This window comes from Streptomyces chumphonensis (assembly GCF_014779715.1).
Classification (GTDB): Bacteria; Actinomycetota; Actinomycetes; order Streptomycetales; family Streptomycetaceae; genus Streptomyces; species Streptomyces chumphonensis.
Genome location: NZ_JACXYU010000010.1, coordinates 110,662 through 211,996, shown reverse-complemented (window position 1 = coordinate 211,996; position 101,335 = coordinate 110,662). Strand labels below are relative to the sequence as shown.

Sequence of the window (101,335 nt, the reverse complement as noted above, 5' to 3'; positions counted from 1 at the left end):
CACCCCCGTGCGCGTGCCGCCTCACTCCGTCCCGGCCGCCGACGCCGCGTAGGCCGTGATGTCCTGGATCACGCTGAAGCCGAGACCGTAGGCGCTCATACCGCGCCCGTAGGCCCCGATGTGGACGTCGTTCCCCGCCGAGCCCGCCAGCACCCAGCCGTACTCGGAGTCGCGGTGGTGGAACGGCGTGGGCGTGCCGTCCACCGGCAGGTTCAGCGTCGACCAGCCCTCGCCCCCGACGTGGTCGGCCAGGTCCCAGGCGATGGCCGTCTGCTGGTCGAGCCAGTCCTGCCGCAGCGCCCGCTCCATGTGCGTGGGCCACGTGCACGACAGCAGGCCCGAACCGGCCAGCCAGGCCGCCGAGGAGACCGAGGTGGCCTCCAGCATCCCCGTGCCGTCCGCGCTGCGGCGCAGCGGACGGCTCGCCACGGTGACGACGACGGCGAAGCGCTGCTCGTGGGGGCTCGTCTCCACCCGCAGCGACGGCTCCTCGCCGTGGCCGGTGGAGCCGTGCTCGACGGTGCCGTCGGCCGCGGCACCGACCTGCATCAGCCAGCGCGGTCCGGTGAAGGCCTCGTCCAGCCCGTACCACGGGAAGGCGGCCATGAGGTACCCGTCCACGCTGCGGTGTGCGGTCGGAGCCGGGGCGAACGCCGGTGTCTGTGCCGCCCGTCTGGTGCTCTCCATGTACGCGAAGCCTCCTCGCCGGTGACACCCGGGCTTACTGCCCTGGACACAGGGAGGATAACTACCAGGACGCGCCGTGTCCGATCAGGGGATCAGTTGATCAGGTGATGAATCCGACGTGTCCGGCCTCAGGTGGCGTCCGCGTCGAACGGCGGCGGGGTCCGCGCGGGCTCCACGTCCTTCTTCCGCAGCAGGTCGGGGACGGTGGAGGACGTTCCGGAGCCCTGCCCGGCCCCGGCGGCGGCCCCGGCGGCCGCCGCGCCCGTGCCGGCCGCGGCGACGGGGCCGGGCGCACCCCGGCCGCTCACCACGTCGGTCATCTCCGTCAGCTCCTTGCGCACGTCGAGGGCGCGCAGGTCCTCCCGGACGTCCAGGCTGTTGCGCAGCTCCTTGAGGCCGAGGGCGTCGTCCTCCCCCATCAGGTGCTTCTGGGCGAAACGCTTGGGGTGCAGGTCCTGGAACTCGAAGTCCTGGTAGTCCGGACCGAGCTCCTTCCTGATGTCGTCCCTGGCGTTGTCGGAGAACTGCCGCACCTTGCGGATGAACCCCGCGACGTCCTGGATCAGCTTCGGGAGCTTGTCCGGGCCGAAGAGGAGCACGGCGAGGATGAACAGCACCACGAACTCGAGGGCTCCTATGTCCATGAACACTGTGCCGCTCCTCCAAGGCTCTGCCGGGCGGGGTGTCGGGCCCCGCCCGTCACGGTACCCGGACGGGGGCGCCCGGCGGGAGTCGGTGGACCCGACGCGTCGGGGTCAGGGGTTCATTCGCCGCCCGCCGTGTCCAAGGTCACGGTGACGCTCTCCTCCCGGCCGTCGCGCAGGACGGTCAGGTCCAGCCGGTCTCCCGGACGGTGACTGCGGATCTTGACGATCAGCTCCTCGCCGGTACGGACCACGTCGCCGTCCACCGCCGTGATGACGTCGCCCTCCTCGATGCCCGCGCGGTCGGCCGGGCCGCCCTCGACCACCGCCGGGCGACCGCCGTCGGCCACGCCGACGCGCGCGCCGTCCCCGGTGAAGGACATGTCCACCCGCACCCCGATCACCGGATGGGTGGCCCGGCCGGTGTTGATGAGCTCCTCGGCGACGCGCTTGGCCTGGTTGACGGGTATGGCGAAGCCGAGCCCGATGGACCCGCCGCGGGTCTCCCCCAACTGCCCCTCGGCCGACCGGATCGCGCTGTTGACCCCGATCACCCGCCCCTCGACGTCCACCAGCGGCCCGCCGGAGTTGCCGGGGTTGATGGGGGCGTCGGTCTGCAGGGCGTCCACGTAGCTGACGTCGCTCGCGTCGTCGCCGCCCGCCGTGATGGGGCGCTCCTTCGCGCTGATGATGCCCGAGGTGACCGTTCCGGCCAGGTCGAAGGGCGCGCCGATCGCCACGACCGGGTCACCCACCCGGACGGCGTCCGAGTCGCCCAGCGGCAGCGGCTTGAGGTTGCGCACGCCGTCGACCTTCACCACCGCCAGGTCGTAGCCGCCGTCCCCGCCGACGAGCCGGCCCTGGGCCGTCTGGCCGCTGCTGAACGTCACCTGTATCCGGCCGTCGGCACCGGCCGGGCTGACGACGTGGTGGTTGGTGAGGATGTGACCGCGCTCGTCCAGCACGAAGCCCGTCCCGGTGCCCTGGGCACCGCCTCCGCTGACGTGCAGCGTCACGACGCCGGGAAGGGTCGCGGCGGCGATCCCGGCCACACTGTCCTCCGGCCGGTCCGGCCCGACGGGTGCGGCCTGCGGCAGCGTGACCGTACCGAACTCGCCGTTGCGCTCCAGCAGTGCGCCCAGGTACCCGCCCGCCAGCCCGGCGACCAGCACACACGCGAGGAGGACGGCGAGCAGCCGCGCGCGGCGGGCTCGGCCCGGTCCGGTGCCGACCGCCGGCGGCGTCGTCCGCGCGGGCGGGCGGGCCCACGGGTCGTAGCCCCGCCATGCCGACGGGACGGGCGCGGGCCCCGCGGGCGCCGGCCCGGTGGGCCCGGTCGGCGGGGCCGACGCGGGAGCGGTCGGGGCCGCCGGAACGGGCACCGGGGCGTCGGGAACCACTCCGGACGGCACGGGGGTACCGGCCGCCGGGGTGGACCCGGGGTGCTGGACGAGCGGTGCGGGGGACCAGGGCCCGGGGTCGCCGTAGGGCGGCGTGGCGTACGGGTCCTCGCCGTGCCGGGGCACGGGCCGGGTGCCGGCCTCGTCTCCGAGGGGCTCCCGCCGCGGCTCCGGCGCGGTGGCCCGGGGCGGCGGGGTCGGACGGGGGCGGCTCCACCACTGCGGCGTCGTACGGGTGGCCCTCGCCTCGTCCATCGGTTCCCCACTCGGTCGGCTCGTCCTGACGCAAGGCATTGAACCAGTTGCCCTCGGCGGGCCGCACCACCGATGACACCGGCCGTACGCCCCCGGCGGTACGGCTCAGCGCCGCGAGATCGCCAGGGGCGCGGTACCCGGAGCCGGAGAGGGGTGGTGCAGGTGGGGCGCCCGCAGGGACGGCGGTGGCAACGGGGCGTGGAGCGCGCCGGGAGCGCCCGCCAGGGGAAGCAGCGGGGTGGTGCGGCGCGGCGGCCGGTCGGCGGTGCTGACGGCCGAGGCCGTGGGGCCGCCGCCGGCCACCGGGCCCTGGGGACCCTGGCGCACCGGCGTGACGGCCTGACCCGCCGTCTCGTTGCGGCGCTCCGCCGGACGCTCCACACCGGCCGTCGGGCGCAGGGGCGCGGTACCGGGGCCCGTGGAGGACGGGGAGCCGCTGCCCGCCGCCCCGGGGCCGAGGGCGCCGCCGAGCGCGAAGGCGGCCACGGAGAACGCACCCGCCGCGACGAACGCGAACCGGCGTCGGCCGCGTGAGGCCGAACCCCGCTCCGGCTCCGGCGGCCGGTGCACGGGGAAGCCCCGCTCGGGGTGGAGCAGGCTGACGGGGCCGTCGCCGCCGGGGAAGTAGGAGAACGCGAGCGGGCTGACGTGCGGTCGCCCGGCACCTCCGCCGGGGCCGGGAGTGTCGTCCTGCGTGCTGACGGGCAGGCCCTGGAGGCGGGCCAGCAGGCCCTCGGACGGCGGCGGCGGCGCGGTGTCGGCGAAGACGCTCTTCATCCGGCGCTGGGCGTCGGCCTCGGCCTTGCAGCCCTGGCAGGTGGCCAGGTGGGCGAGGACCCGTTCGCGGGCGTCATGGCTCAGCTCGCCGTCGACCAGGGCGGCGAGCCGGTCACCGAGGTGCTGCTCGGCCCGGGTGGGCCCGGGCGTCCCGTTCATACGGCACCACCTTCCGCGGGCACCCCCACGGCCACTGCGGTGGGGCGGCGGGCTCCGCGACGGGTGGGCGAGCGGTGGTCGAGCGACTTGCGCAGGTGGGAGCGGCCCCGGTGGATGCGGCTGCGGACGGTGCCGAGCTTGACGCCGAGCGTCGCGGCGATCTCCTCGTAGGACAGCCCCTCGATGTCGCACAGGACGACGGCCGCGCGGAACTCGGGGGCCAGGGTGTCCAGGGCGTGCTGGACGTCCGCGTCGAAGTGGGTGTCGTTGAAGTGCTGCTGCGGGGAGGGCTCCCGGCTGGGCAGCCGCTCGGCGGCGTCGTCGGCCAGGGCGTCGAAGCGGATGCGCTGCTTGCGCCGGACCGTGTCCAGGAAGAGGTTCGTGGTGATGCGGTGCAGCCAGCCCTCGAAGGTGCCGGGCGTGTACGTCGAAAGGGAGCGGAAGACGCGGACGAAGACCTCCTGCGTGAGGTCCTCGGCGTCGTGCTGGTTGCCCGTGAGGCGGTAGGCGAGGCGGTAGACCCGTGCGCTGTGCGTGCTGACGATCTCCTCCCAGGAAGGAGGAGCCCAGGCCTGGCCGTCCGCTTCGCCGGCGAAGGTGGCGCGGGCGGCGGGCGCCGCGTCACGAGCGGAGTCGGCGGCCTGACGGTGGTCAGCGGTGTCTGTCACGGATGGTGGCTCGGCGGAGGACCGTCGGAAGTACCGGAGTACACCCCGGTCACCGCGATGAGCCGCACCTCCCCTGGTGGCTCTGGTGGTGTCCAGTGGAGCCCCTACCATAGCCACCTCACCCGTTAGCTCCGGATAAACACTTTGCCCGGCTTTCCCCCCGGGCCGTTCCCTGCCTGTCCCCTTCAACGCGTGGTCCCATCAGCGGGTTCCCGGAGCAACGGATACAGTCCCGTTGGGTGATTCGCGGGGACAGGAGACGGACATTACCGGCAACCGGCTGATGAGCTGGGCGTTCGCCGATGCGTATGGCGGGGAGCCCGCCGACAGCACGGTGCACGTCACGCTGTCCTGGTGCCGGGACCGGGCCCGGGAGGCCGGGATGCGTCCGGTCTCCGACGGCACGGGGGCCACCCTGCGGCTGCTCGCCGCCGCCACGGACGCCAAGGCGGTCGTCGAGATCGGTACGGGCACCGGGGTGTCGGGCCTGCACCTGCTGCACGGCATGCGCCCCGACGGGGTCCTCACCACGGTCGACATCGAGCCGGAGTGCCAGCAGTTCGCCCGGGAGGCGTTCCGGGCCGCCGGGTTCGCCGCCAACCGGGCCCGATTCATCCCGGGCCGGGCGCTCGACGTCCTGCCCCGGCTGGCGGACGGCGGGTACGACCTCGTCTTCTGCGACGGCGACCGCACCGAGTATCCGCACTACCTGGACGAGTCGTCGCGCCTGCTGCGGCAGGGCGGGCTGATCTGCTTCGAGGGCGTCTTCGCCGACGGCCGCACCGTGGACTCGGGCGCCCAGTCGGCGGAGGTGCTGGGCGTACGGGAGCTGCTGCGGGCGGTGCGGGACGACGCGCGGCTCCTGCCCTCGCTGCTGCCGGTGGGCGACGGACTGCTCTGTGCCGTCCGCCGCTGAGGCGCCGGGACGCTCCGGAGGGAAGGACGGCGCCGCGCGGCGCCCGGACCGAACGACACCGCCGCCCCCGCCGCGCGAGGGCGCTGCGGGGGCGGCGGAAGATCAAGCGGTGCCGGAGCCGAGGTCAGTCGCAGACCTTCTTCAGTTCCTCGCCGAGAGCGACCGCCTCGTCGGGGGTCAGCTCGACCACGAGCCGCCCACCGCCCTCAAGCGGAACGCGCATGATGATGCCCCGCCCCTCCTTGGTCACCTCGAGCGGGCCATCGCCCGTCCGCGGCTTCATGGCCGCCATGCTCGTTCCCCTTCCTGAAACCAGCTCAACATCAGCCGACGGCCCCTGCTCAGGCACGTGTCACCGGCATCGAACACATGGGTTCCCGGCCATTATCCCGCATCGCAGGACCCGATGACCAACATCGCTCGTCAACTCCTCGGCAAGCGCTTCGCGCAAAACCCCCCAATCGGGGGATCACCCCCGCAATACCACGGGCTCACCCCGGGCGGCCGGTTTGACGCAGGTCACACCGGCGTCCGTATATCGGCGCCGGATGATCTCCGCCATGCTGGGCGCATGGCCGACACCGTGCGCTACGACATGACCGAGGGCCTCGCGACGATCACGCTCAATCGTCCCGAGGCGATGAACGCCCTCGACAACGAGCTCAAGAACGCCCTCCGGGACGCCCTGCGCCGGGCGGCGGACGACCCGGAGGTCCGGGCCGTCCTGCTGACGGGGGCCGGCCGCGCGTTCTGCGTCGGCCAGGACCTCAAGGAGCACGTCGGTGCGCTGGAGGAGCACGGCGGCGCCGCGCTGACGACCGTCGAGGAGCACTACAACCCGATCACCCTGGCCATCGCCACCATGCCGAAGCCGGTGGTGGCCGCCGTGAACGGAGTGGCCGCCGGCGCCGGGGCGGGGTTCGCCTTCGCCGCCGACCACCGGATCATCGCGGACACGGCCTCCTTCACCACGGCGTTCGCCGGGGTGGCCCTCTCCACCGACTCGGGCATGGCCTGGACGCTGCCCCGGCTCGTGGGCCCCGGCCGGGCGGCCGAGCTGCTGCTCTTCCCGCGCGCGGTGAAGGCCGCCGAGGCGCTGGAGCTGGGGCTGGCGCACCGGGTCGTCCCGGCGGAGGACCTCGCCGCCGAGGCGGAGGCCGTCGCCCGCGGGCTCGCCGAGGGACCCACGGTGGCGTTCGCCGCGATGAAGGAGGCGCTGGCCTTCGGCGCCTCGCACTCGCTGGCCCAGACGCTGGGCAAGGAGGCCGAGCTGCAGCTGCGGGCGGGCGGCTCCGCCGACCACCGCATCGCCGTCGAGGCGTTCGTCCAGAAGGCGCGGCCCCGCTACACGGGCCGCTGACACCCGCCGGGGCGGGGTCAGCGGAAGGCGCAGTCCCGCAGGTGGTCGTTGACCAGGCCGCACGCCTGCATCGTCGCGTAGGCCGTCGTCGGGCCGACGAAGCGCAGGCCCCGCCGCTTCAGTTCCCCGGCGAGCGCCGCGGACCGCGGCGTGCTGGCCGGGACGTCCGCCAGTGCGGCCGGGGCCGGGCGGGCCGCCGGGGCGAAGGACCACAGCAGGGCGTCCAGCTCGCCGGGGGCCCAGCCCGCCAGCACCCGGGCGTTCGCCAGCACGGCGTCCACCTTGGCGCGGTTGCGGACGATGCCCGGGTCGGCGAGGAGCCGCTCCCGGTCCGCCCCGGTGAAGCCGGCCACCTCCGCGATCCGGAAGCCCGCGAAGGCCGCGCGGAAACCCTCCCTGCGGCGGAGGATCGTCAGCCAGGACAGGCCGGACTGGAAGGCTTCCAGGGACAGCCGTTCGAACAGCGCGTCGTCCCCGCGGACCGGACGGCCCCACTCCGCGTCGTGGTACGCCGTGTAGTCCGCCGGGCCCGCGCCCCAGGGGCAGCGGGCCAGGCCGTCGGGGCCCCGGGCGGTGTCCGTCATCGTGCCGGGTCCCCGTGCTCGCCGGTGTCGGGCTCGACGGGCCCGCCGAGGAGCTCCGCGTCTCCCCGGGCCGCCGCCTGGGAACCGGCCAGCGCGGCCTCCAGCTCCACGATCCGGGCGTCCCGCTCGGCCAGCTCGGCGCCGAGGCGGTCCAGCACGTCGTCCACCTCGTCCATCCGGTAGCCGCGCAGCGCGAGGGGCAGCCGCAGCTCCGCGACGTCGGCCCGGCCGAGCGGGCGGTCCTGCGGCAGGACCACGGGCGGCCGGTCCGGCTCGGGGTCCGTCAGACCGCCGCGGACGGTGCGCCCCGTCCCGTCGGCGCTGCCGATGACGGCGAGCGTGACCGCCCCGACGACCACGAGCATCGCGAGCAGCAGAAACCAGAACACGTGATCTCCCGGACCCCTCGGAAAGCCTGCAGGCTCCGATCGTGCCATGCCGGTGTGACGGCCGGCCCCCTCCGTCGGCACGGGGCCGGTGACGGACGCTCACCGGTGGCGGCCGGGTGCGGCCGGGGCGGCGCCGCTAAGGTCGGTGCGCGGAGTACCGCGCTGGTCAGGTGAGGACGGAAGGGGAGGCCCGATGCTGCGGCTGGGACGGCGGGAGTTCGGCGCGCACGAGCCGGTGGTCATGGCGATCGTCAACCGGACGCCCGACTCCTTCTACGACCGGGGCGCGACCTTCCGCGACGAGCCCGCGCTGGCCCGCGTCGAACAGGCCGTGGCCGAGGGCGCGGCCGTCGTCGACATCGGCGGGGTGAAGGCCGGTCCGGGCGAGGAGGTCGGGGTCGCGGAGGAGATCCGCCGCACGGCCCCCTTCGTCGCCGAGGTCCGCAAGCGCCACCCGGAGGTGGTGATCAGCGTCGACACCTGGCGGCACGAGGTCGGCGAGGCGGTGTGCGAGGCGGGGGCCGACGTGCTGAACGACGCGTGGGGCGGCGTCGATCCGCGCCTCGCGGAGGTCGCCGCGCGGTACGGCACGGGGCTGGTGTGCACCCACGCGGGCGGCGCGCGTCCCCGGACCCGGCCGCACCGGGTCGCCTACGAGGACGTCATGGCCGACATCCTCGACACGACCGTGGGGCTGGCCGAGCGGGCCGTCGCGCTCGGCGTGCCGCGTGCGGGCGTCCTCATCGACCCGGGCCACGACTTCGGCAAGAACACCCGGCACTCCCTCGAAGCCACCCGGCGGCTCGGTGAGATGACGGCGACGGGGTGGCCGGTGCTGGTCTCCCTGTCGAACAAGGACTTCGTCGGGGAGACGCTGGACCGGCCGGTGAAGGAGCGCCTCACCGGAACGCTCGCGACGACCGCCGTCTCGGCGTGGCTGGGCGCGCAGGTCTTCCGGGTGCACGAGGTGGCCGAGACGCGGCAGGTGCTGGACATGGTGGCGTCCATCGCCGGACACCGGCCGCCCGCCGTCGCCCGCCGCGGCCTGGCCTGAGCCGGCCGCCCCCGCGCCCCGGGGCGGCGCGTGGCGGCCCGGTCGCGACCGCCGTCACTTGGCGACGAGCCGGATGACCTCGTCGACGTCGTCGGTGAGGTGGAGCAGGTCGAGGTCGCCCGGTGACACCTTGCCCTCGGCCGCGACCGTGCTCCGCAGCCAGCCCAGCAGCCCCTCCCAGTAGGCGGAGCCGAACAGCACGATGGGGAAGCGCGTCACCTTCCGCGTCTGCACGAGGGTGACGGCCTCGAAGACCTCGTCGAGCGTCCCCATGCCGCCCGGCAGCACGACGAAGCCCTGCGAGTACTTCACGAAGCACGTCTTGCGGACGAAGAAGTAGCGGAAGTTGACGCCGAGGTCGACGTACTGGTTGAGCCCCTGCTCGAAGGGCAGCTCGATGCCCAGGCCCACGGAGGTCCCGCCGGCCTCGGAGGCACCGCGGTTGGCGGCCTCCATCACGCCGGGGCCGCCCCCGGTGATCACCGCGTAGCCGGCCTCCGCCAGGCCCCGCCCGATGGCGACGGCGGCCGCGTACTCGGGGGATCCTTCGTGCGTGCGGGCGGAGCCGAACACGCTGATGCCGGGACCGACCTCGGCCAGCGCGCCGAAGCCCTCGACGAACTCGGACTGGATCCGCAGCACCCGCCACGGGTCCTGGTGGATGAAGTCCGAGGGGCCGGCGGACTCCAGCAGCCGCTGGTCCGTCGTCCCCGCGAGGGTCTGTCCCCGGCGCCGGACCACCGGGCCCAGGTGCTGCTCACGGGGCTCCCGCGCGTCGGCCGGCTCCGGCCGCTGTTCGCCGGGTTGCGGGCCCCGCTCCTGCGCCGCCTCAGTCATGTCGTGCTCCCTCCCGATGTGTCAGGGACGTCAGGGTACGCAGGCGCGGATGACGCGCGCCGGAATGCCGGGCGTACGCGGCACCACTCACGAGAGCCAGGCCCGCAGCCGCTCCTCGCAGTGGAGGATCAGCGCCTCCTCGACGCGCTCGTCGACCTTGTGGGCCAGGTTCGGTTCGCCGGGGCCGTAGTTGACGGCGGGCACGCCCAGCGCGCTGAAGCGTGAGACGTCCGTCCAGCCGAACTTGGCCCGGGGGCTGCCGCCGACGGCCTCGATGAAGGCGGCCGCCGCCGGGTGGGAGAGGCCGGGCAGCGCCCCGCCGGAGTGGTCGTCGACGACGAGCTCGCGCACGCCGCAGCCGTCGAACACCTCGCGCACGTGGGCCAGGGCGCGCTCCTCGTCGAGGTCGGGCGCGTAGCGGTAGTTGACGGTGACGACGCAGGCGTCGGGGATGACGTTGCCCGCGACGCCGCCCTCGATGCCGACGGCGTTGAGACCCTCGCGGTACTCCAGCCCGTCGATCTCGACGCGGCGCGGTGCGTAGTCGGCCAGCCGGGCCAGCACGGGCGCGGCGCGGTGGACGGCGTTGTCGCCGAGCCAGCTGCGGGCGGAGTGGGCGCGGGTGCCGGCCAGGTGCAGCTTGACGCGCAGGGTGCCCTGGCAGCCGCCCTCGACCTCGCCGCCGGACGGTTCGAGGAGGACGGCGAAGTCCCCCGCGAGCCAGTCGGGTCGGGCCGTCGCGAGGTGGCCGAGGCCGTTGAGATGCGCGGCCACCTCCTCGTTGTCGTAGAAGACGAACGTGACGTCGCGGTTGGGCTCGGGCACGGTCGCGGCGACGCGCAGCTGGACGGCGACGCCGGCCTTCATGTCGGAGGTGCCGCAGCCCCACAGGAAGCCGTCCGCGTCCCGGCGCGAGGGCAGGTTGTCCGCGACGGGCACCGTGTCGATGTGCCCGGCGAGCACGACCCGCTCGGGGCGGCCGAGGTGCGTTCGGGCCACGACGTTGTTGCCGTACCGGTCGACGGTGAGGTGGCCGCACTCCGCGAGCGCCCGCTCGATCGCGTCGGCGAGGACCTTCTCGTCGCCGCTCACGGAGGGGATGTCGACGAGCTGCGCGGTGAGGCGCGCCGCGTCCTGGTGCAGGTCCAGCTTCGATACGGCCATGCGCCCGACCCTACCGGTGCCGGCTGGGGGATCCCGTACGCCCGTTAGGCTGAGCGCATGGGCGAGCCGCGAGCGGGTACGGGCGGGCGGTGGCTGCGGTTCACCGCGGCGGGCGTGGTGCTGCTCGCACTGGCCGGCTACCTGGTGGTGCAGTACGTGTCGACGGGCGGCGGTGCGCCGCGCTGCGTGGTGCGGGGCGGTGAGGGCCGGGAGCCCTACGAGCTGGAGCCGGAGATGGCGCGCAACGCGGCGACGATCGCCGCCGTGGCGCGGGCCCGGAGCCTGCCCGACCGGGCGGTGACGATAGGTCTGGCCACCGCGATGCAGGAGTCCAGCCTGCGGAACATCGACTACGGCGACCGCGACTCGCTCGGTCTCTTCCAGCAACGGCCCTCGATGGGCTGGGGTGCGCCGGACGAGATCATGGACCCGGTCTACTCGGCGGGAAAGTTCTACGAGGGCCTGGTCGAGGTGCCGGACTACACCGAACTGCCGCTGACGGTCGCCGCGCAGGAGGTGCAGCGCAGCGGGTTCCCGGACGCGTACGCCAAGCACGAGCCGACGGCCGCCCTGCTCACGGAGGCGCTCACCGGCCAGGCCGCCGCGTCCCTCAGCTGCACCGGCATCGCGATGACGCGAGCGGGCGACGCGGGCGAGGTCCGGCGGAAGCTGGCCCGGGAGTTCGGCGCGGACGCGCTCGCGCCCGCGGACGTCGGCGGGGGCCGCAGTGTGCCGGCCGAACGGGTCGTCCTGCCGGTCGGGCAGGACGAGCGGCGTGGCTGGGAGCTGGCGCACTGGGCCGTGGCGAACGCCTCCGAACTGGGTATCGCCGAGGTCGCGTACGCCGACCGGGAGTGGGACGTGGCCGCGTCCGGCGACGGCTGGCGCGCTGCCGAGGGCGCCGGCCGGGCCGAGGTGCGGATCACCCTCGCCCCGAAGGACACGGCCGCGGCGGGCTGACGCCCCCGCGTCACGGTCGGGGGCCCGCTCCGGGTCACTCGGAGGTGTCAGCCGCACGTACCGGGGGTGACGGCCGCGCCGGTTTCACCGGCCGCCTCGACGAACGGGGCGTCCCCCTTGCGGCGGCCGGGTATCGGGTGCACAACGGCGCTTCCGCGCAGGAGGATTGCCCGCTTTGCCCCACCCATATGATGCGACACATTGCGAATCCTTTACCCGGAGCGGCCGCAACCAAAAGGGCGCCGGAGCCGATAGGCACAGCGTCCACCGGGCAGCGTCCACCGCGTAGCGCCCGGCGGGCGGAAGACCAGCCTCAACACCCCTCCGTCAAAGGAGCATCATGTCCTTCACGCGCCGGATCGCCAAGAGCGCACTGCTGACGGCCGCGGGCGCGGCCTCCGTCGTCGGTGCCGCCGCCGGCTCGGCCCAGGCCGCCCCGCTGCCCGCCACGCCCACCCTCGGCGGGCTGAGCACGCTGGACAGCCTGGACGGCCAGGACCTCGGCGGCGGGGTCGACGGCGCGGTCGGCAACGTCTCCGAGCTGGCCGGTGCGGCCGGGAGCGAGGCCGTGGCGGAGGGCGTCCCGGCGGCCGGGCGCACCGTGGGGGCGCTCGGCAAGTCCGCACTGCCCATCGCGGACGGCCTGGCGGACGAGGCCTCCGCGCCGGGCGGCGACATGCTCGGCAAGGCCGTCTCGAACGTGACCGAGGACGGTCTGCCCACCGACGCCCTGCCGACCGACAAGCTGACCGGCAACGTGCCGCTGGGCGAGGGCTCCCTGGCGGGTCTCCCCCTCTGACCCGCCCGGCCCGGACGAAGCCCGGGGGCCACGGTGATCCCGTGGCCCCCGGGCTTCGGTGCGCCGGGGCTCAGGCCGCGAGACGGCGGACGGCCTCCGCGACGCGCTCGTCGGTGGCGGTGAGCGCCACCCGCACGAACCGGTCGCCGGCCGGGCCGTAGAAGTCGCCGGGGGCGACGAGGACGCCGCGTCCGGCGAGGTCCGCGACCGTCTCCCAGCAGGGCTCGTCGCGGGTCGCCCAGAGGTAGAGGGACGCCTCGCTGTGCTCGATGCGGAACCCGGACTTCTCCAGCGCCGCACGCAGGGCGTCCCGGCGGGCCGCGTACCGCAGGCGCTGCTCGGCCACGTGCGCGTCGTCGTTCAGCGCGGCGACGGTGGCGGCCTGCACCGGCGCGGGCACCATCATCCCGCCGTGCTTGCGGATCGCCAGCAGCTCCCCCAGCACCCCGGCGTCCCCGGCCAGGAAGGCCGCCCGGTAGCCGGCGAGGTTGGAGCGCTTGGAGAGCGAGTGGACGGCGACGACGCCCTCGTGGCTCTCCCCGCAGACGTCCGGGTGCAGGACGGAGACGGGGTCGGCCTCCCAGCCCAGCTCCAGGTAGCACTCGTCGCTGAACAGCAGCACCCCGTGCTCACGGGCCCAGGCGACCGTGGCGCGCAGCACGTCGGCGTCGAGGACCCGCCCGGTCGGGTTGGACGGCGAGTTGAGCCACAGCAGGCGCAGCCCCTCCGGGTCGACGTCGCGCGGATCGTCGTACGCGACGGGTTCCGCCCCGGCGAGCCGCGCGCCGACCTCGTAGGTCGGGTAGGCCAGGCGCGGGAAGGCCACCCGGTCACCCGGTCGCAGCCCGAGCTGGACCGGGAGCCAGGCGACCAGTTCCTTCGAGCCGACCACGGGCAGGACCTCGGCGGGGCCAAGGCCCCGGGCGCCGAGGCGGCGTGCGCACCACCCGGTGATCGCGTCCCGCAGTTCGGGCGTGCCCCACACCGTCGGATAGCCGGGCCGGTCACTCGCGTCGGCGAGGGCCCGCTGGATCACCTCCGGCACCGGGTCGACCGGCGTGCCGACGGACAGGTCGACGATGCCACCGGGGTGGTCGGCCGCGGTGGCCTTGTACGGCTCCAGCCGGTCCCAGGGGAAGACGGGGAGCCGGGACGACAGGGAGGGCGGGGTGGGCACGTGCGGGGGCTCGCTTTCTCTTCTCGGCGTCGCGCGCGGAAGCCCGCGGCACGCTGGCGGTGACGTGCGGGACGCGCAGCGACGTCCGGGACACGCGCGACGCGTGGGGCGGGCATACCGCACACCCCGGCATACACCACGGTCCCGTACGGCGTCGCACCGTACGGGACCGTGGTGTCCGCGTGGGCTCAGGCGTCCGGGGCGCGACGTCGACGGCGCGCGCCCGGCGCACGCCGTCGTGCCACGCGTTCCGTCGCGCATCGCGTCACGCGCGGGGACGCGGTCGCGTCACTCGTTGTGCTCCTGCGGCGGCAGCGCGGCCACGAACGGATGGTCCCGGTCGATCAGGCCGAGCTTGCTCGCGCCGCCGGGCGAACCGAGCTCGTCGAAGAACTCGACGTTCGCCTTGTAGAAGTCCTGCCACTCCTCCGGGGTGTCGTCCTCGTAGAAGATCGCCTCCACCGGGCAGACCGGCTCACAGGCCCCGCAGTCGACGCATTCGTCCGGGTGGATGTACAAGGACCGCTTGCCCTCGTAGATGCAGTCGACGGGGCACTCCTCGATGCACGCCTTGTCCTTCAGGTCGACACAAGGCTGCGCGATGACGTAGGTCACGCTGTCGTTCCTCCTCGGTAGGGCCATATCGCGCGGGAGCGCGGCGTCGTCGATGCCCGCATCTAGTATCGCCGTTCCCGGGCACGAGACGAACAAGAGGGTCAGACAGAGCAGTGGAATTCACCATGAGCGGACGGCACGAAGTTCGCATCACCGCCGATGACGTGGGAAAACGTGTATCCGTTCGGAGCCTGACGGACCCCGGGGAACGGGCGGGGCGGCTCACCGACACGGTCGGCGTTCTCACCTCGTGGACACACGGCGTGGTGCAGATCACACGACGGGACGGGGAGACGGTGCGTATTCCGGCCACGCGTCTCGTCGCCGCGAAGGTCGTGCCGCCCACCCCGGCGCGCCGTCGCGGGCTCCCGGCCGCGGGGTACCGCGAGCTGGCGCTCGTCGCCGCGCGGGGCTGGCCCGCGGTGGAGAGCGAGCGGCTGGGCGACTGGACGCTGCGCGCGTCCGGCGGTTTCACCCGGCGGGCGAACTCCGTGCTGCCGCTGGGGGATCCGGGCCTGCCCCTCGACGCCGCGCTCGACCACGTCACCGCCTGGTACGCCCGGCGCGGCCTGCCCGCCTACCTCCAGGTCGCCACCGGGGCCGAGGGCACCGACGAAGCGCTGGCGGCGGCGCTGGACGAGCGCGGCTGGCGGCGCGAGGTCTCGGCCGAGGTGCGGATCGCCGGGCTGGCCCCGGTCGCCGACGTGGCGCAGGAGATGCACGCCGGGCGCACCGCCACCGGGCAGGGCGCTGAGGCGACGGTCGTGCTGAGCCGAACGGTCGACGCCGGGTGGCTGGCGCGCTACCGGCGATCCCGCGAGGCGCCGCCCGAGGTCGCCTCGGTGCTCGGCGGCGGGCCCTCCGTGTGGTTCGCCGCGGTGCCCGGCGAGGGGGCACCGGCCGCCGTGGGGCGGTGCGTGGTCGACGGCCGCTGGGCGGGGTTCGCGGCGGTCGAGGTCGATCCGGCCCGCCGCCGGGAGGGTCTGGCCTCGGCGGTCATGGCCGCACTGGCCCGGCGGGCGCTGGCGGAGGGCGCCTCGGCGGCGTACCTCCAGGTGGAGTCGGACAACGAGCCGGCGCTCGCCCTCTACGAGCGGCTCGGCTTCGCCGCGCACCACCGCTATCACCACTACCGCCACGGCCACCACGACCCCGCGTCGCGGGGCTGAGGGGCGGGCGCACCATGGACCCGACCGTACGGGAACGGTTCTCCGAGGCCGTCCGCGCCGAGCGCCCCGACCTCGCGGTGCTGTGCCTGCTGATCTGCGCGGCGGCCGATCCGGAAGCGGGCGAGGTCTCCCCGCACGCGGGCGGGACCCCGCTCGTCGTCTCCCCGGAGAGCCGGGTGGACGCGATCGTGGACGCCGGGCAGATCGAGCTGGACCGGCTGACCGGGCTGCTGCCCTACGCCACCGGACGCACCCCCGAGGAGTGGGCGGGGGCCCTGGCCGGGCTGCTGGGCGGGCGTGAGGGCTTCCACGGCACCGAGGCGGACTACCAGCGGCTGGACTCCTCCCTGCTCGGGGCGGTCCTGCGGCGCCGGCGCGGGCTGCCGATCCTGCTGTCGGTCGTGTGGCTGGAGGTGGCCCGGCGGGCGGGGGCGCCGGTCCACGGGGTGGGGCTGCCCGGCCACTTCGTCGTCGGCTTCGGCGATCCGCAGGGGCCCGACCACGTGCTGGCCGACCCGTTCGCGGGCGGCCGGCCGCTCTCCCCGGAGGACGCCGGGGCGCTGGTCGCCGGGGCGGGGTTCGGGACGGGCGGGCGGCTGTCCCCGTCCCTGCTGGTCCCGGCCGAACCGCTGGACATCGTGCGGCGGATCCTCGGCAACATCCGGGTCTGGGCCGCGGCCCGCCCGGAGCGCGTCGACGTCCGGCTCTGGGCGGTGGAGTTGTCCCTGCTGCTGCCGCACCACCCGGTGCGGCTCCGGCACGAGCGGGCCCGGTTGCTGGTGGAACGCGGGGACTTCCTCGGCGGCGCACGGGCGCTGGAGGAGTACGCCGACCTCGTCGCGGCGGCCGACCCGGACGCCGCGCGGAGCGCACGCGGTGAGGCGCACGCCGCGCGGGCCCGGCTCAACTGAGCCGGGCCCGGCACGCGGAGTCGCTGCCCGCGCCGCCTACCCGCCGTTCAGCTCGATGACGCCGACCCGCTGCGCCGGGTCCGTCTCCAGCAGCGCGGTGCGGAGCACCCCGGCCACGTCCTCCGGGGTGACCGGCGTGCTGCTGCCGTCCCCGCGCGTGACCAGGACACCGTCGAAGGTGCTGCCGTACAGCTCCTCCAGCGCTTCCAGGTCGTAGTGGTCGACGAGCTTGCCGTCCGGCGTCGCCCGCATCGAGAGGAACTTGGGCAGGGAGCGCTCGGGGCTGAAGCTGATCTCAGCCGTCCCGGCCCGCACGGTGACCAGCCCGGACATGGCGGGCTCGCCGAACTCCTCGATCGCGCGCTCGAACTCCGCGTCGGTGACCTGGGGCGTCTGCTCGCCCACGGGAAGCTCGATCACGGTGTCCTGGCCGGTGGCCGCCCGCTCCCGGTAGGCGGCCTCGACGGTCTCGGCCGCCTGCTCCGGGTCGACGGCCTGCCGCGCCCGGCCCTCGACGACGACCGGCTCGCCGCCCTCGAACCGGATCATCCCGTCCTGGGCACCGCCCGCGCCGCCGCCGAGCTCGGCCAGCGCGGCCCGCAGCTTCTCCTCGTCCACGGTGAAGACGGGCTCGGCCGGGTGCTCACCGCCGACGAGCGAGCCGATCACGGCGATCGGGTTGTACTCGCGCCCCGACACCCCTGCCACGGTGGTCTCGGCGTCGAAGGAGAGCCCGGCGACGCTGGGCTTCAACTCGTGCGGGGTGCCGCCGACGTCGAGCGTGAGCGGTTCCGTCGCCCGGTCTCCGATCCGCCGCTCCAACGAGGCGACGGCCTCCTCCTTGGCGGTACCGCCGATGTCGACGCCGAGCACGGTGGTGCCGTTCGGGACGTCGGCGTGATTCATGAGCAGCCCCGCGCCGTAGGCGATGCCGAGGACGCCGACCACCGCGACACCGACCAGCGTCAGCTTCGAGCGGCCCTTCTTGGCGGGCGGCCGGGACGCCGCCGGAGCCGGTCGGGGCGCGGGCGGCGTGGGCGCGGCGGGCTCGGCGAACGGGTCCGGCGCCGGCTCCCCGGGTCCGGACACCGCCGGGATCCCGCCGGGGGCGGTGTCACCGACGCCGGGCCGGTGCGCGTCGTGCTGCGCCTCGTCCACGTCGTCCACATGGGGTGCGCCGTGCGGCGCGGGTTCGCCGTAGGTGTCGAACTGCGCTCCGGGCGGCGGCGCCAGGACCGACGGCGGCCCTGGGGGCTGCTGTCCGGGACCGTCGACCGTGAACTCCGGCGGCAGCAGCGGCATGTCACCCGTCGCCCCGGTCGTCGGCCCGGCGGGCCCGCCGGGCGGCGGCGCGTGCGGCGCGGGCGCCTGCGGCCGCGTGGTGTCGGTGCCACCGGGCGGCGTCTGCTGCGGCGACACCGGTCCTGCGTCCGGGGCCTGTTGCTCGTCCGGCGGCGGCGGACCGGCGGGCGGCTTGCGGGGCGCGAACCAGGAGCTGGTCTCCCGGCCGCCCGCTCCGGCCTCCGGGGCGGCGGTTCCGGACGGCGGCGTCGGCGGCCCGGCCGCGTCCGGCGCGGGCGCGCCTTCGTCGGCCCGGGCCTCCTCCTCGCTCACCGGCTTGCGCATGACGACCGGCGGAATGGGCCGCGACCCGGGAATGTTGATGCGGATGCGCGTGGTCAGCGTGGTCTCGGTCTTCGGTTCGCCCGGTTCGTTGCCCGCCGGATTCGAACTGTCGGTTTCACGGCTCAAAACAGGATCTCCCGGTTGGGTGCGCCGCACTCATCGATGGGGATGGTGTTGCGAGTACGGCTCGCCGGCGGCACTACCTTACTGGGGGCGTCCGGCAAGGTCTCCTGGACCGTCGAAACGCAACCCTCCGGGTGGCGCGACGGTGGCACAGATCACAGCGAGCACCATGCCGCCGTAGAGGAAGACGTAGGAGCCGAGCGCCGTCCCGAAGAGGAAGTCCCCTTCGGGCCTGGTCCATACCAACAGCACCAGCACGGTGAGGGTCCAGGCGACGGCGGGAACGGCCGCGCCCGCGCGGGTGCGCGTCAGAAGGGAACCGCCCACGCAGACGGCCGCCGTGCCCGCCAGGGCCAGCAGCAGCCCACCGGGGAACCAGGCGGCGTGCACGAGCGTGCCGGTCAGGGCGGTGACGGCGCCGAGCACGCCGAGACCCGCGTAGGAGATCAGCCGGACGGGGCTCACTCGAACACCCCCGCGAACAGGTCGTCATGCGGAGCGCCGGGGACGTGGTCGCCGGGCGGGAGGACGTAGCACTCGACCGTGTGCAGGGGCTGGCCCAGGTGGTTGGAGAGGGCGAACCAGTCGCCGTCCACGACGACCTGCGTCGCGTGGGCGCGCATCGCCGCCGCCTTGGCCGACGCGCAGCCGGGTCCGCCGTCCACGCGGACGGCGACGGCCGCGTCGTCGACGACGCCGGGGACGTCGCACGGGTCCGCCGCGCGCGGGAACGGGTTCCCGGCGAAGACCTCGGGGGCGACGGCGGAGCGCGGCACGCAGTTCCAGTACACCCGGGCGACGCGGTGGGGCTCCCCGCCGACGGACCGGAGGGCCGGGTCGGCCGCCAGCTCGACGGCCCGCACGGCGACCCGGTGGGCCTGGATGTGGTCGGGGTGCCCGTAGCCGCCGTCCGGTCCGTAGGTGACGAGCACCTGGGGCCGCGTCTCCCGGATGACCGAGGCCAGCAGTCCGGCGGCTTCCTCCAGGTCGGCCTGCCAGAAGCACTCGGGACGGTCGTTCTGCGGCGCGCCCATCATGCCGGAGTCCCGGTAGCGCCCGGTGCCGCCGAGGAATCGGTGGTCGGTGACGCCGAGTTCGCGCAGGGCCGCCCGCAGCTCCCCGACGCGGTGGGGGCCGAGGGCGTCCTCCCGGTCGGGGGCGAGGTGCGCGAGGGCCGGCGGGATCACCTCGCCCTCCTCGCCCAGGGTGCACGTCACCAGGGTGACGCGCGCGCCCTCGGCCGCGTACTTGGCCATCGTGGCGCCGTTGTTGATGGACTCGTCGTCCGGGTGCGCGTGCACCAGCAGCAGCCGGCGGTCGGAGGAGGGAGCGGACTCGGTCATGGGCCGAGCCTACGCGCCGCCCGTCAGAAGCTGACGCTGCCCAGCATGTCCGCGACGCTCGTCGTGAAGTCGCTGATGGTGGGCGCGATCGACGAGCTGGCGAGGTAGAACCCCAGCAGCATGCAGACCACGGCGTGCCCCGCCTTCAGCCCCGACTTCTTGATCAACAAGAAGACGATGATCGCCAGCAGCACCACCGCCGAAATCGAGAGTGCCACGGCGGTTCACCTCCAAGACTGCGTCGTTGTACGAGTCAAAAGATCGGACAGTCATACGATCGAACATGTCATAGCGGTTTATGACACGGGGATAGCACGACATGCATACCCACGCATCCACGCCGCGCAACTGATCATAACGACCCGTGAGCCCGCACGAGTCGGTGCACGGGAGCAGACGGGGGCGCACGCCTCCGTCCGACGGCTTCATCAACGCGTGTGCCGACAAGGGCTGTTGACCGCACGCGGGCTCACCACGACGCGGCACGGCTCGCGCCGCGCGGCGCGCGACGGGCGGTGGGGGGAGGCCCCGGCGACGCCACGTCCCCGGAGGTCGGAGACCGACCCCGCGGCGCGATGCGCCAGGTGCTAAACAGCCCTGCACTCGCCGGCCCCCGATCTGCCCTGACGGGCATCGCTCGTCGTCACCGGCGCATTACCCCTCCGGTGCGGGCCCGCAAACGCCGACCCCCGCACAGCGGTGTAGGTCACACGTACGCTCGGCCCATGCCACCCAACACCCGTAGCTCGGAAAGCTTCCCGCGTCAGCACGCCCGGACCCAGCGCTTCACCCTCGGCGCGCCCCGGTCCTTCTCCGTCGCCCCCGACGGCTCACGCGTCACCTTCCTCCGCTCCCCCGGCGGCGACGCCCGCGCACAGGCCCTGTGGGTGCACGAGGTGAACGGGGACGACGCGCCGCGCGCGTACCCGGCCGCCGACCCGCGGGCGCTCCTCGGCGGCGCCGCCGAGGAGCTCTCCCCCGAGGAACGCGCCCGGCGTGAACGCAGCCGGGAGGGCTCGGCGGGGATCGTCGGGTACGCGACGGACGCCGCCGTGGAGCTGGCCGCCTTCGCCCTCTCCGGCCGCCTCTTCGTGGCCGAGCTGCGGGCGGGCACCGCGCGCGAGCTCCCCTCGGCGACACCGGTGGTGGACCCGCGCCCCTCCCCCGACGGACGGCGCGTCGCGTACACGGCCCGGGGCACCCTGCGGGTCGTGCACGCCGACGGCACCGGCGACCGCCCGCTCGCGGAACCCGAGGCGGACACCGTCACATACGGCCTGGCCGAGTTCATCGCGGCCGAGGAGATGAAGCGCAGCCGGGGCTTCTGGTGGTCCCCCGACAGCCGCCGACTGCTCGTCGCCCGGGTCGACGACGCCCCGGTGCGACGGTGGTGGATCGCGGACCCGGCGCACCCGGAGAGCCGTCCCACCGACGTGGCCTACCCGGCCGCCGGCACCCCCAACGCCGAGGTGACGCTCCGGCTCCTGGACGCCGACGGACGCGACGCGGACGACGGGCCCGGCCTCGACGTCGCGTGGGACCGCGAGACCTACCCCTACCTCGTCGCGGTCCACTGGTCGGGCGGCGGCCCTCCGCTGCTCCTCGTCCAGGCCAGGGACCAGCGCACCCAGCAGTACCTCACCGTGGACGTGGACAGCGGGCGGACGACGCCGCTGCTCACCGAGACGGACCCGGCCTGGCTGGAGATCATCCCCGGCACCCCCGCCTGGGCACCCGGCGAGCGGCTCGTGCGCGTCAGCGACGCGACGGGGGCGCGCGCCCTGCACGTCGGGGACGCCGTCCTCAGCGATCCGGCCCTGCACGTCCGGGCCGTCCTGGACATCGGCGAGCACGACGTGCTCTTCAGCGCCTCCTCCGACACCACGGGCGAGGTCGCCGTCCACCGCGCCGCGCTCGACGGCAGCGGCGGCGGCCGGGTCTCCGGCGCGGCTGCCGGGGACGCCGGGGGGACGACGCCCCACCACGCCTCCGCCGTGCGCGGCGGCGACACCCTGGTGCTCGTCACCGCGCACCTGGGCGAGCCCGGCGCCCGCGCCGAGATCAACGGCCACCTCGTCCCGTCGTTCGCCGAGACGCCCGTGCTGCGGGCCGCTCCGACACTCCTGCGCGCGGGCGCACGCCGCATCCCGGCCGCCGTGCTGCTGCCCACCGGCCACCGGGAGCAGGACGGCCCGCTGCCCGTCCTCCTCGACCCCTACGGCGGCCCGCACGGCCAGCGCGTGGTCGCCGCCCACAACGCGTACCTGACCTCGCAGTGGTTCGCCGACCAGGGCTTCGCCGTCGTCGTCGCGGACGGCCGGGGCACGCCCGGCCACTCCCCCGCGTGGGAGAAGGCCATCGCGGGGAACATCGCGGACGTCGTGCTGGAGGACCAGGTCGACGCCCTCCACGCGCTGGCCGCCGACCACCCGCTGGACCTCACCCGGGTGGCGATCCGGGGCTGGTCCTTCGGCGGCTACCTCGCCGCGCTCGCGGCACTGCGCCGACCCGACGTCTTCCACGCGGCCGTCGTCGGCGCGCCGGTGACCGACGTGCGGCTCTACGACACGCACTACCAGGAGCGCTACCTCGGGACGCCGCAGGAACACCCGGAGGTCTACCGGGCCAACTCCGTCGTGGACGACGCCGGGCTGGTCGGCGCGCGCGCCCCGCAGCGGCCGATGATGCTCGTCCACGGCCTCGCGGACGACAACGTCGTCGTCGCGCACACCCTGCGGCTGTCCTCCGCGCTGCTGGCCGCCGGCCACCCGCACGAGGTGCTGCCGCTCTCCGGCGTCACCCACATGACGCCGCAGGAGGAGGTGGCGGAGAACCTGCTGCTCCTCCAGGTCGCCTTCCTCCGCCGCACCCTCGGCCTCGCCACCGACGCCGCCGGGTCCTGACGCCGCAACGACGGTGCCGCCCGGCCCCTTTCACAGGGGTCGGGCGGCACCGTCGTCCCAGGGCCGGTGTGCGGCCTGCCGGGTCACTTCTCCAGGCGCCTCAGGGCCTCGTCCATGACGATCTCCTTGCCGCTGGAGAGCGCGTCGCCGTCCTCCGGGAAGTGGCAGGCGGTCAGATGACCGTCCCGGTTGCCGGAGAGCTGCACGAGCGGCGGCTCCTCCGTCGCGCAGACGTCCTGCGCCTTCCAGCACCGGGTGCGGAAGCGGCAGCCGGAGGGCGGGTTGATCGGCGAGGGCACGTCGCCGGTGAGGCGGATGCGCTCACGCTGGGGCGCGTCGTCGTCGTGCAGCGAGGCCTCGGGCACCGCCGAGAGCAGCGCGTGGGTGTAGGGGTGGCGCGGCGCGTTGTACAGCGAGTCGCGGTCACCGACCTCCACGACCTTGCCGAGGTACATGACGGCGAGGCGCTGCGAGAAGTGCCGGACGATCGCCAGGTCGTGCGCGATGAAGACGAAGGCGATGCCCAGTTCCTTCTGCACGTCCTGGAGCAGGTTCACGACCTGCGCCTGGATGGAGACGTCCAGCGCGGAGACGGGCTCGTCGGCGACGATGAGCTTCGGCTCCAGCGCCAGGGCGCGGGCCACCCCGATGCGCTGCCGCTGACCGCCGGAGAACTCGTGCGGGAAGCGGTTGAAGTGCTCCGGGTTCAGGCCGACGATCTCCAGCAGCTCGCGCACCCGGGCCTCCCGGCCGCCGGGGGGCTCGATGCCGTTGATCTCCATCGGCGCGCTGATGATCTTCCCGACGGTCTGCCGGGGGTTCAGCGACGAGTACGGGTCCTGGAAGATCATCTGGATCTCGGACCGGATCGGGGCGAGCTGCTTGCGCCCCGCGCGGGTGATGTCCTGGCCCCGGTAGGTGATGCGGCCGTCGGTGGGCTCCAGCAGCCGCGTCAGCATCCGTCCGGTCGTGGACTTGCCGCAGCCGGACTCGCCGACCAGACCGAAGCTCTCGCCCGGGAACACCTGGAGGTCGACGCCGTCCACCGCCTTGACCGCGCCCACCTTCCGCTTGAACGGAAAGCCCCCGTAGACGGGGAAGTGCATGGTCAGGTTCTCGGCGGTCAGCAGCGGCTCCCCCGTGGCCGGGAGCGTGTCCTTCGGCTCGGTCAGGGTGAGTTCGTCACTCATGGTTCGGTCTCCCTAGCCCAGCCGGGGCTTGATCTGCTCGACGAAGAGGGTCTGCTTCTGCTCGGCCGTCAGGTGGCAGGCGGAGGCACGGCCCGCGCCGAGCTCGGGGCGGTCGGTGGTGCACAGGGTCCCGCCCACCTCGCTCCGGAACCCGCAGCGCGGGTGGAAGGCGCAGCCGGAGGGCGGGTTGAGCAGCGAGGGCGGGTTGCCGGGGATCGGCATGAGCTTCTCGTGGACGTTGCCGCTCAGGCTGGGCATGGACGACAGCAGACCCCAGGTGTAGGGGTGCCGGGGCGCCCGCAGCACCTCGGCGGCCGATCCGCGCTCCACCGCCCGGCCGCCGTACATCACCATGATGTCGTCGGCCATCTCGGCGATGACGCCGAGGTCGTGGGTGATGAAGATGATCGAGGAGCCGAACTCCTGCTGGAGGTCCTTGAGCAGGTCGAGGATCTGCGCCTGCACGGTGACGTCCAGGGCGGTCGTCGGCTCGTCCGCGATGATCAGGTCGGGGTCGCAGACCAGGGCCATCGCGATCATCGCGCGCTGCCGCATACCCCCGGAGAACTGGTGGGGGTAGTCGTCGACGCGGGTCTTCGGGTGCGGGATGCCGACCTTGGTCAGCATCTCGATGGCCCGCTCCCGGGCCTCCTTCTTGCTGGCGCCCGTGTGCTTGCGGAACGGCTCCATGATCTGCCGGCCGATCGTGTAGAACGGCGACAGCGCGGTCAGCGGGTCCTGGAAGATCATGGCCATCTTGTTGCCGCGGAGCTTCTCCAGGGTCTTCTCCCTGGCGCCGGTCAGCTCCTGGCCGTCCAGCACGATCTCCCCGGTGACCGTGGTCGTCTTCGGGTTGTGCAGGCCGAGCACCGTCAGGTTCGTCACCGACTTGCCGGAGCCCGACTCGCCGACGATGCCGAGGGTTCTGCCCCGCTCCAGGTCGAACGAGAGACCGTCGACGGCCTTGACGATGCCGTCCTCGGTGGAGAACTGCACCCGCAGGTCGCGGACCGACAGGAAGGCGTCCCGCCCGGTCGGGGCCGGGGCGTCCTCGGTCTTGGTGAGTGTGGTCACGGGAAGTACTCCTAGCCCAGCCGCACGCGGGGGTCGATGTAGGCGTAGGCCGCGTCGACGACGACGTTGCACATCAGGATGAACGTCGCGCCGATGAGCATCACGCCCATGGTGAGAGGCAGGTCGATGTTCGTCACCGCGTCCACGGCCAGGCGGCCGATGCCGGCGAGGCTGAAGGTCATCTCGGTGACGATGGCACCGCCGAGCAGGGCGCCCAGGTCCATGCCCAGGATGGTGACGATGGGGATGAGCGAACCGCGCCAGGCGTAGCGGAAGAACACGTAGGGGCGCGACATGCCCTTGGCGCGGGCCGTCCTGACGTGCTCCTCCTGCAACTGCTCGATCATGCTGGAGCGCGACATACGCGTGTACTGCGCGGTGAAGATGAGCGCCATGACGAACCAGGGGATCAGCAGGCCGGTGAACCAGCCCAGCGGATCCTCGGTGATGGGCACATAGCGTGGCGATTCCATGATGCCGCTGCTGAAGACCAGCGCACCCAGCACGATCGGCCCGAGGAAGTAGATCTGCATCGAGCTGAAGACCAGCGACATGGAGCTCAGGGTCTTGTCCGTGACCGTGCCCTTCTTGGCGGCCGCCATGAGGCCGGCGCCGAGGCCCAGGGTGAGGAAGATGACCAGCCCGCCGAGCGACAGGGACAGCGTGAGGGGCAGACGGTCGACGATCGTGTCCCAGACCATCAGGTCGGTGTTGAACGAGACACCGAGGCAGGGCGCGTCACACCGGCCGACCGAGAAGTCCCGGCCCATGACGATGCCGCGCATGAACTCCCAGTACTGCTGGGCGATCGGATCGTTGAGGCCGAGGTTGTCTCTGATGATGTCCTTGGCGGCCTCGGTGCAGTTCTTTCCGCACGCCAGCACTGCGGGGTCACGCGGGGCGGCGAAGAAGATGAGGAAGGTGAACGCGCTGATCAGGATCAGGATCACGAACGCGCTGCTCAGCCGTCGGATGAGAAATCGAAGCATGGGAGTCCGCTGCTCTCGGGGTGGCGGCAGGGGGTCTGGGAGAGGAGACGTTGGACCTGCGAACGGCCCCCGGGAACGCGCGCTCCGCCGCGCGCACGTTCCCGGGGACCCGGTTCAACGGGGTGTTACGACTTCAGGAACAGCCGGGAGACGTCGATGTAGCTCTTCTCGGAGCTGTACCGGGCGCCGCCCACGTTCGATCCGTGGATCTGCAGCTGCTTGGTGAAGTAGAGCGGAGCCGCCGGGTTGATCTCCTCGACGATGTACCGGTGGAGCTTCTGCCACTCGGTGGTGGCCTCCTCCGGGTCCGTGATCTTCAGGATCCGGTCGATCTCGGAGTTGACCTTGTCGTCGTTGATGTGCGAGTAGACGGCCGAACCGTCGGCGAGCTGGTCACCGTCGTACAGCGGCGGGATGACGGTGGAGATGGACGGCCAGTCCTGGCCCCAGCCGGTCATGTAGATGTCCAGGCCGTTGTCGACCTTGCCGACCCGCTCGTAGTAGGTGGCCTGGTCGATCTCCTTCTTCTCGACCTCGAAGCCGGCCTTCTCCAGCGCCTTCTCGATGATGATGGCCTGCTCCTGGCGGTGCGGCACGTTGGCGTAGCCGTAGACCAGGCTCTGGCCCTCGGCGCCGGCCTCCTTCAGGAGCTCCTTGGCCTTCTCGATGTCACCCTGCGGGTTCTCGATCTTGCCGTAGGGGTCGTAGCCCTTCTCGTAGCCCGGGACGGTCGGGGCGAGCAGACCGCCGGCCGGCTCACCGCCGTAGGAGCCACCGTCGGGACGGAGGATGTCGGCGTTCGGGAGGGCGTAGGTGATCGCGTCGCGGATCTTCTTGTCCTTGATGCGGTCCATGTTCATGTTGAGCTGCCAGACGTAGGGCGCGTAGCCCTTGATCGTCCGGGCGTTCGTCTCCTCGTTGGAGACGATGCTCTTGATCTGCGAGGTGTCCACGGCGCCGCTGAACTGGATGCCGTTCTTGGCGTCACCGCGGTCGGCGGCGAGGCGCTTGGACTGGTCCACGCGGTCGTGGTTGAACGTGATGTCCCAGCCGTCCACGAAGGCGTGACGCTTCGGGTCGGTCTCGGCGCTCCACTCGTCGTTGCGGACGAGCTTCATGTTCTTGCCGGAGTTGACCTCGTCGATCTTGTACGGACCGATCGCGGTCGGCTTCTGGTCGTACTTCTCCTTCGTGTCCTTCTCCTCGGGCACGATGGAGTAGCCGGCCATGGCCAGGGCCTGCGGCAGGTCCGGGCGCGGCGTGTCGAACTTGAAGACGACGGTCTTGTCGTCCGGCGTCTCCAGGACGTCGTCCGGCAGGTGGTCGCCGTTGTACGGGCCCTCGGGCAGGGCCTCGCGGTACTTGGTGCCCTCACCCGACAGCCACTGCTGCAGGTAGGTCGGGCCGTCGGTGATGTGCTTGGCGTACAGGCGCTCGACGGTGTGGCGGACGTCGCCCGAGTCGATCGGGTCGCCGTCCTCGTCCTTGATGCCGTCCTTGAGCGTGAACGTCCAGACCTTGCCGCCCTCGGAGGGGGTACCGGAGTCGGTGGCTATGTCACCGACGACGGTCAGGCCGCCCTCGTCGTCCTCCACGAAGGTGGTGAGACCGCGGTGGATGAGCACCGACAGCAGACCGGCGTCGCTGACGTAGATCTGACCCGGGTCCAGGTGCGAGAAGTCCGTCTGCTGGTAGACGCGGATCGTGCCGCCTTCGCGGGAGCCCTCGACCGGTGCGGCCGGGCCCTTGGAGGCCTCGGCGTCACCGTAGGCGACGGCCTCGGACTGCTCCTTGGCGTCGTCCTGCGTCTTGGAGTCGTCCTTCGTCTGCGAGTCGCTGTCGCCGCCGCAGGCGGTCAGGGCGAGAGAGCCCACCGCGATGGCGACCACCGCGGTGCGCGCTCTGCGCGTGGAAAGGAGCCTCATGGAGTTTCTCCACCTGCCTGTTGTCGTGATCAGTTGCGCTGCCTGACGGGCCCGGTCGCCCGGCGCAGGGGTGGCAGCCCCCCTGCCAACGGACGGCTCAGCGTCCAGCCTTGGGGTCGATGGCGTCCCGTACGGAGTCACCGAGGAGGTTGAAGCTCACGATGAAGATGACCATCGCGATGCCGGGGAAGAGCATGTAGACGGGGTTGTCCTGGTAGATCTCCCCTGCTCGCTGGAACATCCGGCCCCAGTCGGGCGTCGGTTCCGTGTACCCGATGCCGACGTAGGAGAGGAAGGCGACGGACAGGATCGCCATGGGCAGCATGAGCGTGCCCTGCACCAGGATCGGTGTGTAGAGGTTGGGCAGCAGCTCCTTGCGGAGGATGCGCCACCGGGAGGCGCCGGAGACCTTGGCGGCCTCGACGAACTCCCGCTCGCGAAGGGAGAGCGTCGCGCTGCGCACGAGGCGGGCCATGCCCATCCAGCCGAGGAAGGACAGGATGATCAGCATCGCGAGGAACCGGACGTAGACCGGCGTCTCCTTGTCCGGCGCCACGAAGAGGGCCACGACCACCGGCATGGTGGAGATGAGGAAGAGCTGGCTGGGCAGCGCCATGAAGAAGTCGGTGACGCGACCGATCCAGTAGTCGGTCTTGCCGCCGAAGAACCCGCCGACCAGGCCGAGGAGCACCCCGAGGATCACCGAGACGATGGTGACCGGGACGGCCGTGTAGAGCGAGGTCCGCATGCCGTAGAGCAGCTGCATCATGACGTCGCGGCCGAGGTCGGGCTCGACACCGAACCAGTGATCGCCCGAGACACCGCCGGGGCTGCCCGTGGGGTAGCCGAAGGGGTCGAGCAGCGACATGTCCTCGAGCCCGTAGAACGTGTACGGGTCCTTGCCGTAGATCCAGCCGACCACCGGCGCCAGCGCCGCGATGGCGAAGAAGAAGATGACCACACAGCCGGCGATCACGCCGGTGCGGTCGCGCTTGAAGCGCATCCACATGAGCTGGCCGGGGGACCGGCCGGCCGTCGTGCCCTGGGTCGTGTCGGTCTTCTCCTCGGTCAGGGAAGCCGATTCCCCGGCAGTGGTGGTGTCGTTCCCGGCTGTCGCAGCCTGGGGAGGACTCGTCATCGCGTTGTGCCCCCGCGCTCTGTTTTTGGCGGAACCCGGTCATTCGGTGGCACTAGGTGTGCCATTGGGATGAGCGGACTCTTGCAACCCGTGGACTGCGGCGTCAAGAGTTTCCGGCGCGCTGGGGAGGCACCGCCCGATTCTTGAGCAAAGGTTATGCAGATCGAGGTCCATACGTGCTTGACAACGATCGTTAACATCGGGCATTTGATCACATACAGTGCGTCTTCGTCGGTGATCTGTCCGCAACCAGAACGAGGCGGCACCGATATACGAACCGTGGTTGTACGAACACCTAAGGCCCGCCGGGGGGACAATGCAGACGCAACGCCCGTAGATCCCGGCGCCCTCAGGCGCCGGGATCGGTTGTTACCCATGAGGAACACGGTGTACACACAGCGGCACCGGCCGGTGCCGCCGAGGTCAGCCCTCCGGGTGCGTGAGGTCGGGCCGGTCCTCGGCGAAGAAGCAGGCGGAGTCGTGGTGGGCGGGGCCCTCCGCGTACCGGTACTCCGCCGGTACCGCCAGCGGCGGCACCTCCAGGGCGCACCGCTCCGCCGCCTTCCAGCAGCGCGTGCGGAACCGGCAGCCGGAGGGCGGGTTCGCCGGTGAGGGGACGTCGCCGGTGAGGATGATGCGCTCCCGCTCCTCCGCCAGCTCCGGGTCGGGCACCGGGACGGCCGACAGCAGGGCCTGGGTGTAGGGGTGCGTCGGGTGCTCGTAGATCTCGTGGTCGGTGCCCAGCTCGACGATCCTGCCGAGGTACATCACGCCGACGCGGTCCGAGATGTGGCGGACCACGGACAGGTCGTGCGCGATGACGATGTAGGCGAGCCCGAACTCCTTCTGGAGCCGCTCCATCAGGTTGACGACCTGCGCCTGCACCGAGACGTCCAGCGCCGAGACCGGCTCGTCGGCGACGATGATCTCCGGGTTGAGGGCCAGCCCCCGGGCGATGCCGATGCGCTGCCGCTGCCCGCCGGAGAACTGGTGCGGGTACCGGTTGATGTACTCCGGGTTCAGCCCGACGACGTCCAGCAGCTCCTGGACGCGCGTGCGCCGGCTCCCCTTCGGTGCCACCTCGGGGTGGATGTCGAAGGGCTCCCCGATGATGTCGCCGACCGTCATGCGCGGGTTGAGCGAGGTGTAGGGGTCCTGGAAGACCATCTGGATGTTGCGGCGCACGGCCTTGAGGCCCCGGCGCGAGAGGGTGGCGACATCCTCGCCCTTGTAGAGAATCTGTCCGGCGGTGGGCCGCTCCAGGCTGACGAGCAGCTTGGCGACGGTCGACTTGCCGCAGCCGGACTCGCCGACGATGCCGAGCGTCTCCCCCCGGTGCAGGTCGAAGGAGACGCCGTCCACGGCCCGGACCGCGCCGACGTGCTTGCGGAAGATCACCCCCTGGGTCAGCGGGAAGTGCTTGACGAGGTCCCGGACCTCCAGGATGACCTCGCCGCGCTCCTGCGGGCTCCGCTCGGGGCGCTGCGCGGTGGGGACGGAGGCGGGCTCAGCCATACATCGTCTCCTTCCAGAAGTGGCAGCCGCTCGCCCGTCCGGGGACGGGGGCGCCGTCCCGCTCGGTGACCTCGTACAGCGGCGGATCGTCGACGGCGCACACGTCCCGCGCCTGCGGGCAGCGGGGGTGGAAGGGGCAGCCGGGCGGGATGCGCAGCAGGTTGGGCGGCAGCCCCTTGATCGCGTACAGCTCCTGGCCCTTCTGGTCGAGGCGGGGGATGGAGTCCAGCAGGCCGCGGGTGTAGGGGTGGGCCGGGCGCTTGTAGAGGGCGTGCACGGGGGCCGTCTCCACGATCCGGCCCGCGTACATGACGGCGATCTTGTCCGCGACGTCGGCCACGACGCCGAGGTCGTGGGTGATGAGGATCAGGCCCATGCGGTACTCGCGCTGGAGATCCGCGAGCAGCTCCATCACCTGGGCCTGCACCGTGACGTCCAGGGCCGTCGTCGGTTCGTCGGCGATGATCAGCTCGGGCTCCAGCGCCATCGCCATCGCAATCATGATGCGCTGGCGCATGCCGCCGGAGAACTGGTGCGGGAAGTCCCCGGCCCGCTGCGCGGCGGCCGGGATGCGCACCCGATCCATCAGCTCGACGGCCTTCGCCCTCGCCACCTTCCGGGAGTCCCCCCGGTGCACCTGGAACATCTCCGCGAGCTGGTAGCCCACGCTCAGCACGGGGTTCAGCGAGGAGAGGGCGTCCTGGAAGATCATCGCCATCCGGGCGCCGCGCACGCGCCGCCGCGCGTCGGGGGTCAGGGTCAGCAGGTCCTGGCCCTGGAAGAGGATCCGGCCGCCCGTGACGTAGCCGGGCGGCGAGTCGAGGATGCCCATCACCGCCTGCGCGGTGACCGACTTGCCCGACCCCGACTCCCCGAGGACGGCGAGCGTCTGCCCGGCGTCCACCGAGTAGTCGACGCCGTTGACGGCCCGGACCACGCCGTCGCGGGTGCGGAACTCCACGTACAGGTCGCGCACGTCAAGCAGTGGGGGCACCTGCGGTCAACTCCTCAGCGCAGCTTGGGGTCGAGGGCGTCGCGCACCGCGTCGCCGAGCATGATGAACGCCAGCACCGTCAGGCTCAGCGCGGCGGCCGGGTAGAGCAGGATGTGCGGCGCGTTGCGGAACTGCATGCCGTCGGAGGCGTTGGAGATGTCCACCCCCCAGGAGACGGTCGGCGGTCGGAGCCCGACGCCGAGGAAGCTCAGGGTGGCTTCCAGGGCGATGTACGTGCCCAGCGCGATCGTCGCGACGACGATGACGGGTGCGACGGCGTTCGGGGTGATGTGCCGCAGCAGGATGCGGGTGTGTCCCGCGCCCAGTGCCTGCGCGGCGTGCACGTAGTCGTTCTGCTTGGCCGTGATGACGGCACCGCGCGCGATACGGGCGATCTGCGGCCAGGCCAGGGCCGTGATGACGCCCACGACCGGCCAGATGCCGTCCACGGTGATCATGGCGAGGAACACCAGGGCGCCGAGGATGATCGGGATGCCGAAGAAGATGTCGGTGAGCCGTGACAGCAGGGTGTCGGCGGCGCCTCCGAAGTAGCCCGCGAGGCCGCCGAAGAGGGCGCCGAGCAGGGCGACGCCGAGCGTCGCGCAGACGCCGACGGTCACCGAGGCGCGGGCTCCGTACACGGTGCGGGTGTAAACGTCGCAGCCCTGCGTGTCGAAGCCGAACCAGTGGCCGGGCTCGGCGCCGCCGAGTGACCGGCTGATCCGGCACTCCAGCGGATCACCGGTGGCGATCAGCTGCGGCCAGACGGAGATGACCACGAGAAAGAGGATGACCAGGCCGGAGACGATGAACACCGGCCGCCGCCGCAGGTCGTGCCAGGCGTCGGACCACAGGCTGCGGGCCGCCTCCTGCTCCGGCCCCCCGTCCGGTCCGCGCCGGCCGTCGCCCTCCAGCGTCTCGCCCTCGGCGTAGGCGAGGTCGGCGGATACGCCCGCGCCGCCGATCGCCCGCCGGGGCTCGGGGGCGCCCGGGGTGGGGTAGGTGTGCGGCTCCTGGGGCTCGTTCGGCTCAGGCATAGCGAATCCTCGGGTCGAGCACGGCGTACAGGAGGTCCACGAGCAGGTTGGCGAGCAGGAAGATCAGCACGAGGATCGTCACGAAGCCGACCACGGTGGGCGAGTTCTGCCGCAGGACGCCCTGGAAGAGCTGGTAGCCCACGCCCTGGATGTTGAAGATCCGCTCGGTCACGAGCGCCCCGGCCATGAGGCTGCCGACGTCCGTCCCGAGGTAGGTCACCACCGGGATCAGCGAGTTGCGCAGCAGGTGGCGCGTGGTGATGCGGCGGCGGCGCAGCCCCTTGGCCACGGCGGTGCGGACGTAGTCGGCGCGGGCGTTCTCCGCCACCGACGTCCGGGTGAGCCGGGTGACGTAGGCGAGCGAGACGAGCGCGAGGATCAGCCCGGGGAGGATCAGCTCGTTGAGGGGCGCCTCGGGGCTGACCGCCGGGGCCGTCCAGCCGAGCTTCACGCCGAAGAGGAACTGGGCGAGCACCCCGGTGACGAAGGTGGGGATGGCGATGACGACGAGGCTCAGCAGCAGCACCGAGGAGTCCACGCCGCCGCCCCGGCGCAGCCCGGAGACGACGCCGAGCACGATGCCGAGGACCAGCTCGAAGGCGATGGCCACCAGCATCAGCCGGAACGAGATGGGGAAGGCGGTGACCAGCAGGTCCATGACGGGCCGCCCGTTGAAGGCGGTGCCGAAGTCCCCGGTGAAGATGTTCCGCATGTAGAGCAGGTACTGCTGCCACACGGGCTTGTCGAGGTTGAACTCGGCGCGCAGCCGGGCCGCGGTCGCCGGGTCGGGGGTGCGGTCGCCGAACAGGGCGGCGACCGGATCGCCGAGGGCGTGCACCATGATGAAGATCAGGAACGTCGTCCCGATGAAGACCGGGACCATCTGGAGCAGGCGCCGGATGACGTAGTGCCCCACGGGCCTCCCTCCTCAGCTACGACCGGGGCCGGTCACCGCGCGAGCGGCGGACCGGCCCCGGTGGGCGATCAGTTGACCGTGATCTCGCTGTAGACGGGGACGGAGAAGGGGTTGAGGCGGACGTCGTCCACCCGGTCCGAGTAGCCGGCCGTGCCGTTCTGGTACCACAGCGGGACGGCCGGGAGGTCCTCGGCGAGCACCCGCTCGGCGTCCTGGAAGGTCTCGACGGCTTCGCTCTGGTCGGCCGCCGCGTTGGCCTCGTCCACCAGCCGGTCGAACTCGCCGCTGCTGTAGCCCGCGTCGTTGGACGAGGCGTCCGTGTAGTACAGCGGCTGGAGGAAGTTCTGGATGAGCGGGTAGTCCATCTGCCAGCCGGCCCGGAACATGCCGGTCATGCGGTCGGCGCTGATCTGCTCACGGAACTCGGCGAACGTCGCGACGGGGTTGACGCGGCAGGCGTTGTTGTCGTCCATGACGTTGTTGATGCTGTTGCAGACGGCGTCCATCCACTGCCGGTGCGAGCCGGTGTCCACGTTGGAGGTCAGGGTGACGGAGCCGCCGGGCAGGCCGCCGCCGTCCTCGATGAGCTGCCGGGCCCGCTCGGGGTCGTAGGTGCAGGCGTCCCCGCACAGCCCCTCCTCGTAGCCGCCGTCCTCGCCGAGCACCGGGGAGGTCCAGTCGGTGGCCGGGGTGCGGGTGTCGCCGTAGATCTGGGTGGTGATCTCGTCCCGGTTGATGGCCATCGAGAGACCGCGCCGCACGTCGGCGGCCTCGTCGCCCTCCCACTCCTCCTGGTAGAGGGGGAAGGTGATGGTCTGGATGATGCCGGCGGGCTGGTTGATGTAGCGCCCGTCGAGGTCCTGTTCGGCGTTGCGCACCTGGGAGGCGGGGATGTCGTCGGTGACGTCCAGGTTGCCCGCCTGGAGGTCGGTGTAGGCGGTGTTGTTGGAGGTGTAGACGATCAGCTCGACGCCCTCGTTCTGCGGCTCGTCCTCCCCGCTGTACTCGTCGTACGTCGACAGCCTCATGGACTGACCGCGGTTGTAGGACTCCACCTGGTACGGCCCGTTGCCCACCGGCCGCTCCAGCCAGGCCTCGTGGTCGTCGAAGAAGAGCTGCGGCAGCGGGGCGTAGGCGGTGTAGCCGAGCGTCTCGGGCCACAGGGAGAACTTCTGGGTGAGGGTGACGCGGAAGGTCTGCTCGTCGACGACCTCCAGGCCCGACATCTCCTCGGCCGTGGGCTCGGCGCCCTCGTCCTCGGGGTGGACCTCGTCGTAGCCCTCGATGAACTGGAAGAAGTACGCGTTGACCTGGTTGTTGTCCAGGTTGGCGCCGTAGTTCCAGGCGTCGACGAAGGAGCTGGCCGTCACCTCGGTGCCGTCCGAGAACGTCCAGCCCTCCTTGATCTTCACCGTGAAGGTCTGCTGGTCGTCCGTCTCGATGGACTCGGCCATGGCGTCCTTGGCCTCGCCGGTCTCCGGGTCGTACTCCTTGAGACCCGTGAAGATCATGTCCAGGACCTTGCCGCCCTGCACCTCGTTGGTGTTCGCGGGCTCCAACGGGTTCTGCGGGTCGCCCCACGACGCCCGGACGACGCCGTCACCGCCGCCGCCACCGTCCCCGCCGCCGCAGGCTCCGGCGGCCAGGGCGACCGTCGTCACCGTCGCGACGGCCCAGCCGACACGCCTGGCTCCGCGCATGAGGTGCCTCCTCGTCCTGTGGTCACTTTCCGCCCATACCACTCCTTTCGGGCGTGCCCCGCACGTGTGCCACTCGGCCGGGCGCCGAAGAGAAACCCAGAAACCCCCGTGTGGCCCCCTGGCGGGGCCCCACGGGGGCCGGAGAAACGACGGACGGGCCGGTCGCGGCGGAAGGTACTCCGCCGCGACCGGCCCGTCGTGGTGCGTCGGCCCCTGCGGGCCGGACGTCAGCGCTTGGCGCGGCTCACGGCGCGGGCGCGCTCCCGCGCGTCGAGGTTCACCTTGCGGATGCGCACCGTGTCGGGCGTCACCTCGATGCACTCGTCCTCGCGGCAGAACTCCAGTGACTGCTCCAGGGAGAGCTTGCGCGGCGGCACCAGGTTCTCCGTGGTGTCGGAGGAGGCGGCCCGCATGTTGGTGAGCTTCTTCTCCTTGGTGATGTTCACGTCCATGTCGTCGGCGCGGGAGTTCTCACCGATGATCATGCCCTCGTACACCTCGGTGCCCGGCTCGACGAAGATCGTGCCGCGCTCCTGGAGGTTCAGCATGGCGTAGGCCGTGGCCGCGCCGGACCGGTCCGCGACGAGGGAGCCGCTGTTGCGGGTGCGCAGGTCCCCGAACCACGGCTCGTGCCCCTCGGAGATGGAGTGGGCGATACCCGTGCCGCGCGTCTCCGTCAGGAACTCCGTGCGGAAGCCGATGAGGCCGCGCGAGGGGACGATGAACTCCATGCGCACCCAGCCGGAGCCGTGGTTCGTCATGGTCTCCATGCGGCCCTTGCGGCTCGCCATGAGCTGGGTGATGGCGCCGAGGAACTCCTCGGGGGCGTCGATCGTCATGCGCTCGACGGGCTCGTGGACCTTGCCGTCGATCTCCTTGGTGACGACCTGCGGCTTGCCGACGGTCAGCTCGAAGCCCTCGCGGCGCATCGTCTCGACGAGGATGGCCAGGGCCAGCTCGCCGCGGCCCTGCACCTCCCAGGCGTCGGGCCGCTCGGTGGGCAGCACGCGCAGCGAGACGTTGCCGATCAGTTCGCGGTCCAGGCGGTCCTTGACCAGGCGGGCGGTGACCTTGTGGCCCTTGCCGCCCTTGCCGACGAGCGGCGAGTTGTTCGTGCCGATCGTCATGGAGATGGCCGGCTCGTCGACCTGGATGAGCGGCAGGGCCACCGGGTTCTCCGGGTCGGCCAGCGTCTCGCCGATCATGATCTCCGCGATGCCCGCGACGGCGCAGATGTCGCCCGGCCCGGCCTGCTCGGCGGGCTTGCGCGTGAGCGCGTCCGTCATCAGCAGCTCGGTCACGCGGACGTTCTGCACGGAGCCGTCGCGCTTCATCCAGGCGACGGTCTGCCCCTTCTTCAGGGTGCCGTGCTGGACGCGGCACAGCGCGATGCGGCCGAGGAAGTTGTCGGCGTCCAGGTTGGTGACGTGCGCCTGGAGCGGCGCGTTCTCCTCGTACGTCGGCGCGGGGACGGTCTCCAGGAGCGTGGTGAAGAACGGCTCCAGGCTGTCGCTGTCCGCCGGGACGGTGCCGTCCTCGGGCTTCGTCAGCGACGCGACGCCGTCCCGGGCGCAGGCGTAGACGATGGGGAACTCGATCTGCTCCTCGGTGGCGTCCAGGTCGAGGAAGAGGTCGTAGGTCTCGTCGACCACGGCGCCGATGCGGGCGTCGGAGCGGTCGGTCTTGTTGATGCAGAGGATGACCGGCAGCTTGGCCTGGAGGGCCTTGCGCAGCACGAACCGCGTCTGCGGGAGAGGACCCTCGGAGGCGTCGACGAGGAGGACGACCGCGTCGACCATGGACAGGCCGCGCTCGACCTCACCGCCGAAGTCGGCGTGGCCCGGGGTGTCGATGATGTTGATCGTGACGGGGCCGTCACCGCTCTTGGGGTGGTACTTCACGGCGGTGTTCTTGGCGAGAATGGTGATGCCCTTCTCGCGCTCCAGGTCGCCGGAGTCCATCACCCGCTCGTCGACCTGCTGGTGTGCGGCGAAGGCGCCGGCCTGCTTGAGCATGGCGTCGACGAGGGTGGTCTTGCCGTGGTCGACGTGGGCGACGATGGCGACGTTGCGGATGTCGTTGCGCGTGGGCATGCGTGCGGCGCTTCTCCCGGAGTTGTGGATGGCAGCGCGGGCGTGTGCCCGGCTGCCCGCCGGGCTCGTATCGTCGACGCCGCGGCCTGGGTCCTTCCATGGTACGGGTCGCGTCCGGGCCGCCCCGCTCCTGTCCGGGGCCGAGCGGCCCCGGGTGCCCGGACGTGCGGCGATGGCCCCTCGGTCACGGCTTAGGGTGCCGGAAGGCGAACTGCGAGGAGGTGGCGGCCGTGGCACGGGTGTCGGCGGACGTACGGCGTGAGCTGCTGGTCGAGGCGGCGATCCGGGTGATGGTCCGGGACGGCGTCGCGGCGGCCACCACGCGGTCCATCGTCGCCGAGGCCGGCATGCCGCTGGGCGCCTTCCACTACTGCTTCCGCTCCAAGCAGGAACTGCTGGAGAACGTGATAGCGACCATCACCGGACACACCCTCGACCGGATGCTGGAGGTCCTGAAGGGCGCCGGCGGCTTCGAGGACAAGCTGCGCGCGGGGCTCGACGCCTACTGGCAGCACGTGCTGAGCCACCCCGACGAGCACCGCGTCACCTACGAGCTGACGCAGTACGCGCTGCGCCGTCCGGGGCTGGCCGCGCTGGCCAAGCGGCAGTACGAGAGCTATCTGGAGGCCAACACCCGGGTGCTGGAGGCGCTGGCGGAGGGGTGCGGCGTCACGTGGACGGTGCCGGTGCCGGTGCTCGCCCGGTACACGGCGTCGGTGGTCGACGGGCTGACGCTGCTCTACCTCAACGAGGGGGACGACCGGGCGGCGGGCGCGGCGCTGGACCTGGCGGCCTCCCACGTGGTGGGGCTGGCGCGACCCGTTCCCTGAGGGGCCGCGCAGGCCCGCGCGGGGTCCGCGCTGGTGTGGCCACGGCGAGCTCGGCACGCCGCGTGGTCGTGCGTCCGGGACTATTGACCCGGTCATCTGACCAACTCTATGTTGCGACCCACGTCACACGACACCGGGAGCGACCGTGAGACCACGCCGCCACCTCGCCCTGACCGCGGTCGCGCTGACCGCCCTCCTCCTCGCCCTCGTCGCGGGCGCCGCCGCACCACCGGGCGCCCGGGCCGCCGACGGCGTCCCGTGGTACGAGCCCGTCGACCGGCCGACGCCCGACTCCCGGGTCAACGTCACCGGCGCACCCTTCACCGGCACCGGCCCCGACGGCGACGTGCGCGGCTACGTCGACGCGCACAACCACCTGATGTCCAACGAGGGCTTCGGCGGTCGTCTCATCTGCGGCAAACCGTTCTCCGAAGCCGGCGTCGCGGACGCGCTCAAGGACTGCCCCGAGCACTACCCGGACGGCAGGGGCGCCGTCTTCGAGAACCTCACGGCCGACCCGGACTGGCGCCACGACCCCGTGGGCTGGCCGACGTTCACGGAGTGGCCGACGCACGCGTCGCTCACCCACCAGCAGAACTACTACGCGTGGGTGGAGCGTTCGTGGCGCGCGGGACAGCGCGTGATGGTCACCGACATGGTCTCCAACGGCGTCCTCTGCTCGATCTACTTCTTCAAGGACCGGGGCTGCGACGAGATGGAGTCCATCCGGCTCCAGATCGAGAAGACCTACGCGATGCAGACCTACGTCGACACCATGTACGGCGGCCCCGGCAAGGGCTGGTTCCGCATCGTCACCGACGCCGGGCAGGCGCGCGAGGTCATCGAGGACGGCAAGCTCGCCGTCGTCCTCGGCGTCGAGACGTCCGAACCGTTCGGCTGCAAGCAGGTCCTCGACCTCGCGCGGTGCGACCGGGGCGACATCGACCGCGGTCTGGACGAGCTGTACGACCTGGGCGTGCGCAGCATGTTCCTGTGCCACAAGTTCGACAACGCCCTGTGCGGGGTGCGGTTCGACTCCGGGACCCAGGGGACGATCATCAACATCGGCCAGTTCCTGTCGACCGGCACCTGGTGGACCACCGAGGAGTGCCGGGGGCCGCAGCGGGACAACCCCATCGGAACGGCCGACGTGCCGCAGTTCGAGGCGATGCTGCCGCCCGGGGTGGGCGTCCCCGGCTACGACGAGGGCGCCCGGTGCAACACCCGGGGGCTGACGCGGCTGGGCGAGTACGCCCTCGACGGGCTGATGGAGCGCGGCATGATGGTCGAGATCGACCACATGAGCGTGAAGGCGGCCGGGCGGACGCTGGACATCCTGGAGTCCGCGGACTACCCGGGCGTGCTGTCCACCCACAGCTGGATGGACCGCGACTGGTCCGAGCGGGTCTACCGGCTCGGCGGCTTCATCGCCCAGTACGCCCACGGCAGCGAGCACTTCGTGAACGAGGCCCGGACGGGTGCGGACCTCCGCGAGGAGTACGGCGCGGGCCTGGGCATCGGCGCCGACATGAACGGCGTCGGAGGGTGGCCGGCGCCGCGCGGCGCCGACGCCCCGAACCCGGTGACCTACCCCTACCGCAGCGTCGACGGCGGCTCGCTCCTGGACCGGCAGGTCACGGGCGAACGGACCTGGGACGTCAACGTGGACGGCGGCGCGCACTACGGCCTGCTGCCGGACTGGATCGAGGACATGCGCCGGATCGGCGGTGAGGACGTCGTCGACGACCTCTTCGACGGAGCCCAGTCCTACCTCGACACCTGGAACGCGACGCAACGGCACGATCCGGGCCCCGACCTGGCCGAGGACGCGACGGCGACGGCCAGTTCGACGGAGTGGAGCCTCTTCGGCCGCTACGCCCCGGCCCACGCGGTCGACGGCGACACGGGCACCCGCTGGGCGAGCCGCTGGAAGGACGGCCAGTGGCTGAGCCTGGACCTCGGCGCACCCCGCACGGTGGGCCGCGTCGTGCTCGACTGGGAGCGGGCCCACGCGAGCGGCTACCGGATCGAGGTGTCGGACGACGGCGCGGACTGGCGCGGCGTGTGGTCCACCCGTGCGGGCGCCGGGGGCGTCGAGACCGCGCGCTTCGACCCCGTCCGCGCCCGGCACGTGCGGGTGTACGGCACCGAGCGGGCGACGCGGTACGGGCTCTCCCTGCACGAGGTCTCCGTCCACGCCCGCTGACACGTGGGTGCGGGCCCGGGCGGCACGGCCTCCCGCCCGGGCCCGCCTCCCCGTCGCCCGCTGACGCCGGAGCCCGGCGGGGAGGCGGTGGAACCGCCGGTCACAGGAAGGCGTGCCCCTCGCCCCGGTAGGTGGGGGCGGCCGTCACCCCGCCGGCCTCGTCGACGAGGTGCAACGCGTCCACGCGCTCGCACAGTTCGCCGGCCTTGGGGTGCCGGAACCAGACGCGGTCCCCGATCCGGAGCCCGGCCACCCCCGGGCCGGTGAGCGGCGTCTGCACCTCCCCGGCCCCCTCGGCGGCCAGCAGACCCAGCCCGCGGGGCCAGACGGGAGTGGGCAGCCGGTCGCGGCCCGGGGGCCCGGAGGCCACCCAGCCGCCGCCGAGCACCGTGGCGTGGCGGGGCGAGGGGCGGCGTACGACGGAGAGCACGAAGTAGGCGGCCGGGCGCGGGGTGAAGCGCGTGTAGTGGTCGAAGAGCGCCGGGGCGAAGAGTCCGGACCCGGCGGCGACCTCCGTCACGGCGGGCTCGGCGGCCGTCAGCTCCACGCTCCCCGTGCCGCCGCCGTTGACGAACTCCAGCGGCGCGACGGCGCGGACGGCCGCCACGGCGTCCGCCCTGCGGCCCGCCAGCTCCCGGGCCGACACGCGCTGCACGGCCCGCACACCGAACCGGCTCGGGCCGGGCCGGTCGTCCCCGATGCCGGCTATCTGCCCCTCGTAGGCCATCACTCCGACGAGTGTGAACCGGGGGTGCGCGACGACGGCCCGGGCGAGTCGGGCGGCGTCGCCCGGGGTGTGGACGGGCGAGCGGCGGGCGCCGACGTGGACGCGTCCCCCGGCGAGCCGGAGGGAGGCGTCGAGTTCCAGGCAGACCCGCAGCGGCGGACCGTCGGGCCCGACGGCGGCGGCGGTGAACTCCAGGTGCTCCGGGCTGTCGACCATGAGCGTGACCCGGGACGCCAGCCGCTCGTCGGCGGCCAGGCGCCCGAGGGCCGCGCGGTCGACGCTCGGGTAGCCGACGACGACGTCGTCGACCTCCTCGGCCAGCCACAGCGCCTCGGGGAGCGTGAACGCGAGGACGCCGTGCACACCGGGGAGGGCGAGGACGCGGCGCATCACCTCCCGGCAGCGCACGGACTTGCTGGCCACCCGGATCGGCGTGCCGCCGGAGCGGCGGATCAGGTCGGCCGCGTTGGCGCGCAGGGCGGCGAGGTCGACCACGGCGTACGGGGTCTCCAGGGCGTCGGTCGCCGCGCGCAGCCGCGCGGGGCCGGTGGCCGGGGTGGTGCGGGTGGTGCGGATCGCGTCGGGCACAGGGTGAGCATGTCCCAGGACCCGGAGTGGGTCAAGTGACCAAGACTATTGTCCGGATCGTGCCGGGGCGGCGCTCGCCCCCTCCTGCGCACGGGCGGGACGCGCATGGCCGATGTCCTGGTAGCGCGGCGTCTCCAGGCCGAACGCCCCGGCGTTGCCGAGGGACCGCGCGACGGCCACCAGCTGCGGCGGCTGGAACAGCGGCACCGATCCGGCGGCCGCCCAGACGCGGGCGTCGATCCGCCGGATCAGCTCCTCGCGCTCCTCGTCGTCGAGTTCGGTGACCGCCTGCTCGAAGAGCTGGTCGACCTGGTCCGTCCCGACCCGGGTGAAGTTCTGCTCGATCAGCAGCGATCCGTCCGGGGACGCGACCGGTTTGGCGAAGATCGACCGGGTGTCCGTCGCCGGGTAGGCCGTGGCCGGCCACCCGTACAACGCCAGGTCGAAGTCGCCGGAGGCCAGGTGGTCCTGGAAGAACGCCCCGTCCGGCACCCGGGTCACCTCCACCCCGACGCCCACCCGCTGGAGCATCGCGACGATCCGCTCGCCGGTGCGGCGGATCTGCTCGGAGCCGTCCCCGGCCGGGAGCACCATGCGCAGCTCCAGCTCCCGCCCCTCCTTCAGGCGCAGCAGGTTCGCCTCGGCGTGCAGCAGCGTGTCCAGCGCGTCGGACGCCTCGGTCGCCGCCGCCAGCGACGCCTCGGCCGCCTCGGCGAGCTTCTTCGCGTTCTTCCCGCCCTTCTTCTTGGCCGCCTTCGCGGCCCGGGCGTCCGCGTGGGCCGCCTGCCGCAGCACGGCGGCGCGACCGCGCTCGGAGCTGCTGGCCACCCCGGTGAACGCCGGAGCCCGCACCGGGCGGGCGGCCCCGGCCCGCCGCGCGTCGCCGTCCCCGGTGCCGTTCTTCGCGGCGTCGGCGTCGGCTTGGCCGGCGGTGGCGGCCCCCGCGGCGTCGGTGCCGTCCCCGGTGGAGGGTACGGCCGGACCGCCCTTCCACCCCGCCTCGGCCAGCAGGCCGGACGCGGAGGCCGTGGTCGCCTCCCCGACGGCAGCGCTGTTGTCGTGATAGCCGGCCTGGTCGTACATCCGCAGGTGGCTGCCGAGCGCCCGCACCGGCAGCCCCGCCGGACGGTGCACGGCCCGCGCCAGGGCCTCCCGGTCCAGCGCCTGGGCGACGGCCCGGCGGACCCGCTCGTCCCGCAGCGGTCCGGAGGTCCCGTTCAGGGCCAGCTGGACGTAGGAGGGGGCGTAGGCCCGGCGCACGGTGTAGCGCCGGAGCCGCTCCCGCTCCTTGGCCGCTTCGGCCTTCTCCCCGGCCTCCTTCTTCTCGTCGGCCCCGCCCGAGCCGTCCTTCTCGGCCTCCTGCTCCTCCTCCGCCGCGTCCTTCTCGTCCTTCTCGTCCTCTTCGGCCGCCTTCGCGTCGTCGGAGGCCGTGCCGTGCTCCTGCGCCCCCGCCGTCCGGGGGCGGGCCGCCTTCGCGATGCGGTCGGCCACCGGCTGTCGGATCTCGGCGACGTCCAGCTCGCCGGCGGCCAGCGCGTCGCCGCGCTCGGCCGGGGGAACGGCCTTGAGGACGAGGGAGTCCAGCTTGGCGCGCTCGCCCCACCAGGCGGTGTTCCGCTCCAGCGTGACGCTGTCCGACGTCGGGTCGAGCGTGCCGCCCTTGACGGCGAAGGGACCGGCGGAGACGGGGAGCTTGGTGCGGGAGGTCGTGTTGAACGCCTTGGGCTCGCCGGTGACGGACCGGGGGTAGAGCGGCGTGAAGAGGGAGCGCCAGTCGGCGTAGGGGCGGGCGAAGGTGACCCTGACCCGGCCTTCCTCCTTCCCGGGCTCGACCTTGTGGATGCGGTCGTAGCCCGCGGCGCGCGCCGCCCAGTACCCGCCGTCGCCGCCGCCGAGGGCGTGCCACTGGGCGGCGAAGTCGGCGGCCGAGAGCGGGGTGCCGTCGCTCCAGCGGGCCTTTGGGTTCAGCCGGTAGACGACGACCTGCTGCGGCTCCCGTTCGGTGACCTCGGCGGACTCCAGGTAGTCCGTGTTGAGCTGTGGACGCCCCCGGCTGTCGAGCGTGAACAGCGCCGGGAGGGTGGCTGCGGCGATGCGGTCCGTGGCCGCGTCGGCGTCGTCCTGGTAGGCGTTGAGCGTGACGGGCGCGGCGTCGACGGCCCAGCGCAGGGTGCCCCCGAAGCGGACCTGTTCCCGTTCGGCGACGGACAGGTCGCGGGCCGAGCCGCTCTTGCCCTCGCTCGGATCCTCCTCGCCGCCGCACCCGGCCAGGAAGGGGGCCACCAACAGGCCAGCGGCGAGCACGGTCGCCGTCCTGCGCCCGGGAGCGGATGCGATGGCTGGCACGGGTGGCATGGCGATCTACCTCCGGGAGCTGACCCGACAAGCCGACTAGTGCGATGGACGGCTCATCACATCTTTCAGAGGCCATCGAACGGCCCGTCAGCTCACGCGCGGCGCAGACACGGCGCCGGCCGGCACAAGCCCACCCGAGTGGACGCGTACCCCGTGCTGTGACGGAGGTGCCGCGGCCGTCACAGCATGGGGTAGGCGTCCAGGATCGCGTCCAGGGCGTCCGGCGGTTTGGGACCGCCGTCGTGCGGCAGGGAGAGTTCGAACCAGACGGCCTTGCCGCCCGGCGTCCGACGGCTGCCCCATCCGGCGGAGAGCAGCTCCACGAGCTGGAGACCCCGGCCGCCCTCGTCCGTGTCGCGGGCCCGCCGTCGGCGCGGCTGCACGGGGCTGGTGTCCCAGACCTCGCACACCAGCGTGCGCTCCATGAGCAGCCGGAGCCGGATCTCGCCCGAACCGTGCCGGAGCGCGTTGGTGACGAGTTCGCTCACCAGCAGCTCGGTGGTGTCGGTGAGCCCGTCCAGGTGCCATTCGGCGAGCTGTGCGCAGGCCAGGTCGCGGGCGCGGGCGACCGAGCGGGCCGCCGAGGGCAGCCGCCAGTCGCCCACGGCGGACGGCGGCAGCCCCTGCACGCGGGCGAGCAGCAGGGCCACGTCGTCGTCCCCCTGCGGTGCCCCGTTGCCCGCCAGCACCCGGTCGCAGATGTCCTCCAGCGGACGGTCGGCGTCGGTGAGGGCCTGCCGCAGCCGCAGCAGCCCCTCGTCCAGTGACTGGTCGCGGGACTCGACCAGCCCGTCCGTGTACAGGGCGAGCAGCGCGCCGTCGGGGAGTTCGACGTCGGTCTGCTCGAAGGGCTCGCCCCCCACCCCGAGCGGCAGACCGCCCGGCCCCTCCAGCAGCAGCGGCGGGCCGCCGCCGCTGTCCCGGCCGGCGGACGCCTCGACGAGCACCGGCGGGACGTGCCCGGCGTTGGCGAACGTACAGCGGCGCGAGACCGGGTCGTACACGGCGTACACACAGGTGGCGAGGTAGACCTCGCTCAGGTGGTCGGGGTTGTCCAGCGGGCCGCCGCGCCGCCGGTAGGGGTTGCCGCCCAGCCCCCGGGCGATCTCGTCGAGCCGCTCCAGCACCTCCGCCGGCTCCAGGTCCAGCAGGGCGAGGGTGCGGACGGCGGTGCGCAGCTCGCCCATCGTCACGGCGGCCCGCAGCCCGCGCCCCATGACGTCCCCGACGACGAGGGCCGTGCGGTGCCCGGGGAGTTCGATGACGTCGAACCAGTCGCCGCCGACCTCGGTGGCGGCGGTGCCGGGACGGTAGCGGCAGGCGATGTCGAGCCCGGCCGCCTCGGGGTCGCCCGGGGGCAGCAGGCTGCGTTGCAGTATCAGGGCACGCTCGTGTTCGCGCCGGTACAGGCGGGCGTTGTCGATGCAGACGGCGGCCCGCGCGGCGAGCTCGGCCGCCAGGGCGGCGTCCCGCTCCCCGAAGCGTTCGCTGCCCTTGGCGCGGGAGAACTGGGCCACGCCCAGGACCTGGTCACGGGCCACCATGGGCACCGCCAGCGTCGAGTGGACGACCAGCCCGAACGGCCGCGCACCCCGCGCGTCGTCGGGCTCCGCCGGGCCGGTCGGCGGCACCGGGCGCACCCGTGCCGTGCGCAGCGCCGCCGCGCACGGCGACTCGAAGGCGAACCGGTGCGTCGCGCCGAGCGGCACGTTGTCGGGGTGGGCGCCCTCGCCGACCGCACCGACGGCACTGGCGAGCGCGACCCGCCGCAGCGGTGCGCTGCCCTCCCCTCCACGGCCGGGCCGGGGCTCCTCCCCCGCGAGCACCGCCTCGTACAGGTCGACGGAGGCCAGGTCGCAGAACTGCGGCACGGCGACGTCGAGCAGCTCCCGCGCGGTCCTCTCCAGGTCGAGCGAGTTGCCGATGCGGGCACCGGCGGCGTTGAGCAGGGCCAGGGCTCGGCGTACGTCGTCAGGCTTCCCCGTCTCGACTGGCATGTCGCTCAACGCCGCCCCTTCCCGTTGTGCGGAACGTCCCCGAACGTTCCGTCGTCGTGCTGTGCCGCCGCGGGCGAGCGGCACCGACAGAAGTGTGGCACCCCGTCGGCCGTAGCGGGACGGATTGTCGGGTACCACCCGTACGCGGGGCCCCCGCACGGGCGCCGTCGCCGGTGGGCGGCACCTCTCCGCCTGCTCCTTGACTCCTAACCAGGCAGGGGCAGCTCGAACCACACCGTCTTGCCGATGGGCCCGTGCCGGGTGCCCCAACGGCGCGCGGACTGCGCGACGAGCTGGATGCCCCGGCCCCCCTCGTCGTCGTGGGCCGGGGTGCGGGCACGGGGCGGATCGGGCAGCGGATCCGACACCTCCACGAGCAGGGACGCGCCGCGCACCATGCGCACGCCGATGGGCCCGTGCGCGTAGCGCAGGGAGTTGGTGACGAGTTCGCTGACCAGGAGCACCGCCTCGTCGCCCAGCGGGTCGAGGTCCCAGGCGTGCAGGGTGTCGCGCACGGCGGCCCGCGCGCGCCGGACGGCCGTCTCCTCGGCGGGGAACGTCCAGCTCGCGGCGCTGTCCCCGGGCAGCCCGCCGAGGCGGGCGACGAGCAGGGCCACGTCGTCCGGCCCGCCGGGGCCGCCCGGCCCGCCGGAGCCGCCCTGCGGGAGCAGCGTGAGGACCTCGTCGCAGAGGTCCTCGATGCCCACCTCGCCCGTCCCGGAGGTGAGCCGCCTCCGCAGCCGGGACAGCCCCTCCGAGATGTCCTCGTGCCGCGACTCGATGAGCCCGTCGGTGTACAGGACGAGCGCCGCCCCCTCCGGCGCGGTGAACTCCCGTCGCTCGAAGGCCACCTCCCCCACACCCAGCGGCGCGCCCGAGGGGAGCTCCAACGGCTCGGTGTGCCGACGGCCGGTCGCCGGGTCGACGGTGAGCAGCAGCGGCGGGACGTGCCCGGCCTTGGCGATGGCGCAGTGCCGCGTCGAGGGGTCGTAGACGGCGTACACGCAGGTGGCCATGAGGGGTTCCTCGGGGCTCTGCGCGAGGTCGTCGGCGAGGTCGTTGACGCGGCGCAGGAGGTCGTCGGGGGCGAGGTCGTCGGCGGCGAGGGTCCGCACCGCCGTGCGCAGCCGCCCCATCGTCGCGGCGGCCCGCAGCCCGTGCCCCATCACGTCGCCGACGACGAGGGCGACCCGGCCGCCCGCCAGCGGGATGACGTCGAACCAGTCGCCGCCCACCTCCGCCGCGCTGCTGCCCGGGACGTAGCGGTAGCCGATCTCCAGCCCGGGCGGGGACGGCACCCGCTGGGGCAGCAGGCTGCGCTGGAGCATCAGGGCGCCCTCGCGCTCCCGCGCGTAGAGGCGGGCGTTGTCCAGCGACACCCCGGCCCGCGCCCCGATCTCCATACCGAGGGCCACGTCGTCCTCGTCGAAACCCTCGCGCTCGTCGGCGCGGCTGATGACCAGCAGGCCGAGCACGATGCCGCGCGCGCTCAGCGGGAGGGCCATCAGCGAGTGGATGCCGAGCTCGACCGCCGCCCGCACCTTGGGATCGCCCGGGTACGTGGCCGTCACCAGGTCCTCCTGCGACCGCGCCAGGTGCGGACGTCCGGTGGCCAGCGTCGTCGCGAAGAAGGAGCGTGGCGCGAACGCGATGTCCTGCCCGACACGCAGCATGCGCTCCACCTCCGGGCCGGCGCGCTTGCCCGCCACGCCGAGCTGGAGGAGCGGCACGCCGACGATCGGCAGCCGGCCCGGCAGCTCGTCACCGGTGGCGATGGCACCGTGCAGCATGACCCCGGCGTAGTCGCACAGGCGCGGCACGAGCGCCCTGGCGAGGGCGTCGGACATCCGGCGGACGTCCAGCAGGTCGCCGAGGGCCAGCCCCACGTCGTCCAGCAGCTTCAGCCGCTGCCGGGCCCGCTCGACGTGCTCCAGGGCCTCGCGGCGCTCGGTGATGTCCAGGATCGTGCAGCTCGTGCCGAGCACCTGTCCGGAACGGTCCGTCAGCCGGGCGTAGGAGACCGAGCGGTGGCCGCTGCCGTCCGGCGCCTCCATCACCATGTCCACGAGCGTGCGCCCGGTGGCGAGCACGGCGGCCTGCACCCGCGCGATCTCGCGTGCGTAGGGCGCCGGGAAGACCTCCTCGACGGTACGGCCCAGCATGCGGTCCCTCGGCGTGCCGTTCAGCCGCTCCATCGCCTCGTTGGCCCGCACGAAGCGCTGCCGGTCGTCGAAGAGGGCGATGCCGAGCGGGGAGGAGTCGAACAGGGCGTCCAAGGCCGCGAGGTCGTGCTCGACGGCACGCAGTCGGCCGGTCTCCACGACATTGGCCAGAATGAAGGGCTCGCCGGCGGCGTCCTCCAGGAGCGAGGCGTACCCCTCGACCTCGACCGTGTGGCCCGCCCGGTGCCGGGCACGGACCACGCCGCGCCACAGGCGCCCGCGGCGCAGTTCGGCGAAGAGGCGGGAGGCCGACCGGGCGGCCGGCTGTTCCTCGACGAGGAAGTCCGCGAAGGAGCGGCCCGTCGCCTCGTCGGCCCGCCAGCCGAGCAGGTCCTCGGTCGTCGTGCTCCACAGCACGACGCGGCCCCGCACGTCGAGGATGACGACGCCGAAGCGCAGGGCGTCCAGGAGGGAGTCCACCGACCCGCGTGCGCCGGGAGGCCCGGAACCGGGGGAGCCCGCGTCGGCCGGGCGTGCGTCGGCCGGGCGTGCGCCGGCGCCGGGTGCCTCGCTCACTCCGCCCCCGTCCCCGCTCGGCGGGCCTCACCAGGGCGTCTGGGGCGGCACCCCGGCGAAGGCGGACGTCCTGCCCGCATCCCCGATTGTGCCCGGCGTCAGGCGGCGCCACCGCTCGGCTGCTCCAAACGCTCGACCAGGTAGCGGGTAGGCCCTGCCTCGGGCGCCCCGGCCGCCCCGGTTTCGGACGGGCCGCCGGGCCCGGTGTCGTCGGGGCGCACGCCGGAGCGCGGTGCGCGCAGCCGTTCGGCGAGGCGTTGGGCCTCGACCCGTGTCGCGCACCGGCCCACGCGGTACCGGCCGCCGTCCTCGTCCTGGCGTATCACCAGCCAGGGCAACGTGCTGGTCTCGCTCATCGCCTCTCCCCACCCCTGCACGAAGCTGCTGTCCGCATATGCCTGAGCGTACGCCTGACGTTCACGGAGCGCATTCGTCCCACCACGAGCAGACAGGTTTCCGGCCACCCGGGCGCGCACCACCGGACGGAGCGCCCCCGGCGGGTCAGCGGATCGGCAGGTGGTACGTCACCCGGAAGCGGTCGGCGGGGACGACCACGTCCGCCGTCTCGACGGGGAGGCCGCCCGCGTAGAACGTCCTGGCGATGACGAGGACGCCGTGCCCGGCGACCCCGCCGAGGGCCGTCATCTCGTCGGCGCGCCCCGGCCGGGCGCCGACCTCCTCCAGCACGTTGTCCACGACGACGTCGATCGCGGCCATCCGCTCGACGACCCCCTGGCCGGCCAGGGGGCCCTCCTCCGGCAGCATCACCGGCGTGCGCCCGGTGAGGGCCAGCGGCTCCCAGGACGTCGAGAGCATCACCGGATCGCCGTCGGTGCGGAAGACGTACCGCGTGCACATCACCCGTGCCCCCGGCTCGATCCGCAGCCGGGACGCCACGGCGGGGCCCGCCTCCTGCTGCTCGCTGCACGACTCCCAGGCGCCCTTCACCTGCTCGTCGGCCTGCTCCTGACGGAACGGCCCGGCGCGACCGAGGGTGCGCCGACCGGCCCGCAGGAGGCGGGCGGGCTCGGGCAGCTCCCGCACGTACGTCCCGGAGCCGGAGCGGCCCTCGACGAGGCCCTCCGCCATGAGGATCTTCCGGGCCTCCAGCGCGACGGTGTCCGAGACGCCGTAGTGCGCCCGGATCTTGGCCTGGGAGGGCAGCCGCGAGTGCGGGGGCAGGACGCCGTCGAAGATCTTCTGCCGGAGGTCCCCGGCCACCCGCAGGTATGCGGGCTGCTCACCGAAAGCCACGCGTCCTCCCACAGTTTGACCGTGCGCCACAGCTTGGCAACGCTCGGTGGTCGGGCGCAATATCCTCCGAGGCAATCACTCGATGTGATGACGCCCTGCTCAGCGGGGGGACGCGGGCCCGGACGCGCCTCAGCCCCCGCGGCCGGGGCGGCGGGGGCTGAGGTCAGGTGTCACCCAGGGTCAGAACTGCAGGGCCCAGGCGTCGATCTTGCCGGTGTCCCAGTAGTAGTTGTCGGTCACGCGGAGCTTCCAGGTGCCGTTGGCGGGCGACGACGAGGCGTCGACCGTGTAGGTCTGGTTGATGTTGTCGCTGCTGCCGCCGGTGCCGAAGTTCTTCAGCACGGTGGAGGTCCCGTTCGGGGCGACGAGCTCGACCTTCAGGTCACCGATGTAGGTGTGCTTGATGTCGACCTCGACCTGGAGGCCGGAGGGCGCGTTGCCCGTCTGACCGGTCACCGAGATCGGGGACTCGACGGTGCTGTTGTCGTTGATGGCGTAGTCGGTGACGTTCTCGAAGCGGTCACCGTCGGGCGGGTTGCCGGGGTCGCCCTCGCCGACCTGGAGCAGCTTGTTGGGCGAGCCGGAACCGGGGTTGCCGACCTTCCCGTCGGCGGCGGCGGCCGTGATCTGCGTGTCGACCTGGTCCGGCGTGGCCGAGGGGGCGTCCCCGAGAATCAGCGCGGCGGCGCCGGCCACGTGCGGCGAGGCCATCGAGGTGCCGGAGATAGTGCGGGTCGCGCTGTTGCTGCCGATCCACGCCGAGGTGATGTCCGAGCCGGGCGCGAAGACGTCCAGCACCGAGCCGTAGTTGGAGAACGACGACCGGGCGTCGGTGCGCGTGGTGGAGCCGACGGTCAGCGCCTCCACGGTACGCGCCGGCGAGTAGCCCGAGGCGTTGGCGTTGCTGTTGCCCGCCGCGACGGCGTAGGTGACGCCGGAGGCGATGGAGTTGCGGACGGCCTGGTCCAGGCTGGAGTTGGCGCCGCCGCCCAGGCTCATGTTCGCCACGGCCGGCTTCTGCGCGTTGTCCGTCACCCAGTCCACACCGGCGATGACGCCGGACGTGGTGCCCGAGCCCTGGTCGTTGAGGACCCGGACGGAGACGAGGTCGACCTTCTTGGCCACGCCGTAGGTGTTGCCGCCGACGGTGCCGGCGACGTGGGTGCCGTGGCCGTTGCCGTCGTTGCCGTTGCCGCCGAAGGCGTCGAAGCCGAAGGAGGCCCGGCCGCCGAAGTCGTTGTGGGTGTGGTTGATACCCGTGTCGATGATGTAGGCGGTGACGCCCTGACCCGCGGAGTCCGGGTAGGTGTAGCTGTTGCTCAGCGGCAGGTCGACCTGGTCGATGCGGTCCAGGCCCCACGTCGGGTTCGGCTGGGTCGCGGCCAGCTCCACCTTCGTGTCCTGGGTGACGGAGTCGACCTGCGGGTCGGCGGCGAGCTTCTTCGCCTGCTTCTCGCTGAGCTCGACGGCGAAGCCGTTGAGGGCCTCTTCGTAGGTGATCTCGATCTGCGCGCCGTACTTGGTGACCAGACTCTTGCCGGCCCTGGTCTCGGCGTCCGGTGCGCCCGCCTTCAGGGTGACGATGTACTGGTCCTTGATCGCGCCCGGCGCGCCGGCGTTGGCGATCACACCTTCGGGCTGATCGGCGGCGGCGTACGCGGGTATCGCGACGCCGACGCCCATGGCGACCGCCGCCGCGCCCGCGACTGCCACGGCCGACCATCTGCGCTTGGGGGAACGCATCACTGCCATTGAGAGATCCTTCTCGTTGGTGGTGCGCTGGTGGGGGAACGGACGCGGACATGACATTCGCGCCGTCAGCCGAAAGGTTTGCGGACCCATAGGAATCTCACAAGAGGTCTGCAGGCACTTCATGCATCTGTCACACGGAGGTCATCCCATACGGCACGCAACGCGCGTAACCCTGACATGACGCCCCATCAGGACCCGCCCGGAATGCACCGTTCGGTATACGACGACACCAGGCCCCAGCCGTGCGACCGCTCCTGACGTGCTGTCGAACGCGTCGGTCCGCCCCCTTCACCACCATCGACCGACGCATGCGGAACGCACACGACCCGTCACCGCGCGGCCCGTCGCTCACCCGGCCGTGACCCGACGGCCCCGGACAGCCCTGCGGCCCGGCACCCGGGCCGGGCCGCAGACGTCGCCGTCGTCCCGCACGGTGCGCGGGCGGCGGGATCACGACACGCGCGACGTCTCCACACGCTCCTCCGGCTCCTCGTCGGGCAGGTGGACGTCGCCGACCGCGATGTTGACCTCGACGACCTCCAGCCCCGTCATCCGCTCGACCGCCGCGACGACGTTCTCCCGGACGTCGCGGGCCACGTCCGGGATCGGGACGCCGTACTCGACGACGATGTCCAGGTCCAGTGCCGTCTGCCGCTCGCCGACCTCGACCTTCACGCCCCGCGCCACGTTCGGACGGCCGCCGGGCACCCGGTCGCGCACCGCGCCCAGCGTCCGGGCGAACCCGCCGCCGAGGGCGAACACGCCCGGAACCTCGCGGGCGGCCATACCGGCGATCTTCTCCACCACACCGTCGGCGATCGACGTCCTACCGCGCCCACCCGCCGCGTCGCCCGGCGTGACCGGGACGGCCGAGGCCCGGGCCGCGCCGTCGGTGGGGACGGACGCCCCGGCGCCGCCCGAGCCCAGCTGCTCGGTCGAGGACTGGGGTGCGCTGACGGTCGTGGTCTTGGCAGCCATACGGGTGTCTCCTCCGCGTCGTTCGTTGCCAGGGAAGGTGCTTCTACCCCTTCGGACCCGACGCACGGGCGGTCGTCACGCCGAAATCGTGAGAACTTCGGAAGACTTGCCGCCGGTACCCTCCCGCAGGGTGGACGCGGGTCGCCGACGCGGCGGGCCGGCGGGTGCCACGGACCGGAGAGGAGACCGGCGGGTGCCGGAGGACGATCAGAGGCCGGGCGGCGACACCGCCCCCGGCCGGTGGCGGGAGCAGCGCCCCGGGCCCGACGACGCGCTGCTCACCGCCCGGGCGCGCGAAGGCGACGAGGAGGCGTTCGAGGTGCTGGTGCGCCGGCACGGCCCGGTGCTGCTGAACCTCGCCACGCGCATGCTCGGCAGCCCGGCGGACGCGGAGGACGCCGTCCAGGACGCCTTCGTCAGCGCCTGGCGGCGGCTGCCCCAGTTCCGGGGTGACGCCGCGTTCCTGACCTGGATGTACCGCATCGTCACCAACCGGTGTCTCAACCTGCTGCGCTCCCGGCGCCCGACGGCGGAGCTGGACGCGACCACCGAACCCCGGGCCCCCGAGCACCAGGCGTCGCCCGTCCGGGCGGCGGAGTCCACAGCCGCGGTGCGGGACCTGTCGGCCGCCCTCGCGGGGCTCTCCCCCGAGCAGCGGGCCTGCTGGGTCCTCCGCGAGCTGCACGGCTTCGGGTACGGGGAGATCGCGGAGATGCTCGGTATCAGCCGACAGGCCGTGCGCGGAAGGGTCTTCCGGGCACGGCGCTACCTCACGGAGGCGATGAGCGCATGGAGATGAGCCCCTACGGCCCCCGGCCCGGACCGCCCGCCGGGCCGGAGGGCGAGGCGCTGCCCTGCGGGCGGGCGTTGGAGGACCTCTGGGACGCCTGGGAGTCCGATCCGGCGGCGGCCGCCGCCGAGCCGCACGCCCGGCAGTGCCCCCACTGTGCCGCGGCCCTCGCCGACCTGCGCACGCTCGACGACCTCGTCCGTGACGAGCTGGCCCGCGCCGCGCACGCCTCCGCCCGGGAGGGGGACGCCCTCGCGTCCGGCGTCACCGCCCGGGTGATGGACATCGTGCGCACCGAGCTGCGGCCCGGCGCCGCCGTGCCGCTGGGCGAGCCGGAGGAGGACGCCTGGATCGTGGAGACGGCCGCAGCCCGCACGTTCCGCTCGGCGGCGGAGGCCGTTCCCGGGGTCCGGGCCGGCAGCTGCCGCATCGTTCCGCTCGGAGACACGCAGCGGCGCTTCCGGTTCCCCGGCGCCCGGCTCCCACGCGGGCCCGTCCGCGTGCTGCTGGACGTGACGGCGCCGCCGGGCCTGGAACGACCCGTCCCCGAGGTGGCCGACGCCGTACGGCAGCGCGTCACCACGGCGGCGCGCGGGGAACTGGGCATGGACGTGCACGCGGTGGACGTCACCGTCGTCGACCTCGCAGACCTCGCCGACCTCGGCGACCTCGGCGACACCTCCGGCCTCACCGACACCGCCTCCCCCGGACGTTCTCCGGCGCGCCCGGCCGACGTCGTCGGGCAACCACCGGAGGACAGCGATGACTGACGTCCCGCAGGACACCACGGCGCGGCTCGGCGACGCCGTGGCGCGCGCCGCCGAGGCCACCCCCGGCGTCGCGTTCCTCCGCCCCGACCTGACCGGCTTCCTGCGCGGAGCCGCCGCCCGGGGCACCCGGCTGCGGCGGACCGCGACGGCCGACGGCGAACAGGTCCACGTCGACCTGCGGCTGGCCGTCCACCGAGGGCACCGCGCGCTCGACGTCACCCGCGCCGCCCGCACGGCCGTCGAACGGGCCGTCGCCGAGCGGCTGCCCGACGCGTCGGTGAGCGTGACGGTGACGGTGACCGCCCTCGTGTGAACCCGGGCGCGCCGCCCCGAGCGGCCGGAGCGGGCGCCCGGGGCGCGTCAGAGCCAGCCCTGCCGGGCCGCGAACACCCCGGCCTGGAACCGCGTCTCGGCCCCCAGCCGGGTCATCAGCTCCGTGAGCCGGCGGCCGACCGTCCGCTCCGTCACACCGAGGGCACGGGCGATCGTGCGGTCCTTCAACCCGGACGCGAGCAGGGCCAGCAGTTCCCGGTCCCGGGCCGAGGGCCCGCACTCCGCCGCCGGCCCGTCCACGGGCGCCGCCCGCTCCCACAGCTGCTCGAAACAGCACACGAGGACGTCGACGAGCGAGGACTCGCGCACCAGCAGCCGCGCCCCCGCGTCCGGATGGGCGTAGGAGACGGGCAGCAGCGCCGTCGTCCGGTCGGCGACCGCCATCTTCAGCGTGACCCCGGGCAGCACCCTGGCCCGCTCCCCCGCGCGGACGCACCGCCGCATGGCGGCGAACTGCTCCGCCGAGGCCAGCGCCTCCCGCGAGTAGACGCAGCGGTAGGACACCCCGGCGGCGAGCCGGGAGAGCTCCAGGTCGTTGGGGCTGCTCTGGCCGCCCGCGTACGGCGGCGCGTCGACGGCGATGATCTCCTCGCGGGCCTGGAGCTGCATCCGCACCACGGCGGCGAGGACGGCGTCCTCCCCCTCCAGCAGCTCCACCACGGGCATCCCCTGCGCGGTCCGCCCGCCACCCGCGCGCAGCCGGTCCGCCAACTTCTCGACGTGCACCTGCATGTGGGCCAGGTCGCTGCGCCGGCGGTGGATCAGCGCCGCCAGCGCCTCCTCCGGCGCGACGGCCACGAAGACCGCGGGGGTGAAGCCGATCTGCTGCACCAGCCCGTCGTCGAGCAGCCGCCTGAGCGCGGGGCGCAGCACGGCGGGGGACGCGCCGACGGCGTCGCCGAGTTCCTCCGCCGTCGCCCTCTTCAGGTCCAGCAGAGTGAGGTAGGCGTCGTTCTCCGTCCGGCCGAGACCGACCGGCTCCAGCAGGAACACGTGTACCTCCCGGCGCCGACAGTGAGGTCGCCGGACGCGTCGGGACTGTAAAGCGTCCGCCGACCGGCCGTCAAGATCCACGCGGCACGCCCGATAGCTCCGCATTCGCGCCGACGGAACCGGACATTGTCCGAGACCGGAAGCGCACGCCGATTTACAGCGGGCCCGGTCGCCCCGATTCTGGGCCGGGGCCCGCCGTCACCCGGTGGGCCTCCCCTGGCCATCACCCCCCACGGGCAGTGGCGACCGCCACAGGGATGGCAGTCCCTCAGGAGCATTGATGCGTAAGAGAACCAGCACGCCCACGAGAAAGATACTCGGCGCCGCCGTGGCCCTCGCCACCGCGGCAGCCGTCGCGGCCGGGACGGGCAGCAGCGTCGCCGCACCCCCGGCGCCGTCCGCCGCGTCCGCCGACGACCGCGCGTACGTCTACCGCATCCACGACGGCGCCCACGCGGACGCCGCCGCCCTCGCCGGCTTCGACCTCATCGAGGACCGCGACGGCGACGACCTGTTCGTCCTCGGCGACGCCAGGACGGCCAAGAGCCTCAAGGACGCCGGGCTGACCGCGAGCGTCCACGAGAAGCTGGCCCCCGCCGCCCAGGAGGCGCCCAAGCGCAGCGGCCAGGCGCCGAGCCTCAGCGCGCAGATGGCCGAGGAGACCTACTACGGCGGCTACCGGACCGTCAACGCCCAGTACGCCCACCTCGACCAGGTCGCCTCCGACCACTCCACGCTGGCCACCGTCTTCGACATCGGCGACTCGTGGCGGAAGGCCACCGGCCGCCCCGGCGGCTACGACATCAAGGCCATCTGCATCACGAAGAAGCAGTCCGGCGACTGCCGGCTCTCGCCGAACTCCAGCAAGCCGCGCTTCCTCGTCCAGGCCCAGGTCCACGCCCGGGAGCTGTCGACCGGCGAGATGGCCTACCGGTGGATCGACTACCTGACCGACGGCTACGGCAGCGACCCGACGGCCACCGAGATCCTGGACACCCGCGAGGTCTGGGTCGTGCCGATCGGCAACCCCGACGGCGTCGACATGGTCCAGCAGGGCTTCATGGGCGGCGGTTCCGGCCTCCAGTGGCACCGCAAGAACGCCAACCACACGCACAGCCCGTACAACTGCTCCGAGAACTCCGGCAGCGGCGAGGGCATCGACCTCAACCGCAACAACGGCAGCCACTGGGGCGGCGCGGGCACCAGCTCCAACCCGTGCTCCCAGGTCTACAAGGGCCCGTCCGCCGACTCCGAGGTCGAGAACCAGGCCCTGCACGACCTGTACCGCGACCTCTTCCCGGACACCCGGTCCGGCGGCGACACCTCGGCCGCCGACCCGGACACCCAGGGCATGTTCGTCACCATGCACAGCTACTCCAACATGGTGCTGTTCCCCTGGGGCTTCAACTCCGGCGTCGAGACCGGCAACGACGCCGCCCTGCGCCAGATGGGCCGGGACATGGCCCAGCTCGCCGGCGGATGGCAGTACGGCCAGCCCGGCGAGATCCTCTACGACGCCAGCGGCAGCCACGACGACTACGCCTACGACGTCCTCGGCGTCCCCAGCTTCACCTGGGAGATCGGCCCCAGCGGCGGCAGCTGCGGCGGCTTCCACCCCGCGTACTCCTGCCAGAACACCTTCTGGAACCAGGTCAAGCCCATGCTGACCTACGCGGCCGACAAGGCGGAGAACCCCTACGGCGGGGGCGGCGGCCCCGACCCGGACCCCACCCAGTGCACCGGCACCAACGGTGACAACGTCGCCATCCCCGACAACGGCTCCGCCGTCACCAGCAACATCACCCTCTCGGGCTGCTCCGGCAACGCCTCCACCAGCAGCAAGGTCGAGGTCCACGTCCAGCACACCTGGCGCGGCGACCTCACCGTCGACCTGCTCGCCCCCGACGGCAGCTCCTACCGCCTGAAGAACGCCAGCGGCAACGACAGCGCCGACGACATCCACGAGACCTACACCGTGAACCTCTCCTCCGAGGCGCGCAACGGCACCTGGAAGCTCCGGCTCCAGGACACCGCCCGGTACGACACCGGCACCCTCGACACCTGGACCCTCACCCTGTAACCGGCACCACCCCCGCGGTGCGGGCCCGGCGCACGCGCGCCGGGCCCGCACCCGCTTCCGTCCGGCCCGCCCGTCCTCAGGCGTCCGTGAGGAGGGGGTCGTACGGGGTGCCCGTGCGGCGGGCGGACATGAAGGAGAGGAAGTCGCCCACGAAGGCGCTCCTGCCGTACACGCCCTCGGTGACGTCGAGGTCGCGGTGGAAGGCGGTGCGGAACAGCGCCCGGTACTCGTCGGCGTCGATCGACCCGCTGCCGTCCCGGTCGGTGGCGTCGAAGAGCACCTCGGCGACGCGGATGAGGGCCGGGCCGGCCAGGGAGGGGACAGCGGCGGCGTACTCGTCCGCGCTGACCCGACCGTCGCCGTCCGTGTCGAGGGCGGCCTGCAACTCGCGCCACCAGGCGGCGAAGGCGTCGTAGAGCCGCGTCTCCTCCGGCTCGTCCAGGTCGAGACGGGTGGCGAGCTCCCGGGCCATGGCGGCGAGGTCCGGCCAGTCGAGGTGGCCGTCGCCGGTCTGGTCCAGCACCCGGCGGAAGAAGTCCCCGGCCGACCGCCGGGCCTCCCCCGCCTCCGCGGCGTCCGCCGGGTCCGGCACCGGGGCGTCGTCCAGCGGATTGAGGAGGCGGAGCAGCGCCGAGGCCCGCTTCACGTGGCCGCCCAGAGCCGCCACCGCGCGGGCCCTCGGGTCCTCGCCGCCCCCGTCGAGCGAGAGGAGCCGGATGACGCTCTCGGCGTTGATCAGGCCCTGCGGCAGGAAGCGGGCCAGCCCGGCGGCGAGATAGGCGCTCCGCATGAGGGCCTCCGCACCCGGCGTCTCCGGGAGGCCGGCCCGGCGACGGTAGGGCTCGGGCAGCGAGGCGACGGTGACGGCACCCAGCAGCGGCCCGGCGACGGCCCGGCCCGCCGCCCACAGCGTCGGCGCGCCGTCGAACAGCGCCGGGGCGGGCAGGTCGTCGAAGAGCCGGTAGAGGATGACGCGGGCGGCCTCGGTGTTCTCCAGCTCGTGCGCGACGACCCGGTCGAAGTACGGCCAGAAGGCGTGCACATCGGCCGGCATCCCCTCGGCGTCACCGTCGAGGAGCGCGAGGAAGGCGCGGTACTCGGCGTACATCCGCTCCATCGTGTCCTGGTCGAGCGGCTGACCGCTCAGGCGACACATGGTGACGGCACTCTCGAAGAGGGTCGCCACGACCCAGGCCCGGGTGGCGCGGTCCATCGCGTCGTACGCCCGGCCACGCCCGTCGGAACCGCTCATCCGGCCGTGCAGCCGGTTGAGCCGCGCGGCCTCCCGCTCCCGGACCGCCGGATCGGGGCTGAACATCCGGCGCAGGCTGAAGAACGTGTTGCGGAGCCGGCGCCAGGGGTGCGTGACGAAGGTGGAGTTGTCGAGAAGGGCGGCACCGACCTGCGGGTGCGCCGCCTCCAGCACGGTCGCCCGCACCAGGGCGAGGGCCCAGCGCGGGTCGTCGAAGAGCGCGTGGAACTCCGAGCCCGGACCGAACAGGGCGGGCCCGTCCTCCCGTGGCGCGGTGTCCGTACGGGGAGCGCCTGGCGTCATCGTGGTTCTCCGTTCGTCCGGGGCGGCAGCCCGCCGAAGCGACGGTCGCGACGGCGGTAGGTGTGCAGGCAGGCGAGGAAGTCGGCGGCCCGGAAGTCCGGCCACAGGACCTCGGGGAAGACCCACTCGGCGTAGGCGACCTTCCAGAGCATGAAGTTGGAGATGCGCTGCTCACCGGAGGTCCGGATGACGAGGTCCACGTCCGGTGTGTCGGGCAGCGGCAGGTGCGCGGCGAACCGCGACTCGGTCACCTCCTCCGCGGGGACGCCGTCGCGAATCAGCGACCGGGCGGCCTCGACGATGTCCCGGCGCCCCCCGTGGTCGAAGGCGACCGTCAGCGTCATGCCCCGGTTGTCGCCGGTCAGCGTCGCCAGGTCCGCGAAGTCCCGGGCCAGCGCGCGGGGGATGCGCGGATCCGTCACCCCGAGAAAACGGCAGCGGATGCCCCGGGCCAGCAGCAGCGGGGCGTGCTTCCGCACGATCCGGCGGACCAGGCGCATCAGGTAGTCGACCTCGTCGCCGGGCCGGCCCCAGTTCTCGGTGGAGAACGCGTACAGGCTGAGCCACTCGACACCGGCGCCCCGCGCGGCCTCGATGACGTCGATGACGGTCGTCTCGGCGGCCCGGTGCCCCGCCGTCCGAGGCAGTGAACGCCGCTGCGCCCAGCGGCCGTTGCCGTCCATCACACACGCCACGTGCCGGGGCACCGCACGCATCGCCACCGAACCGCCCCGCCGCCCACCCGGGACGACTCCACCGACCGTGCCGCGCTCGTCCACACCCACCCCGCCTCGCCCGCGCCCCCACCGGCGCGTTCCCTACCACGACGGTGACAGCCCGAGCGGCCCCCCGCCCCCGGAACGGAACGCCGTCACCCCTGGCTCACCTGTCCGAACCCACCCGCCGCGCTGCCACCCGCTCACGACCGCGCGCCGTCAGCGTCGCGCAACTCGGCCACCGGACCACTGTCGGCCATCTCCGACCCCGTGTCCCCTGCCGTCTGGCACTCACAGCGGCCAGGCGGTCAGCAGATCGCCGGGGCCGTAGGCGGCGTCAAGCCCCGGCGAGTCGACTCCGCTGCGCGAAACCGCTACGACGGGAACAGGCTCGTCGGTGAGGGCCGCCCGGTGGCGATGGAGAGCTGCCAGATCGTGCCGGTCGAAGGGCGACTGCTCCAGCCACTTGATGGAGCCGACGAAGAGCAGTTCCTTGCAGACGGGGGCGCGGTCGGCCCCGACGATATCGATCTCGACGTCGTTGGTGCGGGTCCAGTAGCCGCCCACCGCGGGGGCCGCAGGCAGCCACTCGTCGGGCAGGATCCGGGCCAAGGCCTCACGGACCAGGGGCTCGACAGCTCGGCCGCGCCAGCTGGTCCAGTTCTCCCGGATGCGCGCCAAGGTGAGATCGCCCCGCCCTCTCTCGATCTCTTCCATGGACGGGCCCAGCAGGTGCAGCCAGAACCGCAAGTAGGGATCTGCCACGCGGTAGCGGCGATCCTTCGACGGGCGCAACGACACAGGCAGCTCGCCCGCGACGATCCGCTTGTCCGTCAGCAGTTCCAGAGCTCTCTGCAGCGGTGTGGCCCCGATTCCGCCGGCTGCCCGGGCGATGTTGGTGAAGGTCCGCTCGCCACTCCCGATGGCCGCCAGCACCGTACGCGCCTGGGCCTGCGGCGGAAACTCGGCAGCCAGCGAGCGCTCGGCCGACACCAGCAGAGCCGAAACCGGATCGTTCAGCGCCTCGCCGAGGAAGTCCCAAAGCCCCGCACCGCGCGGCCACTCCGAGCAGATCAGCGGCAGCCCGCCGGTGACCAGCGCGGCGTCGAAGGCTTCGGCCGGATTCAGTCCGAGCATCTGGCCCACCTCGGCGGGGTTGAGCGGTCCAAGGACCATTTCCCGACCACGTTGATGGAAGGGGCGTCCGTAGCCGTTCAGCGCCTCCATCATCGACAGATCGGAGCCGATGAGAACCAGCAGCACCGGCTTGGTCTCCAGCACCCGATCCCAGGCCCGTTGCAGCATCCCCTCAAAGGCGCCGTCGACGTCCATCAGGTACGGCACTTCGTCGATGACCAGCACACTCGCCCGGTCGGCGGGCAGTGCCGCGGCCAGGACATCGAACGCGACATCCCAACTTTCCGGCCGCGCGGCTGCCACCAGCCCCGCCAACGGCAGCGTCGACACCCGGGCGTCCCGGGCCAGCCGTGCCAGATCATCACGGCGGGACGCGCCGGTCGCCGCGTAGAACAAGAACGGGGCCCCGGAGCGCTCCGCAAACCGCTCGACCAGTCGCGACTTGCCCACCCGGCGCCGCCCACGCAACATCACACACCGACCGGGCCGCTCCCCGCCGACTCCTGCCGCCACCTTCTGGAGCTCCCGCTCCAACGTCGCCAGCTCCTGTCGCCGGCCAACGAAATCCACCACGCTCGCCCACCTCCACCCATGACACTAACACTCACATTACTAACATACACGTTAGTAACCACCCCGTCGCGCTCGACGTCACTCAAGGTAGTCCACCACGCACTCACCTCCCCTTCAGGCCGAGTACGGCGCCAGCCGGCCGCAGCTGGCACTGGCCAAGGAAGTCGATGAGCAGGCGATCGAGGACACCCGGCACGAATCCAGCACGGTAGGGGTATGAGGGGTGATGACAGGTGACGAGAGACCAGAAGATCCACCACCTCCAGCACGGCGGAAACCATGGGGCTTGACCCCGAAGAGTCAGACCCCATGTGACCAGCATGTGTGGAAGATCAGCGAAGTGGCGTTGAGTCACCCGCTATACGTTGAAGCGGAATGCCTGCGGTCTGATCCTGAACTGCGTCGGAGCCCCGCGCAAGGCCCTGAACTGGGATCTCCTGGTTGGCACGCGTTGGCTCCCGACGGCCGTTTACGGGTGTCCTGCGGACCGGCTGCGGGCCGGAGGACGCCCTCACTCGGCCGACATGAGCCTCTCGTCCGTCATACCCAGACGTGCCTGCTCCTCGACAATCTGGCGTGCCAGTTCAGTGTCCGACACGTCGACCGCGTCCGGGGTGGCTTCGGCCACGGCGCTGCGGCGGGCGTATGCATCGAACAGGCACGTCTTGGCTTCCAGCATCGTCACCATGCGTTCGTCCACGCCTCCGGTGGCGAGGAGACGGTGCACGCGAACCGGCCTGACCTGGCCCATACGGTGGGCCCGGGCCACCGCCTGATGCTCGATGGTCGGCTTGATCTGGGGTTCGCGGATGACGACGACGGAGGCGGCCTGCATGTTGAGGCCGACGCCCGCTGCCTGGATCTGCCCCAGGAGCACCGCCGGGCCCTGGACACCGGCGAAGTCGTCGACGATCTCCTGGCGACGCTGGGCCGGGACGCCGCCGGTCAGCGGACCGAACACCGGAGTGGCCCCAGCGATTCCGGCCGCGAGGACATCTCTCACCACGCCCAGTACGTCCTTGAAGTTGGAGAAGACCACCGTCTTCTGCCCGTTCTCGCCGGCCTCCTGAACGATCTCCCGAAGCCGGTCCGGCTTGGCCGACTTCTCGGGGCGCATGTACGCGGCCCTGCGCATGGCCATGAAGTCGCTGCGGGCCTCGATCTCCCGTGTCCAGTTCACGAGGACGCTCGCCGGGCAGACGACCATGAAGTGGCTCTGCCCCTCGGCTGCCAGGTGGGCGAGGACGGCGATCGCCTGGATGGTCTTCCCGAGGCCCATCTCGTCGCCGAGTATCACCGTGCGCTGCGCAAGCGCGAACCGTGCGCCAAACGACTGGTAACCGCGCAGGGAGACCCGCCGGTGCGTGTCGTCGAGGTGCTGGGTCCGTACCCGCTCCGCGATCTCGTCCGGCAGAAAGCCCTCTGCGGCAGCCACGTCCGGCAGCCGCCCGGAAATCTCGGCGAGCAGGCTGTAGTACTCGGCGGAGCGGAGTTCGAAGTCCACCCAGGCCGCGATGTCGGACGAGAGCCCCCGGAGCAGGTCCACCGACGCCTGGGCGAGCAGCTCGGGCAGGCCGGCCTGCTCTGCCTCGTCGACCAGCGACCGGGTCTCGGCGACCGCCGCCCACGCGCGAGCCTTCTTCTCCCGGCCGGCCGGCAGCATCCGGACCCTTCCGGCGGCGGGCCTCGCGTCGGCCAGCAGCGGACCGAGCCGTTCCGCCAGGACGGTGGCCTTGTCCACCGCACGCCGGGCGTTTGGGCCGGCCTCCACCAGGACGTGCAGGGCCGAGACGAGCGCGGTGGTGCGCGGTTCCGGCCGGTCCACGTCGATGTGGACAGCCACGGTCTCGTGCACGGCCTCGGAGAGCCTGCGGGCGGCGGCGAGCATCTGGTCGACGGTGCGCTGCCCGACACCGGGAATCTGCCGCAGCCGGTAGGGGCCCGCTTCGAGAACACCGCCCACGGTGCGCAGTCCACTCGACTCGACGCTCCCCAGCCGCAGCCGCCCCCCAGACTTACGACCACCAGTAGGATTGGCGCCATGAGCGGTAGTAGGAAGTATTCGATCAGCCTGCCCGAGGATCTCGCCGACGCCGTACGCGCCCATGTCGGGCCCGGCGGTTTCTCCGCCTACGTCGCCGAGGCTCTCGAACAGAAAGTCGCCATGGACAGGCTGCGGGAGATCGTCGTCGACTTCGAGACCGACAACGAAGCTCTCACCCGCGAGGAGGTCGAGGCCGCCCGGGCGCTGCTGCGCCACGACCACCGACAGGCCGGGGCCGCCGCCTGATGCCCGGCACCCTCCTGCTCGACAGCGAAGGACTCTCGAAGCTCTATCGCAAGGACCGCACCGTCGTGGCCCTGGTCCAGGCGGCGGCAGAAGAGGGCGTCCGCGTCGCCACCAGCGCCATGACCACGCTGGAGGCAGACTACGAACGCATCCACCCGGCCCGCATCACGTGGGTCCTCTCCCGCGTCGACGTCCACGACGTCACCAAGGAGATCGCCGACCAGGCCGCCGTCCTCCTTCGCACCCACCGCCTTCACGGCCACAAGTACGCCATCGATGCCACTCTCGCCGCCATCGCCCGCAACGCGCCCCGGCCGGTCACCGTCCTCACCTCCGACCCCGGGGACCTGACACTCCTCTGCGGCCCTCCCGTGGAGGTCGTCAAGGTCTGAGACCGCATCGACGCCAGGACCTCAAGCCCGCTCCCGTCATTCGCACCCTCTGACCTCCGAAGGTCTGCGGAGCACGGCGGCCGGACCTACGTCACCGCAGTACAGGCCACCTCTATCGACGCGATCAGACGTTGAAGCGGAACTCCACGACGTCGCCGTCCTGCATGACGTAGTCCTTGCCCTCCATGCGGGCCTTGCCGCGGGAGCGGGCCTCGGCGACGGAGCCGGCGTCGACGAGGTCGTCGAAGGAGATGACCTCCGCCTTGATGAAGCCCTTCTGGAAGTCCGTGTGGATGACGCCCGCCGCCTCGGGGGCGGTGGCGTTCTGCTTGATCGTCCAGGCCCGGGACTCCTTGGGGCCGGCCGTCAGGTAGGTCTGCAGGCCGAGGGTGCGGAAGCCGACGTGGGCGAGGGTCGCCAGGCCGGGCTCCTCCTGGCCGACGGACTGGAGGAGCTCCAGCGCCTCGTCCTCCTCCAGCTCGGCGAGGTCGGCCTCCAGCTTGGCGTTGAGGAAGATCGCCTCGGCGGGGGCGACGAGGGCGCGCTGCTCGGCCTTGAACGCGTCGTCGGTCAGCTCGTCCTCGTCCACGTTGAAGACGTAGAGGAACGGCTTGGTGGTGAGCAGGTGCAGCTCGTGGAGGGCGGCGGCGGCCTCGGTGCCCTGGGCGATGCCGGCGGAGAAGAGGGTGCGGCCCTCCTCCAGGATGGCCTTGGCCTCCTGGACGGCCTTGACCTGCGGCTGCTTGTCCTTCTTGATGCGCGCTTCCTTCTCCAGGCGCGGCAGGACCTTCTCGACGGTCTGGAGGTCGGCGAGGATCAGCTCGGTGTTGATCGTCTCGATGTCGTCCTTGGGGGACACCTTGCCGTCGACGTGGACGACGTTCTCGTCCCGGAAGGCGCGGATGACCTGGCAGATCGCGTCGGACTCGCGGATGTTGTGCAGGAACTTGTTGCCCAGCCCCTCGCCCTCGCTGGCGCCGCGCACGATGCCCGCGATGTCGACGAAGTCGACCGTGGCGGGCAGGACGCGCTCGGAGCTGAAGATCTCGGCGAGCTTGGCCAGTCGCGGGTCGGGGACGCCGACGACGCCGACGTTCGGCTCGATCGTGGCGAACGGGTAGTTGGCCGCGAGCACGTCGTTCTTGGTCAGGGCGTTGAACAGGGTCGACTTGCCGACATTCGGCAGGCCGACGATTCCGATCGTGAGCGACACGTGGCGACTTCCCGTAGCGAGCGGATCTGGGGTGGGCGGCCCGGGGCGTGTGGGCCGCCCACCAGTCTACGGGCGCCGCCGGACGGGCGACGACGGGCGCCGGGCGCCGGAGTCCGCCGGACGGCTCGGGCGTCAATAAGGCGCAACGGCGTCACGCCTTCGATGGAACGCCGAGGGTGACAGCGGCGTGTCAGGGGGGCGTGAGCGGGGTGGTGGGCGCCTACGTTGGGGGCGTGGAGCGCATGAGGCAGGGTGAGCGGGAGCGGGTGCCGGTCCCACGGTCGGCGAGGACGGGGCGAGGGGGACGGCCCGTGCGGCCGGCGGCACGGCGGGGGGCCGCTGCGGCACGGACCCCCCGTGCGGTGACCCGGCTGGCGGCGCTGCGGCTGACGGCACTGGGCGGCGGACTGCTGACGATCACGGCCATGGTGCTGCTCGCCGGGCTGGCCCGCCTCCTCCTGGACGCCTCGACGGCCGTGTACGGGGGCTGCTTCCTCGTGGTCGGCCTCGCGTCGGTCGTGTGGGTGCGGCCCGCCGACGTCTTCACCGCCCCGGTGGTGGCGCCCATCGCCTACGCGGCCGGGCTCGTCCTGCTGACCGGCGGATCGGGGGGCGGCGGGTTCGGAGAGCGGGTCATGACGGTGGTCACCGCACTCGCCGTGGAGGCGGCGTGGGTGTACGGGGGGACGTTGGCGACGGCCCTGGCGGCGCTGGCGCGCCGGGCGACGCTGGCCGCCGCCAAGCGTCGGGCCAGGGAGGCGGCGGCGCGGAGGACGGCCGGGCCGAAGGCACAGAAGCCGCAGGCGCAGAAGCCGCAGGCGCAGAAGCCGCAGAAGCCGCCGGGGCCGCGCGGCGCCGAGTCGGCACCGCCGCGCTCCCGGCGGCCCGCCCGCTGAGCGACGCGGGCGGGCCGGGCGGGCGCGTCAGCCGGTCAGCTTCTGGGCGGCCTCGGAGCGCAGGTCCCGGCGCAGCTCCTTCGGCAGCGAGAACTCGATGTGCTCCCGCACCGGCTGCACGACCTCGACGTCCGCGTAGCCGCGCTCGGCCAGCCACTCCAGCACGCCCTCGACGAGGACGTCGGGCACGGAGGCGCCGGAGGAGAGGCCGACGGTGGTGACGCCGTCGAGCCAGGCCTCGTCGATCTCGCCGGCGTGGTCGACGAGGTGGCCGGCGGAGGCGCCGTGCGCGAGGGCGGTCTCCACGAGGCGGACGGAGTTGGAGGAGTTCTTCGAGCCGACGACCAGCACGAGGTCGGACTCGGCGGCCACCTGCTTGATGGCCGTCTGGCGGTTCTGGGTGGCGTAGCAGATGTCGTCGCTCGGCGGGCTGATGAGCGCGGGGAACTTGTCCTTGAGCGCGTCGACGGTCTCCATCGTCTCGTCCACGGACAGCGTGGTCTGGGAGAGCCAGACCACCTTCTCCGGGTTCTTGACCTCGACGTTCGGGACGTCCTCGGGGCCGTCGACGAGGGTGATGTGCTCGGGCGCCTCGCCGGAGGTGCCGATGACCTCCTCGTGGCCCTCGTGGCCGATGAGGAGGATGTCGTAGTCGTCCTTGGCGAACCGGACGGCTTCCTTGTGCACCTTGGTGACCAGGGGGCAGGTGGCGTCGATGGTGGCGAGCTTGCCGCGCTCGGCCTCGCGGTGGACCTCGGGGGCCACGCCGTGGGCGGAGAAGATGACGATCTCGCCCGGGGGAACCTCGGAGGTCTCCTCGACGAAGATCGCGCCCTTCTTCTCCAGCGTGCGGACGACGTACTTGTTGTGCACGATCTCGTGCCGGACGTAGACGGGGGCGCCGTACTGCTTCAGGGCCTGCTCGACGGCGATGACGGCTCGGTCCACGCCCGCGCAGTACCCACGGGGGGCGGCGAGGAGGACGCGGCGGGCGGTCTCAGCACTCATGGGCCCATCGTACGGGCGCCCGATGATCGGGCTCACCGGCGCATGGGGGTTGCGCGGCGGGCGGAGCGGCGGCGGTGTCGGTGCCGGGCGGTAGTGTCGCGCGCATGGCTCTCCACACGTCGCCCGAGGCCCCGATCCCCGTCGCGCAGGTGTCGCGGCTGATCGGCGGGTGGATCGACCGGCTGGGCGCGGTCTGGGTCGAGGGGCAGATCACCCAGCTCAACCGGCGGCCCGGAGCCGGGGTGGTGTTCCTGACGCTGCGTGACCCGTCGCACGAGATGTCCCTCAGCGTGACGTGCTTCCGTCAGGTGTTCGACCAGGTGGCGGACCTCGTCGGGGAGGGCGCGCGGGTCGTCGTGCACGCGAGGCCGGAGTGGTACGCGCCGCGCGGCCAGCTGTCGCTGCGGGCGGCGGAGATCCGGCCGGTGGGCGTCGGCGAGCTGCTGGTGCGGCTGGAGCAGCTGAAGAAGACGCTGGCGGCGGAGGGGTTGTTCGCGGCGGAGCGGAAGCGACCGCTGCCGTTCCTGCCCCGGCTGGTCGGGCTGGTGACGGGCCGGGCGTCGGCCGCTGAGCGGGACGTGCTGGAGACGGCCCGGCAGCGCTGGCCCGCCGTGCGGTTCGCGGTGCGGAACGTCGCGGTGCAGGGGGTCCACGCGGTGCCGCAGGTGATCGCGGCGGTCCGGGAGCTGGACGCGGACCCGGCCGTGGAGGTGATCGTCGTGGCACGGGGCGGCGGGAGCGTGGAGGACCTGCTGCCGTTCTCCGACGAGCGGCTGGTGCGGGCCGTCGCGGAGTGCGGCACCCCGGTCGTCTCGGCGATCGGCCACGAGCCGGACACCCCGTTGCTGGACCTCGTGGCCGACCTGCGGTCGCGGACGCCGACGCACGCCGCGAAGGACGTCGTGCCGGACGTGGGCGAGGAGTCGGCGCGGATAGCGGAGCTGCGGGACCGGGGGCGGCGCCGGCTCGCGGCGCTGCTGGACGCCCAGGAGCGCGGCCTGAACGACTGCGTGAGCCGCCCGGCGCTCGCCTACCCGCACCGCATGGTCGAGGAGCGGGCGGACCAGGTGGACGATCTGCTGCTGCGCGCCCGCCGCACGCTGGGCCACCAGCTGGACCGGGCGGGCGGGGAGCTGGAGCACACCCGGGCACGGGTCGTCGCCCTCTCCCCCGCCGCGACGCTCCGGCGCGGCTACGCCGTGCTGCAGCGGGAGGACGGAACGGTGGTGCGGGACGCGGCGGAGGTGGCCGAGGGCGACGCCCTGCGGGCCCGGGTGGCCGAGGGCGGCTTCACGGTCACCGTCGGGCCGTCGTCCTAGGCCCGGGACCGTCAGTCCGGCGGCCTAGGGTGGAGCGCATGGCGAACACGGAGACGGACGCGGGCACGGGCGGCGTGACGGGCGGCGGCGCGGGCCCCGACGGGGACGCGGTGCTGGGCTACGAGCAGGCGCGCGACGAGCTGGTCGACGTCGTCCGGCGGCTGGAGGCGGGCGGGGCGACGCTGGAGGAGTCGCTGGCGCTGTGGGAGCGCGGCGAGGAGCTGGCGAGCATCTGCCGGGGCTGGCTGGCGGGTGCCCGGGCCCGGTTGGACGCGGCGCTGGCCGCCGACACCGACAAGCCCGACAGTCCGGAGGGCGCCCAGGACGCCTAGGGTGGCGCCGGGGGGTGACGTCCCGGGGGCGGTGCGGGACGACGGGGGCGCGACGCGGGGAATAATCGTTGAAGCTTCACCATTCCCCCGGTGACAGCAGCACCACGACCCCCGACATGTGAAACGGACGGATCCGGATGGACACGGCACTCGCCCTTGAGGTCTCCGCGCAGAACCTGCTCTTCCGCGAGGCGCACACCGCGAACACCTTCACGGACGAACCGGTGAGCGACGAGCAGATCGAGGCGGTCTACGACCTCGTCAAGCTGGCGCCGACCGCGTTCAACCAGTCCCCGCTGCGGATCACGCTCGTACGCTCCCCGGAGGCCCGCGAGCGGCTGGTGGGGCACCTGGCCGAGGGCAACCGTGCCAAGACGCGGACCGCGCCGCTGACCGCGATCCTCTCCGTGGACCTCGATTTCCACGAGCGGCTGCCGGAGCTGTTCCCGGTCATGCCGGGGCTGAAGGACTCCGTCTTCGCGGAGGTGGAGACGCGTGAGCAGGCCGGCACGCTGAACGCCGCGCTCCAGGCGGGCTACTTCATCCTGGGCGTCCGCGCCGCCGGGCTCGCCGCCGGGCCGATGACCGGGTACGACGCGGACGGCGTCAACAAGGAGTTCTTCGGCGACGGCAAGCAGAAGGCGATCATGGTCGTCAACATCGGCCGCCCCGGCCAGGACGCCTACCGCCCGCGCGGCCCGCGGCTGTCCGCCCGGGACGCCGTCACCACGCTCTGACGCGGCAGCGGCCCGCCGTCGTCAGGGCCCCTCGGTCCCGGCGGCGGGCTCGTTCGCGGCCCTATCCGTCCCCGCCCGACGACGGCTGCGGCGCGTCGGAGCGCTGCGGCTCCAGCGCGTCGGCCAGTTCGGTGAGCCGGGCGAAGGGGGCCGTTCCGGTCACCACCGTGGTGACGTCGGGTGCGGTCAGCACGAGCGCGTCGTACTTCTGCCCCTCGTAGCGCGCCCACTCCTCGCCGTCGACGGTCACGGTCTCGCCGGTGTCGGCGGCCTGGTGGGTGACCTTCGCCACGAACTTCCCGGGGTCACCGTCGCCCTGCTCGACGGCCGCGTACTCCACCTCGGGGTCGACGAAGCCGAGGTGCCACACCGCGCCGTGGTCGCTCTGCCCCCGGTAGTAGACGGAGGTGGCCCGCCACGCGTCGTCCAGGCCCCGGGGGGCCATGAGGGCGTAGGGCGCCGCCCGCTCGGCCGTCACCAACTCCGCCTGGTAGGAGATCTCCCGCGGACGCTCGTCCCCGCTGTCCCCGTCGGGGATGAACAGGTAGAGACCCCAGGCGCCGATGCCGATCACGGCCATCGAGAGCACCATATCCTTGACGGTCTTGACGGTCTTGGCGGTCATGCCACGCGTTGCTGCCACGCCCCCATGGTCCCTTATGCCCGGCCGAGCGCGGCAGCGGCCCCGCAGTCGGGAGGCGCGCGCCGCCGGGCGCTCAGACGTGAGGGCCCCCTGCTCATCCTGGCACCGGACGGATAAGGTCGTACGTACCCTCACCCGTCTTGACTGCCCGGCGGCTCCTCCCGGCCGACCGAGTGGAAAGGTGCGTTCCGATGTCGGACAACCATCTGCCGTCCCCGCTCGAAGTGAGCCCCGAGGCGCCGGACCGCAACCTGGCCCTGGAGCTTGTGCGCGTCACCGAGGCGGGTGCCATGGCCTCGGGACGCTGGGTCGGCCGCGGGGACAAGAACGGGGCGGACGGAGCCGCCGTGAAGGCGATGCGCACCCTCGTCTCGACCGTCTCGATGAACGGCGTGGTCGTCATCGGCGAGGGCGAGAAGGACGAGGCGCCGATGCTGTTCAACGGCGAGCGCGTCGGTGACGGGACGGGCCCGGAGTGCGACGTGGCCGTCGACCCGGTGGACGGCACCACCCTGACGGCCAAGGGCATGGGCAACGCCGTGTCCGTGCTGGCGGTCGCCGAGCGCGGGGCGATGTTCGACCCGTCGGCGGTCTTCTACATGAACAAGCTGGCCACCGGTCCCGAGGCGGCCGAGTACGTCGACATCGACGCCCCGCCGTCGGTCAACGTGCGCCGCGTGGCGAAGGCGAAGGGCTGTGCGCCCGAGGACGTGACCGTCGTCATCCTCGACCGGCCCCGGCACGAGACCATCGTCAAGGAGGTGCGGGAGGCCGGAGCCCGCATCAAGTTCATCTCCGACGGTGACGTGGCCGGCGCGATCATGGCCGTCCGGGAGGGCGCCGGCGTCGACCTGCTGCTCGGCATCGGCGGCACGCCGGAGGGCATCATCGCCGCGTGCGCCATCAAGTGCCTCGGCGGCACCCTGCAGGGCAAGCTGTGGCCGCGCGACGACGCGGAGCGGCAGCGGGCCGTCGACGCGGGCCACGACCTCGACCGCGTGCTGCACACGGACGACCTGGTCAGCGGCGAGAACGTCTTCTTCGTGGCCACCGGCATCACCGACGGCGACCTGCTGCGGGGGGTGCGCTACCGGGCCGAGACCGCCTTCACCCAGTCCCTGGTGATGCGGTCCAAGTCGGGCACGATCCGGCAGATCGACTCCACGCACCGGCTGGCCAAGCTGCGCGCGTACAGCGCCGTGGACTTCGACCGGGCGATCTGAGCCGACCCGCCGCGCCGGAGCCGACCCCCGGTTCGGCTCGGGCGCGGACGCGCGGTGGCTCAGGCGATGCGGCGCACCTGCGCGGGGACGGCGTCGGTCTGGGCGACGGCGTCCCGCCGGCGGCGTCGGGCGAGCACGACGCGCCGTTCCGCCGCCGTCAGCCCGCCCCACACCCCGTACGGCTCGGGCTGGAGAAGGGCGTGCTCGCGGCACTCCACCAGGACGGGGCAGCGCGCGCACACGGACTTCGCCGCCTGCTCGCGGGCCAGCCGCTCCGCCGTCGGCTCCTTGGAGGGGGCGAAGAACAGCCCGGCCTCGTCCCGGCGGCAGACCGCCTCGGAATGCCAGGGGCCGGCTTGCTCACGGTCGGGCGTGCGCCCCCGGAGGGCGCCGGACGGCGCCCCGGCCGGGGGGAGAACGGCTGCCTGCAGAGACTGATGCGGCGGTCGCGGCACGGTCCACTCCTGACGACGGCGATGGGAGTCACCCTGACTGCCTTCATCCGCACGGGAGTTCACCAGGGGGAGCCGTGCGTGAGGCGATGCCGGAAGCTCTACCCGCTGTACGCGTGCTTATGCGCTCAGTCGCCACTTGAGCGCAAGTCGCGGACGCGTCGACCCCGTACGGGCTTCGCCTCGACGGCTCCGCACAGGGCGACGCCCCGCACGACGACCACCGGGGCGCGGGGGTCGTCGGCCGTCAGCCCGTCGACCTCGAACGCCCCCAGGACGCCGGCGCCCTCGTTCCGGAGCGTCACGTTCTCCGGCACGGTGATCTCCACCCCGCCGCAGACGGCGTAGGCGTTGATGACGAGTTCCTGCTGGTCGAAGAAGGCCTCGGTCAGGTCGATCTCCACGCTGCCGAAGGCCGCGACGGCGTGCAGCGGGCCGCCCGCGCGCCAGCGCCCACGGCGCACCGCCGAGCCGAAGACGGCGGCCAGGGTGCGACTCAGGCCGGACCTCGGCACGCCGTACCGGGCGGGCGCGTTGTGGTCATGGCCCGCCGGGGCGGGCCCGGGAGCGCTCCGGGGCGTGCGCCCCGCGGGGAGATCGGCGACGAGGGGCGTCAGCTCGTCCAGGGTCCGCGCGGCGTACGCCGTCCCGACGCGGTCGCCGTGTTCGGACGGGGTGATCCGACCCTCTTCGAGAGCCTGGGCGAGGAGGGCCGCGATCCGGTCGCGGTCGGCGTCGGAGGCCCGTACCGCCGTGGGCCGCTTGCTGAGCGTCACGCCGTCCACGTCACCGTTCACGTCACTCCGATCCGTTGACGGACCGCTGCTCCCGTGCCGGGAGGCAGGGGTCCCGTCCCCTCGCTGGTTCGTCCCCACCGCCGCGGACGGCCTCGCCGCCCCGGGCGCCCGGCCCCGACCGCCGGCCCGGCACCGGCCAGCGTACCGACCATCGCGATAGATCGCGAGCGTCCGGGTGAGCCCAACCTCACAGGATCCGGGCGGCTCGGGCGTTCTACCCTGTGATGCGCGCTCGCCGAAGCCGTCGAGTCGCCGCGTCGTCGAGAGAGGAACCCGTCTTCATGGCTGCCCGTCCCCGCACGGAGACCCACGAGTTCGCGTACACGGATCTGCTGCCGGTGGGTGAGGACACCACGGAGTACCGCCTGGTGACCACCGAGGGGGTCGACACCTTCGAGGCGGGCGGGCGCACCTTCCTGCGGGTGTCGCCGCAGGCACTGCGGACGCTGGCGGCCGAGGCCATGAAGGACATCGCCCACTTCCTGCGCGCCGACCACCTGGCGCAGCTGCGCAAGATCCTCGACGACCCCGAGGCGAGCCCCAACGACCGCTTCGTCGCGCTCGACCTGCTGAAGAACGCGAACATCGCGGCGGCCGGCGTGCTCCCCATGTGCCAGGACACCGGTACCGCCATCGTCATGGGCAAGCGGGGCCAGAACGTGCTCACCGAGGGCGAGGACGAGCACGCCCTCTCCGGCGGCGTCTTCGACGCCTACGACCAGCTCAACCTGCGCTACTCGCAGATGGCCCCGCTGACCATGTGGGAGGAGCGGAACACCGGGACGAACCTGCCCGCCCAGATCGAGCTCTACGCGACCGACGGCGACGCCTACACGTTCCTCTTCATGGCCAAGGGCGGCGGCTCGGCGAACAAGTCGTTCCTCTACCAGGAGACGAAGGCCGTCCTCAACGAGACCGCGATGATGCGGTTCCTGGAGGAGAAGATCCGCTCGCTGGGCACGGCCGCCTGCCCGCCCTACCACCTCGCGATCGTCGTGGGGGGTACGAGCGCCGAGTACGCCCTGAAGACGGCCAAGTACGCCTCCGCCCACTACCTGGACGAGCTGCCCGCCGAGGGGTCGGCCGCCGGCCACGGCTTCCGGGACCTGGAGCTGGAGAAGAAGGTCTTCGAGCTGACGCAGACGATCGGCATCGGCGCGCAGTTCGGCGGCAAGTACTTCTGCCACGACGTGCGCGTGGTGCGGCTGCCCCGGCACGGCGCCTCCTGCCCCGTGGCCATCGCCGTCTCCTGCTCGGCCGACCGGCAGGCCAAGGCGAAGATCACCGCCGAGGGCGTCTTCCTGGAGCAGTTGGAGCGCGACCCCGCGCGCTTCCTGCCGGAGACCACGGGCGAGGAGCTGGCGGGCGCCGCCTCCGCCGAGGACGACGTCGTCCGCATCGACCTCAACCGGCCGATGGACGAGATCCGCGCCGAGCTGAGCAGGCACCCCGTCAAGACCCGGCTCTCGCTGACGGGGCCGCTCGTCGTGGCCCGGGACATCGCGCACGCCAAGATCAAGGAACGGCTCGACGCGGGCGAGGGGATGCCGCAGTACCTGCGCGACCACGCCGTGTACTACGCGGGCCCGGCGAAGACCCCGCAAGGGTACGCGTCCGGATCCTTCGGGCCGACGACGGCGGGCCGGATGGACGCCTACGTCGAGCAGTTCCAGGCGGCGGGCGGCTCGTTCGTGATGCTCGCGAAGGGCAACCGCAGCAAGCAGGTCACCGACGCGTGCGCCGCGCACGGCGGCTTCTACCTCGGCTCGATCGGCGGGCCCGCGGCCCGGCTGGCGCAGGACTGCATCAAGAAGGTCGAGGTCCTGGAGTACGAGGAGCTGGGCATGGAGGCCGTCTGGAGGATCGAGGTGGAGGACTTCCCCGCGTTCGTCGTCGTGGACGACAAGGGCAACGACTTCTTCACCGACCCCGGCCCCTCCCAGCCGTTCGTGACGTCCATTCCCGTCCGCGGCTGAGCCGGGCGGGCCGTCGGCATACGCTCGGGCCCATGAGTGACGCATACCGCATCGAGCACGACTCCATGGGCGAGGTCAAGGTGCCCGCCCACGCCAAGTGGCGCGCGCAGACCCAGCGCGCCGTGGAGAACTTCCCCGTGTCCGGGCAGCGGCTGGAGCGGGCCCACATCCAGGCGCTCGCCCGGGTCAAGGCGGCGGCGGCGACGGTCAACGCCGAGCTGGGCGTCGTGGAGAAGGACATGGCGGCGGCCCTCGTCTCGGCCGCCGCCGAGGTCGCCGACGGGCACTGGGACGAGCACTTCCCCGTCGACGTGTTCCAGACCGGCTCCGGCACGTCCTCGAACATGAACATGAACGAGGTCCTGGCCACGTTGGCCGGTGAGCGCCTGGGTGCGCCGGTGCACCCCAACGACCACGTGAACGCCAGCCAGTCGTCCAACGACGTCTTCCCCTCCTCCGTGCACATCGCCGCGACCGCGGCCGTCACGGAGGACCTCGTCCCGGCCCTGGAGCACCTCGCCGACGCCCTGGAGCGCAAGGCGGCCGAGTTCGCCTCGGTCGTGAAGTCGGGGCGCACGCACCTGATGGACGCGACCCCGGTCACCCTCGGCCAGGAGTTCGCCGGGTACGCGGCGCAGATCCGCTACGGCGTGGAGCGGATGCACGCCGTCCTGCCGCGGCTGGCCGAGCTGCCCCTCGGCGGGACGGCGGTGGGCACCGGTATCAACACGCCGCCCGGCTTCGCCGCGCAGGTGATCGCCGAGGTCGCGCGGATGACGGGGCTGCCGCTGACCGAGGCGCGGGACCACTTCGAGGCGCAGGGCGCGCGGGACGGGCTGGTGGAGGCCTCCGGGCAGCTCCGCACGATCGCGGTGAGCCTGACCAAGATCTCCAACGACCTGCGCTGGATGGCGTCGGGCCCGCGCACGGGGCTCGCGGAGATCAACCTCCCCGACCTCCAGCCGGGTTCGTCGATCATGCCGGGCAAGGTGAACCCGGTCATCCCCGAGGCCGTGCTCATGGTCGCGGCGCAGGTGACGGGCAACGACGTCACCGTCGCGACGGCGGGCGCCTCGGGCAACTTCGAGCTGAACGTGATGCTGCCGGTGCTGGCGCGCAACGTCCTGGAGTCCGTGCGGCTGCTGTCCAACGCCTGCCGGCTGCTGGCCGACCGGGCGGTGGACGGCATCACCGCGAACGTCGAGCGGGCCCGGGAGTACGCGGAGTCCTCACCGTCGGTCGTCACGCCGCTCAACCGGTACCTGGGGTACGAGGAGGCCGCGCGGGTCGCGAAGCGGGCGCTGGCCGAGCGCCTCACGATCCGCGAGGCGGTGCTGGAGGGCGGGTACGTCGAGCGCGGCCTGCTGACCGAGGAGCAGCTGGACGAGGCCCTGGACGTCCTGCGGATGACGCGTCCCTGACGCGCGGTCGAGCGCCGCTCGCAGCTCCGGCGCGGCGTCGGCCACGGCGGTGGCCGGCCCCGGGCCGGAGGGTTGTCGCGCGGGTACCATCCGTGAATGACAGCGGATACGGAGCGGACAGCGCAGGGACGGACCGTCCGGCACTCCGGCGCCCACTGGAGTCCGGGGACGCACATCCTGTGGCGCTACCGGGCGAACGGCCAGGACCACCCGCACATCTGCCGTCCGGTGACCGTGGTGCGGGACACCCCCGACCTGCTGGCCGTCTGGATGGCACCGGGGACGCAGTGCGTCAAGCCCGAGCTCGCGGACGGCACGCCGGTGCACCGCGAGCCACTGGAGACGCGGTACACCAAGCCGCGGACGATCACGCGCTGCCGCTGGTTCGGGGCCGGCGTCCTGAAGCTGGCGCGGCCGGCGGACCCGTGGTCGGTGTGGCTGTTCTGGGAGCCGGGCTGGCGGTTCAAGAACTGGTACGTCAACCTGGAGGAGCCGCGCCTGCGCTGGTCCCACGGGGTGGACTCGGAGGACCACTTCCTGGACCTTGAGGTGCACGCGGACCGCAGCTGGCAGTGGCGTGACGAGGACGAGTTCGCCCAGGCGCAGGCCGCCGGGCTGATGGACGCGGCGCAGGCGCGCCGGGTGCGGGCGGCCGGCCGCGCCGCGCTGGACCACGTGCTGGCGTGGGGGCCGCCGTTCACCGACGGCTGGGAGGACTGGCGGCCGGACCCGTCCTGGCCCATCCCCCGGCTGCCGGGCGACTGGGACCGGCCGGCGCACCGGGACGGGTGACGGACGCACCACCTGTTCGAGCCGAGCGCATCGTGATGGAGCTGAGTCCGGGACCACCTTGATACGCTCCGGGGCCGCAACCGTAGGATCTTCCTCCGGACGCACCCGCACAGCATCACGGACCGCAGCAACTCCCCCGTGCTCGGCAGGAATTGATGGGCACCCCCGAGAGGAGCCACGCACGTGAGCAGCATCGGACCGGCGCCCGGTGCACCCGGCCGGGGCCGTCCCCGGCCCCGGAGGCCGGACTTCCGCTTCCGTTCCCCGACGGCATGATCCGGGTATCGGGGTATCGACGCCCACGTCGACGCCCCCCACCGGCGGCAGCAGCGACCGCCGGACCGGACCGCCGAGAGAACCGAGGAGCACAGCCCCAGTCAGCCTCCCCCGGCCCCCGGCCGGGCGGTGTCCCCCAGGACGGATGGAAACCCGACGCGTGACGGAGCACCCGACCACCCCCCGCCGGTCACCGGCCGGAGCGGACACGCCCCGGCCGGCTGACCGGGCGATCCCGCACGCCCGGCCCGAGGCCGCGGCGGGCGGCGAGGACAGCCCCGTGCGTGGGTCCGCCCGTCCGGCGCCCGGGGACACCCCCGACGAAGCGCCCCCGGGCGCCGCCGTGCCCGCACCCACCGCCCCCGGCGGCACCGCGCCCGACCGCGCCCCGGAGGACAGCGAGCACGCCCGGCGCGGCGGCGACCGGCTGCGCTTCGTCGGGGCCGCCACCCGCCGCATCGCCCGGGGCATGGACCTGGACGAGACGGTGCTCGGCCTGTGCCGGGCCTCCGTCCCCGCCTACGCCGACGCGATCCTGGTGTACCTGCGCGACCCGCTGCCGGTCGGTGACGAGCGGCCCACCGGCCCCGTACGACTGCGGCTGCGGCGCACGGACCGGCTGCCCGACTACGTCGACCGGACCCACCCGGGCCCGGCCCCGGCACCCGGCGCCCCGGTGAGCGACGGGACGGGAGGCGTGACGCGGGACGGGCCGCCGACCGGCCCGGAGCCGGGACCGGACGCGCGGCCGTCGGCCGGGAAGCGACCGCCGTTGCCGACCACGCTCGCCGAGCAGCCGGCCGTCGGGGCCGCCGAGGTGGCGGACGTCCGCACCGGCGGGGCGCTGGCCGAGGTGCTGCGCGGCGTCCGGCCGCTGTTCGGAACCTCACCGGCCGCCGGGGCCGCCCTGCGGGAGCTGCTGGGCCAGGAGCGCGACATGCCGCCCGGCGACCGAGCCGTCCTGGCCCCGCTGCGCGGCCGGCGCCGCGTCATCGGCGCGGCCGTCTTCCTGCGCCGTCCGGAACGGCCCGCGTTCGAGGGCGACGACCTCCTGGTGGCGGCCCAGCTGGCCACGCACACCGCGCTCGGGGTGGACAAGGCCGTGCTCTACGGCCGCGAGGCGTACATCGCCGACGAGTTGCAGCGCACGATGCTGCCCGACCGGCTGCCCCAGCCGACCGGCGTGCGGCTGGCGAGCCGCTACCTCCCGGCGGCCGAGTCGGCACGCGTCGGCGGTGACTGGTACGACGCGATCCCACTGCCCGGCAGCCGGGTGGCCCTGGTCGTGGGGGACGTCATGGGGCACTCCACGACGTCCGCGGCGATCATGGGACAGCTCCGCACGACGGCCCAGACGCTGGCCCAGCTCGACCTGCCGCCGCAGGAGGTCCTGCACCACCTCGACGAGCAGGCGCAGCGGCTGGGCGAGGACCGCATGGCGACGTGCATCTACGTCGTGTACGACCCCGTGGCCCACCGGATGATCGTGGCGAACGCGGGTCACCCGCCGCCCGTCATGCTGCACCGGGACGGCACGGCGGAGACCCTGCGCATCCCGCCGGGCGCGCCCATCGGCGTCGGCGGCGTGGACTTCCGTGCCGTCGAGCTCGACGCGCCCGCCGGTGCGACCCTGCTGCTGTACACCGACGGGCTGGTGGAGTCGCGCCACCGCGACGTGTGGTCGGGCATCGAGACGCTCCGCGAGAAGATGGCCGAGACCGGACGGCTGACCCGCCCCGACGCCTCGGCCCCGCTGGAGCCGCTGTGCGACGAGGTGCTGGACATCGTGGGACCGGGTGACCGGGACGACGACATCGCCCTGCTCGCGGCCCGGTTCGACGGCATCGCGCCCAGCGACGTCGCGCTGTGGGAGCTGGAGCCGCGCCCGGAGACGGCCGGGCAGGCGCGTCGGCTGGCCCGCCGGGCCCTGGCCGCCTGGGGCATAGAGGAGCTGTCCGACTCGGTCGAGCTGCTGGTCAGCGAGGTCGTCACCAACGCGGTGCGGTACGCCGAACGACCGGTGACGCTGCGGCTGCTGCGCACGGACGCCCTGCGCTGCGAGGTCGGGGACGACGTCCCGCAGCTGCCCCGGCTGCGGCAGGCGCGGGCCACGGACGAGGGCGGGCGCGGGCTCTACCTGGTCAACCGCATCGCCCGGCGCTGGGGCGCCACCCGGCTGTCCACCGGGAAGCTGGTCTGGTTCGAGGTGCCGCTGCCGTAGGCGGTGACCGGACCGAGAGCGGTGCCCCGGACCGTGCCGGTCCGGGGCACCGCGGTGATCGTGCGGGCCGCTCCGGCATCCTCCCGGCGCGGCCCCGCGTCACGCCTGGGCGATGACCGCCTCGGCGTCGAGCGTCGCGCCGACGGCCTGGAGGACCGAGGCGATCTTGACGGCCTCCTGGACCGTCTCACGGTCGACGTCGGCCTTGCGCAGGATCTGCTCGTGCGAGTCCAGGCACATGCCGCAGCCGTTGATCGCGGAGACGGCCAGCGACCACAGCTCGAAGTCGGTCTTGTCCACGCCCGGGTTGCCGATGACGTTCATCCGCAGCCCCGCCCGCAGGTTGCCGTACTCGGGGTCCGACAGCAGGTGACGGGTGCGGTAGAAGACGTTGTTCATCGCCATGACGGACGCCGCGGCCTTGGCCGCCGTGTACGCCTCGGGCGTGAGGTTCTCCCGCGCCTCCGGCTCCAGCTCGGCCAGCACCTTCGGCGAACGGGAGGCGATGGCGCAGGCCAGCACCGTCCCCCACAGCTGCTGCTGGGGGAGGTCGGAGTTGCCGATCACCGAACCGAGGTTCAGCTTCAGGTCCTTGGCGTAGCCGGGCAGGGCCGACTTCAGGTCGTTCAGTGACATCTCTGCGCAGCCCTCACTCACTCACCGGACAGGAGCTTGACCGGGTCGAGCGTCTCCTCGCCCTTGCTCCAGTTGCACGGGCACAGCTCGTCGGTCTGCAGGGCGTCGAGCACCCGCAGGACCTCCTTGGGGTTCCGGCCGACGGACCCGGCGGTCACCATCGTGAACTGGATCTCGTTGTTCGGGTCCACGATGAAGACGGCGCGCTGGGCGAAGCCGTCCTCGCCCTCGACGCCGCAGTCCCGCATCAGCTCGTGCTTGGAGTCGGCGAGCATGGGGAAGGGCAGGTCGCGCAGGTCCTCGTGGTCCTTGCGCCAGGCGTGGTGCACGAACTCCGAGTCGCCGGAGACGCCGAGGATCTGGCAGTCACGGTCGGCGAACTCCTCGTTCAGCTTGCCGAACGCGGCGATCTCCGTGGGACAGACGAAGGTGAAGTCCTTCGGCCAGAAGAAGACGCACTTCCAGGAGCCTTCGTACGTCTTGTGGTCGATCTGCTGGAACTCCCGGCCCTTCTCCAGCGAAACGCAGGCCGTCAGGTCGAACGTGGGGAACTGGTCACCGACAGTGAGCACAGACTCTCCTTGGTGTGGGGGAACGCGCCCGGGTCGCGGGGCGCTCCCCTTGAGGGTTGGACGGATCTCACACCCTGCCACAGGGCGAATTGATCGCAGAAATAGCTAGACTCTCCCGTGTTGATCGGTCCCGGCTATCAGTGGCCGCGCCGAACCCTCGCCCTCTCCCCCGGCCCCTCACGAACGCGTCTCATGAGCAAAGCACGTCAGCCCAGCCTCTCCCAGCTGAGGGCCTTCACCGCCGTCGCCGAGCACCTGCACTTCCGCGAGGCCGCCGCCGAGATCGGCATGAGCCAGCCCGCGCTGTCGGGGGCCGTCGCGGCGCTGGAGGAGACGCTCGGGGTGCGGCTCCTGGAGCGCACCACGCGCAGGGTCCTCCTCTCCCCCGCCGGGGAGCGGCTGGCCGTGCGCGCCCGGACCGTGCTGGACGCCGTCGGGGCCCTGCTGGAGGAGGCCGAGGCGTCCCGCGCCCCGTTCACCGGGACGCTGCGGCTCGGCGTCATCCCCACCTGCGCGCCGTACCTCCTGCCGACCGTGCTGGAGCTCACACACCACCGGTATCCCCGCCTCGACCTCCAGGTGCACGAGGAGCAGACGGCCTCGCTCCTGGACGGCCTGGCCTCGGGCCGGCTGGACCTGCTGCTGCTCGCCGTCCCCCTCGGGGCGCCCGGGGTGACCGAAGTACCGCTGTTCGACGAGGACTTCGTCCTCGTCATGGGGCACGACCACACGCTGGCGGGTCGCACGGACATCCCCCGGCAGCAGTTGCGCGACCTCCCGCTCCTGCTGCTCGACGAGGGCCACTGCCTGCGCGACCAGGCCCTGGAGGTCTGCCGGGAGGCCGGGCGCCCCCAGCCCGGCCGGGCGGCGGGCGAGGTGACGACGACGGCCGCCGGCCTGTCCACCCTGGTCCAGCTCGTGGCGGGCGGGCTCGGCGTCACCCTGTTGCCGCGCACGGCGCTGCGGGTGGAGACGGCCCGCAACGACCGTCTGTCCACGGGGCATTTCGCCGCTCCGGCGCCTGCCCGCAGGATCGCGCTGGCCATGCGCACGGGGACGGCCCGCGAGGAGGAGTTCACCGCGTTCGCGGACGCTCTGCGCGAGGCGATGCACGCCCTGCCCGTCCGCCCTCTCCGGGTGGCGGCCTGAGAAACCTGCGCACACCTGGACGGCGGGCGCAAGAATCTTATAAGCCATAGGTGAAAGCCCTCGACGTGCTGGTGCCAGTGGTTCCAGTGGTGCTCTGGTCGCGAGAAGTGATTTGAGGGAATTCACGTGGCCATTTATCTTCTCTGAGGCCGGTGAGCACGAACACCGGCGCAACGTCAGTCGCTCTCTTTACATTTCCACCATCGTGGGTCCATGATCGGCAGGTGCAACCGGTCGTAACCGATCAGAGGGAGTCACAGTGAGTCGTTTCGAGACCATGTGGGATCGTTTCTGGACCGACCTTCCTCAGGCCCGCGGAGCATCGCCGTGGGATGTGGACCCCACCTACGTCGCGCACGCGCATCTCCACCTGTTCGGCAGCGTGCTCGACCCGTCCCGTCCCGTCATCGACGTCGGCTGCGGAGACGGCGCGCAGACGGCCGCCATCGGTCAGCACTTCGACCGGGTCATCGGTGTGGACGTGGCACCCAGCGCCGTGGAGCGGGCCCGCAAGCACCACGGTGCCCCCGGCATCGAGTACGAGCAGTTAGACCTGCTCAAGCCCGAGCAGGCCGCCGCCCTGCACGAGCGGATCGGTGACGCCGGCCTGTACGTCCGCACCGTCCTGCACGCCTTCACCCCCGAGGAACTCACCCTCGCCGCCACCTCGCTCGCGCACCTGGCCGGCGACACGGGTGGCGCTTTCTTCTACGAACTCGCCCCGGCCAGCCGCGACTTCATCGTCGGTCAGCTCGCGGGCGAGGGAGTGCCCGCGGAGAAGTTCGGCTTCGTCTTCGACCGCGTCCCCCTCCCGGTGGCCAGGGAGGAGAACGCCCTGCAGCGAGAGTTGGAGAAGGTCGGTTTCGAGATCCTCTCCAGCGCCCCCATCGACTACCAGGGAACGGTGAAGGCCGGCGGTCGGCACGTGAACGTTCCCGCCTTCTTCGTCGTGGCACGGGCCGGGGCCGCCCGCTGACCCTGCTCCGTCAGGGCGGAGCCGAACGCCGTGGCCCGGTCGAACGCGCGACGACACCTCGCCCTTCGTCCGGGCCCGCCGTCGGCGGACCGCCGGGAATTCCCTCCGTCGCGATGGCGGGTCAGCACGGGAAATGGCCGGACCAATGGCCTGCGATGACCTTTTATTCAGGAAGTCGTCATCGCCCGCTTTCCCGACCGCATGGTGAATCTGCCATGACGTGGTACCCGCGCGAAGAATTTGCTTTTCCGACAGTTGAACCGTTGACCGGCGCTCGACGCGATGCTAATTTTTTCACATGGGACGCATTGTTTCGATCAATACTGGTCCATGTGTTTCCTCTGATTTTGCGCGACGCGGAAAAACCGCCATCGAAAAGCTGCCCGTCGAGGGCGGTATTCGGGTCACGAAACTAGGACTCGAAGGCGACGAGCAGGCGGCGGACTTCCACGGCGGCGAACTCCAGGCCGTCTACGCCTACGCCCGTGAAGACCTCGACTGGTGGTCCGAGCAGCTCCGGACCCCGCTCCGCGACGGCGTCTTCGGTGAGAACATCGATCTCGCCGGATTCGACGCCTGCGGGGCCGTTCTCGCCGAGAAGTGGCAGGTGGGAGAAACGCTCCTGCAGGTCACAGCGCCCCGCATGGCGTGCGGCACGTTCGGCGGCTGGATGAAGCAGCCCGGCTGGGCCAAGCGCTTCAACAACGCCCGGCGGCCCGGCGTGTACCTCCGTGTGCTCGAGGAGGGACGGATCGCGCCGGGAGATCGCGTCGAACGCGTCTGGCGCCCGGCCAAGCAGATCACGGTGGCCGAGGCCGTCGGAGCGATCCTGGACGAGCAGGACGTCCTGCGCCGCATCATCGAGATGGCGGACGAAGAGCCCACCTGGGACCGCTCCGCGATGATGTTCCACGTCTCCAACCGGACCCGGTCCGGTGCCAAGGGCCAGGGGGCCACGGGGCAGGACACGACCGGGCACACGGCCGGGCGCTTACCGGCCACCGGACACGTGGAGGGGCCCCATGCTTGACGTGTTCGGCGACTACAGCGCGCGCGACCCGCTCACCGCCCTGGCCCGGGCGGCCCGGTCCTGCCCGTACCAGGAGCCGGCCGAGAACGGTGGCCTCTACGCGCTCGGGTCCGAGGACGTGCGACGACTCCTGCTGAGCCGCGACGTCTGGTCCGAGCGGTCCACCGACCAGCGCCTCGCGTCCATGGACGAGCAGGACGCGGCACGGCGACGGGCCCTCAAGCGCTTCCTCGCCCACTGGCCCGTGTTCTCCGACGCCGCCTACCACGACCGGATCCGGCGGGTGACGGTGCGCCTCCTGAGAGGGACGGTGACCCCGGAAACGCTCTCCGCCTGCGCCCGGTGGGCCGACCGGCGACTCGCCGGGACGGACGGCGAACCCGTCGACTGGCTCCGGGACGTGGCACGCCCCATGGCGCTGGAGGCGATCGTCGTACTCGTCGGCCGTGCCGATGCCGCGCGGCTGGTCCGGCTGGGCGGGGCGGTGATGGACGAACTCGCCACCGCGCGCATCGACATGGCGCGCATCGACCGTGCGCTGGCCGCCGTCGAGGAGCTGCGCGCGTGGCTGGAGACGGCACGGTCCGATCCGCCGACACCGCTGACGGCGAGGCTGGGCGCGTTATGGGACGACCCGGCCTACGGACCCGAGTCCGCCACCGCCCTGCTCACCCAGATCGTCACCGGCGCCTACGACCCGACGACCACGGCCCTGTGCGTCGTGGGAGAGCACGTCGACAGCGACATCCTCGCCCGCATCCCCCTCCCTTCGGTGCGGGAGGAAGTGCTCCGGATCGCCACGCCCTTCCGCTTCGCCAGCCGCTACGCGCGTCGCCCCATCACCGTCGGCCCCTACCGGCTCGACGAGGGGGAGAGGATCAACCTGTGCCTCGCGACGGCGAACCTCGACCCCGAGCAGTTCCCGGAGCCCCTGCGGATCCGGGACCGGGGGAACGCCTCCCGCAATCTCAGCTTCGGCGCGGGTAAGCACTACTGTCCGGGCGCGCCACTGGCGCGAGCGGTGGTGGAGGTCCTGCTGGAGTCGATGCGGAAGTCCGGGGTCCACTTCCGCGTGGAGCACGTCGAGCGGGAACCCGAACTGCCGATGCTCCGCTACCGGAGTCTCACCGGGCGCCTCGTGCCGGCGGCCTGGACCGACCGGTAGCCCCGGCCGATCCGACGCCCGCTCCGTCCGCCCCGGGGTTCGGCGCGTCCCGCCTCCCGCGACGGCCCCGCCCACGGGCCCTGTCCGGCGGAGCGCCCTCGGGGTCGTTCCGCCGGACGCCCGGCCCAGGCACCGGCCGTGCCCCGGACGGCCGCCGTTCCCCACCCCCTCACCCACGGAGTTCGCTGTGAGCGCCCTGATCATCGACACCGATCCCGGACTGGACGACGCGCATGCCCTCGCCATGGCCCTGACTCCCTCACCGAAGCGACCCACCGTCCCCGTGAGCGCGATCTGCACCGTCGCCGGCAACGTGGGCATCGACACCGTCACCGACAACACCCGCTGGCTGCTGGGTGCCTTCGGGGAGGAGGCGGCCCGCACCCCGGTGTACCGCGGAGCCTGTGGCCCCCTGGGCGCCGCGGTCGCGGACGCCGCCGACATCCACGGCAGCGACGGCCTCGGCGACGGCCCCCGCTGGCCCGTGGCCGAGGTGGCCGAAGAAGCCCTGCCGGCGGCCATGGCCCTGGCCATGGCGGCACGTCGCCGACCGGGCGAGGTCACGCTGGTCTCGCTGGGGCCGCTGACCAACATCGCTCTCGCCCTGCGTCTGGAGCCACGACTGCCCCGCCTCCTGCGCCGGATCGTCGTGATGGGCGGGGCGGTCCGCGGCTACGGAAACCTCACCCTGAACGCCGAGTTCAACATCGGTGCCGACCCCGTCGCCGCGGATCTGGTCTTCGCCAACTTCACGGACGTCACACTGGTCACCTGGGAGGCGACGCTCAAGCACTCCTTCGTCCGGGAGGAGTTCGACGGCTTCTTCCGCGGCGGGAGTGAGGCGGCCACCACCCTCGGGCGCCTCGTGGACAACCGCTATCTCACCGAGCCCGGATACGCCCGGCGCTCGGCGTACTTCCGTGCCGACCCCCTGGCCATGGCCGTCGCCCTCGACCCCTCGGTCGTCACCGACGTGGCGCGACACCGCGTCTACGTCGGCTACGGACCGGGGAGCCTGGGACACGGTCTGACCGCTGTCGACTGGCGCGACTCCCGTTCCGACCGGCCCGTGACCACGATCGTGGAAGGACTCGACCACGCCCGGCTGCTCGAACTGCTCCGCATCTGAGCACGCCCGCACTCGCCCCCGCACCACGTCCCCCCGACCGCAGCCACCCGCCCTCGCCACCGACGCCGGGCGCGCGCATTCCACGCGTCCGGTCCGCGTCGCGGAGACCACCCTTCCCGGGAGAGAACATGAACACGCCCCCGCACGACCCCGATCGGCTGAAGCCCCTGCTGGATCCTGAGAAGGTCGCGCCCGGCACGCCGCCACGGCTGGTGGAGCAACTCGCGTTCCTCGCCGAGATCGACCGACTGAAGTCCGTGCTGCGGCTGAGCCCCCTCCTCGCCGCCGACCGCCGTGAGAACGACGCCGAACACTCCTGGCACCTGGCCATGATGGTCCTGGTCCTCGCCGAGTACGCGAACGAGCCGATCGACGTGCGACGCACCCTGAAGCTCGTCCTGGTGCACGACCTGGTGGAGATCTACGCCGGTGACACGTGCCTCTTCGACGACGAGGCCAAGCAGAGCCAGGCGGAACGCGAAGCCGACGCGGCCAAACGCCTGTTCGCCCTGCTCCCCGAGGGTCAGGACGCGGAATTCCATGCGCTGTGGAACGAGTTCGAGGAGCGGCGTACGCCCGAGGCCAGGTTCGCCAAGGCCATGGACCGGCTCCAGCCCCTCCTGCTGAACGTCGGCAACGAAGGGGGAACGTGGCGTGCCCCCGGCGTCACCGAGGCGCGCGTGCGCGAACGGACCTCCGTCATCGCGGACGGCTCCGGCGCGTTGTGGGATCTGACGCGGAAGCTGTTGGCGCACGGCGTGCAGGAGGGCTGGTTCGAAGCGGCACGCTGACCGGCGCCCCACCGGTCGGCGCGCGCGGTGGAAGACGCGCGACGACAGGACTATGGTGTTCGCGAACGTGTACGCCGTACCCGGAGGAGGCTCGATGTCCTCGAAGCGACGCCGGAAGAAGAAGGCCCGCCGCAAGAACGCCGCGAACCACGGGCGGCGCCCGCAGTCCTGAGTGCGGTGACCCACGGCCCCGACCACGGCCGACGGCCTGGTCGGGGCCGCTCGCATGCTCGGGCGACTCGTCGTCCGAGGCCCTTCGGGCCGGTGGATCACCCCCGGGCCGGAGCCGCGCACACGTCCGCGCGCCCCCGGCCGAAGCCGGGGGCGCGCGGACGAGGACGCACCGGTGCGCTCACCGGCGGTGCTGGTGCACCCGCCCGTGGGGGTGGCGTCCGTGCGGGCGGCGGGCCTGCGTCGAGACGCCCCGCACCGTCCGGACGATGCTGCCGACGAGCGAGCCGACCCCCACGGCCTGGGGACCGCGGCCGATCCGGCTGTGCGGCGGCGTGTGGCGGCGTCTTCTCGGAGCCGCTCCGTGACGCAGCTGACGGCTGAGCCTGCTGGCCAGTCGATGAAGTGCCGGCATGGCGTCTCCCTCCGTGCGTTCGTCGTGGCGCTACGTCCCTCGTGTGCCCACGCCTGCGCGTCGCACACCCGCGCGTGTCGTCGGCGTCCCGGGTGTCAGGGGGCCCCGCCCTTGGGCGCCGGCCGCAGCCCGGCGGTCTCGGCGGCGGAGTGCAGGGACTTCAGGGCCAGGAGCAGAACCCCGATGTCGTCGATCAGCACCGGGTCGGGGATGAGGTCCACCGGGGAGAGGACATAGAGGACCGCCGCCCAGAAGACGACCTTGTTCTCCGTCGGCATCCCCGACTCACGGAGCCGCCGCCGGGCCCGGACGAGCTGCACCAGCAGCCGGACGGTGAAGAAGAGCGTCAACAGCACCAACGTGGTGACGGCGACGATGATCCAGCTCTCGGCACTCACTCAGGGCCTCCTCCGGCCGACGGGTGTCCCCACCTTGGTACACCCTGCTCAGGACTCGCCGGCCCCCTCCTCCGGCGAGTCCTGGCTCCGGGCGCGCGGTGGCCGCCCCCGGCGGGGGTGCGGGCGCGCGTCACCCGGCAGGCGGCCGGCCTCGGCGAGGGCGCGCCGCACGATGAAGTCGATCTGTGCGTTGGTACTGCGCAGTTCGTCCGCCGCCCAGCGCGCCAGCGCGTCGTGGACGGCCGGGTCGAGCCGCAGCAGCACCTGCTTGCGGGCCCGGCGGCCCTCCCCGCGCTCCGTCACTGGTAGAGCGACCCCGTGTTGACGACGGGCTGCGTGCCGCGGTCGCCGCAGAGGACGACGAGCAGGTTGGAGACCATCGCGGCCTTGCGTTCCTCGTCGAGTTCCACGAAGCCCTGTTCGGTGATGCGGGCGACGGCCGTCTCCACCATCCCGCACGCCCCTTCCACGATCTGCTGCCGTGCCGCGATGATCGCACCCGCCTGCTGCCGCTGGAGCATCGCCGAGGCGATCTCGGGGGCGTAGGCGAGGTGGGTGAACCGCGACTCGATGACGTGCACCCCGGCCGCCGCGACCCGTGCGTTGACCTCGGCGGAGAGCTGGTCGGTGATGCTCTCCGCGTTGTCCCTCAGGGACAGGGTGTCCTCGGCGTGCGCTTCATAGGGGTAGTTGGTGGCGATGTGGCGCAGGGCCGTCTCCGCCTGCGTGGTGACGAACTCCTCGTAGTCGTCGACGCCGAAGGTGGCCTGGGCGGTGTCCTCGACCTGCCAGACGATCACGGCGGCGATCTCGATGGGGCTGCCGGCGGCGTCGTTCACCTTGAGGACGGCCGTCTCGTGGTTGCGGACGCGGGTGGAGATCCTGGTGCTGCTGGTCAGCGGGTTCACCCAGCGCAGACCGTCGGTGCGCAGGGTGCCGACGTAGCGGCCGAAGAGCTGGATGACCCGGGCCTCGCCGGGGGCCACCATCTTCACGCCGTTCCAGGCGAAGAGCGCCGCGACGGTCGTCAGGGCGCCGACCACGATCAGGGTGACGCCGACCGCCGGCCGGTCGCCCGGGTCGAAGCCGACGGCGACGCCGCCGAGCACGAGCCCGATGCCGAGCAGCGGCCCGAGCACGGCCAGCAGGAGGCCGAGCGCGCCGGAGAGGCTGTGCGCCACGTGCTCTTTCACGGGTGGCGCGGGCATCTCCGGCGCGTCGACGGCTTTGTTGGACGGTGACATGGGCTCCCCCGTACGCGGTGCTGATCTTGCTTACAAAGTGATAGCACTTTATCGCACCGGGGAGGGGGTGTCACTCCGTCCGCAGTCCGTCCGGGCGCATCATCCGCCACAACATCGGCAGGCTCGCGACCGTGACCAGCAGGATCATGCCGAGCCCGGCGGCGGTGAGCGGAAGGAAGGCCAGCCAGTCGGTGACCTCCGCCCCGACCATGTCCAGCAGCAGGACGCCCAGCGCCGTCCCGCCGGCCGAGGCCAGGGCGAGCCCGATCCCGACCGGGACCGCCGTCTGCCACAGCACGGAGGCGCCGAGCGTCCCCCGCCGCGTCCCGAACGCCACCAGGACGGACAACTGCCGCTTGCGCTCACGCAGTTGCTCCAGCGTCGAGACGACCATGCTCGCCGCGATCATCAGCATGATGACGACCGCCCCGACGAACAGGGCGTTGCGGATGGTGGCGAACTGGGAGGTGAGCCTCGTGTTCGCCAGCACATGGACGCCCTCGTTCCACTCCTGCACCCCGGCGAGGTTGCGCAGGTGCTCGACGACGTCCTCGTCCCCGGGCACGGTGTCCAGCAGCGCCACGGCCGACAGGCTGGGCACCCCGGAGACGTCCAGGGCCGACGGGGTGGCGAAGACACCGTAGTACTGGTCCCCGTGCGGACCCGGGATGCTGTGGGTCTCACGGGCGGCGGCGGGGACCGTCCACCACGAGGGCGCGGACTCGGCCGACGCCTCCACGGGCCCGGCGAGGTCCAGCCGGTCCCCCGGGGCGAGCGCTTCCCTGTCGGGCGAGGGGACGACGAACACGTCCCCGTCGGCGCACGCCTCCACCTCGATCAGTTCCCGCAGCACGCGGCAGTCGCCGATCTGGAACGAGGTACCGGGCCGGTTGCCGTCGGCGTCGAGCGCCACGTCGAGATCGGCCCAGCCGCGCACGAGACCGAGGGCGGACGTGACCCCCTCGGCCGTCGCGTACCGGTCGACGAACGGTCCGAGCTCCGCGCCCTCGTCGATGAGCCTGCTCGCCACCGCCTGGGCACGGTCGGTGTCGTGCCCCGTCTCGACGCGCTGCTGGGTCTCCACGGCGGCGAACAGCATGTGCAGCGCGACGGCCCCCGCCACGGCCACCGTGACACCGCTCACCGCCCGGGCGGCCATGCCGCTGTTCAGCTGAAGCCGCCGGGTGGCGAGCTGCCAGGAGAGCGGGCCGCCGCGCATCCGGGTGACCGCACGCTCCACGGCCCAGGGCAGCAGCGCCGTGATGCCGCAGAGCATGAGCAGCACACCGGCGGAGATGCCCCACTCGTTGACCGTGCTCGCCGCGTCGTCCGGACCGAAGTAGACCAGCATGGCCACACCCACGGCGAGCAGCAGCAGCCGCCACCACACCCGGCGCCGACGCGTCGTCCCCTCCCGGAAGACCCCGAGCGGGCCGATCGCCACGCCGCGCAAAGCCGCCAGGGTGACCGCGACCGCGATGACCGGGACGAGCATCACGATGACGGCGCCCAGCCACCACACGGGGACGATGTCGGCGGTGTAGACGCTGATCGTGGAGATCGAGAGGCCCTCCACCAGCTCGCGCCCCACCAGGAAGAGGAGGGCGCCCACCACCAGCCCCAACAGGGAGGCGAAGAGCACCTCGCCTGCGGCTATCCGCCGGGTCATCGCGATGTCCGCACCGACGAGCCGCAACGCGGCCAGGCGCCGGTCCCGGCGCTCCCCGCCGAACCGCACGGCCGTCGCGACGAACACGACGATCGGCATGAGCAGCACGGAGAGCATCACCACGAGAAGCACGACGAGAGCCGGGTCGAGCGGTGTCTCACCCCCCTTCATCCCCAACTCCGTCACGCGCCAGGCGTTGTCGGTGTCGAGCCCGTCCGCACCGAGGTAGTACGCCGGCTCGCCCGGCCCCTTCAGCCCCTCGGGGCCGATCGTGCCGACGATCTCCGTACCGCGGAACCGCTCGCTCAGCAGCTCCCCCTCGGTCTCCAGCATCTCCCGCAGCGCGGGCGAGACGACCAGCTCGCCGGGCGCCGGGAAGTGGGCGACGCCCGGCGGGCGCACCGCCTCCTCGCGGTCGCCGTCGGCCTGGAGGAGCCGGCCGAGGATCTGGGTGTCGCGGAACGTCGTGCCGCTCCAGGCCATGAGCGTCGTCGTCGGCCCGGGCGGCGCGGCGTCCTCGCCCATGACACCCACCGGCTGCCGCGCGTCCGACCGTGCCTCGGAGCCGTCGAGAACGGTCGGCACCGACGCGGCCAGCAGCAGCACGGCTACTCCGACGCCCACTCCCGCTGCCGTCAGCGCCGTCCGCGCCCAGCCCGACCGGCCGCCACCCGCCGCGAAGCGCACCCCCAGGCCCAGCTCGCGGAGCCACGTGCGGATCATGCGGCGCCCGCCAGCCCGCTGAGGTCCGTGGCCCGGCCGTCCCGCACCACGACCTCGCGGTCGGAGTAGGCGGCGACCCGGGACTCGTGGGTGACGAGCACGACGGCCGCACGCGTGTCCCGCGCGGCGGCCGTGAGGAGCTCCATGACCCGCTCCCCGTTGAGGGAGTCGAGCGCTCCCGTCGGCTCGTCCGCGAACACGACGCGCGGAGTGGCGACGAGGGCGCGCGCGATGGCCACCCGCTGCCCCTGGCCGCCGGAGATCTGGCCCGGGCGGTGGTGGCGGACGTCGTCCACCTCCAGCCGCTCCAGCCACTCCCGCGCCTGACGCTCGGCGGACTTGCGGTCCGCTCCGGCGAGCCGCAGGGGCAGGGCCACGTTCTCCGTGCAGGTGAGCTCCGGGACGAGCTGGCCGAACTGGAAGACGAAGCCGAACTCCCCCCGGCGCAGTGCGCTGCGCTCGGCGTCGGACAGGGCCGACAGCTCCCGGCCCCGGTAGTGCACCGTTCCCCGCTCCGGCGTGACGATGCCCGCCAGGCAGTGCAGCAGCGTCGACTTGCCCGAGCCCGAGGGCCCCATGACGGCGACGACCTCGCCCGCGTGCAGGGCGAAGTCGGCCCCCGCGAGTGCGGGGGTGGAGCCGTACACCTTGTGCACGCCTCTGGCCGCGAGCAGCGGGCCGCCGCTCTGTTCCCCGGTCATGACGTCACCTCCTTCGCGAGGCGGTTCAGGCGGGCGGCGGTCAGCTCCAGCCATCGCAGGTCGGCCTCCAGATGGAACAGGGCGTGGTCGCAGATGAGCTGGTCGGCGAGGTCGCCACCGCTCTTGCGGCGGGTCAGCACGCGCATGAGCCGCAGGTGCTCGGCGCGCTGGGTGTCCAGCAGGGCGGCGGCGTCCCGGCCGGTCAGCAGGGCGAGCACGACCTTGGTGTAGAGGGTGGACTGAAGGTAGGGCTCCGGTTTCTCCGGCTGCTCCAGCCAGTGCGCGACGTCGCTGACCCCGGCGTCCGTGATGGCGTAGCGCTTGCGCTCGGGCCCCTCCCCAGCCTCCACGGCGTCGACCTCGACGAGGCCGTTCTTCAGGAGCCGCGACATCGTCGCGTACACCTGGCCGTAGTGCAGCGGCTTGTCGTGCCCGAACCGGGCGTCGAAGGCTCTCTTGAGGTCGTAGCCGTGGCTCGGCCCCGATTCGAGCAGCCCCAGAAGGGCGTGACTGATGGACATGGCGACGACTCTACACCACGTGTATACATCTCGCGTATACCCATGGTGTGCACGGCGCGCCCGGTCGCTGCGGGAAACCGGGTGCCGGAGGCGCCCGGGCGCGGCAGACTGGGAGGCGGACCGACGAGCGGCACCGGGGCGGCCCCCAAGGGCGATCCCCCATTCCACCCCCGAAAGAGCGACGCGTCCCTCGTTCGGCGCCGACCATCACATAACGTGTCGCTGACGTGAGGGATTGACAGCCGGGAGAGACCTCGATGCTCGACACCGCGGGGGAGCGGGTTCCTTTCCCTGGCCAGGACCGACCCCCCGAGCCACCCTGGAAGCGCGCCGGCAGGCGCACGCTCGATGTCGTCCGCAGGCCCTACTGGGAGCGGCCCGACGAGTCGTGGCTGATCAGGCGCTGGCCCGACCTGACGGCGACCACCGTCGCCACCGTGTTCTTCTGGCTCTCCCTCACGCCCTCGCTCGTCCCCCGCCCCTGGGCGCTGCAGGGCGTCATCGGCGGCATCACGGCCGCCATCGGCTACGGCATCGGCGCCCTGCTGAGCTGGATCGTGCCGTTCGTCGTGCGGTGGCGGCCGGACGAGGAGACGCGCCGGCGGGTCCGGGCGCACGCGTGGCAGGTGTACTGGGTCCTGAGCCTCGGCCTGACCGTCTTCCTGCTCGGCGAGAGCGCCCGGATGCAGCGCGAGCTGCGCAAGCTCCAGGAGCTGCCGCCCACCCTGACCTGGCACTCCATGATGATCGCGCTGCTCGCGGCCGCGCTGTGCTGGGTGCTGCTGCTGATCGCCCGGCTGATCCGGCTGGGCACGCGTTGGCTCATCCAGCTCCTGCTGCGCTTCGTCCCCCGGCCCGTCGCCGTGACGGCCGGGTTGCTGACCAGCGCGATGGTCGTGACGTTCGGCGCCAAGGACGTCGTCTTCGAGCGCGGCATCGTCGACGTCGCCTCCCACATCGCCTCCAACACGGACCAGAGCACGAAGGACGGCATCGTGCAGTCCGGTTCACCGTTCGTCTCGGGGAGCCCGCACTCCCTGATCTCCTGGTCGGAGCTGGGGTACCAGGGCCGCAACTTCACCGGGAGCGTGCTCAGCCGGCAGCAGATCAGCGCGTTCACGCAACGCCCCTCGCTGGACCCGATCCGCGTCTACGCCGGACGGGCCGCCGCCGACGGGTACGCGGAGCAGACGGCTCTGGCCATGGCGGAGCTCGAGCGCACCCGGGCCTTCGACCGCGAGGTGCTCGCCGTCGCGGGCACGACGGGCAGCGGCTGGATCGACGCCCGGACGGCGGAGCCGCTGGAGTACCTCTACAACGGCGACACCGCCATCGTCGCCATCCAGTACTCCTACCTGCCCAGTTGGGTGTCGTTCGTGGTGGACCGCGAGGAGGCGGGCCGGGCCACGCAGACCCTCGTCGACGCCGTGCGGGAGCGGCTGGCCGAGATGCCCGAGGGCGAGCGGCCGAAGTTCGTCGTCTTCGGCGAGAGCATGGGCGCCACGGCGGTGGAGGACGCCTTCGACGGCATCGACGACCTGCTCGCCTCGACGGACGGCGCGCTGCTCGTGGGCCCGCCGAACTACAGCCCGGTGTGGTCCGACGTGACCCGCAACCGCGAGCCGGGCAGCCCGGTGTGGCGCCCCGAGTACGAGGACGGCCGGCACGTGCGGTTCGCCCAGTACCCCCAGCGCGACCTGTACCGCCCGGAGGGGGCGTGGGAGTTCCCCCGGGTGGTGTACCTGCAGAACGCGTCCGACCCGATCGTGTGGTGGTCGCCCGACCTCGCCCTGCGGCCTCCGGAGTGGCTGGAGGAACCGGTGGGACCGGATGTGACGGAGGAGCTGAGCTGGTTCCCCTTCGTCACCTTCTGGCAGACCACTGTGGACATGAGCATGTCCTACGGCGTCGGGGCGCCGCACGGCCACCGCTACGGGACGAACGCCGTCGAGGGCTGGGCCGCCGTGCTGCCGCCCGACGGCTGGACGCAGTCCGACACCCTCCGGCTGAAGGCGTTCGCCGAGGCCCACGAGTCCCCGTACTGACGCCCGGATGCGCCCCGGCCGGCGCGGACGCGGGGCGTCAGGCCGGAGGCGGGCCCCCCGGCGGGCGGTCCCCGCCCGGCGCGCCCTCGTCACCCTCGCCGGACTCCTTCTCGACCAGCTCCCTCACGGTCGTCTGCGTCGGGTCCGCGGAGCCGAGCGGAACCGGCGGGCCCCCGGGCATGGCGGGTGGCACCGCCGGTGAGACGTCCGTCGCCGTCGCGCCGTGCACGCGGCGTGCCTGCGGGTTGCGTTCCTCCGCGTACGCCCGCAGATAGCCGACGACGGTGTTGACCACCGCCACCAGCGGCACCGAGAGCACCGCCCCCGGGATGCCCGCGAGCAGCGATCCGCTGGTGACCGTGAGCACCACGGCCAGCGGATGCACCTGCACCATGCGGCCCAGGATGAACGGCTGGAGGACGTTCCCCTCGATCTGCTGCACCAGGAGCACCACGCCGAGTGCCAGCAGCGCGGTGACGAGCCCGTTGGTGACGAAGGCGACGACCACGGCCAGCGCGCCCGAGACGACCGCACCGACCAGCGGCACGAAGGCGAACAGGAAGACGATGACGGCCAGCGGCACGGCCATCGGCACCCCGAGCACCCAGATGCCCACGCCGATGCCGATGGCGTCGATCATGGCCACTATCACCGTGCCGCGCACGTACCCGGTCAGGGTGATCCAGGCCCGCGGACCGGCACCCGCGACCCCCTCGCGGGCCGACAGCGGCACGAATCGCAGGCACCACTGCCAGACGCGACGGCCGTCGTAGAGGAGGAACAGGCAGACGAACGCCGCGAGGGCCGTGCCGCTGAAGAACTCCACCAGGAACGACGCGCCCTCCAGCCCGGCGGTCGTGAGGTCCTGGCTGTGCTCGCCGATCCACTGGTTGAGGTTGTCGACGAAGTCGTTGAGCTGATCCTCGCTGACCTGGAAGGGGCTGTTGAGGATGGCCTGCCGCAGCTCGTCGAGGCCGTCCTGGACCTGCCGCGTCAGATCCTCCTGGTTCTCTATGACCTGCCAGACGACGAACCAGCCGATGAGCCCGATCACCGCGAGGCCGCTGATGAAGGTGGCCGCCGTCGACAGGCCGCGGCCCAGACCCCAGTGCCGCAGCCGCGCGACGGTCGGCTGGAGCAGCGCGGTGATGAGCAGCCCGGCCGAGAAGGCGATGATCACCAGGCTCAGTGCGCCGACCACCTGCATGAGCACCCAGGCGACGCCGGCGAGCACGAGCAGCCGCCACCCGGCCTCCGAGGCGACCCGGATGCCCCACGGGATGACGGACGCGGGCTCGGGCTGCCGCGGCGGGACGGACGGCGGCGGGGGCAGCTCGACGGCCGTCTCCTGCTGCGCGCGCCGGCCGCGCTCGCGGTCCCGCTCCTCGCGTTCCCGCTCGGCGCGCTGCCGGTACTCGGCCATGCGGGACGCCACGCGCGACGCGCCCGACCTGAGCCGCTCGAATCCTGACATTGGTCTTTCCTTCGCCCCCGTACGCGGCCCGTCCTGTCGTGTCCCAACCGGGGGACGACGTTACCCGACCGGACGGTTGCCTCCCCGGCGACGCGGAGGGCGGCAGGGGCCCGACACGCACGATGCCCCTCCCGACGGGGAGGGGCATCGCGGAGCTGCTGGGGGGGAGGGCTCAGTACCAGTGGTTGGCCTGCCAGAACTCCCAGGCGCCGCAGGGGCTGCCGTAGCGCTCGTTCATGTAGTTGAGGCCCCACTTGATCTGCGTGGCCGGGTTGGTGCGCCAGTCGGCACCCGCCGAGGACATCTTCGTGGCGGGCAGCGCCTGGACGAGGCCGTAGGCGCCCGAGGACGGGTTCTCGGCCTGGTAGTTCCAGGTGCTCTCCCGCTGGACGATGTTGGAGAAGCACTGGTACTGGCCGCCGCCGACGATCTGCTTCGCCATGGCCTGCACCTCGGCGACGGTGTAGGAGGACTGCTGCGGGAAGGAGCCCGTGTCCGGGCGCTCGGCGCTGCGGCTGGCGGCCTGCTTGGCCGCCGCCTCCTCCTCGCGCTTCTCGGCGGCGGCCGCCGCCTCCTCCTTGGCCCGCTGCTCCTCCTCGGCCTTCTTCTTGGCCTGGGCGTTCTTGGCAGCGGCCTTGCGCGCGCTCTCCTCGGCCGACTTCTTCGCGGCGGCGTTGGCGGCGTCGGACTGCAGGTCTGCCTGCTGCGTCAGGGAGGCGGTCTGCACCTGGGTGTTGCCGTCGACGGGCAGGTCGGCGAGCAGTGTCGCGTCGGACGCGGCGAGCTCGACCGGCTCGGCCGCACCCTGCTGATTCCCGGAGGCCACACCGACGACGGCGCCGACGGTGGTGACCGCGGTGGCGGATGCCACGGCGAATCCCCGGACCGAGATCCGAGCAGTCACACAGTTTCCTTCCACAGTTGCCCGCGGTGGTGACCCCGCGGGCGCAATCGTGCCCCTGGCACTGACCTCCGTCCGTACATGTTCGTACATGGCCACAGGAGGTACGGGCCCGGGCGGAGTCTCCCTGGGGAGCCCGCGTGGTGCTTCGGGCGGCATACGGCGTCGATGGCTGTTGAGTTGTGTGGTGCTGCACCCGGAGGTGCGGGTGGCCGTATGCGGGGCCTGACAGGAACCACACCCTGCCGGAAGGGCGGGGGCGAAGGCAATTCCGAGTGACGTGGCAAAGCTCACATCCCGTTTGCCTCAGGGGGTTTGTGGAAAAGCGAGCGTAGCCGGGCTGGGCCCGGCTACGCTGCTCCGCTTCTCGACGGCGTGTCATCCCGCCTCGTGCGGTGATCCTACCTTTGTTCCTCCACTGCGGAGTTGACGCCGCCTTGTACCTTTTTCCCCTGCTTCCGCACCGACGTGCCCCTGGCGCGAAATCCGGTCAGATCCGGTCGTCCTCCAGCATCTCGGTCACCAGGGCCGCGATCGGCGACCGCTCGGAACGCGTCAACGTGACGTGCGCGAACAGCGGATGGCCCTTGAGCTTCTCGACGACCGCGACGACGCCGTCGTAGCGGCCCACTCTCAGGTTGTCCCGCTGGGCGACGTCGTGGGTCAGGACGACACGCGAGCCCTGCCCGATGCGGGAGAGCACCGTCAGCAGGACGTTGCGCTCCAACGACTGGGCCTCGTCCACGATGACGAAGGCGTCGTGCAGCGAGCGGCCCCGAATGTGGGTGAGCGGGAGGACCTCCAGCATCCCCCGGGCCACGATCTCCTCGATCACCTCGCGCGTGGTGACCGCCGACAGCGTGTCGAAGACGGCCTGCGCCCACGGGTTCATCTTCTCGTCGGCCGTGCCCGGCAGATAGCCGAGGTCCTGACCGCCGACCGCGTACAGCGGCCGGAAGACCATGACCTTGCGGTGCTGCCGGCGCTCCAGGACCGCCTCCAGCCCCGCGCACAGCGCGAGGGCCGACTTGCCCGTGCCGGCCCGGCCGCCCATCGAGACGATGCCCACCTCCGGGTCGAGCAGCAGGTCGAGCGCGATGCGCTGCTCGGCGGACCGGCCGTGGACGCCGAACGCCTCGCGGTCGCCGCGCACGAGCCGCACCCGGCCGTCGGCCGTGACCCGACCGAGGGCGCTGCCCTTCTCCGAGTGCAGGACGAGGCCGGTGTGCACGGGCAGCCCGTCGGCCTGCGGCACGGAGACGGTGTCGGCACCGTCCGGTGCGAACAACTCGTCGACGGCCTCCCCCGGGAGCGTCACCTCGCTCATGCCCGTCCAGCCGGAGTCCGTGATGGCCAGCTCCGCGCGGTACTCCTCGGCCAGCAGGCCGACCGAGGACGCCTTGATGCGCAGCGGCAGGTCCTTGGAGACGACGGTGACGTCGAACCCCTCGGCCTGGAGGTTGCGGGCCACGGCGAGGATGCGGGAGTCGTTGTCCCCCAGGCGGAAGCCGGCGGGCAGGATGCCCGGATCCGAGTGGTTCAGCTCCACCCGGAGGGTTCCGCCCAGCTCACCGATCGGGATCGGCGCGTCCAGGCGCCCGTACCGGACCCGGTACCCGTCCAGCCTGCGCAGGGCCTGCCGGGCGAAGTAGCCCAGCTCGGGGTGGTGGCGCTTGGCCTCCAGCTCCGTGACCACGACGACGGGCAGCACGACCTCGTGCTCGTCGAATCGGGCCATGGCCGCCGGGTCGGCGAGCAGGACGCTGGTGTCGATGACATAGGTGCGCCGGTCGTTCTCGCGGCGCTTCTTGCTGGTCACCACGGATGGACGAACCCCCTCGGACGAGGATGGTGCGCGGCACCGCCGATGGCGGGTCGCTGCGGAACAGGCCGGGCCGCCCGCCGCCGACGGGCCGGACACCGGCCCTCCGCGTCCTCCGCACGCTGCGTGCGTCGTCCGTGGCTAGCAAAGGGCCTCCCGGGGCCGGCGCCCTCCAGCGGGCGTCGACCTGCCTGGGGTATTCCCTTTCCGCGCCCCGCGCATGCCTTGGCATATGCGGTCGGTCGGGCGAACGCGCCGGCACCCGCGGATGAACGGGCCGCGACCCGACGGCCGGGGAGGCGGCGTCAGCCGCCGTAGCGCCGGTGGCGGGCGGCGTAGTCGCGCAGGGCCCGCAGGAAGTCGACCTTGCGGAAGGCCGGCCAGAAGACGTCGCAGAAGTGGTACTCGGAGTGGGCGCTCTGCCAGAGCATGAAGCCCGACAGCCGCTGCTCCCCGCTGGTGCGGATCACCAGGTCGGGGTCGGGCTGGCCGCGCGTGTAGAGGTGTTCGGCGATGTCGTCGATGGTGACCGTGTCGGCCAGGTCGGCCAGCGTCTCGCCGCGCCCCGCCCGGTCCGCCAGCAGCGACCGTACGGCGTCGGCGATCTCCTGGCGGCCGCCGTAGCCGACGGCGACGTTGACGATGATCCCCGTGCGCCCCGAGGTGGCGGCGGCCGCCTCCTTGAGCACGCGCTGGGTGTGGTCGGGCAACAGGTCGGGGGTGCCGACGTGGTGGACGCGCCAGCGGCCGTCGGAGGCGAGCCCCCGGACCGTGTCCTCGATGATGCCCAGCAGCGGCGTCAACTCGTTGGGCGGACGGTCCAGGTTGTCGGTGGACAGCATCCACAGGGTGACGACCTCGACGTCCGTCTCGTCGCACCAGCTCAGCAGCTCGCGGATCTTCTCGGCACCCGCCCGGTGCCCCTCGACCGTCGTGCCGCCGGAGGCCTTGGCCCAGCGCCGGTTGCCGTCGAGGATGACACCGATGTGCTTGGGGACCTGCGCGAGGTCGAGATGCCCCTCCACCCGGCGGGAGTAGAGGCGGACCACCAGATCGCGCAGCTTCTCCTTCATACGATCCGTCGCCCCTTCCACTGCCCTCGTCGCACGCCGAGGGCAGCCTACTGCCCATCAGACCCTCCGCTTGCCACAGGACCGTCACAGCCTCGGTGCGGTCCCGAACGCCCTGTGGCGCGATCGCCGGGCGTGATAGTCAGTAAGGATGACCAGCACGAGCGATGCAGAGCACTACCGCGCCGGGGACGCCCGCTACGACACGATGGAGTACCGCCGCAGCGGCCGCAGCGGGCTGAAGCTGCCCGCCGTCTCCCTCGGCCTGTGGCACAACTTCGGCGACGACCGCGCGCTCACCACCCAGCGGGCCATCCTGCGCCGCGCCTTCGACCTGGGCGTCACCCACTTCGACCTGGCCGACAACTACGGTCCGCCGCCCGGATCCGCCGAGCTCAACTTCGGCAAGCTCTTCGCCCAGGACTTCCGCCCCTACCGCGACGAGCTGGTCGTCTCCACCAAGGCGGGCTACCTGATGCACCCCGGCCCGTACGGCGAATGGGGCTCGCGCAAGCACCTGCTGTCCTCTCTGGACGCCTCCCTGCGCCGGACCGGCCTCGACCACGTCGACATCTTCTACTCGCACCGCTACGACCCCGACACACCGCTGGAGGAGACGATGGGCGCCCTGGCGTCCGCCGTCCAGCAGGGCAAGGCCCTCTACGTCGGGCTGTCCTCCTACAACTCCGCCCGCACCCGCGAGGCCGTGGCCCTGCTGCGCGAGATGGGCGTGCGCCCGCTCATCCACCAGCCGTCCTACTCGATGATCAACCGCTGGACGGAGGAGGACGGGCTGCTCGACACCCTGGAGGACGCGGGGATGGGCTGCATCGCCTTCGCCCCGCTCGCCCAGGGCCTCCTCACCGACAAGTACCTCCACGGCATCCCCGAGGGCTCCCGGGCGAGCCGCGGCGCATCACTCGACCCGGCCCTCCTGACGGACGAGGTCGTGAAGCGGCTGCACGCGCTGGACGGCATCGCCCGGCGCCGTGGCCAGAGCCTGGCCCAGCTCGCCCTCACCTGGGTGCTGCGCGACCCCCGGACGACCTCGGCCCTGATCGGTGCGAGCAGCGTGGCCCAGCTGGAGGCGAACGTCGGCGCACTCACCGGCGCGCCGCTCAGCGCGCGGGAACTGGCGGAGATCGACACCTACGCCGTCTCGGAACCCGGCACGAACATCTGGGCCCGGAGCAGCGACGGCTGACCGCAACAGAAAGCGGGCCGGTCCGTGGGGGGGATACGGACCGGCCCGAGGGGGGGATTCCACCATAGCCCCTTCCCG

The 101,335-nt window shown here is 72.7% G+C and carries 89 protein-coding genes and 2 pseudogenes; 33 read left to right on the top strand and 58 right to left on the bottom strand.

The features are described from left to right. Nucleotides 1-21: 21 nt before the first annotated feature. From IF129_RS19090 to sigE, 5 genes are all read right to left on the bottom strand, one after another. Nucleotides 22-687, bottom strand: a complete 666-nt coding sequence (locus tag IF129_RS19090; RefSeq protein ID WP_191210941.1) for a hypothetical protein — start codon at nucleotides 685-687, stop codon at nucleotides 22-24. Between the two features lie 128 nt (nucleotides 688-815). After that, on the bottom strand, nucleotides 816-1,337 hold the full coding sequence (locus tag IF129_RS19085) for a sec-independent translocase (protein ID WP_191210940.1): 522 nt from the start codon (nucleotides 1,335-1,337) through the stop codon (nucleotides 816-818). A gap of 113 nt (nucleotides 1,338-1,450) precedes the next feature. After that, entirely contained in the window at nucleotides 1,451-2,986 is a 1,536-nt protein-coding gene (locus IF129_RS19080) for a S1C family serine protease (protein WP_191210939.1), read from the bottom strand. Nucleotides 2,987-3,091: 105 nt separating this feature from the next. Next, nucleotides 3,092-3,922, bottom strand: coding sequence for an anti-sigma factor family protein (locus IF129_RS19075; RefSeq protein WP_191210938.1), 831 nt, complete (start codon nucleotides 3,920-3,922; stop codon nucleotides 3,092-3,094). Continuing rightward, the gene (gene sigE, locus IF129_RS19070; protein WP_191210937.1) at nucleotides 3,919-4,701 is read right to left on the bottom strand and encodes an RNA polymerase sigma factor SigE; all 783 of its coding nucleotides are present in this window, start codon (nucleotides 4,699-4,701) and stop codon (nucleotides 3,919-3,921) included. The genes IF129_RS19075 and sigE overlap by 4 nt, the downstream gene beginning before the upstream one ends. Before the next feature lie 124 nt (nucleotides 4,702-4,825). Here sigE and IF129_RS19065 point away from each other — a divergent pair, with 124 nt between their 5' ends. Further along, nucleotides 4,826-5,506 (top strand): O-methyltransferase, encoded by a 681-nt coding sequence (locus IF129_RS19065; protein WP_191210936.1) that lies wholly within the window; start codon nucleotides 4,826-4,828, stop codon nucleotides 5,504-5,506. 124 nt (nucleotides 5,507-5,630) lie between these two features. Here the strand turns inward: IF129_RS19065 and IF129_RS19060 are convergent, their stop codons facing one another. Continuing rightward, a complete protein-coding gene (locus IF129_RS19060) occupies nucleotides 5,631-5,798 on the bottom strand; it encodes a DUF3117 domain-containing protein (RefSeq protein ID WP_191210935.1) in 168 nt (55 codons plus the stop codon). Nucleotides 5,799-6,077: 279 nt separating this feature from the next. Between IF129_RS19060 and IF129_RS19055 the strand changes: the two genes are divergently transcribed. Further along, complete coding sequence (locus IF129_RS19055) at nucleotides 6,078-6,866, top strand: enoyl-CoA hydratase-related protein (protein ID WP_191210934.1); 789 nt, start codon at nucleotides 6,078-6,080, stop codon at nucleotides 6,864-6,866. Nucleotides 6,867-6,883: 17 nt separating this feature from the next. On the opposite strand, the gene IF129_RS19050 is transcribed toward IF129_RS19055, so the two are convergent. Next, complete coding sequence (locus IF129_RS19050) at nucleotides 6,884-7,450, bottom strand: DNA-3-methyladenine glycosylase I (protein WP_191210933.1); 567 nt, start codon at nucleotides 7,448-7,450, stop codon at nucleotides 6,884-6,886. Further along, the gene (locus tag IF129_RS19045; protein ID WP_191210932.1) at nucleotides 7,447-7,839 is read right to left on the bottom strand and encodes a DivIVA domain-containing protein; all 393 of its coding nucleotides are present in this window, start codon (nucleotides 7,837-7,839) and stop codon (nucleotides 7,447-7,449) included. The genes IF129_RS19050 and IF129_RS19045 overlap by 4 nt, the downstream gene beginning before the upstream one ends. A 193-nt stretch (nucleotides 7,840-8,032) precedes the next feature. On the opposite strand from IF129_RS19045, the gene folP reads away from it, so the two are divergent. After that, a complete protein-coding gene (folP, locus tag IF129_RS19040) occupies nucleotides 8,033-8,893 on the top strand; it encodes a dihydropteroate synthase (RefSeq protein ID WP_191210931.1) in 861 nt (286 codons plus the stop codon). 54 nt (nucleotides 8,894-8,947) lie between these two features. Here the strand turns inward: folP and IF129_RS19035 are convergent, their stop codons facing one another. Beyond that, nucleotides 8,948-9,730 carry an LOG family protein gene (locus IF129_RS19035; protein WP_191210930.1) on the bottom strand — a complete coding sequence of 261 codons (783 nt, stop codon included), beginning with the start codon at nucleotides 9,728-9,730 and terminating at the stop codon, nucleotides 8,948-8,950. Nucleotides 9,731-9,817: 87 nt separating this feature from the next. Then, nucleotides 9,818-10,894 (bottom strand): succinyl-diaminopimelate desuccinylase, encoded by a 1,077-nt coding sequence (gene dapE, locus IF129_RS19030; protein WP_191210929.1) that lies wholly within the window; start codon nucleotides 10,892-10,894, stop codon nucleotides 9,818-9,820. A 57-nt stretch (nucleotides 10,895-10,951) separates the two neighbouring features. Here dapE and IF129_RS19025 point away from each other — a divergent pair, with 57 nt between their 5' ends. Next, nucleotides 10,952-11,854: a hypothetical protein gene (locus tag IF129_RS19025; protein WP_191210928.1), complete on the top strand. Its 903-nt coding sequence runs from the start codon at nucleotides 10,952-10,954 to the stop codon at nucleotides 11,852-11,854. Between the two features lie 340 nt (nucleotides 11,855-12,194). After that, nucleotides 12,195-12,653 (top strand): ATP-binding protein, encoded by a 459-nt coding sequence (locus tag IF129_RS19020; RefSeq protein WP_191210927.1) that lies wholly within the window; start codon nucleotides 12,195-12,197, stop codon nucleotides 12,651-12,653. Between the two features lie 70 nt (nucleotides 12,654-12,723). Here IF129_RS19020 and dapC read toward each other — a convergent pair whose 3' ends face one another. Together dapC and fdxA are read right to left on the bottom strand one after the other, a co-directional pair. Then, entirely contained in the window at nucleotides 12,724-13,830 is a 1,107-nt protein-coding gene (gene dapC / locus IF129_RS19015; protein ID WP_191210926.1) for a succinyldiaminopimelate transaminase, read from the bottom strand. Nucleotides 13,831-14,118: 288 nt separating this feature from the next. Then, nucleotides 14,119-14,445 (bottom strand): ferredoxin, encoded by a 327-nt coding sequence (fdxA, locus tag IF129_RS19010; protein ID WP_191210925.1) that lies wholly within the window; start codon nucleotides 14,443-14,445, stop codon nucleotides 14,119-14,121. Between the two features lie 113 nt (nucleotides 14,446-14,558). On the opposite strand from fdxA, the gene IF129_RS19005 reads away from it, so the two are divergent. Both IF129_RS19005 and IF129_RS19000 read left to right on the top strand, forming a co-directional pair. After that, complete coding sequence (locus IF129_RS19005) at nucleotides 14,559-15,614, top strand: GNAT family N-acetyltransferase (RefSeq protein ID WP_191210924.1); 1,056 nt, start codon at nucleotides 14,559-14,561, stop codon at nucleotides 15,612-15,614. A gap of 14 nt (nucleotides 15,615-15,628) precedes the next feature. Continuing rightward, nucleotides 15,629-16,525, top strand: coding sequence for a transglutaminase family protein (locus IF129_RS19000; protein ID WP_191210923.1), 897 nt, complete (start codon nucleotides 15,629-15,631; stop codon nucleotides 16,523-16,525). A gap of 36 nt (nucleotides 16,526-16,561) precedes the next feature. Here IF129_RS19000 and IF129_RS18995 read toward each other — a convergent pair whose 3' ends face one another. The 4 genes from IF129_RS18995 to IF129_RS18980 all read right to left on the bottom strand — a co-directional run bounded on the left by IF129_RS18995 (nucleotide 16,562) and on the right by IF129_RS18980 (nucleotide 19,835). Next, on the bottom strand, nucleotides 16,562-18,277 hold the full coding sequence (locus IF129_RS18995; RefSeq protein ID WP_191210922.1) for a hypothetical protein: 1,716 nt from the start codon (nucleotides 18,275-18,277) through the stop codon (nucleotides 16,562-16,564). A gap of 78 nt (nucleotides 18,278-18,355) precedes the next feature. After that, the gene (locus IF129_RS18990; RefSeq protein WP_191210921.1) at nucleotides 18,356-18,739 is read right to left on the bottom strand and encodes a DUF6113 family protein; all 384 of its coding nucleotides are present in this window, start codon (nucleotides 18,737-18,739) and stop codon (nucleotides 18,356-18,358) included. Beyond that, nucleotides 18,736-19,617 (bottom strand): N-acetyl-1-D-myo-inositol-2-amino-2-deoxy-alpha-D-glucopyranoside deacetylase, encoded by an 882-nt coding sequence (gene mshB / locus IF129_RS18985; RefSeq protein ID WP_191210920.1) that lies wholly within the window; start codon nucleotides 19,615-19,617, stop codon nucleotides 18,736-18,738. The genes IF129_RS18990 and mshB overlap by 4 nt, the downstream gene beginning before the upstream one ends. A 23-nt stretch (nucleotides 19,618-19,640) precedes the next feature. Further along, the gene (locus IF129_RS18980) at nucleotides 19,641-19,835 is read right to left on the bottom strand and encodes a hypothetical protein (RefSeq protein ID WP_191210919.1); all 195 of its coding nucleotides are present in this window, start codon (nucleotides 19,833-19,835) and stop codon (nucleotides 19,641-19,643) included. Nucleotides 19,836-20,342: 507 nt separating this feature from the next. Here IF129_RS18980 and IF129_RS18975 point away from each other — a divergent pair. Beyond that, complete coding sequence (locus IF129_RS18975; RefSeq protein WP_191210918.1) at nucleotides 20,343-22,520, top strand: S9 family peptidase; 2,178 nt, start codon at nucleotides 20,343-20,345, stop codon at nucleotides 22,518-22,520. 83 nt (nucleotides 22,521-22,603) lie between these two features. On the opposite strand, the gene IF129_RS18970 is transcribed toward IF129_RS18975, so the two are convergent. The 11 genes from IF129_RS18970 to typA all read right to left on the bottom strand — a co-directional run bounded on the left by IF129_RS18970 (nucleotide 22,604) and on the right by typA (nucleotide 37,091). Beyond that, nucleotides 22,604-23,710: an ABC transporter ATP-binding protein gene (locus IF129_RS18970; RefSeq protein WP_191210917.1), complete on the bottom strand. Its 1,107-nt coding sequence runs from the start codon at nucleotides 23,708-23,710 to the stop codon at nucleotides 22,604-22,606. Nucleotides 23,711-23,722: 12 nt separating this feature from the next. After that, complete coding sequence (locus tag IF129_RS18965) at nucleotides 23,723-24,784, bottom strand: ABC transporter ATP-binding protein (RefSeq protein ID WP_191210916.1); 1,062 nt, start codon at nucleotides 24,782-24,784, stop codon at nucleotides 23,723-23,725. An 11-nt stretch (nucleotides 24,785-24,795) separates the two neighbouring features. Next, complete coding sequence (locus IF129_RS18960) at nucleotides 24,796-25,773, bottom strand: ABC transporter permease (RefSeq protein ID WP_191210915.1); 978 nt, start codon at nucleotides 25,771-25,773, stop codon at nucleotides 24,796-24,798. 125 nt (nucleotides 25,774-25,898) lie between these two features. Then, nucleotides 25,899-27,698 (bottom strand): ABC transporter substrate-binding protein, encoded by a 1,800-nt coding sequence (locus IF129_RS18955; protein ID WP_191210914.1) that lies wholly within the window; start codon nucleotides 27,696-27,698, stop codon nucleotides 25,899-25,901. A gap of 97 nt (nucleotides 27,699-27,795) precedes the next feature. Continuing rightward, a complete protein-coding gene (locus IF129_RS18950; RefSeq protein WP_191210913.1) occupies nucleotides 27,796-28,836 on the bottom strand; it encodes an ABC transporter permease in 1,041 nt (346 codons plus the stop codon). Between the two features lie 423 nt (nucleotides 28,837-29,259). Then, complete coding sequence (locus IF129_RS18945; protein WP_191210912.1) at nucleotides 29,260-30,351, bottom strand: ABC transporter ATP-binding protein; 1,092 nt, start codon at nucleotides 30,349-30,351, stop codon at nucleotides 29,260-29,262. Next, entirely contained in the window at nucleotides 30,344-31,345 is a 1,002-nt protein-coding gene (locus IF129_RS18940; protein ID WP_191210911.1) for an ABC transporter ATP-binding protein, read from the bottom strand. Before IF129_RS18940 ends, IF129_RS18945 begins: the two co-directional genes overlap by 8 nt. 14 nt (nucleotides 31,346-31,359) lie before the next feature. After that, on the bottom strand, nucleotides 31,360-32,382 hold the full coding sequence (locus IF129_RS18935; RefSeq protein WP_191210910.1) for an ABC transporter permease: 1,023 nt from the start codon (nucleotides 32,380-32,382) through the stop codon (nucleotides 31,360-31,362). Continuing rightward, nucleotides 32,375-33,298: an ABC transporter permease gene (locus IF129_RS18930; RefSeq protein ID WP_191210909.1), complete on the bottom strand. Its 924-nt coding sequence runs from the start codon at nucleotides 33,296-33,298 to the stop codon at nucleotides 32,375-32,377. Before IF129_RS18930 ends, IF129_RS18935 begins: the two co-directional genes overlap by 8 nt. Nucleotides 33,299-33,366: 68 nt before the next feature. Then, nucleotides 33,367-34,998, bottom strand: a complete 1,632-nt coding sequence (locus tag IF129_RS18925) for a peptide ABC transporter substrate-binding protein (protein WP_191210908.1) — start codon at nucleotides 34,996-34,998, stop codon at nucleotides 33,367-33,369. 227 nt (nucleotides 34,999-35,225) lie between these two features. Then, nucleotides 35,226-37,091: a translational GTPase TypA gene (gene typA, locus IF129_RS18920; RefSeq protein WP_191210907.1), complete on the bottom strand. Its 1,866-nt coding sequence runs from the start codon at nucleotides 37,089-37,091 to the stop codon at nucleotides 35,226-35,228. A gap of 230 nt (nucleotides 37,092-37,321) precedes the next feature. On the opposite strand from typA, the gene IF129_RS18915 reads away from it, so the two are divergent. Together IF129_RS18915 and IF129_RS18910 are read left to right on the top strand one after the other, a co-directional pair. Continuing rightward, nucleotides 37,322-37,921 (top strand): TetR/AcrR family transcriptional regulator, encoded by a 600-nt coding sequence (locus IF129_RS18915; RefSeq protein WP_191210906.1) that lies wholly within the window; start codon nucleotides 37,322-37,324, stop codon nucleotides 37,919-37,921. 145 nt (nucleotides 37,922-38,066) lie between these two features. After that, complete coding sequence (locus IF129_RS18910) at nucleotides 38,067-40,127, top strand: galactose-binding domain-containing protein (protein ID WP_191210905.1); 2,061 nt, start codon at nucleotides 38,067-38,069, stop codon at nucleotides 40,125-40,127. A 100-nt stretch (nucleotides 40,128-40,227) separates the two neighbouring features. Here the strand turns inward: IF129_RS18910 and IF129_RS18905 are convergent, their stop codons facing one another. The 8 genes and pseudogenes from IF129_RS18905 to IF129_RS18870 all read right to left on the bottom strand — a co-directional run bounded on the left by IF129_RS18905 (nucleotide 40,228) and on the right by IF129_RS18870 (nucleotide 52,516). Then, nucleotides 40,228-41,442 carry an alanine racemase gene (locus tag IF129_RS18905; protein WP_381479782.1) on the bottom strand — a complete coding sequence of 405 codons (1,215 nt, stop codon included), beginning with the start codon at nucleotides 41,440-41,442 and terminating at the stop codon, nucleotides 40,228-40,230. A gap of 45 nt (nucleotides 41,443-41,487) precedes the next feature. Next, entirely contained in the window at nucleotides 41,488-43,797 is a 2,310-nt protein-coding gene (locus tag IF129_RS18900; RefSeq protein ID WP_191210904.1) for an ABC transporter family substrate-binding protein, read from the bottom strand. A 179-nt stretch (nucleotides 43,798-43,976) separates the two neighbouring features. Beyond that, a pseudogene (locus IF129_RS18895) lies at nucleotides 43,977-45,830 on the bottom strand (ATP-binding SpoIIE family protein phosphatase); the annotation flags it as partial. Nucleotides 45,831-46,000: 170 nt separating this feature from the next. After that, complete coding sequence (locus IF129_RS18890; RefSeq protein WP_191210903.1) at nucleotides 46,001-48,532, bottom strand: SpoIIE family protein phosphatase; 2,532 nt, start codon at nucleotides 48,530-48,532, stop codon at nucleotides 46,001-46,003. A gap of 98 nt (nucleotides 48,533-48,630) precedes the next feature. Next, nucleotides 48,631-48,888 (bottom strand): SPOR domain-containing protein, encoded by a 258-nt coding sequence (locus IF129_RS27110; protein WP_381479784.1) that lies wholly within the window; start codon nucleotides 48,886-48,888, stop codon nucleotides 48,631-48,633. 145 nt (nucleotides 48,889-49,033) lie between these two features. Next, complete coding sequence (locus tag IF129_RS18880; protein ID WP_191210902.1) at nucleotides 49,034-49,786, bottom strand: GntR family transcriptional regulator; 753 nt, start codon at nucleotides 49,784-49,786, stop codon at nucleotides 49,034-49,036. 180 nt (nucleotides 49,787-49,966) lie between these two features. Then, complete coding sequence (locus IF129_RS18875) at nucleotides 49,967-51,538, bottom strand: S8 family peptidase (protein ID WP_191210901.1); 1,572 nt, start codon at nucleotides 51,536-51,538, stop codon at nucleotides 49,967-49,969. Between the two features lie 450 nt (nucleotides 51,539-51,988). Then, nucleotides 51,989-52,516 carry an Asp23/Gls24 family envelope stress response protein gene (locus IF129_RS18870; RefSeq protein WP_191210900.1) on the bottom strand — a complete coding sequence of 176 codons (528 nt, stop codon included), beginning with the start codon at nucleotides 52,514-52,516 and terminating at the stop codon, nucleotides 51,989-51,991. A gap of 274 nt (nucleotides 52,517-52,790) precedes the next feature. On the opposite strand from IF129_RS18870, the gene IF129_RS18865 reads away from it, so the two are divergent. From IF129_RS18865 to IF129_RS18855, 3 genes are read left to right on the top strand one after another with little or no spacing between them, the layout of a single operon-like run. Next, a complete protein-coding gene (locus tag IF129_RS18865; protein ID WP_191210953.1) occupies nucleotides 52,791-53,315 on the top strand; it encodes an RNA polymerase sigma factor in 525 nt (174 codons plus the stop codon). Further along, nucleotides 53,306-54,076, top strand: a complete 771-nt coding sequence (locus IF129_RS18860) for an Asp23/Gls24 family envelope stress response protein (protein ID WP_191210899.1) — start codon at nucleotides 53,306-53,308, stop codon at nucleotides 54,074-54,076. Before IF129_RS18865 ends, IF129_RS18860 begins: the two co-directional genes overlap by 10 nt. Beyond that, nucleotides 54,069-54,389 carry an Asp23/Gls24 family envelope stress response protein gene (locus IF129_RS18855; protein WP_191210898.1) on the top strand — a complete coding sequence of 107 codons (321 nt, stop codon included), beginning with the start codon at nucleotides 54,069-54,071 and terminating at the stop codon, nucleotides 54,387-54,389. The genes IF129_RS18860 and IF129_RS18855 overlap by 8 nt, the downstream gene beginning before the upstream one ends. A gap of 47 nt (nucleotides 54,390-54,436) precedes the next feature. Here the strand turns inward: IF129_RS18855 and IF129_RS18850 are convergent, their stop codons facing one another. Then, nucleotides 54,437-55,402: a helix-turn-helix transcriptional regulator gene (locus IF129_RS18850; protein WP_191210897.1), complete on the bottom strand. Its 966-nt coding sequence runs from the start codon at nucleotides 55,400-55,402 to the stop codon at nucleotides 54,437-54,439. A gap of 280 nt (nucleotides 55,403-55,682) precedes the next feature. Between IF129_RS18850 and IF129_RS18845 the strand changes: the two genes are divergently transcribed. Continuing rightward, complete coding sequence (locus IF129_RS18845) at nucleotides 55,683-57,482, top strand: M14 family zinc carboxypeptidase (RefSeq protein ID WP_224755192.1); 1,800 nt, start codon at nucleotides 55,683-55,685, stop codon at nucleotides 57,480-57,482. A gap of 76 nt (nucleotides 57,483-57,558) precedes the next feature. Here IF129_RS18845 and IF129_RS18835 read toward each other — a convergent pair whose 3' ends face one another. The 4 genes and pseudogenes from IF129_RS18835 to IF129_RS18820 form a co-directional block, all read right to left on the bottom strand. Continuing rightward, nucleotides 57,559-59,037, bottom strand: coding sequence for an oxygenase MpaB family protein (locus IF129_RS18835; protein ID WP_191210896.1), 1,479 nt, complete (start codon nucleotides 59,035-59,037; stop codon nucleotides 57,559-57,561). Beyond that, nucleotides 59,034-59,753, bottom strand: coding sequence for a polyprenyl diphosphate synthase (gene uppS, locus IF129_RS18830; RefSeq protein ID WP_191210895.1), 720 nt, complete (start codon nucleotides 59,751-59,753; stop codon nucleotides 59,034-59,036). Before uppS ends, IF129_RS18835 begins: the two co-directional genes overlap by 4 nt. Nucleotides 59,754-60,044: 291 nt before the next feature. After that, nucleotides 60,045-61,463 (bottom strand): ATP-binding protein, encoded by a 1,419-nt coding sequence (locus IF129_RS18825; RefSeq protein WP_191210894.1) that lies wholly within the window; start codon nucleotides 61,461-61,463, stop codon nucleotides 60,045-60,047. A 332-nt stretch (nucleotides 61,464-61,795) separates the two neighbouring features. Beyond that, nucleotides 61,796-63,471, bottom strand: a pseudogene (locus tag IF129_RS18820) (SNF2-related protein); the annotation flags it as partial. Between the two features lie 33 nt (nucleotides 63,472-63,504). Between IF129_RS18820 and IF129_RS18815 the strand changes: the two are divergent. Both IF129_RS18815 and IF129_RS18810 read left to right on the top strand, forming a co-directional pair. Next, entirely contained in the window at nucleotides 63,505-63,753 is a 249-nt protein-coding gene (locus tag IF129_RS18815) for a hypothetical protein (protein WP_191210893.1), read from the top strand. Further along, a complete protein-coding gene (locus IF129_RS18810) occupies nucleotides 63,753-64,145 on the top strand; it encodes a DNA-binding protein (RefSeq protein WP_191210892.1) in 393 nt (130 codons plus the stop codon). Before IF129_RS18815 ends, IF129_RS18810 begins: the two co-directional genes overlap by 1 nt. A 124-nt stretch (nucleotides 64,146-64,269) precedes the next feature. On the opposite strand, the gene ychF is transcribed toward IF129_RS18810, so the two are convergent. Then, nucleotides 64,270-65,358: a redox-regulated ATPase YchF gene (ychF, locus tag IF129_RS18805; RefSeq protein ID WP_191210891.1), complete on the bottom strand. Its 1,089-nt coding sequence runs from the start codon at nucleotides 65,356-65,358 to the stop codon at nucleotides 64,270-64,272. Between the two features lie 362 nt (nucleotides 65,359-65,720). On the opposite strand from ychF, the gene IF129_RS18800 reads away from it, so the two are divergent. Further along, the gene (locus IF129_RS18800; RefSeq protein WP_191210890.1) at nucleotides 65,721-66,254 is read left to right on the top strand and encodes a DUF6542 domain-containing protein; all 534 of its coding nucleotides are present in this window, start codon (nucleotides 65,721-65,723) and stop codon (nucleotides 66,252-66,254) included. A 27-nt stretch (nucleotides 66,255-66,281) separates the two neighbouring features. On the opposite strand, the gene IF129_RS18795 is transcribed toward IF129_RS18800, so the two are convergent. Further along, entirely contained in the window at nucleotides 66,282-67,262 is a 981-nt protein-coding gene (locus IF129_RS18795; protein ID WP_191210889.1) for a 4-hydroxy-3-methylbut-2-enyl diphosphate reductase, read from the bottom strand. A 104-nt stretch (nucleotides 67,263-67,366) separates the two neighbouring features. Between IF129_RS18795 and xseA the strand changes: the two genes are divergently transcribed. The 3 genes from xseA (at nucleotide 67,367) to IF129_RS18780 (ending at nucleotide 69,650) form a co-directional block, all read left to right on the top strand. After that, complete coding sequence (gene xseA, locus IF129_RS18790) at nucleotides 67,367-68,581, top strand: exodeoxyribonuclease VII large subunit (RefSeq protein ID WP_191210888.1); 1,215 nt, start codon at nucleotides 67,367-67,369, stop codon at nucleotides 68,579-68,581. A gap of 38 nt (nucleotides 68,582-68,619) precedes the next feature. Next, a complete protein-coding gene (locus IF129_RS18785) occupies nucleotides 68,620-68,913 on the top strand; it encodes an exodeoxyribonuclease VII small subunit (RefSeq protein WP_191210887.1) in 294 nt (97 codons plus the stop codon). A gap of 137 nt (nucleotides 68,914-69,050) precedes the next feature. After that, complete coding sequence (locus IF129_RS18780; protein ID WP_191210886.1) at nucleotides 69,051-69,650, top strand: malonic semialdehyde reductase; 600 nt, start codon at nucleotides 69,051-69,053, stop codon at nucleotides 69,648-69,650. A 61-nt stretch (nucleotides 69,651-69,711) separates the two neighbouring features. On the opposite strand, the gene IF129_RS18775 is transcribed toward IF129_RS18780, so the two are convergent. After that, the gene (locus IF129_RS18775) at nucleotides 69,712-70,293 is read right to left on the bottom strand and encodes a DUF4245 domain-containing protein (protein WP_318153826.1); all 582 of its coding nucleotides are present in this window, start codon (nucleotides 70,291-70,293) and stop codon (nucleotides 69,712-69,714) included. Nucleotides 70,294-70,484: 191 nt separating this feature from the next. On the opposite strand from IF129_RS18775, the gene glpX reads away from it, so the two are divergent. Beyond that, a complete protein-coding gene (glpX, locus tag IF129_RS18770; protein WP_191210885.1) occupies nucleotides 70,485-71,516 on the top strand; it encodes a class II fructose-bisphosphatase in 1,032 nt (343 codons plus the stop codon). Between the two features lie 59 nt (nucleotides 71,517-71,575). Here glpX and IF129_RS18765 read toward each other — a convergent pair whose 3' ends face one another. Together IF129_RS18765 and IF129_RS18760 are read right to left on the bottom strand one after the other, a co-directional pair. Further along, nucleotides 71,576-71,971, bottom strand: a complete 396-nt coding sequence (locus IF129_RS18765; RefSeq protein ID WP_191210884.1) for a WhiB family transcriptional regulator — start codon at nucleotides 71,969-71,971, stop codon at nucleotides 71,576-71,578. 125 nt (nucleotides 71,972-72,096) lie between these two features. After that, the gene (locus IF129_RS18760; RefSeq protein WP_191210883.1) at nucleotides 72,097-72,765 is read right to left on the bottom strand and encodes a DUF1707 SHOCT-like domain-containing protein; all 669 of its coding nucleotides are present in this window, start codon (nucleotides 72,763-72,765) and stop codon (nucleotides 72,097-72,099) included. A gap of 281 nt (nucleotides 72,766-73,046) precedes the next feature. Here IF129_RS18760 and IF129_RS18755 point away from each other — a divergent pair, with 281 nt between their 5' ends. The 4 genes from IF129_RS18755 to IF129_RS18740 all read left to right on the top strand — a co-directional run bounded on the left by IF129_RS18755 (nucleotide 73,047) and on the right by IF129_RS18740 (nucleotide 79,451). Further along, nucleotides 73,047-74,741, top strand: a complete 1,695-nt coding sequence (locus tag IF129_RS18755) for a fumarate hydratase (protein WP_191210882.1) — start codon at nucleotides 73,047-73,049, stop codon at nucleotides 74,739-74,741. A gap of 32 nt (nucleotides 74,742-74,773) precedes the next feature. Then, the gene (locus IF129_RS18750) at nucleotides 74,774-76,162 is read left to right on the top strand and encodes a class II fumarate hydratase (RefSeq protein ID WP_191210881.1); all 1,389 of its coding nucleotides are present in this window, start codon (nucleotides 74,774-74,776) and stop codon (nucleotides 76,160-76,162) included. A 96-nt stretch (nucleotides 76,163-76,258) separates the two neighbouring features. Further along, the gene (fomD, locus tag IF129_RS18745) at nucleotides 76,259-76,954 is read left to right on the top strand and encodes a cytidylyl-2-hydroxypropylphosphonate hydrolase (protein WP_191210880.1); all 696 of its coding nucleotides are present in this window, start codon (nucleotides 76,259-76,261) and stop codon (nucleotides 76,952-76,954) included. A gap of 421 nt (nucleotides 76,955-77,375) precedes the next feature. After that, nucleotides 77,376-79,451: an ATP-binding SpoIIE family protein phosphatase gene (locus tag IF129_RS18740; RefSeq protein WP_191210879.1), complete on the top strand. Its 2,076-nt coding sequence runs from the start codon at nucleotides 77,376-77,378 to the stop codon at nucleotides 79,449-79,451. 99 nt (nucleotides 79,452-79,550) lie between these two features. On the opposite strand, the gene IF129_RS18735 is transcribed toward IF129_RS18740, so the two are convergent. Together IF129_RS18735 and IF129_RS18730 are read right to left on the bottom strand one after the other, a co-directional pair. Further along, a complete protein-coding gene (locus IF129_RS18735) occupies nucleotides 79,551-80,087 on the bottom strand; it encodes an alkyl hydroperoxide reductase (protein ID WP_191210878.1) in 537 nt (178 codons plus the stop codon). A 17-nt stretch (nucleotides 80,088-80,104) separates the two neighbouring features. Further along, nucleotides 80,105-80,659, bottom strand: a complete 555-nt coding sequence (locus IF129_RS18730) for a peroxiredoxin (protein ID WP_191210877.1) — start codon at nucleotides 80,657-80,659, stop codon at nucleotides 80,105-80,107. Nucleotides 80,660-80,851: 192 nt separating this feature from the next. Here IF129_RS18730 and IF129_RS18725 point away from each other — a divergent pair, with 192 nt between their 5' ends. The 6 genes from IF129_RS18725 (at nucleotide 80,852) to IF129_RS18700 (ending at nucleotide 86,899) form a co-directional block, all read left to right on the top strand. After that, nucleotides 80,852-81,808: a hydrogen peroxide-inducible genes activator gene (locus IF129_RS18725; RefSeq protein WP_191210876.1), complete on the top strand. Its 957-nt coding sequence runs from the start codon at nucleotides 80,852-80,854 to the stop codon at nucleotides 81,806-81,808. A gap of 334 nt (nucleotides 81,809-82,142) precedes the next feature. Beyond that, complete coding sequence (locus IF129_RS18720) at nucleotides 82,143-82,784, top strand: class I SAM-dependent methyltransferase (protein ID WP_191210875.1); 642 nt, start codon at nucleotides 82,143-82,145, stop codon at nucleotides 82,782-82,784. 298 nt (nucleotides 82,785-83,082) lie between these two features. Further along, on the top strand, nucleotides 83,083-83,814 hold the full coding sequence (locus tag IF129_RS18715) for an MOSC domain-containing protein (protein WP_191210874.1): 732 nt from the start codon (nucleotides 83,083-83,085) through the stop codon (nucleotides 83,812-83,814). Next, the gene (locus IF129_RS18710) at nucleotides 83,807-84,979 is read left to right on the top strand and encodes a cytochrome P450 (protein ID WP_191210873.1); all 1,173 of its coding nucleotides are present in this window, start codon (nucleotides 83,807-83,809) and stop codon (nucleotides 84,977-84,979) included. The genes IF129_RS18715 and IF129_RS18710 overlap by 8 nt, the downstream gene beginning before the upstream one ends. 187 nt (nucleotides 84,980-85,166) lie before the next feature. Beyond that, nucleotides 85,167-86,108, top strand: a complete 942-nt coding sequence (locus IF129_RS18705) for a nucleoside hydrolase (protein WP_191210872.1) — start codon at nucleotides 85,167-85,169, stop codon at nucleotides 86,106-86,108. 128 nt (nucleotides 86,109-86,236) lie between these two features. Beyond that, nucleotides 86,237-86,899 carry an HD domain-containing protein gene (locus IF129_RS18700; RefSeq protein ID WP_191210871.1) on the top strand — a complete coding sequence of 221 codons (663 nt, stop codon included), beginning with the start codon at nucleotides 86,237-86,239 and terminating at the stop codon, nucleotides 86,897-86,899. A 352-nt stretch (nucleotides 86,900-87,251) separates the two neighbouring features. Here the strand turns inward: IF129_RS18700 and IF129_RS18695 are convergent, their stop codons facing one another. The 7 genes from IF129_RS18695 to IF129_RS18665 all read right to left on the bottom strand — a co-directional run bounded on the left by IF129_RS18695 (nucleotide 87,252) and on the right by IF129_RS18665 (nucleotide 92,741). Beyond that, a complete protein-coding gene (locus IF129_RS18695) occupies nucleotides 87,252-87,485 on the bottom strand; it encodes a hypothetical protein (protein ID WP_191210870.1) in 234 nt (77 codons plus the stop codon). A gap of 95 nt (nucleotides 87,486-87,580) precedes the next feature. After that, entirely contained in the window at nucleotides 87,581-87,883 is a 303-nt protein-coding gene (locus IF129_RS18690; protein WP_318153825.1) for a YkvA family protein, read from the bottom strand. Nucleotides 87,884-87,931: 48 nt separating this feature from the next. Next, nucleotides 87,932-88,186 carry a hypothetical protein gene (locus IF129_RS18685; RefSeq protein ID WP_191210869.1) on the bottom strand — a complete coding sequence of 85 codons (255 nt, stop codon included), beginning with the start codon at nucleotides 88,184-88,186 and terminating at the stop codon, nucleotides 87,932-87,934. Next, the gene (locus tag IF129_RS18680; RefSeq protein ID WP_191210868.1) at nucleotides 88,183-89,127 is read right to left on the bottom strand and encodes an SPFH domain-containing protein; all 945 of its coding nucleotides are present in this window, start codon (nucleotides 89,125-89,127) and stop codon (nucleotides 88,183-88,185) included. Before IF129_RS18680 ends, IF129_RS18685 begins: the two co-directional genes overlap by 4 nt. Before the next feature lie 70 nt (nucleotides 89,128-89,197). After that, nucleotides 89,198-91,519, bottom strand: a complete 2,322-nt coding sequence (locus IF129_RS18675; protein ID WP_191210867.1) for an FtsX-like permease family protein — start codon at nucleotides 91,517-91,519, stop codon at nucleotides 89,198-89,200. Beyond that, complete coding sequence (locus IF129_RS18670) at nucleotides 91,516-92,220, bottom strand: ABC transporter ATP-binding protein (protein WP_191210866.1); 705 nt, start codon at nucleotides 92,218-92,220, stop codon at nucleotides 91,516-91,518. Before IF129_RS18670 ends, IF129_RS18675 begins: the two co-directional genes overlap by 4 nt. Continuing rightward, the gene (locus tag IF129_RS18665) at nucleotides 92,217-92,741 is read right to left on the bottom strand and encodes a PadR family transcriptional regulator (protein WP_191210865.1); all 525 of its coding nucleotides are present in this window, start codon (nucleotides 92,739-92,741) and stop codon (nucleotides 92,217-92,219) included. The genes IF129_RS18670 and IF129_RS18665 overlap by 4 nt, the downstream gene beginning before the upstream one ends. Before the next feature lie 257 nt (nucleotides 92,742-92,998). Between IF129_RS18665 and IF129_RS18660 the strand changes: the two genes are divergently transcribed. Further along, nucleotides 92,999-94,786 carry an alpha/beta hydrolase gene (locus IF129_RS18660; protein ID WP_191210864.1) on the top strand — a complete coding sequence of 596 codons (1,788 nt, stop codon included), beginning with the start codon at nucleotides 92,999-93,001 and terminating at the stop codon, nucleotides 94,784-94,786. Nucleotides 94,787-94,823: 37 nt separating this feature from the next. Here IF129_RS18660 and IF129_RS18655 read toward each other — a convergent pair whose 3' ends face one another. From IF129_RS18655 to IF129_RS18640, 4 genes are all read right to left on the bottom strand, one after another. Then, complete coding sequence (locus IF129_RS18655; protein WP_191210863.1) at nucleotides 94,824-96,260, bottom strand: AI-2E family transporter; 1,437 nt, start codon at nucleotides 96,258-96,260, stop codon at nucleotides 94,824-94,826. A 172-nt stretch (nucleotides 96,261-96,432) separates the two neighbouring features. Continuing rightward, on the bottom strand, nucleotides 96,433-97,164 hold the full coding sequence (locus tag IF129_RS18650) for an aggregation-promoting factor C-terminal-like domain-containing protein (protein ID WP_318153824.1): 732 nt from the start codon (nucleotides 97,162-97,164) through the stop codon (nucleotides 96,433-96,435). 487 nt (nucleotides 97,165-97,651) lie between these two features. Further along, complete coding sequence (locus tag IF129_RS18645; protein WP_191210861.1) at nucleotides 97,652-98,983, bottom strand: PhoH family protein; 1,332 nt, start codon at nucleotides 98,981-98,983, stop codon at nucleotides 97,652-97,654. A gap of 305 nt (nucleotides 98,984-99,288) precedes the next feature. After that, nucleotides 99,289-100,056: an isoprenyl transferase gene (locus IF129_RS18640; RefSeq protein WP_191210860.1), complete on the bottom strand. Its 768-nt coding sequence runs from the start codon at nucleotides 100,054-100,056 to the stop codon at nucleotides 99,289-99,291. A 148-nt stretch (nucleotides 100,057-100,204) separates the two neighbouring features. Here IF129_RS18640 and mgrA point away from each other — a divergent pair, with 148 nt between their 5' ends. After that, entirely contained in the window at nucleotides 100,205-101,257 is a 1,053-nt protein-coding gene (gene mgrA, locus IF129_RS18635; protein WP_191210859.1) for an L-glyceraldehyde 3-phosphate reductase, read from the top strand. Nucleotides 101,258-101,335 lie beyond the last annotated feature (78 nt).

Coding starts and splice junctions, on each gene's coding strand:
- IF129_RS19055 (WP_191210934.1), top strand. CDS start 6,078: ATGGCCGACACCGTGCGCTACGACATGACCGAGGGCCTCGCGACGATC.
- IF129_RS27110 (WP_381479784.1), bottom strand. CDS start 48,888: ATGAGCGAGACCAGCACGTTGCCCTGGCTGGTGATACGCCAGGACGAG.
- IF129_RS19025 (WP_191210928.1), top strand. CDS start 10,952: ATGGGCGAGCCGCGAGCGGGTACGGGCGGGCGGTGGCTGCGGTTCACC.
- IF129_RS18935 (WP_191210910.1), bottom strand. CDS start 32,382: ATGCCTGAGCCGAACGAGCCCCAGGAGCCGCACACCTACCCCACCCCG.
- IF129_RS18735 (WP_191210878.1), bottom strand. CDS start 80,087: ATGTCACTGAACGACCTGAAGTCGGCCCTGCCCGGCTACGCCAAGGAC.
- IF129_RS18835 (WP_191210896.1), bottom strand. CDS start 59,037: ATGACGCCAGGCGCTCCCCGTACGGACACCGCGCCACGGGAGGACGGG.
- xseA (WP_191210888.1), top strand. CDS start 67,367: ATGGCTCTCCACACGTCGCCCGAGGCCCCGATCCCCGTCGCGCAGGTG.
- IF129_RS18815 (WP_191210893.1), top strand. CDS start 63,505: ATGAGCGGTAGTAGGAAGTATTCGATCAGCCTGCCCGAGGATCTCGCC.
- IF129_RS18810 (WP_191210892.1), top strand. CDS start 63,753: ATGCCCGGCACCCTCCTGCTCGACAGCGAAGGACTCTCGAAGCTCTAT.
- IF129_RS18900 (WP_191210904.1), bottom strand. CDS start 43,797: ATGCCACCCGTGCCAGCCATCGCATCCGCTCCCGGGCGCAGGACGGCG.
- mgrA (WP_191210859.1), top strand. CDS start 100,205: ATGACCAGCACGAGCGATGCAGAGCACTACCGCGCCGGGGACGCCCGC.
- IF129_RS18975 (WP_191210918.1), top strand. CDS start 20,343: ATGCCACCCAACACCCGTAGCTCGGAAAGCTTCCCGCGTCAGCACGCC.
- folP (WP_191210931.1), top strand. CDS start 8,033: ATGCTGCGGCTGGGACGGCGGGAGTTCGGCGCGCACGAGCCGGTGGTC.
- dapE (WP_191210929.1), bottom strand. CDS start 10,894: ATGGCCGTATCGAAGCTGGACCTGCACCAGGACGCGGCGCGCCTCACC.
- IF129_RS18640 (WP_191210860.1), bottom strand. CDS start 100,056: ATGAAGGAGAAGCTGCGCGATCTGGTGGTCCGCCTCTACTCCCGCCGG.
- IF129_RS18870 (WP_191210900.1), bottom strand. CDS start 52,516: ATGGCTGCCAAGACCACGACCGTCAGCGCACCCCAGTCCTCGACCGAG.
- IF129_RS18855 (WP_191210898.1), top strand. CDS start 54,069: ATGACTGACGTCCCGCAGGACACCACGGCGCGGCTCGGCGACGCCGTG.
- IF129_RS19020 (WP_191210927.1), top strand. CDS start 12,195: ATGTCCTTCACGCGCCGGATCGCCAAGAGCGCACTGCTGACGGCCGCG.
- IF129_RS18780 (WP_191210886.1), top strand. CDS start 69,051: ATGGACACGGCACTCGCCCTTGAGGTCTCCGCGCAGAACCTGCTCTTC.
- IF129_RS19090 (WP_191210941.1), bottom strand. CDS start 687: ATGGAGAGCACCAGACGGGCGGCACAGACACCGGCGTTCGCCCCGGCT.
- IF129_RS18970 (WP_191210917.1), bottom strand. CDS start 23,710: ATGAGTGACGAACTCACCCTGACCGAGCCGAAGGACACGCTCCCGGCC.
- IF129_RS19080 (WP_191210939.1), bottom strand. CDS start 2,986: ATGGACGAGGCGAGGGCCACCCGTACGACGCCGCAGTGGTGGAGCCGC.
- IF129_RS19075 (WP_191210938.1), bottom strand. CDS start 3,922: ATGAACGGGACGCCCGGGCCCACCCGGGCCGAGCAGCACCTCGGTGAC.
- IF129_RS18665 (WP_191210865.1), bottom strand. CDS start 92,741: ATGTCCATCAGTCACGCCCTTCTGGGGCTGCTCGAATCGGGGCCGAGC.
- IF129_RS18670 (WP_191210866.1), bottom strand. CDS start 92,220: ATGACCGGGGAACAGAGCGGCGGCCCGCTGCTCGCGGCCAGAGGCGTG.
- typA (WP_191210907.1), bottom strand. CDS start 37,091: ATGCCCACGCGCAACGACATCCGCAACGTCGCCATCGTCGCCCACGTC.
- IF129_RS19000 (WP_191210923.1), top strand. CDS start 15,629: ATGGACCCGACCGTACGGGAACGGTTCTCCGAGGCCGTCCGCGCCGAG.
- IF129_RS18755 (WP_191210882.1), top strand. CDS start 73,047: ATGGCTGCCCGTCCCCGCACGGAGACCCACGAGTTCGCGTACACGGAT.
- IF129_RS18680 (WP_191210868.1), bottom strand. CDS start 89,127: ATGTCACCGTCCAACAAAGCCGTCGACGCGCCGGAGATGCCCGCGCCA.
- IF129_RS18785 (WP_191210887.1), top strand. CDS start 68,620: ATGGCGAACACGGAGACGGACGCGGGCACGGGCGGCGTGACGGGCGGC.
- IF129_RS18655 (WP_191210863.1), bottom strand. CDS start 96,260: ATGTCAGGATTCGAGCGGCTCAGGTCGGGCGCGTCGCGCGTGGCGTCC.
- IF129_RS18860 (WP_191210899.1), top strand. CDS start 53,306: ATGGAGATGAGCCCCTACGGCCCCCGGCCCGGACCGCCCGCCGGGCCG.
- IF129_RS18955 (WP_191210914.1), bottom strand. CDS start 27,698: ATGAGGCTCCTTTCCACGCGCAGAGCGCGCACCGCGGTGGTCGCCATC.
- IF129_RS18695 (WP_191210870.1), bottom strand. CDS start 87,485: ATGCCGGCACTTCATCGACTGGCCAGCAGGCTCAGCCGTCAGCTGCGT.
- IF129_RS18715 (WP_191210874.1), top strand. CDS start 83,083: ATGGGACGCATTGTTTCGATCAATACTGGTCCATGTGTTTCCTCTGAT.
- IF129_RS18950 (WP_191210913.1), bottom strand. CDS start 28,836: ATGACGAGTCCTCCCCAGGCTGCGACAGCCGGGAACGACACCACCACT.
- mshB (WP_191210920.1), bottom strand. CDS start 19,617: ATGACCGAGTCCGCTCCCTCCTCCGACCGCCGGCTGCTGCTGGTGCAC.
- IF129_RS18710 (WP_191210873.1), top strand. CDS start 83,807: ATGCTTGACGTGTTCGGCGACTACAGCGCGCGCGACCCGCTCACCGCC.
- IF129_RS18740 (WP_191210879.1), top strand. CDS start 77,376: ATGGAAACCCGACGCGTGACGGAGCACCCGACCACCCCCCGCCGGTCA.
- IF129_RS18795 (WP_191210889.1), bottom strand. CDS start 67,262: ATGAGTGCTGAGACCGCCCGCCGCGTCCTCCTCGCCGCCCCCCGTGGG.
- fomD (WP_191210880.1), top strand. CDS start 76,259: ATGACAGCGGATACGGAGCGGACAGCGCAGGGACGGACCGTCCGGCAC.
- IF129_RS19050 (WP_191210933.1), bottom strand. CDS start 7,450: ATGACGGACACCGCCCGGGGCCCCGACGGCCTGGCCCGCTGCCCCTGG.
- IF129_RS18925 (WP_191210908.1), bottom strand. CDS start 34,998: ATGCGCGGAGCCAGGCGTGTCGGCTGGGCCGTCGCGACGGTGACGACG.
- IF129_RS18960 (WP_191210915.1), bottom strand. CDS start 25,773: ATGCTTCGATTTCTCATCCGACGGCTGAGCAGCGCGTTCGTGATCCTG.
- IF129_RS19060 (WP_191210935.1), bottom strand. CDS start 5,798: ATGGCGGCCATGAAGCCGCGGACGGGCGATGGCCCGCTCGAGGTGACC.
- IF129_RS18725 (WP_191210876.1), top strand. CDS start 80,852: ATGAGCAAAGCACGTCAGCCCAGCCTCTCCCAGCTGAGGGCCTTCACC.
- IF129_RS18675 (WP_191210867.1), bottom strand. CDS start 91,519: ATGATCCGCACGTGGCTCCGCGAGCTGGGCCTGGGGGTGCGCTTCGCG.
- IF129_RS19035 (WP_191210930.1), bottom strand. CDS start 9,730: ATGACTGAGGCGGCGCAGGAGCGGGGCCCGCAACCCGGCGAACAGCGG.
- IF129_RS18660 (WP_191210864.1), top strand. CDS start 92,999: ATGCTCGACACCGCGGGGGAGCGGGTTCCTTTCCCTGGCCAGGACCGA.
- IF129_RS18875 (WP_191210901.1), bottom strand. CDS start 51,538: ATGGCAGTGATGCGTTCCCCCAAGCGCAGATGGTCGGCCGTGGCAGTC.
- sigE (WP_191210937.1), bottom strand. CDS start 4,701: ATGGTAGGGGCTCCACTGGACACCACCAGAGCCACCAGGGGAGGTGCG.
- IF129_RS18945 (WP_191210912.1), bottom strand. CDS start 30,351: ATGGCTGAGCCCGCCTCCGTCCCCACCGCGCAGCGCCCCGAGCGGAGC.
- glpX (WP_191210885.1), top strand. CDS start 70,485: ATGTCGGACAACCATCTGCCGTCCCCGCTCGAAGTGAGCCCCGAGGCG.
- IF129_RS18845 (WP_224755192.1), top strand. CDS start 55,683: ATGCGTAAGAGAACCAGCACGCCCACGAGAAAGATACTCGGCGCCGCC.
- uppS (WP_191210895.1), bottom strand. CDS start 59,753: ATGCGTGCGGTGCCCCGGCACGTGGCGTGTGTGATGGACGGCAACGGC.
- IF129_RS18700 (WP_191210871.1), top strand. CDS start 86,237: ATGAACACGCCCCCGCACGACCCCGATCGGCTGAAGCCCCTGCTGGAT.
- IF129_RS18750 (WP_191210881.1), top strand. CDS start 74,774: ATGAGTGACGCATACCGCATCGAGCACGACTCCATGGGCGAGGTCAAG.